The organism is Curtobacterium sp. PhB25 (assembly GCF_004365375.1).
In the GTDB taxonomy this organism is placed as follows: Bacteria; Actinomycetota; Actinomycetes; order Actinomycetales; family Microbacteriaceae; genus Curtobacterium.
Genome location: NZ_SODR01000002.1, coordinates 345746 through 457932 on the forward strand (window position 1 = coordinate 345746; position 112187 = coordinate 457932).

Consider the following 112187-nt stretch of genomic DNA (forward strand, 5'->3'; position numbering starts at 1 on the left):
CGACCGAGTCAGTGACGCTCGACGTCGAGGGCGAGCGGCTCGTCGTGACGCCGCAGCTCGTGGCCGACGCGATGAAGCGCGCCCAGGACCGCGGCAAGCCCCACAACGCCGCGCGCGTGACGTTCAACAAGCTGGCGCTCGACGCGATGACCCGGCTGCTCGCCGAACAGCTGCGCGAGCGTGGGACGACGGTCGACGAGGCCGACGAGAAGGTCCTGCGCGAGGACATCCGGAGCTCCTACGACGCCCGGGTGCTGCTCAACACCGCGTGGCTGCCGCTGCCGCCGGAGAAGTTCCTCGAGGACCTGTACGCCCGTCCGAACTGGCTCGCCTCGCTGACCCCGGACTGGACCCCGGAACGCCGTGCCCTGCTGCAGCGCGCACGCGGTGCTGCTTGGACGGTCGAGGACGTCCCCCTGCTCGACGAGGCCGCCGAACTGCTCGGCCCGTTCGACCCGACCGGCGGCGCCGCCAAGCGCGCGGCGAAGGCCAGCCGGAACCGAGACATCGAGAACGCGCGGCAGGCGATCGAGAACATGGGCGTCGAGGGCATCGTCACCGCCGAACAGGTCGCCGGCTCGTTCGCCGAGGGCGGCGACCCCCGCTCGACCGCGGAGCGCGCCGCCGACGACCGCGAGTGGACCTACGGGCACATCGTGGTCGACGAGGCGCAGGAGCTCTCGCCGATGCAGTGGCGCGTGCTCGCCCGCCGCAACCCGCTGCGCTCCTTCACGATCGTCGGCGACATGGCGCAGGGCTCCTCGCCCGGGGCCGCGCGCACCTGGGACGACGTGCTCGGCGCGCTCGCCCGCCGACGCCGTGGGCGGGCACCGCTCGTGCCGCTCGACCACCGCATCGAGCAGCTCACCGTGAACTACCGCACCCCGCGGTCGATCGTCGAGGCCGCCGGCGTCTTCGCCGACGGTGCCGGCCTGACCGTCACCCGCAACGAGGCCGTGCGCGACGGCGACCCCGTCGAGCGCGTCCGCGTCGCCCGTGCCGACCTGCTCGACACGGTCGTGTCGGTCGCCGACGCCGAACGGTCGCGGATCGGTGCCGGCACCATCGGCGTGATCGTCCCGGAGTCCGAGGTCGACGCCGTCCGCCAGCGGCTCACGCGCACCGAGGCCGACGTGCGCGGGCTCGCCTCGCCGCACGCCGGGTCGCTCACGGTGTTGACCGGGGCGGACGCCAAGGGCCTCGAGTTCGACGGCGTGCTGCTCGTCGACCCCGACCGTGTCGGTGGCGACGCTGCGCGCCCGGCGGCCGCGGTCTACGTCGCGATGACGCGTCCGACGCGGCGCCTGACGGTCATCGACGTCGTCTGAGGGGTCGCGTTCGCGCATCGCGCGCGGCCACTTCGTGAGCAGAAATGGTCGAGTTCGCCGCGCGGAGGCGACCATTCCTGCTCACGATCCGCGGCGGTCCGGCCGGCGCGGGGCGGACGGGAGGCCCGTGGCGGCTCCGGCACGGGCCTGCCGTCTCAGGACGGGTCGCCTGCAGAGCGGACGCGCGCGACGAGGTCGGCCCACGCGCCGTCGAGACGGCGGCCCGGGATCGTCACGGTCGTGCGCTCGACGGTGATCGTCCACGTGAAGTCGTCGGGGACCGGCGGCCCGGCCGTCGCCGTCGCGGGGGTCCGGGGGAGCGCGTCGACGACCTCGGACCACGCCGCGGGGTCGGCGAACGTGTCGGTGTCGACCCGCCAGTGCCGCGTGGTACCGGCGAAGCCCCCGGAACGACGGACCTCGATGCGCATGCTCCCGACCGTACGCCGGTGCGTGGCGCTCGATCGTCTCAGTCGAGGACGCCGACCGTCCGCCAGGCATCCTGCACCGCGGTGTGCTCCGCGGAACCGGCGCCGAACCGGGACCCAGCGGCGTCGATCGTCACGGCGGCGAACCCGGCGAAGTCGATCGAGGCGGTGACGGCGTCCGAGGTCAGGGCGTCCCACCACACGGCACCGGCGCCCTGCCAGGCGTACCCGCCGATCGCGGTCGCCGCCAGGAAGAACGCGTGGTTCGGGATGCCGGAGTTCGTGTGCACCCCACCGGCGTCGTCGGTCGTCACGACGAAGTCGGCCATCGTCGCGGGCTGCGGGTCCTTGCCGAGCACCGGGTCGTCGTAGGCGGTACCCGGGGCCCGCATCGAGCGCAGGGCGTCGCCGTGCACGGCATCGGTGAAGAGTCCCTCGCCGATGAGCCAGCTCGCCTGCTCGGCGGTCTGCCCGGCCGCGTACTGGGCGACGAGGGAGCCGAACACGTCGCTGATCGACTCGTTGAGCGCCCCGGACTGCCCCTGGTAGGTCAGGTCGGCGGTGTACTGCGTGACGCCGTGCGCCAGTTCGTGCCCGATGACGTCGAGCGCGATGGTGAAGCGCCGGAAGACCTCGTCGTCGCCGTCGCCGAACACCATCCGGCTGCCGTCCCAGTAGGCGTTGTCGTAGTCCTGCCCGAAGTGGACCGTGGCGTCGAGGGAGAGTCCCGCACCGTCGATCGACACCCGGCCGAAGACGTCGAGCCAGAAGGCGTGGGTCGCGCCGAGGCCCGCGTACGCCTCGTCGACGGCCGCGTCACCGGTGTCGGGATCGCCTTCGCTCCGGACTACCGTGCCGGGCAGGGTCGTCGTGCCGCGGGCGTCGGCGATCGTGCGCTGGGGCGACCGGTCGACGGTGCCGCTGCCGCTGACACCGCGCGGGGCGACCAGGTGCTGGTGCTTCGGGCTCTGCACGAGCTCGAGCGACGCCAGTGCGGTGCGGGCCGCCGAGGCCGCCCGGGGGAACTCGGCCGCCTGGGCCACGGCGTGGAGCAGGTAGGGCGGGACGACGGAGCGCCGGCTGTCGGTCGGGGTCATGCGCTCATGCAACCACCGGGCACCGACACCCCGGCCGCGGGTCAGTCCCGCTTGCGGTTCTCGACGAGGCCGAGCGCGTAGGACTCCCACCACTGCCCGGCGGCCGGTCCACCGTTGCACGTGCCGTCGCTGAGCCCCGGCGTCTTGACCCAGAGCAGGGCGTCGAGCCGGCTCGATCCGCCGGTGACGTGCGGCGCCTGGCCGAGACCCGCGCCCTCGGGGTTGCACCACGTCCCCCGCCAGCCCTGACCGTTCCGGGAGACGTCGATGACGAAGTGCGGATCACCACCGATCGCGTCGGCGAGTTCGTCGGCGTAGGCGCGTTCCTGGTCGACGCGGTAGAAGTTCGACACGTTCGTGAAGAAGCCCTGCACCTCGTCGACACCCGCCTGACGCAGCCAGTCGGCCATCGTCGCGGTCGGGACACGGTTCTCGTTGCCGCCGTCGAGGTACACCGTCAGTCCGTGCCCGGTCAGCGCGTCCACGGCCTTGCGGAGCAGCGGGAGCCTGGAGTCGCGGAGGCGCTCGCAGTTCTGGATCTGTGCGATCGCGTCCGGTTCGACGAGCACGACGGCCTTCGAGCCGGCCATCGCGCGGACGGCGGACCGGACCCACGGCAGGTACGCATCGTCGGTGGTGCCGCCCTTCGAGTAGCTGCCACAGTCGCGGTCCGGCACGGTGTACAGCACGAACACCGGAGTGGCCCGCTGCTGCTCGGCGTTCCGGACGACCGCGCGGATGGTCGCGCGCGTCTCGGACCGCGAGGTGTTCGTGAGCCAGGTCGCGATCGGCTGGTCGGCGATGCGGGCGATCTGCGCCGCGGTGTCGTCGTGTCCGGCGGCTCGTGCCTGGCGCTCGCGGATGCCCGGCTGGTTCACCGCCGACGGCTGGTGCGCGAGGCCGCCGGGGAACGCCTGCTCCACGGTCTTCCGCGTCACGACGTCACGTCCGCCCGCCGTCGGGTCGGCGTCCGGCCCGCTGCCGTGCGGCACGACCACGACGAGCGTCGTGACCACCGCGGCGACGGCGACGACCGCGGCCGCGATCCACAGCCACTGCCGGCGCGCCGACCTGCGCATCCCCTGGTCCTCCGGCATCCGGCGGTCCTCCCTGTTCGCTCTCCATGCTGACAGGTGCGGGGGAGTCCTGACCAGGCCACCGGGGTGTTCGTTCAGGTCGGCCGACGGCTTCTGCCAGGAGCGCTCCAGCGACCGCGCAGGACGGTGTTGCACAATACCGGGATGTTCCGTCGACTCCTCCTCCTCGCCGTGACCGCGGCGTACGCCTGGGTGATCTGGCGGATGACGCTGACCCCGCAGGTCTTCACCTCGGCACAGAACTCGTTCGTGCTGCACGCGATCGCCTGGGTGCAGCAGCTGCCGCACGGTGCCTGGTTCACGTACGAGCGCACCGAGTTCCTGGCCAACATCGCGATGTTCGTACCGGTCGGCATGCTCGCCGCACTCTGGCTGCCGCGGCGCTGGTGGATCCTCGGAGCCCTGGTCGCGGTCGCCCTGTCGACCGGCATCGAGTTCGCGCAGGCCACCTACCTGCCCTACCGCGTCGCCGACCCCCGCGACGTGCTGTCGAACGGCCTCGGTGGACTGCTCGGCGCGACGCTCGTCGGACTCGTCCGCAGTCTGCTGCCGGCGCCCCGTCGTCGCCGCCTGCGCGCCAGGACCGCCTAGGACTCTGGTAGTCTTGCGCGGTTGCCGTCGAACGGCCGCGGACAAAGAGCGCTCGTGCATCAGGCACGGGCACCGCGCAACGGACTGAAAGGGGATCTACGCATGGCACTTGACGCGAAGGTCAAGCAGGAGATCATCGAAGAGTACGCGACCCACACGGGCGACACCGGTTCCCCCGAGGTCCAGGTCGCCGTTCTGACGCGTCGTATCAACGACCTGAACGAGCACCTCAAGGAGCACAAGCACGACCACCACTCGCGTCGTGGTCTGCTGCTCATGGTCGGTCAGCGTCGCCGTCTCCTCGGTTACCTCTCCGACGTCGACATCGCCCGCTACCGTGCGCTCATCGAGCGCCTCGGCCTGCGCCGCTAGTCGACGCCTCACGGCTTGACTGAACGCCCCGGTCCTCCTCGCGAGGACCGGGGCGTTCTCCGTTCCCGGGAATGGTTGCGCGCGGCGCACGGTTCGGTACGATGTTCATGCAAACGCATCGAAAGTCGGGAACCACCATGACCACCATCGCCGTCGTCTCCGCCGGACTCTCCGAGCCCAGTTCCACCCGCCTGCTCGCCGACCGCCTGGGCGAAGCCGCCGTCGCCGCACTCGTCGCCGAGGGCACGCACGCGCACGTCCTGCACGTCGAGCTCCGGCCGCTCGCGCACGAGATCACCGACGCGATGCTCACCGGCTTCGCGGCGCCCGCGCTGTCCGCCGCCACGGCCGCAGTGGTCGAGGCCGACGCCGTCGTCTTCGTCACGCCGATCTTCACGGCCGGCGTGAGCGGTCTCGCGAAGTCGTTCCTCGACGTCCTCGACAAGGACGCGCTCGCCGACCTGCCCGTCCTGCTCGGCGCCACGGGCGGGACCTCGCGGCACTCGCTCGCCATCGACCACGCCCTGCGTCCGGTCTTCGCGTACCTCCGTGCAGCGGTGGTGCCGACCGGCGTGTTCGCCGCGACCGACGACTGGGGGAGCGACGGCGACGCCGCGGCCCTGGACGGACGCATCCGCCGGGCCGGAGCGGACCTGGCCTGGGCGATCCGGGCCTCCCGGCGGGCCCCGCAGGAAGCCGACGCGCTCCCCACGTCCGTTGATTTCGCGAGCCTGCTCGGTGGCCTCGGTCACTGACCCGGACCGCTGACCCCGTGGCGCGCTCTTAGGCGGACCACAGGGTTCGTGGGGTCGGAGTGCGGCCGGCTGGCGGCTCGCTCATCGGTGGGCTCGGGAACCTCGTCATGACGACGAGGAGGACCGATGGACACCAGAGGCAACGGCAAGCGATCCGCGCGGGTCACGAGTGCGCTCGTGAGCCTGGGCGGACTCGCGGTCGCGACGGTCACGGGTGCCGGGCTGTGGTTCGGGCACGAGCAGGCCAGCACGACGACGACCGACACGTCCACGAGCACGAGCACCACGACGGACTCCGGTTCGGGTACCGGGACGTCGAGCGACGCCACCACCGACTCCGGGTCCTCGTCCTCGTCGTCGTCGAACGACACGTCGACCGACTCGTCGAACGACACGTCGACCGACAGCGGCACGAGCAGCAGCGACGCCGGCGTCTCGCAGGGCACCACCGGTGGGTCGTCCGACACGACGACGACGGGATCATGACCGTGCGCGCCGCCGCCGAGTGGGACCTCTGGACCACCACCGCCCGGGTCGTCCTCGACCACCGCGACCGCCGCCACCTCGCCGCCGCCGAGTCCTGCGTCCGCGAGGTCACGGCCGCCGTGGACGCCGCGTGCAGCCGGTTCCGCGACGACTCCGAGCTCCTGTCCCGCGCCGACGACCTGGTGCGCGGCACCGAGGTCTCGCCGTTGCTGGCGACGCTCGTGCACCAGGCCGTCGACGCCGCACGGCTGTCCGACGGGGACGTCGACCCGACGCTCGGCCGACGGATGGTGTCCCTCGGGTACGACGCCGCGTTCGCCGACGCGCCTCCGGTCCCGTCACCCGACGCCGTGGCCCGATCGCTCGACGACCGCCCGGCGTGGCAGCGGATCCTGCTGTCCGGCACGTTCCTGCGGGTCCCCGAGGGCGTCACGCTCGACCTCGGTGCCACGGCGAAGGCCGCCGCCGCGGACATGGCGGCCGCGAGCATCACCGCGCGGCTCGGCATCGGCGCCCTCGTCTCGCTCGGCGGGGACGTCGCCACGGCCGGCCCGGACCCCTCCGGCGGCTGGCAGGTGCGCGTGCAGGACCTGGCGGACGACCCCGTCGACCACGTCCGCATCGCCTCCGGGTGGTCCGTCGCGACCTCGAGCACGCAGAAGCGCCGCTGGGAGCAGGACGGGACCGCGCGGCACCACATCCTCGATCCGCGGTGGGGTCTGCCCGCCGACCCGGTGTGGCGGTCGGTGACGGTCGTCGCCCCCTCGTGCACCACCGCCAACACGATGACCACCGCCGCCGTCGTCCGGGGGCACGGCGCCGTGGACTGGCTCCGACAGAGCGGCCGTGCGGCCCGGCTCGTCGCGGCCGACGGCTCCGTGCTGCGGATCGGCGGCTGGCCGGAGGACCAGGCTGCCGACGGTGCCGTCACCGTCGACGGGGCGGACGCCGCCTGATGGACACCGCGCTCTGGGTGGTCGGCCGCGGCACGGGCGTCGCCGCCGTCGTGCTCCTGACCCTGACGGTCCTGCTCGGCATCGTGACCCGCGGCGGACGACCGCTCCCCGGCCTGCCGCGGTTCGGCGTGCAGCTCGTGCACCGGGACGTCGCCCTGGCGTCCACCGTGTTCGTGGCCGTGCACGTGGTGACGCTGCTGCTCGACACCGAGGCCGAACTGCGCCTGCTGGACGCCGTCGTGCCGTTCGTCGGCGCGTACCGCTGGTTCTGGCTCGGGCTCGGCACCCTGGCCGTGGACCTGCTCGTGGTGCTCGTCGTCACGGGGATGCTCCGCCGGGTGATCGGTCCGCGGGTGTTCCGCGCCGTGCATTGGACCGCCTACGCCATGTGGCCGATCGCGATGGCGCACGCGATCGGCACCGGGACCGACGGCACGTCCGCCTGGTTCCTGGTGGTCGCCGGGAGCTGCGCCGCCGCCGTCCTCGGCGCCGTGGCCTGGCGCTGCACGGCCGGCGTCACCGCGTTCCGTCCGACCCCGAAGGAGGCCCTCCGATGACGCTGACCCACCCGCTCACCGTGCCACCACCGACCGGCACGCAGCGACTCCTCGCCGCCCCCGGCCCTGGACTCGACGCCCACCACCGCACGCACGGGTCGCTGCCGCACGTGGGACCCGGGATCATCGACGAGATCGGTCTCGCCGGGGTCGACGGCCGCGGCGGAGCCGGGTTCCCGCTCGCCCGCAAGCTCGACGCCGTGGCGGGCCGGACCCGGCGCGGGAGCCGCGGTGCCCCGATCGTCATCGCCAACGGTGCCGAGGGGGAACCCGCCAGTCGCAAGGACGCCGTCCTGCTCGAACGCGCACCGCACCTGGTGCTCGACGGCATCGTCGTCGCGGCGCTCGCGATCGGTGCGACCGAGGCCGTGGTCGCCACGAGCGCGCGGCTCGCCGACCGGGTCCGGCAGGCACTCGCCGAACGCACCGACGGCCGGCGCGGCACCGGCACCGACCCGGTCGCCATCGAGGTCCGGGCACTGCTCCACACCACCTTCGTCGCCGGGCAGGCCACGGCACTCGCCTCGGCCGTCGCCGGAGGACGAGGACTGCCGGAGGACCGCGTCGTGCGGCTCGCCGACCGTGGCCCGAGCGGTCGCGCGACCCTCGTGTCGAACGTCGAGACCCTGGCCCAGGCGGCACTCGTCGCACGGTACGGGGCGGCGTGGGCGCGGAGCGTCGGCAGCGCGAGCGCTCCCGGCACCCGTCTCGTGACGGTCAGCGACGTGACCGACCCTGGCGGGGCCGTGGTGCTGGAGACTGCCGGGGGTGTGCCGCTCGGACAGCTGCTGGGGGCCTCCCGGCTATCGGCGGCCGACCCGCGACGGACGCGAGCCGTCCTGGTCGGCGGGTGGGGCGGCACCTGGCTGCCGGCCGCAGCGCTCGACGCGCGCCTCGACGTCGACGGACTCGCACCGTGGGGTGCGGCGCCCGGGGCGGGTGTGCTGGCCGTGCTCGACGACCGGACCTGCCCGGTCGGGGTCACCGCAGGCCTCGCCGCGGCGCTCGCCGGGGCGTCCGCCGGCCGCTGCGGGCCGTGCGTGAACGGGTTGCCGCGGATCGCCGACGTGGTCGCCGACCTGGCCTCCGGGCGTCGGGCGGGCGACCTGGCCGGCGAGGTCCGGCGGGTCGCTGCCCTGGTCGACGGGCGCGGGGCCTGCCACCACCCGGACGGCGTCGCGCGGATGGTGCGGAGCGCCCTCGACGTGTTCCACGACGACGTCCAGGCGCACCTGCGGGGCGCGTGCCTGGTCGGGGGACGACGGTGAGCGGCGCACCGGGCGGTGCAACCGCAGCCGGTCCCGTCGTGCTGCACGTCGACTGGACCCGCTGCCGGGGACGCGGCCTGTGCACCGAACTGTTCGCCGAGCGGCTGGCGCGCGACGAGTGGGGCTACCCGATCGAACGGGACGGCGGCGGCACCCGCGACGTGCCGGTGCGGCCGGACGAACGCGCCGCCGCTGCGGACGCGGTGGCGATGTGCCCGCTGCAGGCGTTGCGGCTGGTGGGGGAGTGAGCAGGGACGCGGCGAGCAGTGGTGCTCAGTACCAGTGCGGGTTGACGCTCATCTCGTGGCCCCACGCACCGCACGGCGACCCGTAGGCGCTCTTGATGTAGGCGAGTCCCCAGTTGACCTGCGTGTTCGCGTTCGTCCGCCAGTCCGCCCCGGCCGCCGACATCTTGTCAGCGGGCAGGGACTGCGGGATGCCGTAGGCGCCGCTCGAGGCGTTCAGCGCGTTCGCCCGCCAGCCGGACTCCTGCGTCCACAGCGACACCAGGCAGGAGAACTGGTCGTCGCCCCATCCGTACGAGCTCAGGGCGCTCCGCGCGTACGCCTGTGCGGCCGCGGGGTCCACCACGACACCGCCGGTGCTCGGGTAGCTCGTGCCCCCGCCGCCACCGGCGCTGGTGCTCCCGCCGCTACCGGTGTCGGCGCTCGCCGAGGCTGCTGCCGCCGCCTGTGCCGCGGCGGCCGCCGCACGCTTGCGCTGCTGTTCGGCCTTCTGCGCCGCGACCTTCTGCCCGAGCTCGTACCCGGCGGCCTGCTTCGCGGTGGTGTCCCGGAGCGACGCGAGCTGCGCGTACAGCTCGTCGCTGTGCTGCTCGGTCGACTCGACCGCGGCGTTCGCCACGGCCTCGGCGGACTTCGCCGCCGCGGACCGTTCCTCTGCGGCCTGCGCACGCGTCGCGCGTTCGGTCTCGGCGCGTTCGGCCTGTTCGTGCAGTGACGATGCCGTGCCGGCCGCGACGGACGCCTCGTCCATCACGCCGGACCACGTGGACGACAGCTGGTCGAGCGCGCCCAGCTGGTAGAGCAGCTGGTCGGGGTTCCCCGCGGTCGCGATCCGGGTGGTCATCTGGTTCGTGCTGCCGTCGCGGTACAGGTTCGCCGCCAGCTGGCCGGCGCGTGTCTGCGCGCGCTCGGCCGTCTCGGACGCGCGGTGCGCCTGGGCCTGGAGGCTCGTGGCGGCCTGGGTGGCCTCCGCCAGCTCCGCCTCGGCCGCGTCCGCCTTCGACGAGGCCGTCAGCGCGGCCTGCGACTTCACTGCCGCCTCGTCCTGCGCCGACTGCAGCGCGGCCTGCACCGTGGTGACCTCGGCGCGCTTGGCGGTCTCGTTCCCCTTGGCCTGCTGCACGTCCTGCCAGGTCGGGTACTCCGTCGCGGACGCCGGGACAGCGGTGAGGACCGGGGCGACGAGCGCGCCGACGACCACGGCGGCCGCGACGAGCACGCCCCGCGAGGGGGTGAGACGCATGGCAGCAGGTTACCGAGGCTCGCCCGGCCGTCAGCGAGCCGCGCCGCCGATTCCCTGTGGACTGGTAAAGTCCATCGTGTCCGAGGACCGTTTCCCCGGATGTTCGACACAACACTGCGCAGGCCGGGCACGGAGCTGGTCATCGGTGGTGGCTCGCGGGCCGGAACGGTTTCCCGAGTGCTTCTACTGCTGGCCAGACATGCGTCCGGAACGATCGGCGCGCACGCACCATCGAGTGCCGTCGCCACGGCCTGCCGAACACACATCAAGGAGGCACCCTTTTGGAGGGTCCCGAGATCAAGTTCGCCGAAGCCGTCATCGACAACGGCAAGTACGGCAAGCGCACCGTCCGGTTCGAGACCGGTCGGCTCGCACAGCAGGCGCAGGGCGCGGTCGCCGCGTACCTCGACGAGGAAACGATGCTCCTCTCGGCCACCAGCGCCGGCAAGCACCCGCGTGAAGGATTCGACTTCTTCCCGCTGACCGTCGACGTCGAGGAGCGCTCCTACGCCGCCGGCAAGATCCCCGGTTCGTTCTTCCGCCGCGAAGGCCGCCCGTCGACCGAGGCCATCCTGGTCTGCCGACTCATCGACCGGCCGCTGCGCCCGTCGTTCGTCGACGGCCTGCGCAACGAGGTCCAGATCGTCATCACCGTCCTGAGCATCGCTCCGGACGAGTTCTACGACGCGCTGGCCATCAACGCCGCGTCCGCGTCGACGCAGATCTCCGGTCTGCCGTTCTCCGGCCCGATCGCCGGTGTGCGCCTCGCGCTGATCGGCGAACAGTGGGTCGCGTTCCCGAAGGCATCGCAGCTCGCCGACGCCGTCTTCGACCTCACGGTCGCCGGCCGTGTCGTCACCGACGAGGCGGGCAACGAGGACGTCGCCATCATGATGGTCGAGGCCGAGGCCACCGAGCACAGCTGGGAGCTCATCCAGGGCGGCGCCACCAAGCCCGACGAGGCCGTCGTCGCGCAGGGTCTCGAGGCGGCCAAGCCGTTCCTCAAGTCCCTCGTCGACGCCCAGGCGAAGCTCGCCGCGCAGTCCGCCAAGGAGATCCAGGACTACCCGGTCTTCCCGCCGTACGCGCCCGAGGTCTACTCGGCCGTCGAGGCCATCGCGCTCTCCGAGCTCGGTGACGTCTACAAGATCGCCGCCAAGACCGAGCGCCAGGACGCCGACGACGCACTCAAGTCGCGCGTCAAGGAGGCCATCGCGTCGAAGGTGTCGGCGGGCGAACTTCCCGACGTCGCCAACTCGCAGGTCAGCGCCGCGTACAAGTCGGTCACGAAGAAGGTCGTGCGCGGCCGCATCCTGACCGAGCAGGTCCGCATGGACGGCCGAGGCCTCGCCGACATCCGTCCGCTCGACGCCGAGGTCGCCGTGATCCCGCGCGTCCACGGCTCGGCGATCTTCCAGCGCGGCGAGACGCAGATCCTCGGCGTCACCACGCTGAACATGCTCAAGATGGAGCAGCAGATCGACTCGCTGTCGCCCGTCACGAAGAAGCGCTACCTGCACCACTACAACTTCCCGCCCTACTCGACCGGTGAGACCGGCCGTGTGGGTTCGCCGAAGCGTCGCGAGATCGGGCACGGCTTCCTCGCCGAGCGCGCCCTCGTGCCGGTGCTGCCGACGCGTGAAGAGTTCCCGTACGCCATCCGTCAGGTCTCCGAGGCGCTCAGCTCCAACGGCTCGACCTCGATGGGTTCCGTCTGCGCCTCGACCCTCTCGCTGCTCAACGCCGGTGTGCCCCTCAAGGCCCCGGTCGCCGGCATCGCGATGGGTCTGGTGTCCGACACCGTCGACGGTCAGACCCGCTACGCGGCGCTGACCGACATCCTCGGTGCCGAGGACGCCCTCGGCGACATGGACTTCAAGGTCGCCGGTACCTCGGAGTTCGTCACCGCGATCCAGCTCGACACCAAGCTCGACGGCATCCCGTCGACGGTGCTCGACGCGGCGCTGAAGCAGGCCAAGGAGGCCCGCTCGGCCATCCTCGGTGTGCTGAACGAGGCGATCGACGCCCCCGACGAGATGGCGGACACCGCTCCTCGCGTCATCTCGGTGCAGATCCCCGTCGACAAGATCGGCGAGCTGATCGGCCCGAAGGGCAAGACGATCAACGGCATCCAGGACGAGACCGGTGCCGACATCTCGATCGAGGACAACGGCACCGTCTACATCGGTGCCGTCGACGGACCGTCGGCCGAGGCCGCTCGTGCGTCGGTCAACGCGATCGCGAACCCGACCAACCCGGAGATCGGGGACCAGTTCCTCGGCACCGTCGTGAAGATCGCCACGTTCGGCGCCTTCGTGTCGCTGCTCCCGGGCCGTGACGGTCTGCTCCACGTCTCCGAGGTGCGCAAGCTCGCCGGTGGCAAGCGTGTGGAGAACGTCGAGGACGTCCTGGGCGTCGGCCAGAAGGTCCTGGTCGAGGTCACCAAGGTGGACGACCGCGGCAAGCTGTCGCTCGCGCCGGTCGTCGCCGAGGAGTCGGACACCGACTCCAGCGGTGCCCGCGAGGAGTCGACGGACGCCACCGTCTGATCCACCCCTGGCACACGAACGGCCGTCGTCCCTTCCGGGGCGGCGGCCGTTCGTCGTTGCGGGGTCGTCCTACGCGGCGGGGGTCTCCTGCGTGCCGACGAGCTGCGCGCGACCGAGCAGGTGCTCGCGCAGCACGAACCCGACGACCGCGGGGGTGGCGTCGGCCGGCGCCTCGAGCAGCGGCACGTCGAGGGCGCTCAGCGTGAAGAAGTAGCGGTGCACGCCGTGGCCCGCGGGCGGAGCGGCGCCGAGGAACGTGTCGGTGCCGAACTCGTTGCGACGGCGCAGGGCCTCGGCCGGCAGCAGGGCGTCGTCGGTGCCGGCGCCGGCGGGCAGCGAGGTCGCCGAGCCCGGGATGTCCGTCAGGCTCCAGTGCCAGAAGCCCGAACCGGTCGGGGCGTCGGGGTCGTACACGGTGAGCGCGAAGCTCTTCGTGCCCTCGGGAGCGCCGGACCACTCGAGTGCGGGGGAGCGGTCCTCGCCACCCGCGTCGGTGCCGCGCGCCGAAGTCGGCAGGGCGCCGCCGTCGGTGAAGTCGGGGCTGGTCAGGGTGAACGAGGGGACCTCGGGGAGGTTCCAGTTGGGGTCGTTGGCCATGCGCCCAGCCAACACCCACAGCCTCGGCGGCCGCCCGACGCGGCCGCCCGACGCGGCCGCCCGGTGCGGTGACCCTGTCCGAACTCCGCCGAATGACCGGGAACGCTGGAAGCGCCCCCTGTTCGGGGGTATCTTCGCCGCACGATCGACCATCCCGCCGATCGCGGCTCGACCGACCCGTTTCCCTGCAGCGTCGGTGGGGTCCCGTGCTGCCAGCACGACATGAGGACAACGATGTTCGACAAGCGTTTCATCCACCACGCCATCGATCGCAGCGCCGAGAACGCGCTCGACCGACGACGGTTCTTCGCAGCCGCCGGCGTCGCCGGCGCCTCAGCCGGCATCGCCGCGCTCGGCTCGTCGGTGCTCACCACCGACCGCGCCGCCGCCACCCCGGAAGAGGACGGTGCCGTCTCCGACGCCGCCATCCTCAACTTCGCCCTGAACCTCGAGTACCTCGAGGCCGAGTTCTACCTGCGTGCTGTGTTCGGCGCGGGCCTCGCCGACAGCATGATCACCGGCATCGACCCGCAGGGGCCGGTGATCGGTGGCAAGAAGGTGCCGTTCAAGACCGCGGCCATCCGCGGCATCGCCACCGAGATCGCGAACGACGAGCGCGCGCACGTTGCGTTCCTCCGATCCGCCCTCGGCGGTGCGAAGGTCTCACGTCCGAAGATCGACCTCGTGTCGAGCTTCACCGCGGCGGCGCGCGCTGCGGGTGTGGTCGGCCCGACCGGCACCTTCGACCCGTTCGCCAGCGAGGAGAACTTCCTGCTCGGGGCGTACATCTTCGAGGACGTCGGGGTGACCGCCTACAAGGGAGCCGCGCCGCTCATCACCAGCAAGACGTACCTCAGTGCCGCGGCGGGCATCCTCGCCGTCGAGGCCTACCACGCCGGGATCATCCGGTCGAAGCTCTCGGACAAGGGGCTGCAGGTGCCGGCGAACAAGATCTCCGACGCCCGTGACTCGCTCGACGGTCCGACCGACGACGACCAGGGGGTGACGACCCGGTCGGGAGCGGTGAACCTCGTGCCGACGGACTCGAACTCGCTCGCCTACGGCCGCACCGCGGAGCGTGTCCTGAACGTGGTGTTCCTGAACCCGAACCAGATCGACAAGGGCGGGTTCTTCCCGGACGGCGTCAACGGCTCCATCGTCTCGAGCGGCAACCCCGGGAGCGCCACCGGACCGGCCTGATCCGCGCGACGCGACCGGTCGCGGTGAGCGCGACCACAGTGCGGACGGGAGGCACGGTGCCAGCTGGCACCGTGCCTCCCGTCCGCTCGTGGTCGCGAAAGCGACGGATGTCCGTCACGTCGGCGGATCCGTGCCGCGAGGGCGACAGTGTGCCGCGAACAGTTCGCGGCAGACTGTCGCTTTCGCGGCAGGCGGGCGGCAGATGGGCCGCAGCCGAGCGGGGCCCCGACGGCAGCCGGGCGTCAGGCGGCGAGGACGCGGTCGACGACGCGACCGAGCGCTGCCGTCGCCGCGATGGCGTCACCGGAGTAGGCGCCGGCCATCGCACCGTCGCGCGCGAGCATGAGCTCGTCGGCGCCGTCGCCCGGCAGCTGGTGGCCGGACTCCTGCAGCAGGGTGGCGAGTCGGTCGGTGTACCAGTCGCGGTGCGTGGCGACCACCTCGCGTACGGGGTCGCGGGGGTCGTGGTACTCGGCAGCGGCGTTGAGGAACGCGCACCCGCGGAAGTCGGGGTCGTTGACCTCGTCCGCCAGGGCGGCGACCCACGCGCGGACCGCTGCGGCGGAGGAGCCGGCGTCGGTGACGAGCTGTTCCAGACGTTCCTGCACCCGCTCGTGCTGCGTGCGGATGTAGGCGAGGATCAGGTTGTCCTTCGACCCGTAGTGCTTGTAGAACGTCGCCTTCGTGACGCTCGCCTCGGAGATGAGGCGGTCGACGCCGACGCTGTGGATGCCCTCTTCGTAGAAGAGTCGCGTGGCCGTCTCGAGGATGCGGACCTTCGCGCCGCCGGAGCGGGGAGTCGGGGGGACGCTCGACCCGTCCGGCGACGCGAGGTTCGTGCTCGGACCAGGGAGACGCTGGACGGCCGGTTGGGGGGAATCGACCGTCACAGCGTGGCTCCTTGGTTCATCGGCTCCGCGGACGAGTGGGGGGACTCGTGGCCGCGAGGACTGATGTCCCGAGCCGCCGGATCGGAACTTAGGGGGGCTTTCGATCCGGCGTGAACGACTGTACCACAAGGAGGACAGACAGACGAGTCGGTCTGTCCGCAATTTATGTACCCCTCTTCGAGTGACAGTCCGCGGGCCTGTGGAAACTGGGCGGTGGACTCCGGAGCATCAGTAGGCTCGTCTGCGATGAACCAGCCAGTGCCACTGCCGCTCGGGGCCCCGGACACGTCCTTCCTGACGTCCGGAGGGGCCTTCGTCCGACGCACCGTGCTGCCGTCGGGTGTCCGCGTGCTGACCGAAGCCGTGCCCGGTGCCGCTTCGACGAGCATCGGGTTCTGGGTCGGCGTCGGTTCGCGCGACGAACGTGACGGCCAGTTCGGATCGACCCACTTCCTCGAGCACCTGCTGTTCAAGGGCACCGAGACCCGGTCGGCGCTCGACATCGCGATCGCGTTCGACTCGGTCGGCGGCGAGCACAACGCCGCGACCGCCAAGGAGTACACCTGCTACTACGCACGGGTGCGGGACGCCGACGTCCCGATGGCCGTGCAGGTCATCGGTGACATGGTGACCGGCTCGGTGCTCGACCCCGAGGCGTTCGCCGTCGAGCGCGGCGTCATCCTCGAAGAACTCGCGATGGCCGCCGACGACCCGGCCGACGTCGCGGGTGAAGCGTTCTTCGCCGCGGCCTTCGGCGGACACGCACTCGGCCGCCCGATCGGCGGGACCCCGGACAGCATCCGCGCGGTCCAGCGGGACGAGGTCCTGGCCCACTACCGCGAGCACTACGCACCGAACGGCATCGTCGTGACCGCCGCCGGTGCCGTCGACCACGACCGGTTCTGCGACGCGGTCGCCGCCGTGTTCCACGACGCCCCGCACGCCGAGCCGCTTGCGCGCCGGACGCCACAGACCGTCGCCGACCCCATCGAGCCCAAGCTGTCGGTGGTCCACCGTCCGACGGAGCAGGTCAGCATGCTGCGCGGCTCGCAGGGACTCGACCTCCGCGACGACCGCCGGCCGTCCCTCAGCGTCCTGAACGCCGTGCTCGGCGGGGGCATGAGCTCCCGGCTCTTCCAAGAGGTCCGCGAGCGACGCGGCCTCGCCTACGCGGTGTCGTCCTTCGCGCCCGCCTACCTCGACAACGGCGCCTTCGGCGTCTACGCGGGCTGTGCTCCCGACAACGTCCCCGGGGTCATCGAGATCATCGACGCCGAGTTCCGCCGCATGGTGGACGACGGCATCACCGACGACGAGCTCCGCCGTGCCAAGGGCCAGATCGAGGGCGCCCTGACGCTCTCGCTCGAGGACTCCGACGCCCGGATGACCCGCCTCGGCCGGTCCGAGCTCGGCACCGGGGAGTACACCGACCTGTCGACCGCACTGGAGCGTGTCGACCGGGTCACCACCGACGGCGTGCTCGAACTCGCCCGCGACCTCCTGACCCGCCCGACGATCACGTCGGTGGTCGGGGCGGTGCAGCAGGACGAGCTCGCCGCAGCGATCGGGATGGGCAGCTGAGCACGGACATGTCGCACTACCTGTACCTCGTCCGGCACGGCGAACACCAGGACGCCGAGCACGGCCTCCGCGACGGCAAGCTGTCGGAACGCGGCAAGCGCCAGGCCATGCTCGTCGCCGACCGCCTCGGCGGGCTGCCGTTCGACGGCGTGTACCACTCCCCGTTGGAGGCCCCCAGCGAGACCGCCGCGTTCCTGGCGCAGCGACTGCCGTCGATCCAGCCCGAACCGTCGACGCTGCTCTTCGACTGCGTCCCCTCCGGCCCGACCCCGGACATGCCGCACGCCTACCAGGGCTGGTACGGCGGCGTCACGGAAGAGGAGATCATCGCCGGCCAGGCGCAGATGGGCGACGCCGTCTCCGAGTGGTTCACCCCGGCGCGCGAGGACCGGCACGACCTGCTCATCACCCACAACGCCGTGATCGGCTGGTTCGTGCGCGAGGCGTTCCAGGCGCCCGAGTGGCGCTGGATGGGCACGAACGTCGCGCACACCGCGCTCACGATCATCCGGATCCGTTCCGCGAAGCCGGCCGAGGTGGTGGCCCTGAACGACCTGGCCCACCTGCCGGTGGAGCTCCGCACCGGGCTGCCGGTCGACCAGCCCGTCTAGCGGGAGACCGGCTTGCGGTACCAGGCGGTCGCGTTCGGGTTGTCGTTGAACGGCGCGACTCGCTCGTAGCCCCGGCTGCGGTACATCGCGCCCGCGGCGACGAGCGAGTCGTTCGTGTCCAGCACGATGCTCGTCGCCCCCAGCGCGGCGCCTTCCCGTTCGAGTGCGTCCATCAGCGCCGTGGCCACGCCCTTGCCCCGTCCCGCCGGGCTGACGAAGACGTGCTTGACCTCGAACCGGACGTCCGTGGTGGTCGCGTCGGGGTCGTCCGCGATCCGCCGCAGGCCGCCGCAGCCGACCGCGACCCCGCCGTCGTACGCCACCGCGAAGACCCCGTTCGGCGGCGTGAACTCCGCCGCCGGGGTGCGCTTCCGCGAGTACGCGCCCTGCGCACTGGGGAACGTCGCCTCGCGCTCGTCGAGGTACGCGTCGAGCAGGACGTCGACCTCGGGCAGATCGGCCGGCACGGTCCTGACCTCGACTGACATGCGTCGATCCTAGGATGGACCGCATGGTCACTCCCGTCGCCGTCGTCGGCGCCACCGGTCGTCTCGGGGGCCTCGTGGCCTCCGTCGTCGAGGAACTCCCGGAGTTCGAGCTCGTCGCCCGCCTGTCGTCGAAGGACGGTGCCCACGAAGCACCGCCGTCGGTGTTCGGCGGTGCCGCGCTCGTCGTGGACGTGACGGTGCCGGCGCTCAGCCCCGCGATCGTCGAGAACGCGCTGTCGAGCGGGGCGAACGTCCTCGTCGGCACGTCCGGGTGGTCCGCCGACCGTCTCGCGAAGCTCCGCACCGCCCTGCAGGAGCGTCCCGACCAGGGCGTCCTCGTGGTGCCGAACTTCTCGATCGGGTCGGTGCTCGGCACTCACCTGGCCACCATCGCGGCGCCGTGGTTCCCCTCCGTCGAGATCGTCGAGACGCACCACGCCGGCAAGATCGACTCGCCGTCCGGCACCGCGGTGCGCACCGCCGAGCTCATCGCCGAGGCCCGTCGCGACGTCGGCCCGGTCGAGGCTCCGCACGTCGACCAGCGCGCCCGCGGCCAGCAGGTGGCGAGCGTGCCGATCCACTCGCTCCGGCTGCCCGGGGTGAAGGCCGTGCAGGACGTCCTGCTCAGCGGTCCCGGCGAGACCCTGACGATCCGGCACGACACCAACGACGACGTCGCCTACGTCGCCGGGATCCGGGCGGCGTTGTCCGCCCTCGGATCCGCCCGCGGGCTCACCGTGGGCCTCGGCAGCGTCCTCGGCATCGGCTGACCCGGTGGGACGTGCAGCGCGTGCCGGTAGCGCGATCCGGTCGCCGTTCTGGGGAGCAGCGCTGATGACCCTGCTGTTGGCGCTCTACATCGTGCTCGTCGGGCAACGGGCCGTGGCGTTCATCGCCACCGGCATCCCGATCGGGATCGGCATCGGCGTCGCCCTGTTCGTCGTCGCCGCGATCGGGGCGCTGTTGCTCGTGCTCGAGTTCCGCTTCGGCATCCGGATCACCCGGCTCGGCTCCCGGCTCGAGGCCGAGGGCGGTGCACCGGAGGACGTCGTGCCCGTGCGTCCGTCCGGGCGTCCGACGCGCGAGGCCGCTGACGAGCTCTTCCCGCAGTACAAGGCCGCCGTCGAGCAGGACCCGGCGGACTGGCGCGCCTGGTACCGGCTCGGGGTGGTCTACGACGCCGCGGGGGACCGCAAGCGCGCTCGAGCCGCGATGCGCACGGCCCTGTCGCGATCGAGCGCCTGAGACCTGGTCAGAGGACCGCGTCGACGGCGTCCACGGCACGCGTGTACCGGAACGTGTAGCCGGACTCGAGCAGCTTCGTCGGCACCATCCGCTGACTCGACAGCAGCATCTCGTCGGCGGCGTCCTGCAGCGCCAGGCGCAGCGCGAACTCCGGGATCCGGAACAGGTACGGCCGGTGCAGGTCCTCGGCGACGCGCTTCGTGATGCGGTCGGCGACGACGGCTTCCGGCCCGGCGAGGTTGACCGGTCCGCTGACACCGGACGCCGACGGGCTCGTCGCCAGGTGCACGATCGCCCCGACCTCGTCCTCGAGCGCGATCCACGGCCAGTGCTGCCCGCCGGTGCCGAGGCGACCGCCGAGCCCTGCCCGGGTGAGCGGGATGAGGGGTGCGAGCGCGCCGCCGCCCTCGCCGATCACGATGCCCGTGCGCAGGGTCACCACGCGGACGCCGTCCGGGGCAGCGTTCGCCGCGGATTCCCACGCGGTGCAGACCTCGGCGAGGAACCCGGTGCCGGGGGCCGCGTCGTCCTGCAGGACGTCCGCCGGGCGGTCGCCGTACACGCCGGACGCCGATCCGGACAGGAACAGCGCCGGGGGAGTGCTGGCGTGCCGCATGGCCTCGACCAGGGTGTCGGTCGCGTCGACGCGGGAGCGCCGGATCTCCTCGCGGTACTTCGCGGTCCAGGGCAGCTTGCCGATGTTCGCCCCCGCCAGGTTGATCACCACGTCGGCACCGTCGACGATGGCCGGGTCGAGCGGCCGGCGACCCGGAGCCCAGCGGAACTCGGTGGCCGTGTGCGGCTCGCGCCGGACGAGCGTGGTCACGTGGTGGCCCGCCTCGCGCAGCGCGCGGACGAGCGGGGTGCCGATGAAACCGGACGCGCCGGCGATCAGGATCGAGAGGGGCTCTGCCGCCGTGTCTGCCATGCCGGCAACGCTACTCACGCCGACGTAGGCTTCTGTGTGTGAGCGACAGCGAGACCGTGCAGCCCGACCCCACCGTGCCGACCCCGTACGAGGACCTGCTCCGCCGGGTCCTGACCGAGGGCACGCCGAAGGGTGACCGCACCGGCACCGGGACCCGCAGCCTGTTCGGCGCGCAGCTCCGTTACGACCTGTCGAAGGGCTTCCCGCTCGTGTCCACGAAGCGCGTGCACTTCAAGTCGATCGCGTACGAGCTGCTCTGGTTCCTGCGCGGCGACGGCAACGCCACCTGGCTGCAGGAGCACGGTGTCCGGATCTGGAACGAGTGGGCGGACGAGGACGGCGACCTCGGCCCCGTCTACGGCGTGCAGTGGCGCTCGTGGCCGACCCCGTCCGGCGAGCACGTCGACCAGATCGCCCAGGTCATCGACCAGATCCGCACGAACCCGGACAGCCGCCGGCTCATCGTCTCGGCGTGGAACGTCGCCGAGATCCCGGACATGGCGCTCGCCCCGTGCCACGCGTTCTTCCAGTTCTACGTCAACGACGGCAAGCTCTCGTGCCAGCTCTACCAGCGCAGCGCCGACATGTTCCTCGGCGTCCCGTTCAACATCGCGTCCTACGCACTGCTCACCCACATGATCGCCGCGCAGACCGGGCTCGAGGTCGGCGACTTCGTCTGGACCGGCGGCGACTGCCACGTCTACGACAACCACGTCGAGCAGGTCGAGGAGCAGCTGTCCCGCACGGCGTACGCCCTGCCGACGCTCGAGCTCGCGCCGCGCGACTCGATCGACGACTACGAGTACGAGGACTTCACCGTCGTCGGCTACCACCACCACCCGGCGATCAAGGGCGCGGTCGCCGTCTGATGATCGGCATGGTTTGGGCCCGGTCGACCGACGGGGTCATCGGGGCCGACGGCGGCATGCCCTGGCACGTGCCCGAGGACCTCGCGCACTTCAAGCAGGTCACCGGCGACGCCACGGTGCTCATGGGCCGGCGCACCTGGGAGTCCCTGCCGGAACGCTTCCGTCCGCTGCCCGGTCGCCGGAACGTGGTGCTCACCCGCGACGCGTCCTGGACCGCCGACGGCGCCGAGGCCGTGCACGACCTCCGCGCCGCGCTCGACGGTGCCGAGGGCCCCGTCTGGGTCATCGGCGGCGGCCAGGTCTACGCCGCGGCGCTGGACCGTGCCGACCGGGTGTCCGAGACCGTCATCGACGTCGACGTACCCGGCGACACCGTCGCACCGACGCTCGGCGAGTCGGCCGGCTGGACGCTCACCGACGAGGGCCCGTGGCAGGTGTCCCGCACCGGGACCCGTTACCGCTTCCTCGAGTGGCGCCGCAGCGCGTCCTGAGCGTGCGGGCGCCGCGTCGGTGTGCGCCGCGCGCCCCCGTGCGGGCGCCGCGCCCCGAAGAGTCGGGGCGCGAAGACCGCAGCGGGGCGCAGCTGGCGCGGAACCAGGTTCCGGACACCGCCGGGCGCGCGCGACACCGGGCGTGAGCGGCAGGACGGACGTGATCCGGGCCTCCCGTCCGCGCCGCAGGCAGGCGACCGTCCACCCGGACGGCGGCCATCGCGCCCATCCCCGGTACGCTGGTGCCCGTGTCCCCGCGTGAGAATCCCTTCGGTCAGGTCCTCGTCGCCCTCGTGACCCCGTTCACGGCCGACGGTGAGGTCGACTGGCCCGGCGTCGAGCAGCACATCGACGACTGCATCACCGCCGGCGCCGACGGCATCGTCGTCACCGGCACGACCGGCGAGACCAGCACCCTGACCGACCCCGAGAAGCTCCGTCTGGTCGAGGTCGGCAAGTCCGTCGCCGCCGGCCGCGCGAAGATCATCACGGGTGGCGGGTCGAACGAGACCGCGCACGCGATCCACCTGTACAAGCAGAGCGAGAAGGCCGGCGCGGACGGTGTGATGATCGTCACGCCGTACTACAACAAGCCGACCCAGTCGGGTGTGCTCACCCACTTCCGGATGATCGCCGACGCCACCGACCTGCCGGTGATCCTGTACGACATCCCGGGGCGCACCGGCATCCCGATCACGTACGAGACGATCGTGCGGGCGTCGCACCACCCGAACATCCTCGCCGTGAAGGACGCCAAGGGCGACTTCGCCGAGGTGTCCCGCGTGCTCAACAACACCGACCTCATGTACTTCTCCGGCGACGACACCAACGTGCTCCCGCACCTGTCGATCGGCGCGACGGGCCTGATCGGCGTCACCGCGAACATCACGAGCACGCCGTACCGCACCATCATCGACGCCGTGAACCGCGGCGACCTGGCGACCGCCACCGCCGAGCACAAGCGCGTCGAGCCCCTCGTCCGCGCCGTGATGACCCACGTGCCCGGCACCGTCGCGGCGAAGTACATCCTGCACGGGCTCGGCCGCATCGGCAGCCCGCGCGTCCGTCTGCCGCTCGTCGGCCCCGAGGACTCCGAGGCGTACGCCATCGAGACCTCGCTCGAAGCCGTGCGCGACGTGCCCGGCGCCGACTTCTCGAACTTCCGCCCCGACCGCAACGCTGCGGCCGGCGGCGCACTGCCAAAGGTGCCAGGCACCACCCGCTAGCGAACACCGCGGCGCGCTCCTCGCGCGTCGCCTGAATCCGTAGGACCGAATGCCCACACAAGTCTCCACACCACAGCCGCTCGAACCCGGCACCCTCCGCGTCATCCCCATCGGGGGACTCGGCGAGATCGGTCGCAACATGACCGTCTACGAGTACGAGGGCAAGCTGCTCATCGTCGACGCCGGCGTGCTCTTCCCCGAGGAGCACCAGCCCGGGGTCGACCTGATCCTGCCGGACTTCGCGCCGATCCGTGACCGTCTCGACGACGTCCTCGGTGTCGTGCTCACGCACGGCCACGAGGACCACATCGGCGCCGTGCCGTACCTGCTGAAGCTCCGCGACGACATCCCGCTGATCGGCTCCACGCTGACCCTCGCGCTCGTCGAGGCGAAGCTCAAGGAACACCGGATCAAGCCGTACACGCTCGTCGTGGCCGAGGACCAGACCGAGCAGCTCGGCCCGTTCCACCTCGAGTTCGTGGCCGTGAACCACTCCATCCCGGACGCCCTCGCCGTGGCGATCACGACCCCCGCCGGTCGTGTCCTGCACACGGGTGACTTCAAGATGGACCAGCTCCCGCTGGACGACCGCATCACCGACCTCCGTGCGTTCGCCCGTCTGGGCGAGGCCGGCGTCGACCTGTTCCTGCCGGACTCGACCAACGCCGACGTTCCGGGCTTCACCGCGCCCGAGCGCGACATCGGCCCGGTGCTCGAGAACATCATCACGCGCGCCCGCAAGAAGGTCGTCGTGGCGAGCTTCTCGTCGCACGTGCACCGTGTGCAGCAGGTCCTCGACGCAGCCGCGGCCGCGAACCGCAAGGTCGCGTTCATGGGGCGCTCGATGATCCGCAACATGACCATCGCCGCCGACCTCGGCTACCTCCGCGTGCCCGAGAACGTCCTCATCGACACGAAGAAGGCGAAGAACGTCCCCGACGACCAGATCGTCTACATGTCGACTGGGTCGCAGGGCGAGCCGATGGCCGTGCTCGCGCGCATGGCGAACCTCGAGCACCAGATCGAGATCGGCGAGGGCGACACCGTCATCCTCGCCTCGTCGCTGATCCCGGGCAACGAGAACGCCGTGTACCGCGTCATCGACGGGCTGACGAAGCTCGGCGCGAAGGTCGTGCACAAGGGCAACGCCAAGGTGCACGTCTCCGGACACGCCTCGGCCGGCGAACTGCTCTACTGCTACAACATCCTGCGTCCGCGCAACGTCCTGCCCGTGCACGGCGAACACCGCCACCTGTACGCGAACGCCGACCTGGCGATCCAGACGGGTGTGCCGCCGCGCAACGTGATCCTCGGGCAGGACGGCATCGTCGTCGACCTGAAGGACGGCGTCGCGACGGTCGCCGGGCAGCTCGACATCGGCTACGTGTACGTCGACGGCTCGACCGTGGGCGAGATCACCGACGCCGACCTCAAGGACCGCCGCGTGCTGTCCGAAGAGGGCTTCATCTCGGTCTTCGCCGCGGTGGACTTCACCACCGGCCAGTGCGTCATCGGCCCGGAGATCCAGTCGCGCGGCTTCGCCGAGGACGACTCCGTGTTCGACGACGTCCGTCCGCAGATCGCCAAGGCGATCGCCGAGGCGGCCGCCAACGGCACGCGCGACTCGCACGCGTTCGCGCAGGTCGTCCGCCGCACGGTCGGCCGCTGGGTCAACACCAAGCACCGCCGTCGTCCGATGATCGTCCCGGTGGTCATCGAGGCGTAGCGCGTCAGTCGCGTTCGCCGCGTTCATCGCGGTCGACCGGGAGGCCCGTCCAGCGTCCGTCACGGATGCTGCGGCGGGCCTCCCTTGGTTTGTCCTGAGTGGGGATTAGGGTTCTGCCCATGGCCGGAGGCACCAAGTCGACCACGCGCTCGCGCGCGTCCACGTCGTCCCGTGGGAACGGGACGCGCGGTTCGTCGCGCACCCAGGCCACGACGAAGAAGCTGCCGCAGGCGGCACCGACACCGGTGTTCCGCGAGCAGAACCCGCTCGTGACGTTCTGGCTCGCGATGGCGCACGGCGTCGGCGCGATGTTCCGACTGCTCGGCAAGGAGTCCCTCGAGAAGGACCAGCGGCGTGACGGGTTCCCGTTCCTGCTGTTCGTACTGGCCATCGCCGGTGCGGTCGTCGAGTGGCTCAACCCGACGAACGGCGTGTCGGTCGCACTCGACGCGTACACGTTCGGCGGGCTGTTCGGCCGGTTGGCATTCGCCCTGCCGGTGATCATGATCGTCTTCGCCGGATGGCTGTTCCGGCACCCGGCCTCGGTGCACGACAACACCCGGATCGGCATCGGCCTCGGGATCCTGCTCGTCGCGATCGCCTCGCTCTGCCACGTCTTCGGCGGGCGGCCGAGCGCAGCGGACGGCATGCCCGCCCTGGCTGCGGCCGGCGGTGTGCTCGGCTGGGTCGTGATCGGCTGGCTCGTCACGATCGCGACCGCCTGGGTCGCGGTCCCGGTGGCGATCGTGCTGCTCGTGCTCTCCCTCTTCATCATCACCAAGACGCCGCCGAACAAGGTCGGGCGTCGGCTGCACGAGCTGTACGCGTACCTGTTCGGAGCGCCGGCCCCGGCCGCCGAGCCCGAGGTCGAAGCGGCACCCGCCACCCGCACCAAGACGACCAAGCGCGGCAAGAAGGGCGACACCGACTTCCAGCTGTTCGACGACCTCGGCTTCGGCGAGGAGCAGGCCGCTGCCGACGGTGACGCCGGCGGCGACAGCGTGCCGTGGTGGCGGCGGAACAAGTCCGGGCGCGAAGAGGACCCGGCGTACGACAGCCCCGTGCTGCCCCCGGCCTCCGGTGTCGCCCCGACGGCCCCGCCCGCCGCGGCGGCTGCACCCGCTGCCCCGGTGGTCAACCCGAACTCGGGCGCTGCGGCCGGTCTCGTGGACCTGACGCCGGCCGAACCCGCGTCGGTCAACCTCAACGACTCCGTCGAACAGGACCTGCAGGTCGCCGAGCAGGCCCTGCGGGACTTCGGCACCGACGTCCCCGCGCGTCCGGAGCCGACCGCGGCGATCCGCCCCGCGGTGCCCGACGTGGTCGCGGCACCCCTCGTCGAGGACCTCGTCGTCGACGAGCCCGAGGAACTCTCCGCGGCGGCGACCGACGACGACCCGTCGAAGCCGTACCGCCTGCCGGCCGCCACCACCCTGAGCTCCGGCACCCCCTCGGTCGCTCGCAGCCAGGCGAACGACGACATCGTCGCCGCCATCACCGGCGTGCTGACGGAGTTCAAGGTCGACGCGAAGGTCACCGGGTTCTCCCGCGGTCCGACGGTCACCCGCTACGAGATCGAGCTCGGACCGGGCGTCAAGGTCGAGCGCGTCACGGCGCTGTCGAAGAACCTGTCGTACGCGGTGGCCTCCAACGAGGTCCGGATCCTCTCGCCGATCCCGGGCAAGAGCGCCATCGGAGTCGAGATCCCGAACTCCGACCGCGAGATCGTGTCCCTCGGCGACGTGCTGCGCTCGAACGCGGCGCGGAAGTCGAAGCACCCGATGACGATCGGCGTCGGCAAGGACGTCGAGGGCGGCTTCGTCGTCGCGAACCTGGCGAAGATGCCGCACCTGCTCGTCGCCGGTTCGACCGGTTCCGGCAAGTCGGTCTTCATCAACTCGATGATCACGTCGCTGCTCATGCGGGCGAAGCCGTCCGAGGTCCGCATGGTCCTGGTCGACCCGAAGCGCGTCGAGCTCTCGATCTACGCGGGTGTCCCGCACCTCATCACGCCCATCATCACGAACCCGAAGAAGGCGGCCGAAGCGCTGCAGTGGGTCGTGAAGGAGATGGACATGCGCTACGACGACCTGGCGTCGTTCGGGTTCCGCCACGTCGACGACTTCAACAAGGCGATCGAGAACAACGAGATCGTCCTGCCCGCGGGCAGCGAGCGGAAGCTCAAGCCGTACCCGTACCTGCTCGTCGTCGTCGACGAGCTCGCGGACCTCATGCTCGTCGCCCCGCGCGACGTCGAGGAGTCGATCGTCCGCATCACCCAGCTCGCCCGTGCCGCCGGCATCCACCTGGTGCTCGCGACGCAGCGCCCGTCGGTGGACGTCATCACCGGCCTGATCAAGGCGAACGTGCCGTCCCGCATCGCCTTCGCGGTGACGAGCGTCACGGACTCCCGTGTCATCCTCGACCAGCCCGGCGCGGACAAGCTCATCGGCCAGGGCGACGCGCTCTTCCTGCCGATGGGCTCGTCGAAGTCCCTGCGCGTGCAGGGCGCGTGGGTGCAGGAGGGCGAGGTCGCCGAGGTCGTCCAGCACGTCACCCGCCAGGCCCAGCCCGAGTACCGCCAGGACGTCCAGGCCGTGGTCGAGCGCAAGGAGATCGACGCCGACATCGGCGACGACCTCGAACTGCTGCTCGCGGCGGTCGAACAGGTCGTCTCGACGCAGTTCGGCTCGACCTCGATGTTGCAGCGCAAGCTCCGGGTCGGCTTCGCGAAGGCCGGTCGCCTGATGGACCTGATGGAGTCCCGCGACATCGTCGGGCCGTCCGAGGGGTCGAAGGCCCGCGACGTGCTCGTCACCACCGACCAGCTGCCCGCGGTGCTCGCGAAGCTCCGCGGCGAGGAGCCGCCGGCTGCTCCGGCGCCCGTGGCCCCCGTGCCCGGCCCCAGTGACGACGGCGACCGCTACGGCGCCGACCCCGTGGGCGACATGACCCGCGGGTACGATGAAGTGCACGACGAGCCCGATGAGGACGCGTGGGGACTGACGGGCAGGGAGTGAAGGCGATGACCGCCTCGGACAGCACGGACACGACACACGGCGCGAAGTTCCCCTGGCGCGGGCGACTGCTCCGCAAGGGTCCCGGCCCCGCATCGACGGCGAACGTCGCGAACATCATCACCGTGGTGCGCATCCTGATGGCGCCGCTGTTCTTCGTGCTGCTCCTCGCCGATGCCGGTAACGACGGCCCGCTGCGCATCTGGGCGGCGATCGTCTTCGTCGTCGCGATCGTGACCGACAGCGCCGACGGCATCATCGCCCGACGGCAGAACCTGGTCACCGACTTCGGCAAGCTCGTCGACCCGATCGCCGACAAGGTCCTGATCGGCGGCGCGCTCGTCGCCCTGTCGATCCTGGCCGAACTGCCCTGGTACGTGACGGTGCTCATCATGGTGCGCGAGATCGGCATCACGGTGTTCCGCTTCGCGGTGCTGTCGGACCGGGTGATCCCGGCCAGTCGCGGCGGCAAGATCAAGACCGTGCTGCAGGCCGTCGCCCTGACGTCGGCACTCTTCCCGTGGTGGGAGCTCGTCGGGGACTGGGCGCACTGGGTGAACGTGGTGCTGATGAGCGCCGCCTTCCTGGCGACCGTGCTCAGTGGCATCGACTACCTGTACCAGGCGTGGAAGCACAACCGGACCACCGCGTGACGCAGGCCGACGACGCGACCGGCGCCGTGCCTCCCGGCCCTGCCGACACGGTCGACGCGATCGCGCAGCACCTGGTCGCCGACCTGACGCGTCGCGGTGAGACCGTCGCCGTGGCGGAGTCGCTCACCGGCGGGTTGGTGGTGTCGACGCTCGTCGGTGTTCCGGGGGCGAGCGCCGTGGTGCGCGGGGGAGTCGTGGCCTACGCGACGCCCGTCAAGCACACCGTGCTCGGGGTGTCGTCGGCGTTGCTGGCGGCCAACGGGGCCGTCGATCCCGAGGTCGCGCGGCAGATGGCGGCCGGTGTCCGCATCGCGCTGTCCGTCGACGGTGAGCCGGCGACGTGGGGGATCAGCACGACCGGTGTCGCCGGGCCGGACCCGCAGGACGGCAAGCCGGTCGGCACCGTCTACGTCGGCATCGCGTCGGCGGACGGCGCCACTGCCTGGAAACTCCACCTCGACGGGGACCGCGGTGCAATCCGCACGGCGTCCGTCTCCGAACTCCTGACACGGATGTCGTCCGTGGTCCGAGGCCGGGAATAGGTCCCGTTTCCACTGGGTTACATCTCACGCAATCTCCAGCAGGACGGCAGCCAGCCTGGTTAGCATGCTTCAACCGGCAACGCTAAAGTTGCTGAACCCGAACTCGATCCTCCGGATCGGGCGGGCGCGGAGACGACAGAGAGGAGGAGTTCTCATGGTTCTCGTTCGTCAGGAAATCGGCGATGTGCTTCGGGACTTCCGCTTGCAGAAGGGCCGGACCCTCCGTCAGGTCGCGTCCAAGGCCAGTGTGGCTCTCGGGTACCTCAGTGAGGTCGAGCGTGGTCAGAAAGAGGCCAGCTCGGAGATCCTCGCGTCCGTCGCGGACGCGCTGGACACCCCCATCTCCACGATCATGCGCGAGGTGGGCGACCGCCTCGCGATCGTCGAGGGACTCACTCCCGTCCCCGACACGCTCCCGGACGACCTCGTCGCCGAGTTCGACAACGACCTCGCGGTGCGCTGAGCGCCTCGCACTGAACGCCCCCGCCGGAACCTCCCGGCGGGGGCGTTCTGCGTTCGGGGCGCTGTGTGTTCGGGGACGCTTTAGGCTTGTCGGATGCGGGTGAGTGAGTTCTGGCGTGCCGTCGACCAGGTGTTCGGCGAGGCCTACGGGTCCGTGGTCAGCCGTGACGTCGTGCTCGAGGACCTCGGTGGCCGCTCGGCCGTGGACGCCCTCGCCGCCGGCATCGACGCCCGTCGGGTGTGGGATGCCCTCTGTGACTCGCAGGACGTCCCGCTCGACCGGCGGCACGGCAAGGGGTTGGCCGAGCCGCAGAACTGAGGCGTCCGCGCTCCGTCGCGCCGCCGTCATCGCCCGAAACTGTGTTCGGCGTGTTGCTCGAACGGGTGTTCGATCGGTGGTACGTTCCTCCACAGCGGCGTCGCCCGGGTGTTCCATCCACAGATCGCGTGACTGTCGGCAGTGATGTCGGTGGCCAGCCATAGGTTGATGGACATCGGGAACAGCCCGAAGCCTTGTCGCAGAACCATCGGCCTTGCACCACCGGCCGGCGTGGACGCGACAGCCTACAGGCGGCCGAACACGAGCACGAAGGAGCACCCCATGCCATCACCGGCAGACCGCGAAAAGGCCCTCGAGACCGCACTCGCACAGATCGACAGGCAGTTCGGCAAGGGTGCGATCATGCGCCTCGGTTCGGACGAACGCGCACCCGTCAACGTCATCCAGACCGGGTCGGTGGCGCTGGACGTCGCGCTCGGCATCGGGGGACTGCCCCGCGGCCGCATCGTCGAGATCTACGGCCCGGAGTCCTCGGGTAAGACGACCCTCACCATCCACGCCATCGCCAACGCCCAGCGCGCCGGTGGCATCGCGGCCTTCATCGACGCCGAGCACGCGCTCGACCCGGAGTACGCCAAGAAGCTCGGTGTCGACATCGACGCCCTGCTCGTGTCGCAGCCGGACACCGCCGAGCAGGCGCTCGAGATCGCGGACATGCTCGTCCGCTCCGGCTCGATCGACCTCATCGTGATCGACTCGGTCGCAGCACTGGTGCCGCGCGCCGAGATCGAGGGCGAGATGGGTGACTCCCACGTCGGTCTGCAGGCCCGCCTCATGTCCCAGGCGCTGCGCAAGCTCGCCGGTGGGCTGAACCAGACGCAGACCACGATGATCTTCATCAACCAGCTGCGCGAGAAGATCGGTGTGTTCTTCGGTTCCCCGGAGACCACCTCGGGCGGTAAGGCACTGAAGTTCTACGCGTCCGTCCGCCTCGACATCCGTCGCATCGAGACGCTCAAGAGCGGCACCGACGCGGTGGGCAACCGCACGCGTGTCAAGGTCGTCAAGAACAAGATGGCGCCGCCCTTCAAGCAGGCCGAGTTCGACATCCTGTACGGCGTCGGCATCTCGCGCGAAGGCTCGCTGCTCGACTTCGGTGTCGACCACGGCATCGTCAAGAAGTCGGGTGCCTGGTACACCTACGACGGCGACCAGCTCGGGCAGGGCAAGGAGAACTCGCGTTCCTTCCTGATCCAGAACCCCGACACCGCGGCTGAGATCGAGGGCAAGATCCTCGCCAAGCTCGGCGTCGGTGGCGCCAAGGCGGAAGAGGCTCCGGTCGAGTCGATCGCGCCGAAGCTCGCGGAGCGCAAGGGCGCGTGAGCACCGACCACGACGACGACGGCCTCGCACCGGTCACCGACCTGTTCGGTGCGAGGTCCCGTCGCCGGGCCCCGGCAGCTGCGGAGCCCGCCCCCGAACCCGAGCAGACGGTGCCCAGCATTCCGGAGCCCGCGCTCGAAGACGATGCGGACACCCCCGTCCCGTTGCCCATCCGCGGGCCGCGTGCACAGGCCGACTGGGTCTCGCCGGTCATCGGCGACGGTTCCGGCCGGACCGCGCGGGCCGAGCAGGACGGCTACGACGACGAAGGGGCGGACGCCACGACGGCGTCGGTCTTCTCGATCGCCGGTGGCGAAGAACTCGACCCTGCGGATGCTCCGCGTCCCCTCGACGAGCAACGCGCCGACGCCGAGCGGCTCAGCATGCGGGCGCTCGGCCGCAAGGGCGTGAGCGAGTCCGAGATGCGGACACTGCTCACCCAGCAGGACCTCGACCCCGACGTGGTCGAGCACGAGATCGAACGCCTGACCCGCGTCGGGCTGCTCGACGACGTCGCCCTCGCCACCGATCTGGTGGACCGCTTGCACGCCCGCAAGGGTCTGGGGCGGCAGGGCGTGGTCACCGAGCTGCGTCGTCGTGGCATCGACCAGATCGCGATCGACACCGCGCTCGACGAAGCTGCGGACGACGAAGACGACGAGTTCATCCGCGCCCAGGAGCTCGCCGACAAGCGTGCGCCGCAGATGCGTGGGCTCGACCGTGCGACCGCCGAGCGTCGGTTGTCGGGGTTCCTGATGCGCAAGGGCTACGGCTCGGGCGTGGTGCGGATCGCCGTCCAGCGGGCCCTCGACGGCGGCGGACGCCGGCCTCCGACGGGCCGCGGGACCGTGCGCTTCGAGTAGTCGCCCCGACCTACACTGGGACGACCATGGCCACCGTCGCAGCGCGCCAGCGCACCTACGAAGTCCGCACCTACGGGTGCCAGATGAACGTGCACGACTCCGAGCGGCTGAGCGGGTCGCTGCAGGCGGCGGGCTACACGGCGGCGGACGGCGAGCAGGCCGACGTCGTCGTGATCAACACCTGTGCGGTGCGCGAGAACGCGGACAACCGTCTGTACGGCAACCTCGGACAGCTCGCCGGCATCAAGCGCGACCACCCCGGCATGCAGATCGCCGTCGGTGGGTGCCTGGCCCAGAAGGACAAGAACGTCATCCTCGAGAAGGCGCCGTGGGTGGACGTGGTCTTCGGCACGCACAACATGGGCTCGTTGCCGACGCTGCTCGAACGTGCGCGGCACAACGACGAGGCGCAGATCGAGATCCTCGAAGCGCTCGACGTGTTCCCGTCGACGCTGCCGACCAAGCGTGACTCGACCCACAGCGGGTGGGTGTCGATCTCGGTCGGGTGCAACAACACGTGCACGTTCTGCATCGTCCCGTCGCTCCGCGGCAAGGAGAAGGACCGCCGCCCGGGTGACGTCCTGGCCGAGATCCAGGCGCTCGTCGACGACGGTGCGATCGAGGTCACGCTGCTCGGGCAGAACGTGAACTCGTACGGGGTCGAGTTCGGCGACCGGCAGGCGTTCGGCAAGCTGCTGCGTGCGGCCGGCACCATCGACGGCCTCGAGCGCATCCGCTTCACGAGCCCGCACCCGGCAGCCTTCACCGACGACGTCATCGACGCCATGGCCGAGACCCCGAACGTCATGCCGCAGCTGCACATGCCGTTGCAGTCCGGGTCCGACCGGGTCCTCAAGGCCATGCGGCGGAGCTACCGGAGCGAGCGGTTCCTCGGCATCCTCGACCGGGTGCGCGCCAAGATCCCGAACGCGGCGATCTCGACCGACATCATCGTCGGGTTCCCCGGCGAGACGGAAGAGGACTTCGCGGACACCTTGCGTGTCGTCGAGCAGGCACGGTTCGCCAGCGCCTTCACGTTCCAGTACTCGATCCGCCCCGGCACCCCGGCGGCGACGATGGACGACCAGCTGCCGAAGCACGTCGTGCAGGAGCGGTACGAGCGGCTCGTCGCGCTGCAGGAACGCATCACCGCGGAAGAGAACGCCGCGCAGGTCGGCCGGAGCGTCGAGGTCCTCGTCGCGACGGGCGAGGGGCGGAAGGACGACGCCACCCGCCGGTTGTCCGGACGCGCGGAAGACTCGCGGCTCGTGCACTTCGCCGTGCCGGAGGGCTCCGCGGTCCCGCGACCCGGCGACGTCGTCACGGTCGAGATCACCCGAGCGGCCCCGCACTTCCTGATCGCCGACGACGACGCTCCACTGCGCATCCGACGCACCCGGGCGGGCGACGCCTGGGACCGTGCCGAGGCCGAGAGCTGCGGCGTGCCGACCCCGGCGGCGCCCGGCGACGGTCCGCGCCCGGTGTCGCTCGGACTGCCCACGCTCCGTGTCGGGCGCTGACGCCCCCGTCGGGGACGGCCCCGAGCGCGACCCGGCCCAGCACCGCGGGCTCGATACCTCCGACGCTGATCTGATCGCCGTCGTCGGGGCGACCGGGACGGGCAAGTCCGACCTCGGGATCGCGATCGCCGAACGCCTCCGCGCCGCCGGCCGGAACGCCGAGATCGTCAACGCCGACGCCATGCAGCTGTACCGGGGCATGGACATCGGCACCGCCAAGCTGTCGTTCGACGAACGGCACGGCATCCCGCACCACCAACTCGACGTGCTCGACGTCACCGACGAGGCGAGCGTCGCCGCGTACCAGGTGGCTGCCCGAGCCGACGTGGACCGGATCCAGGCGGACGGCGGCGTCGCCGTGCTCGTCGGGGGCAGCGGGCTCTACGTGTCCTCCGTCCTGTTCGACCTGGCGTTCCCCGGCACCGACCCGGAACTCCGCGCGCAGCTCGAGCGCGAGCACGACGAGCTCGGTCCGGGCATCCTGCTCGAGCGGCTCCGCGGCCTGGACCCGGCGGCCGCAGCGACGATCGATGCACGCAACCCACGGCGGTTGATCCGGGCACTCGAGATCGCGAGCCGGTCCGAGGTCGTGACCCCGAGCCTCCCGTCCGCGCCCCGCGCCTGGCGACCGTCCCGCATCCTGCACCTGCGACGGGATCGTGAGCAGCTGGTCGCGGCGCTGCACGCGCGTGCGGCGGGGATGTTCGCCGCCGGACTCGTCGACGAGGTCGCGGCTCTGCGCGAGCAGGGCATCGAGCAAGGGAAGACCGCGCGGGCCGCGATCGGGTACTCGCAGGCGCTCGACGTGCTGCGGGGGACCTCCACGATCGAGGCCGCGGTCGAGGCGACCGGCATCGCGACGCGCAAGTACGCCCGACGGCAGGTGTCCTGGTTCCGCCGCTACGCCGACGCCGACACCCTCGACGTCACCGGAGCCGACCGCGGGGACCTGTCGGAACTGGCCCGTAGGATCGTCCCGTGACCGAGCTGCACTTCACCAAGGGCCAGGGGACCGGCAACGACTTCGTCCTGTTCGCCGACCCCGACGCCACCGTCGACCTGACCCCCGAGCGGATCCGCGCGATCGCGGACCGACGCTTCGGCGTGGGCGGCGACGGCGTGATCCGTGCGGTGCGGTCGGAAGCGATCCCCGAAGGACGCGCCCTGGTGGCCGTCGAACCGGCGGCGACGTGGTTCATGGACTACCACAACGCCGACGGCACGGTCGCCGAGATGTGCGGCAACGGGATCCGGGTGTTCGCGCGGTACCTGACCGAGTCCGGCCTGGTCGAGCTCGCACCCGGCGAGACCCTGACGGTCGGTAGCCGCAAGGGCCTGGTCGACATCCAGCGGACCACGAACGGCTTCGCTGCCGACCTCGGCCGGTGGGGGCTGGGCATCGAGGACGGCGGCTCGGACGACGTCATGGTGCGCGCCAAGAACCTCGACGGCGCCCGGCCCGGCATCGGCATCGACGTCGGCAACCCGCACGTGGTCGTCGCCGTCGCGACCGAGGACGAACTCGCCGACCTCGACCTGACCTTCCTGCCCGTGCTCGACCCGGCGCCCGAGCACGGCGCCAACGTCGAGTTCGTGCTGCCCGGCGACCCACTCATCAACGACGGCGTCGGCGAGATCACGATGCGGGTGCACGAGCGGGGCAGCGGCGAGACGCTGTCGTGCGGCACCGGTGCGGTGGCAGCGGCCCTGGCGACGCGGTACTGGGTGGGTTCCGGCGCGCCGGACACCTGGCGCGTACGGGTGCCGGGCGGGGTCGTGACGGTCCGGATGTTCGCGGCGGAGGACGGCGAGCACGTCTCGCTGTCCGGTCCCGCCGAGCTGGTGTTCTCCGGCGACCTGACGGTCTGACGCAGGGCGCGCGGGGGCCGCGGGGCGGGGGCCGCGCGGCGGGCTTCGCTTCGTGAGCAGAAATGGTCGGGTGCGCTGCGGCGACTCGACCATTTCTGCTCACGAAGTGGCGCGGGCGCGCAGCGCGCGCCCGGCGCCGCCCGGCGCCGCGCGGCGGCGCGCAGCGGCGCGCGGCGCGCCGCGCGCCCGCCTACGCCGTCCGGCGCACCCGGATGACGCGGAACCCCTTGTCGGTGGACGCCCGCGCGACGTGGAACCCGGCCCCGAGCGCACCGACGAGCCACTTCTGCAACGAGTCGCCCCCGAGGTCCTTCGACACCACGAGCCAGGCGTCTCCCTCGACCTCGAGCCGGGGCAGCCACGTCAGCAGGATCTCGTGGAGTTCGTCCTTGCCGACGCGGATCGGCGGGTTCGACCAGATCGTCCGGAACCGCAGGTCGTCCGGGACGTCGTCGGGCAGGGCGATGGTGACGTTCGACGCACCCGCGGCCTCGGCGTTGGCCCGCGCCAACCCGAGCACCCGTTCGTTGACGTCGACGCCCCACACCGCCGCGTCGGGGGAGTGCAGCGCCATCGTGATCGCGATCGGGCCCCAGCCGCAGCCGACGTCGAGCAGCGCGCCGTCGTGCGCGGGCGGCGGGACGGAACCGAGCAGCACACGGGTGCCGCGGTCGAGGCCGTCCGGGCTGAAGACCCCTGCTGCCGTGGTCAGCGTGAGCGACCGGCCGGCGAGGGTGACGTCGATCTGGCGTTCGCGGGTGTCCGATGACGGGTTCGCGGAGAAGTAGTGGTCGTTCGCCATGGATGAACCGTAGCGGGAACCCGGTGTGTCCGAGGCCCGCCGGAGGTACCCTGTGGACAGGATGACGGATACCCATCAGCAGAACGACCAGACCAACGACGACAGCGCAGACGGTGTCGTCGAACGGGTGTTGCGCAACGCCGACCGCCGCGCAGCATCGTCCATCTTCGCCCCCGCCCAGGCGATCCAGACCCGCTCGGTCGACGAGCACGGGTGGGACGGCGACGGCGACCAGTACGACCGTGAGGACCGGGCGGCCCTGCGCCGCGTCGCCGGCCTCTCCACCGAGCTCGAGGACGTCACCGAGGTCGAGTACCGCCAGCTGCGGCTCGAGCAGGTCGTCCTGATCGGCGTGTACCCGCACGGTGACGCCCAGGACGCCGAGAACTCCCTGCGGGAGCTGTCCGCCCTGGCCGAGACGGCCGGCGCGGTGGTCCTCGACGGGCTCCTCCAGCGTCGACCGAACCCCGACCCGGCGACCTACCTCGGCAAGGGCAAGGCGGAAGAGCTCGCGATGGTCGTCAAGGCCACCGGCGCCGACACGGTGATCGCGGACACCGAGCTCGCCCCGTCGCAGCGCCGCGCGCTCGAGGACGTCGTGAAGGTCAAGGTCATCGACCGCACGGCCGTGATCCTCGACATCTTCAGCCAGCACGCGAAGACCCGAGAGGGCAAGGCCCAGGTCGAGCTCGCGCAGCTCCAGTACCTGCTGCCACGACTGCGCGGCTGGGGTGACTCGATGTCCCGGCAGGCCGGTGGTCAGGTCTCCGGCGGTGCGGGCATGGGTTCGCGTGGTCCCGGTGAGACGAAGATCGAGCTCGACCGACGTCGCATCCACACCCGCATGTCGAAGCTCCGCCGCCAGATCGCCGGGTTCCGTCCTGCGCGCGAGGCGAAGCGTGCCGACCGTCACCGCAACGAGGTGCCGAGCGTCGCGATCGCCGGCTACACGAACGCGGGCAAGTCCTCGCTCCTGAACCGTCTGACGAGCGCCGGCGTGCTGGTGCAGAACCAGCTGTTCGCGACGCTGGACGCCACGGTCCGCCGGACCGAGAGCACCAAGGGCCGCGAGTTCACCTTCGTGGACACGGTCGGCTTCGTCCGGAACCTGCCGCACCAGCTGGTCGAGGCGTTCCGCTCCACCCTCGAGGAGGTCGGCGAGGCCGACGTCATCGTGCACGTGGTCGACGGCTCGCACCCCGACCCCGGGGCCCAGCTCGCGACGGTGCGCGAGGTCATCGGCGACGTCGGCGCGCACGACATCCCCGAGATCGTCGTGTTCAACAAGGCCGACCTGATCGACGACGCACAGCGCCTCGTCCTGATCGGGCTCGCGTCGGACGCCGTCTTCGTGTCGGCCCGGACCGGCGAGGGCATCCCGGAGCTGCTCCGCACCATCGAGGAGCGCCTGCCGGAGCCCGACGTCGAGCTCACGGTGGTCGTGCCCTACGACCGCGGTGACCTCGTCTCCACGCTGCACGACGCCGGCGCGGTCGACTCCGTCGACTACGTCGAGGACGGCACCCGCCTGCGCGTGCGCGTCTTCCAGCGCCAGGTCGCGGAACTCGATCCGTACGTGGTCGCCCCCGTCACGTCCTGACACCCGGTACCGGCTGACGGCCGGGAGGCCCGCCCCACGTCCGTCGTGCGGGTGCGCTCCGGCCGCGGTTCCGTTCAGCGCCGCACAACCCAAATCGGCTCGAACCACGAGATCTCGTGGTTCGAGCCGATTGCGGTTGTGCTCCGGTCAGTGCCCGGCGTGCTTCAGAGGGAGCGGAGGACCGCGACGACCTTGCCCAGCACCGAGGCCGCGTCGCCGAGGATCGGCTCGAACGCGGTGTTGCGCGGGAGCAGCCACGTGTGGCCGTCGCGCTGGCGGAAGACCTTGACGGTCGCCTCTTCGTCGAGCATCGCGGCGACGATGTCACCGTTCTCGGCGGTCTGCTGCGCACGGACGACCACCCAGTCGCCGTCGCAGATCGCGGCGTCGATCATCGACTCGCCGACGACCTTGAGCATGAAGAGGTCGCCCGAGCCGACGAGCTGCCGGGGGAGCGGGACGATCTCGTCGACGTGCTGCTCCGCCGTGATCGGGACACCGGCGGCGATCCGGCCGACCAGCGGCACGAGCGTGGTGGCGTCGACATCGGGTCCGGTGACGTCCGGCGTGGGCTCGTCGACCAGGACCTCGAGGGCACGGGGACGGTTCGGGTCGCGGCGGATCCAGCCGCCGAGCTCGAGCTGGCCGAGCTGGTGGGACACGCTCGACAGCGAGGAGAGCCCGGCTGCGTCGCCGATCTCGCGCATGCTCGGCGGGTAGCCCCGCGAGGCGATGGACGCGCGGATGGCGTCGAGGATCGTCTGCTGCTTCGCGGTCAGCGGCTTCTGGCCCCGCAGTTCGTCCACCACGTCGTCTCGCTTTCGTCGGTGCTGAGCGGCCGTGGCGGGAATGTCGGTGGTCCCCGTTTGACTTGTCCCAGTCGATCGAAACAGTATCCGACCGGTCAACCCCGGACAAACACCTGTTCGAGCGTGTCGCAAGAAAACCCCGCAGAAATCCTCTCCCAGGACTTGTGCGTCGTCAGATTCGAAACTATGTTCGGTACACGACTTCGGTTCACCCGAACGGGAAGGCAAGAACGACATGAGCACCATCGCCATCGCTGACATCCAGCGCACCGCGGCCCCCGCCGTGCGCGTCCGCCTGCGCCTGACGCGCCGCGGCCGCATCGTCTTCACGACGCTCGCCGCGCTCCCCCTCCTCATCGTCGTCGCCTTCTTCGTCCTGAACGGCGGCCAGGCGTCCGCCGGTGATGCCGCGGCTGGTGGCGCCCGGACGCAGTTCGACACCGTCACGATCCAGCCGGGCGAGACGCTCTGGCAGCTGGCCGAGGACACCGCGCCGAACGCCGACCCGCGCGACTTCGTGCAGGACGTCATCAGCCTCAACGCCCTCGACGGCTCCGGGCTGCAGGCCGGCGAGCAGATCGCCATCCCGACGAAGTACACCTCCGGCCAGTAGTCGCCAGACGTGGTCGTGGGCAGTCCCGTCCGGACGGCTGGTCGTCCGGTGGCCACAGCGGCCTACGATGGATCGGTGGCATTCACGCTCGAAGACCTCCCGATCCGAGACGACCTCCGCGGTCAGAGCCCCTACGGCGCTCCGCAGAAGCACGTCCGCGTCCAGCTGAACGTCAACGAGAACACGCATCCCGTGCCGGACGACGTGGCTGACGACATCGTCGCCTCGATCCGTCAGGCGCTCGCGACGGTGAACCGCTACCCGGACCGCGAGTTCACGGAGCTCCGCGAGTCGCTGGCCGGGTACCTCGGGCACGGCCTCACGGCAGAACAGCTGTGGGCGGCGAACGGCTCGAACGAGGTCCTCCAGCAGCTGTTGCAGGCCTTCGGCGGCCCGGGGCGTTCCGTCCTCGGGTTCCCGCCCACCTACTCGATGCACTCGATCCTGGCGTCCGGAACCGGCACGACCTGGATCCCGGCGGAGCGCGACGACGAGTTCCGCATCTCACCCGAGACCGTCGTGGCGGCGATCGAGCAGCACCGGCCGGACATCGTGTTCCTGTGCGGGCCGAACAACCCCACGGGCACACCGCTGACGATCGAAACGATCGAGGCCGCGTACGCCGCGACCGACGGCATCGTGATGGTGGACGAGGCCTACGCCGAGTTCATGCCGGCCGACGTGCCGAGCGCCCTGACGCTGCTGCCCGGGCGGGAGCGGCTCGTGGTCTCCCGGACCATGAGCAAGGCGTTCGCGTTCGCCGGCGCACGGGTCGGCTACATGGCGGCACATCCCGCCGTGATCGACGCCGTCCGCCTCGTCCGGCTGCCGTACCACCTGTCCGTCCTGACGCAGGCGGCCGCCGTCGCCGCACTGCGCCACGCGCCCGAGATGCTCGCGATGGTCGACGACATCAAGCAGCAGCGCGACCGGATGGTGGCCGAGCTGCAGGCCATGGGCTACCGCACGTACGAGACCTGGTCGAACTTCGTCCTGTTCGGTGGGGTCGCCGACCCGCACGCTGCGTTCGAGTCGCTGCTCGAGCGGGACGTCATCTTGCGCGACCTCGGCATCCCGAACCACCTGCGGGTGAGTGCCGGCACGGAAGAGGAGACCACCGCGTTCCTCGACGCCATGCGGCAGGTCGCCGCCGAGCAGCCGCCGGTTAGGGTTGGGGCATGACCGCGCGCACCGCCTCGATCAGCCGCAGCACGAGCGAATCGAGCGTCGAACTCGAGCTCGACCTCGACGGCACCGGCTCGTCCGACATCTCGACGAGCGTGCCGTTCTTCGACCACATGCTGACCGCGTTCAGCAAGCACTCGCTCATCGACCTGCGCGTGCGGTCGACCGGTGACACCGACATCGACGTGCACCACACGGTCGAGGACACCGGCATCGTGCTCGGGCAGGCCCTCAAGCAGGCCCTCGGCGACCGGTCCGGCATCGGTCGGTACGGCGACGCCCTCGTGCCCCTCGACGAAGCGCTGGCCCAGGCGGTCGTCGACGTCTCCGGGCGTCCGTTCCTCGTGCACTCGGGTGAGCCCGAGGGGTTCGAGTTCCACCGCATCGGCGGTCACTTCACCGGGTCGATGATCCGCCACGTGTTCGAGGCGATCACGTTCAACGCGGGCATCACCGTGCACGTCCGTGTGCTCGGTGGCCGCGACCCGCACCACATCGCGGAAGCCGAGTTCAAGGCGTTCGCGCGTGCGATGCGCAAGGCGGTCGAGCTCGACCCGCGCGTCGACGGCATCCCCTCCACCAAGGGCGCACTGTGACCGTGAAGCCGAACGTCGTCGTCCTCGACTACGGGTCGGGCAACGTCCACTCCGCGGCCAAGGCACTCGAGCGGGCCGGAGCCGAGGTCACGCTGACCGCCGACAAGCAGGCGGCGCTCCGTGCGGACGGCCTGCTCGTACCCGGGGTCGGGGCGTTCGCCGCGGTCATCGACCAGCTCGAGGGCGTCCAGGGCGGCGAGATCGTCGACCACCGTCTGGCCGGCGGCCGTCCGGTGCTCGGCATCTGCGTCGGCATGCAGGTGCTGTTCTCCCGCGGCATCGAACGCGGAGCCGACGTCGAGGGGCTCGGGCAGTGGCCCGGCACCGTCGAGCAGCTCCAGGCCGAGGTCCTGCCGCACATGGGCTGGAACACCGTCCAGGCACCAGAGGACTCCGTGCTGTTCGACGGGCTGCACGACGAGCGGTTCTACTTCGTGCACTCGTACGGCGTGACCGACTTCCCCCTCGACGCCTACGGCCCGTTCCGTGCTCCCGGCCTGACGTGGGCCGAACACGGGCAGCGGTTCATCGCCGCGGTCGAGAACGGGCCGCTCACCGCGACCCAGTTCCACCCCGAGAAGTCCGGCGAGCCGGGCATCCGCCTGCTGACCAACTGGGTGCGCTCGCTCTGAACCCGGCCCGCAACGGGCGCGACGGCGCCGCCGGACGCGCCACGGGCCTCCAGGCCGAACCCCACACCTTCACCACCGCACCTTCACCACCGTGACGAAACCGACAGGACCATGACCGACCTCACCGACACCTCGCCCCTCGTCCTGCTGCCTGCCGTCGACGTCGTCGACGGCCAGGCCGTCCGGCTGACACAGGGCGAGGCGGGGAGCGAGACCGGCTACGGCGACCCCGTCGCCGCCGCGCGCACCTGGCGGGACCAGGGCGCGGAGTGGATCCACCTGGTGGACCTCGACGCAGCGTTCGGTCGGGGCGACAACCGCAAGGTCATCGCGCACGCGATCCGCGAGGTCGACGGCGTCTCGGTCGAGCTGTCGGGCGGCATCCGCGACGACGCCTCGCTCGAAGCCGCGCTGGCCACCGGCGCTGCCCGGGTCAACCTCGGCACGGCGGCGCTCGAGAACCCGGACTGGGCCGCTCGGGTGATCGGCGAGTACGGCGAGCAGATCGCCGTCGGGCTCGACGTTCGTGGCACGACCCTCGCCAGCCGTGGCTGGACCGAGGACGCCGGCGACCTGTGGGAGGTCCTCGACCGGCTCGAGGCCGCGGGGTGCGCCCGGTATGTCGTCACCGACGTCACGAAGGACGGCACGCTGCAGGGCCCGAACGTCGAGCTGCTGCGCCAGGTGTGCGACCGGACCGACCAGCCCGTCGTGGCCTCTGGCGGGATCTCGACGCTCGACGACCTGCGGGCACTGCGCGAGCTCGTGCCGTTCGGGCTCGAGGGCGCGATCATCGGCAAGGCGCTGTACTCCGGGGCGTTCACGCTGCCGGCCGCACTCGACATCGCCTCGGAGTAGCGGCGTGGCGGGGATCTCGAACGGGCGCGGAACCGGTCCGGACGCGGCAACCGGTCCCGACGACGCACACACCCCGGGTGGCGCGGCGGACTCGGCCGGCTTCACGTGGGAAGGCCGCACGTTCGACCACCACGACACCGCGTTCGCCGACGACGACGGGCTGGCCGACCCGGCGCTGACCGCGGCGATCGCGGGCGTGGCCGCCGGTGCATCGCAGGCGGCGGTCGTCCATGCACTGCGCACCGCCCGTCTGCTCATCCCGCTCATCGCCGAGGCCGGCGACCTCGGCGAGACCGACGCCGGCAAGCTCGTGGACAAGACCCAGGAGCTCTCGATCGTGACGGTCGCCGGCCCGGACGGGCGGAGCGTGATGCCAGCGTTCACCTCGGTCGACGCGATGCACGCCTGGGACGCCGATGCCCGGCCCGTGCCCGTGGAGTCACGCCGGGTGGCGATGGCCGCGGCGAGCGAGGAGACGCAGCTCGTCGTGCTCGACCCGAAGTCGGCGACCGAGTTCGTGCTGCGCCGTCCCGCGGTGTGGGCGCTCGGTCAGGACCTGCCGTGGACCCCGTGCTTCGAGGACCCCGAGGTCGCCCAGGCGTTCGCCGACTCGGTCGTGGGGGAGCGCAGCGTCGCCCGTGTCGAACTGACCCCCGGGGACCCGGTCGGACGCTTCGCCGGCCCGGAGCTGACCGTCGGACTGGCGTTGCACCCCGGGCTCGACCGCGAGCAGGTCGGCGAGCTCGTCGGTCGGCTGCAGCAGCGGTGGTCGACGGACGCCGTCATCGCCGAACGCGTCGACAGCATGCGCGTGGCCCTGCGGGCAGCCTGAGCGGCGACCGCGTCGGCCAAGCACCCGGCCACGAGCAACGCCGACCCGGCCACGAGCAACGCAGACCCGGCCGCGCGCGGCGGTGCGGCCCCGGGCCGGCCGACGTCGCCGGTACGATGGCCGGGTGAGCACGAACCCGACGACCAACCCCACCGGCGCGACCTCCATCGGTCCGACGGGTCGTCCTGTCCGGGAGTTCCCCGTGCCCGAGGAACTCGACAGCACCGGCCCTGCGCGCATCATCGCCCTCTGCAACCAGAAGGGCGGCGTCGGCAAGACCACCACGGCGATCAACCTCGGTGCAGCCCTGGCGGAGTACGGCCGCAAGGTCCTGGCCGTCGACTTCGACCCGCAGGGTGCGCTCTCCGCGGGCCTCGGTGTCCGCACGCACGACATCCACACCGTCTACGACCTGCTGATGGGCGCCGTGAAGGACCCGATCCAGGTCATCCAGCCGACGAACACCCCGGGGCTCGACGTGATCCCGGCGAACATCGACCTGTCCGCGGCCGAGGTGCACCTGGTCAACGAGGTCGCCCGCGAGCAGATCCTGGCGAGCGTGCTGCGCAAGGTCGCGAACGACTACGACGTGATCCTGGTCGACTGCCAGCCGTCGCTCGGCCTGCTCACCGTCAACGCCCTGACCGCGGCGCACGGCGTGCTGATCCCGCTCGAGTGCGAGTTCTTCGCCCTGCGCGGTGTCGCCCTGCTCATCGAGACGATCGACAAGGTGCGCGACCGCCTCAACCCGGCGCTGACGCTCGACGGCATCCTGCCCACCATGTACGACTCGCGCACCCTGCACTCGCGCGAGGTCATGGAGCGTGTCGTCGACACCTTCGACGACCGGGTCCTCGACACCGTCATCGGGCGCACCGTGAAGTTCCCGGACGCCACGGTCTCCGCGCGGCCGATCACCCAGACGGCGCCGGACCACGCCGCCGCCCACGCCTACCGGCAGCTCGCACGAGAGCTCGTCCAGCGTGGCGCCGTCGCCTGAGTCGGGGTTCCGGGTCCGACTCACCAACTTCGACGGCCCGTTCGACCTCCTGCTGTCGCTCATCACGAAGCACGAGCTCGACATCACCGAGGTCTCGCTCGGCGCGGTCACGGGGGAGTTCATCCAGTACGTGCGTCAGGCCGAGTCGGCGGACGAACTCGACGAGGCGAGCGAGTTCCTCGTCGTCGCCGCCACCCTGCTCGACCTGAAGATCGTCGGGCTGCTGCCGCAGGGTGAGCTCGTCGACGCCGAGGACGTCGCCCTGCTCGAGGCCCGCGACCTGCTGTTCGCACGGCTGCTGCAGTACCGGGCGTTCAAGCAGGCCGCCGACTGGTTCGGCGAACGCTGGGGTGTGGAGTCGCGTCGGCACGTCCGGAGCGTCCGGCTCGAGGAACGGTTCCGCGCCCGCACGCCCGAGCTCGTGTGGACGCTCTCGGTGCAGGACTTCGCCGCACTGGCCGCGCTGGCGTTCGCCCCGCGGGAGATCCCGACGGTCGGACTCGACCACCTGCACGCGCCGCTCATCAGCATCCGCGAACAGGCCGCGATCGTCGTCTCGATCCTGCGGACACGCGACGGCGAGGGGGTCTCGTTCCGCGAACTGGTCGCGGGCGTCGACCAGACGGGTATCGTGGTGGCTCGCTTCCTCGCGATCCTGGAGCTGTACCGGAACGCATCGATCTCGTTCGAACAACTCGAGCCGCTCGGGGAACTCACGCTCCGATGGACCGCCGAGGACTGGTCCGACGAGAGCCTCGCCAACCTGGGAGCCGACTATGACGGATGACGTGCACGACACGTCCAGCGCCGAACCTGGCGGCGCCGACGAGATGGCCGACGCCCGCGCGATCGAGCACGAGATGCACGCGCGCGCCGAGCACGACCGCGCCCCGCAGGCGCACCCGGTGATCCCGATCGACCGCCAGCTCGAGGCGATCCTGATGATCGCGGACGAGCCCCAGTCGCTCGTCGCGCTCGGCGCCGCCGTGAACGCCCCCGTCCCCGCCGTCCGCCAGGCCGTCGAACGCCTCGTCGCGGACTTCGACGGCGTCGACGGCACCACCCGCCGCGGGTTCGAACTCCGCGAGGTCGGCGGCGGCTGGCGCTTCTACGTCCGCCAGGACCTGGACGCCGTCGTCGAGCAGTTCGTCGAGGCCGAGCGGCCCTCGCGCCTGTCGCAGGCCGCGCTCGAGACCCTCGCGGTCGTCGCCTACAAGCAACCGATCACGCGATCCCAGATCGCGTCGATCCGCGCCGTCAACGTCGACGGCGTCGTCCGAACGCTGGTCGCGCGCGGTCTCATCGAGGAGTCGTTCACCGACTCCGAGACCGGCGCCATCAACTACGTCACGTCCGATCTGCTCCTGCAGCAGCTCGGCATCAACTCGCTCGACGAGCTGCCGCTCATCTCGCCCCTCCTGGACGACGGTGCGGACGGCTTCGGGCAGAACGAAGGGATCCCCGATGGCCGGGTTTGACGACCGGGGGCGCGGCGCGCCCCGAGACCGAGACGACCGCAACGGACGCTCAGGAGGCCCGGATCGCCCCGGGCGTTCGGCTCCCGGCCGCGGCGGGGCCGGCTCCAGTGCCGGTGGCCGCTCCGGCGGGTACGGTCGCGACGACCGCGGGGGCGCACGTCCGCCGCGTGACGACGACCGTCGTGGCGGCTACCAGTCGCGCGACGACCGCGGTGGCGACCGTGGTGGGTACCGGGGTCGTGACGACCGTAGTTCCGCGCCGCGTGATGACCGTGGTGGCTACCGGGGTCGTGACGACCGCAGCTCGGCTCCGCGTGACGACCGTGGCGGGTACCGGGGCAACTCGGCTCCGCGTGATGACCGTGGTGGGTACCGCGGCCGTGACGACCGTGCCGGCGGCGGCGACCGTGGCGGGTACCGCGGGAACTCCGCGCCGCGCGATGACCGTGGTGGGTACCGGGGTCGCGATGACCGCAGTTCGGCTCCGCGCGATGACCGTGGTGGCTACCGCGGGAACTCCGCGCCGCGTGACGATCGCGGTGGGTACCGGGGTCGCGACGACCGCAGCTCGGCCCCGCGTGACGACCGTGGTGGCTACCGAGGCAACTCGGCTCCGCGCGACGACCGTGGCGGCTACCGGGGTCGCGATGACCGCAGTTCGGCTCCGCGCGATGACCGTGGTGGCTACCGGGGTCGCGACGACCGCAGCTCCGCGCCGCGCGATGACCGTGGTGGCTACCGCGGGAACTCGGCTCCGCGTGACGACCGTGGCGGCTACCGGGGTCGCGATGACCGCAGCGCAGCTCCCCGCGACAACCGTGATGACCGTGGTGGGTACCGCGGCCGCGACGACCGCACCTCGGCACCCCGCGACAACCGTGACGACCGTGGTGGCTACCGTGGCCGCGACGACCGCAGCGCCGCGCCGCGTGACGACCGTGGTGGGTACCGCGGCCGTGACGACCGCAGCTCGGCACCTCGCGACAACCGCGACAGCCGCGAGGACCGCCGCGGCCCCGACGGCCAGCAGAGCCGCGTCTGGCACAACGGCCGCCGGTACGTCGGCGGCACCACGAGCGTCCGCAACAGCGACCGCCCCGGCAAGAGCAGCAACACCGCCAACGGCCGCACCACGCCGAAGCCGAGCGGTGAGCGCGACAGCCACGGCGCCCCGGTGGAGGGCACGCCCGAACGCCCGATCATCGAGGACTGGGACGCGGCGGACGGGACGACGTCTGCCGGGGCCGAGCCGGGCCTCCAGGCAGAGGGGGAGCGCCTGCAGAAGGTGATCGCCGCTGCGGGCGTGGCATCTCGCCGCGTCGCGGAGAACCTGATCGTCGAGGGTCGCGTGACGGTCAACGGGCAGGTGGTGGACGCCCTCGGGCGTCGTGTCGACCCCGCGACGGACGCGATCTCGGTCGACGGCGTGCCGGTGCAGATCGACTCCTCGCGGCGGTACATCGTGCTGAACAAGCCGACCGGTGTCGTCTCGAGCCTGCAGGACGAGCGCGGTCGCCGCGACCTGACCGAGTTCGTGGACCGCTACGAAGAGCGCCTGTTCAACGTCGGCCGCCTGGACACCGAGACCTCCGGGCTGCTCGTCCTGACGAACGACGGCGACCTGGCACACGTGCTCGCGCACCCGTCGTTCGGCGTGCAGAAGACCTACATCGCGAAGGTGCACGGCAACGTGAACCCGGCCGTGGTGCAGCGTCTGACCGAGGGCGTCGAGCTCGAGGACGGTCCGATCAAGGCTGACAAGGTGCGGTTGCTCGAGTCCTCGCGGGGTGAGTCGCTCGTCGAGATCACGCTGCACTCCGGCCGCAACCGGATCGTCCGTCGCATGCTCGAGGCCGTCGACCACCCGGTCCTCGAACTCGTCCGCCGCTCGTTCGGGCCGCTGCACCTCGGCAGCCTGCCGCCGGGCAAGATGCGCGAGCTGGGCACGGTCGAGGTCGGCAAGCTGCTCGGCACCGTCCGCGACGCGAAGCCCTCCGCTCGTGACGACCGCGACGTCGCCCTCGACCAGGGCGACGACGACGAGTGGGACGACGAGACCGCGGACTGACCGCGACCGGCCCCTCGGGCCGTGACCGCCACCCGGGCGTCGACCGACGCCCGGGCGTCGGTCGGTAGGCTTGCCCGGTGACCGACCTGACCCCACCCGACATCGACCGCCGCGTGCGCGGCCCGGTGCGGGTCGTCGGCACCGGGCTCCTCGGCACCTCGATCGGTCTGGCGCTGCGCGAGAAGGGGGTCGACGTCGTCCTCGACGACGTCTCACCCGGCGCGTTGGCGCTCGCCGTCGACTACGGGGCCGGCCGCCGGCCCGAACCCGGTGACCGGCCGGAGCTCGTGGTGGTCGCGGTCCCGCCCGACGTCGTGGCGACCGTCGTCGCCCGCGAACTGTCGGCGTACCCGGACGCCATCGTGACCGACGTCGCGAGCGTCAAGGCCGGACCGTTGACCGAGCTCGTGGCAGCCGGCGCCGATGTCACCCGCTACATCGGGTCGCACCCGATGGCCGGACGTGAACGCAGCGGACCGAGCGCCGCCCGCGCCGACCTGTTCGTCGGCAGCCCCTGGGTGATCGCCGGACACGACGCCATCAGCTACCAGCGCGCCGCCGTGGTCGAGGACCTGGCGCTCGACGTCGGCGCGACCGTCGTGCCGATGGACCCGGCGTCGCACGACCTGGCCGTGGCCTACGTCTCGCACGTGCCGCAGCTCGTGTCGACGTTGATGGCCTCGCGGCTGCGTGACGCCCCGGACGGGTCCCTCGGTCTCGCCGGAGGTGGCGTCCGCGACGTCACCCGCGTCGCCGCGAGCGACCCCGGCCTGTGGGTGCAGATCATCGGCGCGAACGCGGCCAACGTCCGGCGGGTCCTGGCCGACCTGCGCGACGAGCTGAGCGGCGTGATCGGGGCGCTCGACGACCCCGCCGCCGCCGGGGCGCCGCGGACCCTGGCCGAGACGATCGCCGCCGGCAACCGTGGGGTCGAACGGCTGCCCGGCAAGCACGGCACCACCAAGCGCTTCGCCCAGGTGGTCGTCCTCGTCGACGACACCCCCGGGCAGATCGCCGCGCTCCTGACGTTCATCGGGGAGATCGGCATCAATCTCGAGGACATGCGCCTCGAGCACTCACCGGGCGCGCAGATCGGCATCGTCGAGGTGTCGGTCCTGCCCGAGCAGGAACAGCGACTCGTCGAGGAACTCGAGGGTCGCGGATGGAGGATCGCAGCAGCATGGGCCTGAACGACACGAACGCAGCGACGAACGACTCCGGCGTGACCGCCGACTCCGGCGTGGCCGGCGGGCCGGACGGTCCGGACTCCGGTCTGCCGACCCCGGGCCAGGGCGGTGCCGGCGGCCCGCTCAGCGGCAGCGGCGACGGCGGCGCACTCGGCGGACCGGCCGGCGGCCTCGGCGAGCCCGGCGGCGAGCCCGGTTCGACGAGCGCCCCGGTACCCGCCGGCCTCACCGATGGCGCCTACGTCGCGAAGATCGTCATCGCCGTCGACGGCCCCGCGGGCAGCGGCAAGTCGAGCGTCTCCCGCGCGGCCGCCCGTGCCCTCGGCTACGGCTACCAGGACACCGGCGCCGCCTACCGCGCCCTCGCCTGGCACGCCCTGCAGCAGCGGGTCGACCTCGACGACGCGGCGGCGATCCTGGCGAGCTGGGACACGTTCGACTACACCATCGGCACCGACCCCGACGACTACTACGTGCGCGTGGGGGAGACCGACGTCACCGACGCGATCCGCACCCCGGACGTGACGGGCGCGGTGGCGCACATCGCGAAGCTCCCCGACGTCCGACACCGCCTCGTGCAGCTGTTCCGGAACGTCATGCGGAAGACCGACGCACCGGGCATCATCACCGAGGGTCGGGACATCACCACGGTGGTCGCACCCGACGCCGAGGTCCGGATCCTGCTGACGGCCGACGAGTCCGTTAGAATGGCCCGGCGCTCGGCGGAGGTCACGACCCAGTCGGCCGCAGAGACCTCCGCCGCACTCGCTCGTCGAGACGCGGCGGACGCGAAGGTCGTCGACTTCATGAACGCCGCAGACGGCGTCACGACGCTCGACTCCACCGACCTCGACTTCGACCAGACCGTGCAGGCGGTCGTCGACCTGGCCCGCGCGGCCACGCACTGACGCACGACCGGACGGCCTCGGCCGCCTGGTCACACCACGGCCGGATCTCCGGCCCGGCCGGGAACGGCCACCGACACCGCGGCTCCGGCCGCTCGCGAGGAACCCACCATGGCTCAGTTGGACAACCCGGACAACGACGACTTCCCCCAGTACGACGACGCCCTCGGCGAGCGGCTCGCCGGACTCGACGAGGCCGAGGCCGAGCAGCGCGCGACCGCGCTCCGCGCCGGACTCGAGGAGTACGACCTCGAGGACGACGACCTCGCCCTGCTCGAGGCCGGTCAGGTCGGCGAGGACGGTGTCCACTACCTGCCCGCCTACCCGGTGCTCGCGATCGTCGGTCGCCCGAACGTCGGCAAGTCCGCGCTCGTCAACCGCATCCTCGGTCGTCGCGAGGCCGTCGTGCAGGACGTCCCCGGCGTCACGCGTGACCGCGTCAGCTACAAGGCCGACTGGAACGACAAGCGCTTCACGCTCGTCGACACCGGCGGCTGGGAGCCCGGCGCCGAGGGCATCAACGCCTCGGTCGCCGCGCAGGCCGAGGTCGCGATCGACCTCGCTGACGCCGTGCTGTTCGTCGTCGACGTCACGGTCGGCATCACCGCCACCGACGAGCACGTCGTCAAGATGCTCCGCGGCACCGACCGGCCCGTCATCGTCGTCGCGAACAAGGCCGACGACGAGCGCCGCGAACTCGACGCCTACGAGCTCTGGAACCTGGGGCTCGGCGAGCCGCACCCGGTGTCGGCCCTGCACGGCCGTGGCGTCGCGGACCTGCTCGACCTGATCATCAAGACGCTGCCCGACACCTCGGCCGTCGCCAAGCAGGAGGTCGGCGGCCCCCGCCGCGTGGCCATCCTCGGCCGCCCGAACGTCGGCAAGAGCTCGCTGCTCAACAAGGCCGCCGGTGAAGAGCGCGTCGTCGTGAACGACATCGCCGGCACCACCCGGGACCCGGTGGACGAGCAGATCGAGCTCGGCGGCAAGGTGTGGCGCTTCGTCGACACCGCCGGCATCCGGAAGCGCGTCCACATGCAGCAGGGCGCCGACTTCTACGCCTCGCTCCGCACCACCGCCGCGCTCGAGAAGGCCGAGGTCGCCGTCGTCGTCCTCGACGTCACCGAGCCCGTCTCCGTGCAGGACCTGCGCATCATCGACCTGGTGCTCGAGTCGGGCCGTGCGCTCGTCCTGGCCTACAACAAGTGGGACCTGCTCGACGACGAACGCCGCCGCTACCTCGAGCGCGAGATCGAGCAAGACCTGGCGCACGTCGCCTGGGCTCCGCGCGTGAACATCTCCGCCCGCACCGGCCGCCACCTCGAGAAGCTCGTGCCGGCGCTCGAGACCGCCCTCGCATCGTGGGACACCCGCATCCCGACGGGCAAGGTCAACGCCTTCATCGCCGAGCTCGTCCAGGAGCACCCCCACCCCGTGCGCGGCGGCAAGCAGCCCCGCATCCTGTTCGGGACCCAGGCGTCGAGCCAGCCGCCGACGTTCGTGCTCTTCACGTCGGCGTTCCTCGACCCGCAGTACCGACGGTTCATCACCCGTCGACTCCGCGAGGTCTGGGGCTTCTCCGGCACCCCGATCAACGTCAACATGCGCGTGCGCGAGCGCCGGAAGCGCTGAGTCGCAGCTCCGTCACACACAACGCGTCCCGTCTGCACGGGGCGCGTTGTGCGTTCGCGTTCGCGTTCGGCCGGGAGGCCCGGATCGCGTCCGCAGCGTCGGTGCGGCACCATGGGAGCGTGCGCATCGGGCGGTGGGGAACGGATCGACGTCGGCTCGCCCTGGTGGGAGTCCTCGTCGCCGTGGTCGTCGTCGGCTCGGTGTCGCTCTGGACGGTCTCGCACGCCCCAGCCGAGGACGACCTCGTCACCCGCTCCGATCGAGCCGTCCCCGAACCCGCGCGGTCCCCCTCGGAAGGGCTGCGGCCGTCGAACGGCCTGGGCGAACCCCTGCTCGAGGAGTCCCCGGCCGTGCAACCGGTCGACTCGTCGCCGATCGAACCGTGGTGGCGCCGGGTTCCGCCGGTCTCCGGGGACATCGTCGGCATCGACGGCGCTGCTGCCTCGGGCCACGTCCACATCGCCGGGAACACGGGCGACGACACGCTGGCGGTCGAGATCGCGGACCTGGAGACGGGGACGACGGGGCCGGTCGACATCGTGTTGTCCGGTGGGACGGTCACCGGAGGCAAGGACCCGGAGTGGACCCCGGCGGGGGAGTCCTTCGACGTCTTCCAGGCCGCCGGCGTCGAGCAAGGGCTGACCGTCGTGCTGAGCGACCCGTGGACCCTGCCCGACGAGGTCCGCTCCCTCGTCCTGCTCGACGCCGCGACCGGCACCGTGCTCGGTGGCGCGGCGCTCGTGCCGAGCGACTGAGCCGGCCGGGGAGCCCTGCGCTGACCCGGAACGACATCGTCGACGTCGTGCGACCTCGATGACGTCGTTCGGGGTCGGCGTCGATGTCGGGGTTGGGGTCGGCGACAGCGCGGTACGCCGGTGGTCGCTCGATGCGGCACGATGTACTGGTGACGCAGCGCAACGACGGACTCGGTGGCCTCGCCGACCGTCTGTGGTGCCGGCTGCGGCTCGACCGGCTGGCCGGAGGTCGCCAGGGCGGGTACGTCATCCGCCAGGACATGCTCGAGCACCCCGACACCGTGCGCTCGTTCCGGTGGATCCGGTGGCTGCTCGTCGCGGAGACGATCGTCGGACTCGCTGCCATCGTCGTGGCCGTGCTGCTGACGCGCGCGGGGGAGACCGTGCCGTGGGCGGTGTGGTTCCGGGCGACGGTCGTGCTGCTCATCACCCTGACGCTCTACGTGTTCGCGTGGCGGGCACAGCTCGGGTACTACTGGGCGTACCAGCGGGTGCGGTTGTTCAGCCGGATCTTCCCGATCGTGACGCTCATCGTGGCGGCGATCCCCGGGCTGTACCCGTTCTGGATGGTGATCGAGCAGATCGTGTTCTCACTGCTCATGATCGGCATCGGCGACGTGCTCACCACCGACCACATGCGCGCCACGTTCCCCAAGCCCGCCCGCCGGTAGCGCCCGCGGCGGCTACGCGACCGTGGCCAGCGCGAAGGGCAGCACGGCGGCGGCCCCGGCACGCCGGAGCTCGCGGCCCGCGACGGTCACCGTCCACCGGCTGTCGACCAGGTCGTCGACGAGCAGCACCGGGCCCTCGTGGGACTGCAGGGCAGCGGCGAGCGACGAATCCACCACGAAGGTGTCCCACACGCCGGACAACCGGTACGCGCTGTTCGTTGCACCGTCGCCGCGGGGCGTGCCGCCGTTCCGGTCGAGCGTGCCGAGGAACTGCAGCCGTCCGATCGTCGACAGCGCCTGGGCGAGCGACCCCACGAGCTGCGGCCGCGACCGCGAGGACATCGCCACGACCCCGGTCGGCCGGGTCTCCCACGGCCAGTCCTTGAGTGCCCGGACACAGCCGTCGACGAGCTCGCGGGAGATCGGAGCGTCGGGCGTCGACGGCGAGAACAGCGCACGGAGCGGTCCACCCCAGCCGAGGTCGGTCAGACGAGCCACTGCACGACCGGGCTGGACGAGCTCGTCGGCGCCGAGCTTGCCCCGCACCGAGACGCCGAGCGACGACATGCCCGACGGCCACTGGGCACGCGGCGCGATCTCGACACCGACCTTGTCGAGCGCGGCAGCCGCACCGGACGAGTCCGTGTCGGAGACCGCGGTCGGGAACCACGCCCCGGCGCAGTTGTCGCACCGACCGCAGGGCTCCGCCGACGGGTCGTCGAGGTCCTGCTGCAACAGCTGCATGCGGCACGCCGAGGTCGACTCGTAGTCGAGCATCGAGGCGGCCTCGGCGGAACGCGCCGCCGCGACCCGCTCGTACCGCGGGGCGTCGTACTGCCACGGCTGCCCGGTGGAGACCCAGCCGCCGGTGACGCGTCGGACCGCCCCGTCGACGTCGAGCACCTTGAGCAGGAGTTCGAGGGTGGAGCGCTTGATGTCGACCAGACCCTCGAGCGCGACCGTCGACATCGCGGTGTCGGTGGACAGGGCGCCGAGCACGGCGGAGGCCCGGGCCTCGGTCGGCATCGACGCGCTCGCGAAGTACTGCCAGATCTCACGGTCCTCACGACCGGGCAGCAGCAGCACGTCGGCGTTGTCGGTCGCACGACCCGCACGACCGATCTGCTGGTAGTAGGCGACGGGGGACGACGGAGCGCCCACGTGCACGACGAACCCGAGGTCCGGCTTGTCGAACCCCATGCCGAGCGCACTCGTGGCGACCAGGGCCTTCAGCTCGTTGCCCTTGAGCTGCTGCTCGAGCTGCTCCCGCTCGTCGGTGTCGGTGCGCCCCGTGTAGGCCCGGACGGCGTACCCGTTGTCGCGGAGCAGGCGGGCGATGTCCTCGGCAGCCGAGACCGTGAGCGTGTAGATGATGCCGCTGCCGGGCAGGTCGCCGAGGTGCGCGAGCAGCCAGCCGAGCCGCTGCCGGGCGTCGGGCAGCGTGAGCACGCCCAAGCGCAGCGATGCCCGGGCGAGCGACCCGCGGATCGTGAACACCGGGTCGGCCGGGCCGGCGGTGAGCTGCTCGGCGACGTCCTCGACCACGCGCTCGTTCGCCGTCGCGGTCGTGGCCAGGACCGGGACGCCGTGGGGGAGCGAGCGGATGAGCTCGGCCAAGCGGCGGTAGTCCGGCCGGAAGTCGTGGCCCCAGTCCGAGATGCAGTGCGCTTCGTCGACCACGAGCATGCCCATCCGGGCGATGAGGGTCGGCATCTGCTCGTCGCGGAACTTCGGGTTGTTCAGGCGCTCGGGGGAGACGAGGAGCACGTCGACCTCGTCACGGGCCAGCGCCGCCTGGGTCTCGCCCCACTCGTGCGCGTTCGCCGAGTTGATCGACACCGCACGGACCCCGGCCCGGGCAGCCGCTGCCACCTGGTCGCGCATCAGTGCGAGCAGCGGCGACACCAGGACGGTCGGGCCACCACCACGGCGCCGGAGCAGCAGGGTCGCGAGGAAGTACACCGCTGATTTGCCCCACCCGGTGCGCTGCACGACGAGGGCTCGCTGCCGGTGCTCGACCAGGGCGGAGATCGCCTCGAGCTGGCCGGGGTGGAATACTGCGTCGGGGCGCCCCGTGAGCGCGGCGAGCGCCTGCTGTGCCTCGGCAGCGATGTCTGCAGAAGGCGAGACGACAGGCGGAGCGGCGGTGGGGGTGTCCATACCCCCATGCTGTCAGCACCGACCGACGAAACGCGGGTCGCGCCTCCAGACTGTGGAGAACCGCCCTACTGGTACGTGACCAGTGACGGCGTCGGCTGCACGTCCTGCATCGTCTGCGACGGCGTCAGCATGGGCGTGTCCTCGTCGGTGAAGTTCTTCCAGCCCCAGTGCAGGCCCTCGGGAGCACCCTCGTGCAGCGCCTTCCACGTCGCCTGCTTGTCCGGCTGCGACCCCTGCCCGTCGACGTGCACGAGCATGTCGAGCTCCGGATGGGTCTTCAGCGCCGACCGGTCCTGGATCATCGAGAGCCGGAACTGGTGCAGCACGAGCGCCTTCGGCGGCAGCCCCTCCTTCTTGACGAGCGATGCGAGCCACGAGGACACCTCGTTCACCTCGGCCGCCGACACGCTGCCGATCTGCTCGAGCGGCACCTGGTCCTTCGTCAGCCGCCACTCCGGGTCGAGGGCGAGCCACACCCCGGGCTTCTTCAGGAGCGACTCGTACTTCTTCGCCTGCGACAGGAAGTCCGAGCGGCCCGGCTGCAGGTCGATGATCACGGGCATGTCGGCGTCGTGCGCGGCGTCGATGTAGGGCTCGAGCGTCGACACCGGCAGCTCGGTCGAGTAGTCGCCGTCCGCCCCCGCGTCACCCGCGGCGACGGTCGCGATGACCTCCAGCGCCGGCGTCACCAGCTCGTCGGACTCGGCCCGGTACGGCTTCGCGACCTGCTCAGCACGCTGGACGGTGGCCTCCGGCCCCTGCTCACCGAGCACGCCCAGCGCTGGCGCCCCCGGAGCGCCGTACAGCGCCACGTAGCGGTGCCCGTCGAACGGCCGCTGGCCGCCGTTCCGCAGCTGGAAGCCGCCCTCGGCCGCCCGCACCGTCCACTCCGGGTCCTGCAGCGCGTCGAACGCCGCACCGACCAGGACCGTCTGGTGCTGCTTCCGCTCGTGCAGCGCCGTCACCACGTCGGGCGCGGCAGCAGGGTCGGTCACGCCCTTCGGCATGGTCACCACCTTCGCGCCGGCGGCCTTGGCGGTCGCCACGGCCGCAGCGTCCGCGCTCGCGTCCGCCACCACCACGGTGGCCTGCCGGGAGGCCCGGGTCGACTCCGGCGCGTCGCCACCCTCGGGCGCCTTCCGCTGTTCGACGTCCGTGTCGAGCGCCACGTCGCCCTCGGCCTGGTACCAGTCGGCCCCGAGCCGGTCGAGCTCGTCGGCGACGGCCGCGCTGCCCTTGGCGCCCTTCGCGGTCAACAGCACCGGGACGTGGGCGCTCGCCGCGGCCTTCGCTGCATCGGAGATCGCGTCGGCATCACCGGCCGTCGCCACGATCGCGCCGGGAGCACTCGCGAACAGGGACGTGCTCACCCGCACTGACCGAGCCGCAGCGTCGGAGGCGTCGGCGACCGTGACCGTCTCCGCCGTGGCCTTCGCGAGGGTCGGGCGGCTCGTGTCCGGCCCGCTCGACGTGCACCCGGCGGCTCCGAGCAGCAGTCCGGAGACGGCGATCGCGACGAGGACACGAGGGGTGGAACGAGAACGCATCGGGCCACCCTACGAGCCACGCGGAGAGGTCCCTGGGAATCCGACGGGTGTCGTCTCGTAGAAGGGAGGCATGCCCCACCACCCCGACGACCACCCGCTCATCGGAGCCGTCCGGTCGCCCGAGGTCCACTGCATGACCCTCAACGTGCGGCGCCGCGTGCCGCGACCGTCCGCACACCCGGACGCTTGGGAGCGTCGCCGTGATGCCATCACCGCGCTCGTCACGTCCGAAGCGCCCACCGTCCTCGCCGTCCAGGAGGCCCTCCCCACGCAGGCAGCGGACCTCACGGCCGCTCTTGGGTCGATTTGGGAGCCCGTCCTGGTCGGGCGCGGCGCGCGCGGCGGTGGGGAGCAGGTCGGGCTCTTCCTGGACCGCTCCCGCCTCGACGTCGTCGAGCAGCGCACCTGGGCGCTGTCCCGCACGCCCCACCGCCCCGGGTCCCGCTCGTGGGTCACGTCCTTCCCCCGGCACGCCGTCGGGGCCGTCGTCGACGACCGCGCGACCGGCGCCCGGTTCCTGGCCATCGCGACGCACCTCGACGTCGCATCGCCGTGGGCCCGACTGCGGTCCGCCGAACTCCTCGGCCGGATCGTCCGGCAGCGCGGCCTGCCCGCTGTCGTGATGGCCGACTGGAACAGTCCGGCAGGGTCCGCACCCTGGCGAGCACTGGCGGACGCTGGTGTCGTCGACAGCTGGGGACGGGCCTCCAGGCAGGTGGGCGAGCCGTACGGGACGTACCCGCACTACGGGAGTCCGCGTGTCGGTGGCCGGCGGATCGACGGCGTGCTGGTGACGCCGGACGCGACCGTCGAGCGGGTGGCCGTGTCGAACCGGCGACCGGGCGGCGTGTGGCCCTCCGACCACGCGGCCGTGCACGCGGTCGTGCGGTGGGCGTCGTGATCCGTGCGCTCGGGCCGACGTTCCTGCGGCCGAGGTTCCTGGTGGCCGACGTCGTGCGTGCCCTCACGCTCGTGAGCCTGGTCGTCGCGAGCATCGGGTGGGGCGGGACCGCGCTGCCGGTGATGGCACTGTCGCTGCTCGGGGTCGTGGTGCCGCGGATGCTCGGACTGCGGCCCGCGTTCGACCTGGCGGTGTGCGTGCTCGTGCTCCTCGCCGGGTGGTCGAGTGTGCTCGAGTGGTACACGACGGTCTTCCTGTGGGACAAGTTCATGCACGTCGTGCTCACCGGGCTGCTCGCGGCGGTGCTGTACGTCATCGGTGCCGACCTGCGCGCGGTGCCGGCGCCGGACGGGGAGCGCCGGGTGGTCGTCGCGGTCCTCGGGCTGTGTGCGGGGCTCGCGATCGGGGCGGCGTGGGAGATGGGGGAGTGGCTCGGGCACAACTTCGTCGACTCAGCGATCTACGTCGGGTACGACGACACGATCGGGGACCTGGCGGCGGACGGGGCCGGCGGGTTGCTCGTCGGGCTCGGGTTGCCGTGGTTGGCGGCGCGGCGCGAGGTGGTGCGGCCGGGGTGACGGTCTCGCCCGGGGTGATCGTGTCGTTTGTGTTGTTCGGCGGCTCTGGTTGCTTGCTCGGTCCGACTCGCCGTGGCGCGGAGGGGGTCTGGCGTCCGCTATGCTGGACCGGTCGCTCGCGCTCCGGTCGGACGTGGGCGAGGGTCCTCCGGGATCCTGAGTTCTCCGGAACTCGCGGGCTGTGGCGCAGCTTGGTAGCGCACTTGACTGGGGGTCAAGGGGTCGCAGGTTCAAATCCTGTCAGCCCGACCGAAAAGCCCCGATAGAACGCGAGTTCTGTCGGGGCTTTCTTTGCGGGGCGCTTGTGAACCCCTCCGGAACCCCTCGGTTCTCGGTCGGAAGTGCTGACGCCTCAATCGCATCAAGGGGGATCTTTGTCGAGGTACACACGCGCGACGCGTATCGACGGCGGCGGCCAGGGTGAGGTTTGGCTCGGGCGCGACGAAGTTGGTAACCCAGTAGCCATCAAGTACCTGAACCTGGTCGGCAACGACTCCCAGCAGGCCGAAGAGCGTCGCCGCTTCCAGCGAGAAGTTACGTGTCAGGCGTCGCTGGATCACCCCCAGGTGCTCCCGATCCTGGGGTCCGAACTCGGAGGTGCGCAGCCCCACTTCGCGATGCCGCTTGCGGAGGGGTCGCTGCGAGGACGACTCGCGCCGGGAGCAGGCATCGGGATCCCGGAACCTGAGGCGTTGAGGATGTTCCAGCTGATTCTGGAGGGCGTCGAGCACGCCCACTTGGCGGGCGTCATCCACCGTGACTTGAAGCCCGAAAACATCTTGATCCTCGAGGGGCGGCCGGTCCTCTCGGACTTCGGGCTCGGCCGCCGCCTCTACTCCGACAGCACCACGCTCACGATGACCAATGTCGGCATGGGCACCTTCGCCTACTCGGCGCCGGAGCAGTTCAACAATGCGAAGGAAGCTGATCAGCGGTCTGACGTCTTCGCGCTCGGACGGATCTTCTACGAGATGCTGTCCGGGCAGATGTCGATAACGGGTCAAGACCTGGAGAGAGTACCCGGGCAGTACCGATTCATCATCAACAAAGCGACTCAGATTGATCCCGAACGACGCTTCGCGACGGTGGGAGAGATGCTGAGAGAGGTGGCACTCCTTGGCCGCGAGCCAGGCTCCCTGTTGTCCCCCGCGGAGCAGGCGATCTCGTTGGTCGAAGCAATCGCATCCGGCGACATTGAGTTGGTGGATGAGTTCGCGCGGCTCGTCTTGGAGAAGAGCGACGACCTCCAGCTATTCATTCAGGTAGTTCCGAAGGTCCCGGAGTCTGTGCTCGCTCAGCTCGCTACTCGTGACGCTGAGCTGTTCCACCAGGTGATGCTCGCGTTCGATGGCTTCGCAGATGGCAGCTTCGGATTCGACTTCACGGACAACATCGCCGTCTTCTTGCTGGCGGCTTACCGCGCGTCGGCGGACATGCGTGTCCACGGTCTTGTCATCAACCGACTCCTGGTGCTCGGGGCCAGCCACAATCGTTGGTTTGTCCGTGATCGCTTCATCGACGCTGTTCGCTTGGCCCTGCGCGACGCAGCCCACGCACCCGTGGTTGCTGCTGTACTGCGCGACAATGCCTGGGCTCTTGACTTCGTACGGGAGCCTCTACGTCAGCTCTCGCTTCCTCGAGTTGTGGAAGAGGTTCTCGCTGCCTAGGCGAGAACAGCTCCCCTTCCGCACGCATCGACCGGGCTTGGGCATCGATGATGCCGCCGTGTGTGTCGGTTCTGCTCGCTAGATTTTGACCATGATGGATGAGTGGCTGCCGTTGGGAACGCGACAATTGGATGTAGCGGACTTGCACGAGGGCGTACCGGCGTGGATGGCGACCCGCTTCTGGACCTGGCTCGACCGCTCGTTCGACTCTCTGTCCCGTGAAAAGGGGCACAAGGTAGTCATGGCCGAGTACGACGAGCGACGGCGAATGCGGGAGCCGCTAGCTCCAGAGTGCGGCGCCTACCACTTGAGTAACGTCCTACAACGGCGTGGGGATGACAACCTGACCTGGAGCGTGACTGACTTCGTCGTCGCTCGAGCGGGCGAGCTGGGCTATTCGCACTGGCTCGATGACCTCGAGGGTATCCTGGAACAGTCCGGGTCAGCTTGGCGGATTGGGACCAGAAGCGGCGCGGCCGGTGTGGAGCGGCGAGTGGCGTCTGGTGTCGGCGAAGCTGCAAACGTGGTGATGGGGAGGACCGGCTCGGCGGGCGAGCTGCTGTCGGCAGCCTGGCAGGCCACATTCGGTATCCATCCGGACCCGGAGAAGGCCTACTCCAAGGCGATCAAGGCTGTCGAGGAGGCTGCGAAGCCCCGCGTCTCGCCCAAGGACTCAGTCGCAACGCTCGGCAAGATGGTGTCGGCGATGCGGGACCAGAAAGACTGGGCGCTTCCACTGCAAGACGACGAGACAAATCCCTCCAGCGACACCGTCGTGAAGATGATGCGTTCCTTGCACTCGGGCCAGCAGCAGCGGCACGGCGGAAACGGTGATCGGGCCGCGACGCAAGAAGAAGCCGAAGCGGCACTGTTCCTTGCAGTGCCGCTAGTCCAGTTCTTCCACGGCGGACTGGTCGCTCGGCGAAGCTGACTGGGCGGGAGACAACGGACCATCTTCACCGTCAATCTGCCCGGTCATCACGCCGGTGAGCCGCTCCGTGTAGCGCTGGTGAGCGAGGTCTACTTCGTCGCGCTGGCCAACGGTTGGCCCTCCCTGAGGTCGGCGGGCGGTGTGCTGGCCCCGTGACGAACGCCGAGAACCGAGCCCGCTGCGTGGCATAGTCCTTCTTCCGCAGGTGAGCGTAGACCTTGTCGGTGATGGCGACGGACGCGTGGCCCATCAGCCGCGACAGCTCAAACATGTCGAATGCGCCGGAGGGACTGCTGCTGGTTCGGTTGACTCGTTGGTTTAGGCCGCGAGTGCTGCCTGTGGGTTGATGATTGCTTCGTACTCGATGGGCGTCAACTTCCCGAGACCGCGCTGTCGGCGTTTTCGGTGGTAGATGCCCTCGCTCCAGTGCACGATCGCGAGCCGCAGTTGCTCACGAGAAGTCCGTCGGTGCCGGTTGAGGACGTTCTTCTGCAGCAGCGCGAAGAACGACTCCATTGCCGCGTCGTCCGCGCGCTCCCCGACCTGCCCATCGACCCCAGCAGCCCGGCATCCCACAGCGCTCGAACGAACTTCTTGGACCGGAACTGGCCGTATTCAACCGGTCGTCGCAACACCTGATACCGGAGGTGTTCGATGCGGGTTGAATACGGCCTGGCTGCCGCGATCCGAATGAACCACGGTGTGGAGCGGGCCGCGGCGAGAGATTGCCATCTGCAGTGCCGCGACGGCGAGCGAGGATCGCATCCGAGAGCCGATGGAGTAGCCGACGATCGGGCGGGAGCACGCGTCCTTCACGGCGCAGAGGTAGAGCTTGCCCTCGCCCGTGTTGTGCTCGGTGATGTCGGTCAACCACAGCTTGTCCAGGTCCGGAGCGGTGAACGCCCTCCGCACCCGATCGTCATGCACTGGTGGTCCGGCCTTCCGGGTCAGGCCCCGTTTCTTCGCGTGCAGTGACCAGAGCCGCTGCTGCGAGCACAGTCGCCAGACGCGCCGTTCCGAGACGAGCAGGCCGGCGCGGAGGTCGTCGGTGATGAACCGGTACCCGAATGTCGGGTCGTCGCGGTGCGCATCGACGGCGGCATTGGTCAGGTGCGCGTTCTCCCAATCGCGGCGGCTCACCGGGTTCCTCCGCCATGCATAGAACGCCTGCTTCGTGAAGCCCAACACCCGGCAGGTCACCGCGACCGGGATCCGGTCGGCGGCGAGTCTCAATGTTGGTCATCGTTCCTTCTCCTCGTCGATTCGCGGACGCCCGGCCGGAGCGGTGGGGTGCAGCGCTTCCGCTACTTCCGGGAAGAGGACTCCTGCGTGCGTCAGCAGGTAGGAGATCGCGACACGCACGAGGTGCGCTCTCGAAATTCCTCCGACGGGCACGAGAACTTCGAGCGCCTCTTTGACCTCCCGCGGCACGCTGGTGCGTAGCTCTTCGGCGTAGTCGAGGGGCTCTTGGCCACGTTTTCCCATAATCGCCTCCGGTTTATTTCGGACGCCTATTACTTTACGCCCAAAGTTGCTTACGCCGCTGCTGACAGAACTCGGGATACGTTTGTGGGGACTGCATGAAGGCGGTGCGCTCGGGAGCGTGGAGTTTAATATCATGAGTGAAGACATGAGTGAAGACATGAGTGAAGACATGAGTGAAGACATGAGTGAAGACATGAGTGAAGACATGAGTGAAGACATGAGTGAAGACACCGGATCTGACGAGGAGCGCGATCGGCGCCCGGTCAGAAGACAAGAGCGCGCGCGTCAGCTGCGTAAGCTAGGGATCCGCAACCAGGTCGGCGACCCGCCTCGGGCGATTGGTCGCCAGCGGCTCCGGTAGCGCCGACCCGCCTTCGCGGGGTAGCCCGCAGCCGTGAGTGAGAGATACTCTCCTACGGTGTGTAAGACTCTCATTCTCACCGTGACCGTCGGCCTCGCCGCGGCTGTGCTGACCGGCTGTTCGTCGTCTTCAGTAACACCCGAAGTCACGCTTTCGCCTTCGGTAAAGCAGTCAGCCAAGAGCGCGATGAGCGAAGGGGAACGCACCGCGAAAGCGGAGAAGCTCGTGCTCGCGGAGCTCCCGGATGTTCCAGCCTGGGACGGGGTTACTACAAAGGGGAGCGCCGTCGGTGCATCTGAGGTCTGCGTAGACCGAACGTACGGGCCAACGGGAGGCCTGAACGGAACGGGCGGCAACGCTGGGTACGTCGTGGTTACCTTCCCGTCGTTGGACCTTGGTGAGCCTCAGAGTGGCTCATGCGCCGACTACGCGCCAGCCAGTGACCCGACTCCGAGTGCGGTCGATGTGCCCGCGTCGGTGGCGGACGACCCGGGTTTGCTCGTGAGCACCGACTTCGGCGACGAGTGGCCCCTGACTGTGCCGTACGTGGTGGCTCACTGCGACAACATCGTTGCGGGCGGTCGTGCGCTGGAAGTACTGACTGTTGACGCACCCGATGGCGCCACGTACGCGGCGAACGGGACAGCGAAGGACCACACGACTGCCCCGGCTATCGACCCGATTTGGGCAGCTGACCCTGATGTCAGTGGACTGAAGATTGACATCTCGCCTGTTATCGATGCAGGGCTGGAGCTGTGCGGTTGATGATTAAGCAGGCCGTCGCCGGACCCTTCGGCGTGGCCATATGACGGACGATCGGAATCGACTGACACCCGCCGAGCTTGGCGACGGTCTGCCTTCGGCCGCATCGCTTGACGTCTCGTTCGCTAACCTTAATGACGCCGAATTTGAGGAGTTTGTCTACGACCTGTTGGTCACGTTGGGTTTCGTGAATGTGGATTGGCGAAAAGGTACTCCGAAGAACGCTAGCCCGTCCGACCGTGGCAGGGACATCGTCGCGCAATGGGTTGTGAAGGACGTCGACGGTCATACTCGATTCGAGACGTGGTTCGTGGACGCCAAGCACTACGCCAGGGGTGTTCCGCCTGAGGCACTGCAGGGGTTGATGACTTGGTCGGAGGTTGAGCGCCCCGATGTAGCGCTTGTGGCCGCTTCTGGTTTCTTGTCTAACCCCGCGAAGGACTGGGTTTCGGCCTACGTCAGCAATCGTTCTCCAGGGTTTCGGATCCGGTACTGGGAGAAGCCGGATCTAAGCCGCATGCTTTCCCGCTTTCCGGACCTGATGCATCGCCACGGGATCATCGAAGCGGAGTCGATGCGTACGGTTGCAGACATCCGTGCCGCCGAGCACGAGTTCTTCGACAAGGTCTGGTACGTGCGGAGCCTCATCCACGACGAGAACATCGCAGCGGGTGAGAGCGATGATCTTTCCGCCGACTTGCGTGAGCGAGTGCTCGCTGCGCGTACGGCGGTCGTCGAGCGTTACGGCGCGAGCGACGTGGGTCCCTGGGACGACTGGACGTGGGGCTTTGTGAACGGGAAGCTCTCCGCGCTGCGGTGGGTCCTCGGGGACGAGTGGGACTTTCTTGACACGTGACGAGTGTCATCGCGGCAGACTGCCCCCTCCGAGACCCCTCCAACCGCGCTCCGCTGCCGCAGCCCGATGCGGACCGAGTTGCGACGAGCGCCCTGGTCGGCTCCCGTGAGCTGGTCCTCTTGCGCACGCTCGGTTCGCAGCGAGAATGAGTTCGTGCAGATCGAAGAAGTGGACGAGCGGCTCTACGGCGCCGAAGGCGAGCGCGACACGTTCGTCGTGCACTTCTTCCATGCACCCAGCGGCGAGATGGTCGCGCCCGACTGGGACGCCACGAGTTGCTCGGTCAGTGTGATCCGCGTCACCGACGCGACGTACCGCGCGGCGTTCGCAGAAGCTCGGCGGATTGCTGCTGGCGAGACGTCGCCGACGCTGTTCTCGGTGTCCCTCGAGACCGTGGATCCGAATGGCTCGGGAATCCTGCGACTGTTCGGGACCGACCTCAACATGGAAGGACTGGAGCTCGACCTCGATTCGCACGCGGCGAAACGGGAGATGTTCGCTGAGCTCTTCAGTCGCGACCGCAATGCGCACGCGTGATCTGGGATCTAGAGCGCAACCGCTGGCGGGCTGGGAGCCCGGTGCCAGCTGGCTCCGTCCCTCCAGGCTCGGCCGTCACCCCGCTGGCACGGTGCGCCGGTACCGGCTAGTGGGGCCCACCTCCAGTCCCGTTCGGTACTGGGTCCGTCAACGACTCCACTCGATGAGCTGTTCGTGGTGCAGGTGGAGTCGCCGTCCACATCGCTGTGCAACGCGCTCACTGTGGGTGACGATCACGAACGTGGTCCCAGCCCGTTGCAGCTGATCGAAGAGGGCGAGCACGTCGTCTTCGGTCGTCTCGTCGAGTGCCCCGGTGGGCTCATCGGCGAGGACGACGGCGGGGCGCTTCGCGATGGCCCGAGCGATCGCGACGCGCTGCGCTTCTCCTCCCGACAGTCGTCGTGGGCGCTTGCCGGCAAGGTGACTGATCCCGACCGCCTCGAGGGCGTCGTGTGCTCGGTCGGCCGAGCCGTCACGAGCAGGAACTCCGAGCCGGACGTTGTCGAGCACGCTGCGGTCCCCGAGCAGGCTGTGGTCCTGGGTGACGATGCCGATGTGTCGGAGCCGGTGGGCCGCCATCCTGGACGCGGTGCGCTCGAGCACGTGCCCATCGTGCTCGTAGGTCCCGCCGAAGTCGGTGTCCAGGCCGGCGAGGATCCGGAGCAGCGTGCTCTTGCCGGATCCGCTCCGACCGGTGATGGCTACTGACCGATCGTCGTCGCGAAGGTCGAAGTGCAGTCGGTCGAACAGTGCTCGGGTCGATCCGTCGGGCTCGGTGATGGTCTTCGAGACGTCGCGCAGCACGATCATCGTGGGGTACCTCTTCGGCGTTGGGTGGTCAGTTCGATGCGGACGGCTCGTCGACTGAGTGCGCCGTCCGCCACGCACCAGAGCAGGACGGCGGCACCCGCGCCGAGTCGAGCCAGCGCACTGTCGTTGGGGAGCACCGCGCTCGTCGCGAGGAACAGCCCGAACGCGGCGGCGTACTCGGTGAGGCGGCTTGCGCGGAACAGCCGGTTCGTGCGGTTCGGGCTCTTCCCGAGAAGATGGTGCCCCCGCGCGACTGGCGCTCGACGGTGATTGAGAAGTCGGTCGAGGAACGCCGTGATGATGCCCACGCCCGCGGTGAGGACGACGAGCAGCGCGGTGACGAGCACCATGTTGTCCTGGATGAGCTGGCGGACGAGGGAGAGCTGCACGAGGTAGGTCGGCACTCCGAGCAACGTGTACGACCCGAAGCCGGTGTCGTCTCCGATCTCGTCGAGTCGCGCGACGACGCCACCGAAATCGAGGCCGCGATCGACGGCGAGGTCGGCGTTCAGTACCTGGAACACCAGGCGTCCGAACAGCTCGGGATCCAACCGGTCGAGTGATGCTCGGTCGAGTCCGGCGAGTGTCGGCGGGTAGGGCACGATCACGGTGTCATCGAGGTAGTGGTTGGCCTCACCGCGGAAGTACATGGCGCTGTCCGGTTCGAGGAAACCGACGACTTCGAGTTCCTGCTCCTGCAGGATGACCGCTCCGGTGAGGTGTTGTCCGAGTTCGTACACGCCGCGGTACTCGTTGCCGAGCAGTACCGGGATCCGGCCGGAACCCCAATCGACGGTGTCCCACTCGATCGGCTTGCCGTCCTGCACGGAGAGTCCTGCGAACTCGTACGCGGTTTCGTTGAGCTGGATGGACTTGATGTCCTGCACGCTCCGTCCGGACTCGTCCTGGTACTTCCCGTTGAGCGTGTACTCCGTGCCGTAGCCGACGTCGAAACGATCGTTGCCGCGGAAGTCCTGGACGGTGACGGGTTGGTCGTACGAGGAGATGAGCTTGAATCCGGGCTCGTCGTCGATGCGATCGACGAACGAGGCGACTCCATCGAGCGCGTGCTGGTCTCGTCGGATCGCTTCGAACGCGTCCGGGTCGAGATCGTCGATCACCGTGTAGAGGTCGACGTCGGCATCAGCGGACAAGCCCTGGGCCACGGCCTGCGACGTGGACTGGGTGAACGACGCCACGTTGTACCAGCAGAGTGCGAGCAGCACGAGCAGGACGATCTTGGCGATGAGGATCGTCCAGTTGGACCGGAGGTCGTTCACCAGTTCCATCGTCGGCTTCCGTGCCAGAAGGAAGTGGCGGAGACGGCAAGCGCGACCGTCCCGACCGCCGCGACTGCGGCGGTGACGTCGAGGTCGAGGTTGGTGGCGTGCCGTGCAGCTGCCGCGCCCACGAGTGCGGTTGCACAGGCGGCGGTACTGATCACACCGACTCTGATGGCAGCGCTGCGAAGGGTGGTCAGTGGTCGAACCCCCGTCATGAAGCGGACTGCGGCAGCGCGGAGTTCCCATCGTCCGGCTTGCAGACCACCGATCAGGGCGATGAGCGCGACGACGAGCGCGCCGAGCGTGACCAGAACCGGCGACACAGCGTCGACGTTCGTCCTGCGGTTGGTGCCGTCGTCGATGATCTCGACGCTCCGGCCGGGGAACTGTGCGTTGTAGTGGCGGACACTGCTCGGGCCGTCCAGGAGCAGCCGCTGTGGTGACGCCGAGAACTGCGACGGATCGGCGAGGACCACGTCATCGGACAGCAGACTGTCCGTCCTGACGCCGAGACGACCCACCACGGTGTACGTCGTGCCGTCGATGACGAGGTCGTCGCCGCGGACGGCGACGTCAGCGCCGACGAGAGCCTCGCCGGGACGCCCGGTCAGCGCGTGCCCGTCGTGCAGTGGAACGTCTGTCCACCGTCCCGACAGGATCGCAACGGCGCGGACCCGATCCTCGAGGCCCACGAACACCTTCGTTCCCGGTTCGAACGCGCCCCGGGCGCGCCTGAGTTCGTCGAGTGTCGCGGTCACCCAGGCGCTCTGGCCGGTGCGGAGATCGTTGCCCTCCGCGGCGATGACACGTCGACGAGCGTCGAACACTCCGATCAGCACGGTCAGGAGCATGGCCAGCAGGAGCAGGCCGGCTGTCGCCGTGAGCTGTCGCTTCGTCACGTCTTCTCCTCACGCCGCAGCGGGCGCGAGCTACTGGCTCGCACCCGCTGCGATGTGTCACTTGCCGTAGTAGGTCTTCGCGGAGCCGACACCGCTGCCGGGCTGGTTCGGCCGGTACGGCTTCCACGCGGTCACTGCTTCAGTGCCGGACTTGCCCCACTTCCGGCCAGAGTCAGCGATGATGCTGCTGCCGTGCTCGAGCCGCGCTCGCGTGTAGTGCTGCACGCCTGCCCAGGTCGTCCAACCGTGCGAGCGCTTGTGTGTCGTCCCGCTGATCGTCTTCTTCTCGGCTGCACCACGGTGGTTCACCGCGAACACCGACATCCCGGTCCCTGCGCCATTGATGGTCCCGGCGCCCTCCGACCATCCGCCGACGACCCCCTGCTCCTCGGCATCGCCCTGCGCATGTGCAGGGACTGCGCCGAGGAACACCGTCCCGCCGACGGCTACTGCGGCGAAGCCGGCAGCAATCCGCCGAGCCTGCTGACCGATTCTGTTCATCACATGCTCCTCTCCTGAACGCTGAAATCCAGACGTTCAGTGGTTAACATGCCAGAAGCAGAACGTTTTGTCCACGGGTGCCGCCTCGGTCGAGGGGGTATCCCTCCGTGCCTAGCCCGCGCCGAGCAGCCATCCGTTGTCCGCCGCGATCCGCAGCGCCTCGGTCGCGTTGCGCGCCGCGGTCTTCCCGATCGCGGACGACAGGTGGTTCCGCACGGTGCCCTCGGACAGGTGCAGTGTGCCGGCGACCCCGGCCACGGTCGGCGACGTCCGGAAGGCGATGAGCACGTCGGTCTCCCGCGGGCTGAGCGGGGACGGCCCCGCGGCGAGGGACTCGGCGGCGAGCACGGGGTCGACGACGCGGAAGCCCCCGGCCACCCGGCGGACGGCGTCGGCGAGCTGTTCAGCCGGGGTGTCCTTCACCACGAACCCGACGGCCCCGGCCTCGAGTGCTCGCCGGAGGTAGCCGGGGCGCCCGAACGTCGTGACGATGAGGGATCGGCACGCCGGCAGCTCGCGGGCCAGCGTCGCCGCCGCCGTCAGGCCGTCCGCGCCCGGCATCTCGACGTCGAGCAGGGCCACGGTGGCGCCTGACGTTCGCGCGGCGTCGAGCACCTCGTCGCCGCGGGCGACCTGGGCGACGACCTCGATGTCCCGTTCGAGCGAGAGCAGCGAGGCGAGTGCGCCACGGACGAGCGCCTGGTCGTCGGCGACGAGCACCCGGATCGGATCGGTCATCGTGGACTCCTCTCGACTCGGAGCAGGAACCCACCGAGGTCGCTCGTGCCGGTGGTGAGGGCCGCCCCGACGGCGTCCGCGCGCTCCCGGAGTCCGCGGAGGCCGTTCCCACCGAGCCCGGGCGCGGTCGACGGTGGAGCGAGCACCCCGGTGCCGTCGTCCTCGACGGTCAGCGCCGTCCGGGTCAGCGTCACCCGGACCCGACTCGCGGCAGCGTGCCGGAGGACGTTCGTGATGCCCTCGCGGAGCACCCAGGCGAACAGGCTGCGAACGTCGTCCCCGGCGGCGTCACCGTCCTCGGGGAGCGCCGCCGTGATCGAGGCAGCGGCCAGCGCGGCGCGGGCGGAGACCAGTTCGGCGTCGAGGTCGGCCTCGCGGTAGCCGCTGACCGCTCGCCGGAGCTCGTGCAGCGCCTCGCGCGAGAGCCGTTCGACGTCCTGCATCTCGGTCTTCGCGCGTGCCGGGTCGACGTCCACCAGCCGGACGGCGAGCTCGGACTTCATCGCGACGACGGTCAGGGAGTGGCCGAGCACGTCGTGCAGGTCGCGGGAGAACCGCGCGCGTTCCTCGACGACCGCGAGGCGGGTGATCTCGTCCTGCGCGGCCCCGAGCCGTTGCTCCGCCTCGCGTTGCCGGCCGAAGAACAGCATCGACGCCCCGACGGACACGGTGATGACCGGTGCGAACAGGATGCCGCTGTTCACCGCGGTGTCCCACCCCGTGCTCGCCGCGACGAGGAACTGTGCGCCGACGATGCCGAGCACCACCACCGCGGCCACCCAGAACCGCTCGGCGACGAATCCGGAGAGCGCAGCGACGAGCAGCCAGGTCCAGACCGCGAGGGGTCCGACCACGAAGAGCAGGAGCCCGGCGAGCAGTGCGACTCCTGCGAGCACGAGCACCCGGCCGCGCAGGCTCCGCCGCCACATCAGCTCCGGCGCGAACAGGTACGCCGCGTAGACGACGGCGAGGGCGATGGAGGAGACGACGTGTGCGCGCAGGCTCCGGCCGTCGGTCCACACGGCGATGATCTCGAGCACCTGCCAGAGGAGCGCGAAGACCGCGCCGGCGTACCAGCGGCGGCGTCCGACGCGGATGTCGTCGTCGCTCGCGCCCGGTGGGACGGCCCACGGGAACGAACGGGGTGACGGCCTGGAGGCGTGTGGTGCGTTCTCCGCGCCACGCGCCTCGGCCGTTCTGGTCGCCTCGGACATCGGTGCCAGCGTAGGTCCGTCGGTCACTGTCGTGCGGCGTCGCGTCGGTACCGCCACACGATCACTGCGGCCAGGACGATCGTCCAGCCCGCCAGGACGATGGCCGGCTCGGTCATGCCCGCGGACCCGGTCGCGCCGGCACCCATCTGTCCGATCCGGTTGAGCCAGTAGGAGGGCAGCAGATGTGCGACGGTGCCCATCCAGTCGGGCATCACGCTCAGCGGGACCCACAGCCCGCCGAGGATCGCCAGGCCCATGAACACCACCATGAAGAGCGGCTGCGCGAAGGACGGCTTCGCGAACTGCCCGATCAGGATCGCGATGAGCGCGAACGGGATCACTCCGCACCAGATGCCGAACCCGGCGGCGAACCAGTGCAGCGGGTCGAGCGAGGCGTGCAGGCCGACGGTCGCGACGAGCACCGTGATGACGATGGACACCGCGGCGAAGGCCATCGCGGCGATCGCCTTCGACACCATGAACCCCCACCCGGACAACGGCGTCACGCGGAGCTGCCGGTTCCAGCCGATCGACCGCTCGTTGACGATGGCGAACGCCTGGCTGAGCGCGGCCGTCATCGCGCCGTACGAGGCCATCTGCAGCGTCGTGACGACGAGGTACGGCAGACGCGTCGTCGGGTCGGTCTGGGATCCGAAGGCCGAACCGAACACGAGCAGCATGATCACCGGGACGGCGAAGGTGAACACCATCGCGCGGACGTTGCGGAGCTGCCGCTTCGTCTCGACGTACAGGTAGCGGATCGGCAGCCGGCCGGACGCGGTCACGGTGGTCATGTGAGGACTCCTTCGGGAGCGGTGTCGGTGGGGGCGGAGGCGGGGTCGGCGGTGAGCGCGAGGAAGGCGTCGTCCATGGTCGAGGCGACCACCTGGATGTCGTGCGCCTGCGGGAACGCGGTGAGGAGTGCCCTGAGGGTGTCGTCGCTGCGGTCGGAACGGAGCGTGACGGAGTCGCGCCGAGCCTCCAGGGAGACCACTCCCGGCAGACCGCGCAGCGCGACGTGCGCGTCGGCACCCAACCCGGAGAACCGGACCGCACGCGTGGCCGTGATCGCCTTGATCTCGGCAGGTGTGCCGTCGGCCACGACCCGGCCGGCGCGCATGATGACGATGCGGTCGGCGAAGGCGTCGGCCTCGTCGAGGTAGTGGGTCGCGAAGACGACCGTGCGCCCCGCGTCGGTGAACTCGCGCATCGACGACCAGAACGTGTGCCGGGCCTCGACGTCCATCGCCGCGGTCGGTTCGTCGAGGACCAGCAGGTCCGGGTCCGAGACCACGGCGACCGCGAACCGGGCCCGCTGCAGCTGCCCGCCGGACAGCTTGTTCACCCGGCGTCCGGCGATCTCGGTGCAGCGCGCACGGCGGAGGGCCTCGTCGACCGGCATCGGCCGGCGGTGCGCGGCGGCGACGAGGGCGACCGCCTCCCGGACCGTCATGTCCGGCAGGAGTGCGCCGCCCTGCAGCATCGCGCCGACACGGCCGGCGACCACCGCGGCGCGGGGCTCCTCGCCGAAGAGCAGGGCCTCGCCGGTCGTCGGCGTGGACAGCCCGAGCGCGAGGTCGACCGTCGTGGTCTTGCCCGCGCCGTTCGGGCCGAGGAGGGCGACGACCTCGCCCGGACGGATCGTCAGGTCGACGCCGTCGACCGCGGCCACGGCGCCGAAGCGCTTGCGGAGGTCGCGGAGCTGGATGACCGGTGTGTCGTTCATACAGCCCACCCTCGTGCACCTCGGCGTGGCACGCCTCGGCCGGACGTCACGATCCCGGCATGACATCTGTCACCCCGCGCACCGCGCACCGCGCTCACACGGCGCGGAGTGCCCGCACGGTCGACTCGAGGTGGCGCCGGCGACCTTCGGGAGCGCGCTCGTCCAGCCGCTCGGCCAGGCGGAGTGCGGCGGAGACCACGATCGGCTGGTCGGCACCGTACGTCCTGACGCCGTCGAACACCGAGTCGACGAGTGTCTCCGCGGTGGGCCAGTGCGGGATGACCCGGACCCGACCGTCGTCGTCGAGGTACCCGGTGATCGCCGACCGACCGCGCCACACGGGGACGAGTGGCGTCGCGGCGAGGTCGAGTGCGCTGACCGCGGTGTAGGGGTCGTTGGAGCCGCTGGCGAGTCCGCGGACGGCGATCTCGACCAGCTGCTGCAGTGCGAAGCCGACGTCCTGGTACGGGGTCCGTGACGAACCGAGGGTCACGAGCGTCAGGAGTCGGCGCCCAGCGCTGTCGAGATCGATCTCCGCGTCCATCGCGACGCCGACCCGGAGCAGGACGTCGCCCTCGATGACGTGGTCACCCGGCATCGCGACGGCCTCGATCACGCAGTCGTGTCCCGTTGCCCAGCCCACCAGCCGCTCCCACTGCACGGACTGCACGTAGCCGTCACCGGCTGCGGTGACGTCTGCCCAGCGAGCCGCACCCGCGTGCACCGGACCGACGGTGATCCCGTCGCCGTCCCCGTTGCGGAAGACCTGGCCCACCGCTGCGGCGAGGTCGGTCTGCACCTGCTTCTGCAGCGCGGTGATCTGCACGCTCGACGCGATGTGGTGGATGAAGAAGACCAGGACGGCGACGTCGAGGATGCCGAGGAGCACCGCGACGTGGACGGCGATGACCGGCACGAACGCGGTGCCGTCGTCGACGTCTGTGTGCACGGAGCGGAGCACGACGATCGAGTAGAGGAACGTCGACGTGAACGCGGCGAGGACGAACTGGTTGGCGCGGTCCGCCATGAAGTTGCGGACCAGACGGGGGCCGTACGTCGACGAGGTGGTGGCGAGGACGGAGATCGTGATGGAGAACGACGTGCCCGCCACCGTCAACATCGACGTGCCGATCGTGGTCAGGATGGATCGCCCGCCGCTCGCACTGAGGGCGTCGAGGAACCCGATCCGGGTGGCGCTGTGCACCAGGGCGTGGTCCAGCGTGACCAGGAGCTCCGCAACGACCATCGCGGCGATCCCGAGGAGGGCGGGAAGGAACCAGAACGACTCTCGGACACGGAGGGCGAGGGTGTGCATGATCCATCATCTCCCGCACAGAGCGGTGCCGGACGGTGGCTCAGCGGTCCGGTGTCGGGGAGCCGAGTGTGATCCGTCCGGCGGTGACGGCCAGCGCGACTTCGGCGAGGGGGAGGCCGTTGGCCCGTGCGTGGTCCCGGAGCAAGGCGAACGCGGCGTCGGCGTCGACTCGGTTCCGGCTCGCGATCCAGCCCTTGGCCTGCTCGACGGCCACACGGCTGTCGAGTGCGGCCTGGAGCTGCGCCTGCGTGGTGGCGGCATCGTCGAGCGTGCGCTGCCGGGTGATGGTGATCGTCGCGATGTCGGCCAACGCCCGTGCCGCTGCCACGTCGTCGAGGTCGAACGGGCCGGCGGCGCACCGGAACAGGTTGAGGGACCCGATGACGGACCGTTGTACCCGCAGCGGGATCGAGTGGACCGCGGAGTATCCGACGTCCACGGCGGCCCGAGCGAAGTGTGGCCATCTGGCCTCTGACAGCTCGATGTCGGGGACCGAGACGGCCGTGCCCGTGCGTGCTGCTTCGATGCAAGGGCCCTCGCCGGTCTCGAGTTGCAGGAGTTCGAGGAGGCCGCTGTGGTGACCAGCCGAGGCCGCGATCCGCAAGCGCGACGACGGATCGAACACCAACAGTCCGGCCGCATCGGCATCGAACAACGCCACCGACTCGTCAACGAGCACCTGCACGCCGGCCTCGTGATCCGGCGCGGTGGTGACGTTGCCGACGAGCGTGACGATGGCACGCAACAATCGACCTTCACGGTTCACGGCCATGTGGCGCACTCCTGAATCGATGATCCGAAGTGGCCAGTCGTGCCCTGCTCCAGCAGTCGACGACCGCTTGGCCCTCACTGTACGCGCTTGATCCGACCGGGCGTGGAGAGCCTTCCGCTCCGGTGCAGCCGGCGTCGAGAACGCTCCGGTAGCGTGCCACCACATGCACTCCGCGCAAGCCCCACTCCCGCGCCTGATCGTCGCGCTCGTGGCACTGGTCGCACTGTTGTTCGCAGTCGTCGCCGCTGCTGTGATCGCCCTCCAGACCTACGTCGGCCACACCGGACGGCTCGGCGACTGCATGCGCATCGGACTCTGCACGGGGACACCCTTGGCGACCGTCGAGAGCAGGACCGGCGTCACTCTGCCGGAGGGATCGACCCTGATCGAGTCCAAGGCTTCCTGCGACCGCGACTTCATGTCGGCACTGGTGCGCCTTCCCGACGGCACCGAGCCGCCGACCCTTCGGGAGAGCGACCCCGCTGAGCTCACCCAGCGTGCGTCCGCGGCGCTCACGAGCCAGGGGGCCGACACCCCCGGCGGGCAGATCAGCGGCAACGTCGCGCTGTTCACCGGAACCTCGAGCGGTCACACGATCGTCTACCTCAGGTACGACGCGCACGACTGAGCTGCGCCGTGCTCGGATGCACTACTGTCGTCCGCAGAGGGAAAAAATCCCGCGCTGCTCCGGCAGACGGGACCGCACACGCGTCTCACAGGAGTCGTCACTTCTTCATCGAAGGAGTGTGCCCGTGTCCGACACCATCGTCCGCCCGCCGTTCGACCCCGAACTCGCGACCTTTCTGACGGCGCTCGAGGCCCGCGGTCCGTTCACCCTCACCGCGGAGAGGCTGCCCCGTATGCGGCAGCTCGACGTGCCCGAGGACGTCCTCGACGAACGCCTGCGTTCCCGCGGATACCAACGGCGGAACGTCACCGTGCCGGGGCACCTCGGTGACCCCATCGACCTCGCGATCATCGACCGTGTCGAGCGCACCGGTGCGACCGGTGCGACTGCGGCCGTCTACTCGATCCACGGCGGGGGCATGATGTTCGGCCACCACCTCGGGAACCTCGACTCGTTCGACGACTGGCTGCTCGACCACGACGTGGTCCTCGTCAGCGTCGACTACCGCCTCGCACCCGAGTACCCCGATCCGTACCCGGTGGAGGACTGCTACGCCGGTCTCGTCTGGGTGGCGGCGCACGCGGACGAGCTCGGCATCGACCCGGCACGGATCGTCATCGCGGGCCAGAGCGCCGGCGGCGGACTCGCCGTGGGGACAGCCCTGCTCGCCCGTGACCGGCAGGGTCCCGACCTGATGGCAGAGATCCTCGTCTCACCCATGCTCGACGACCGTGACGACACCGTCTCGACCCGGCAGATCGACGGCGTCGGGGTCGCCGACCGCCAGATGAACCGATTCGCGTGGGACGCGTACCTCGGACCGCGCCGTGCCACGGCTGACGTCTCCGAGTACGCCGCTCCGGCTCGTGCTGCAGACCTGTCCGCGCTGCCGAAGACCTACATCGACTGCGGCAGTGCTGAGGTCTTCCGCGACGAGGACGTCGCCTTCGCGAGCCGCCTCTGGGCAGCGGGGGTCGACGCGGAGCTCCACGTCTGGCCCGGTGCCTTCCACGGGTTCACGAGCATGATGCCCGATGCCGCGATCTCGAGGACCGCGACCGCGGCTCTTGCGGACTGGACCCGCCGACTGCTCGGTGATCCTTCGCGGGACGACGGAGGCCGACACCCCCAGATGGGCCTCGATGGAGTCAGCGGCTGACGGTGACGCGTTCGACGGAGGTTCCGCCACCACCGTCGGCCTCGATGGACGCGGCATCGCGGAGCGGGAGGCCGTCGTCGGTGATGATCGTCGACAACTCGTCGAGTCCGAGGACCCGGTACCGGCCGAACGTGCCGTACTTCGAACTCGTCGCGACGAGCACGGTGGAACCGGCTGCGCGCGCCGCCGCCTTCTTCGGCTCGACCTTCGACTCGGACGGGATGGTGATCCCGCGACGGAGGTCCCACGAGCTGGTGCTCAGGAACGCGATGTCGATCGAGAGCTCTGCGAGCACGATCGAGGGGAGCCGTCCGACGGTGGACTGGTTCTGCTTGTCGAGGCGTCCGCCGACGACGATGACCTCGATCGTGGGGTGGTCGAGGTACGACGACGCGATGACGAGGTCGTTCGTCACGACGGTCAGGTCGTGCAGGTGGTCGAGGTAGGGCCGCATCGCCTGGATGGTCGTCCCGGCGTCGAGGTAGACCGTCATGGACTCGTGGACGAGCCGCGCGGCCCTGGCAGCGATCGCGTCCTTCTCGCGGACCTCGGTCGTGGACTTCTCGACCCGTGGCGGCTCGCTCGCGACCCGTGCGACGCTCTTCGCGCCGCCCTGGGTCGCGATGACCCGGCCCTGTTCCTCGAGTTCGGCGATGTCCCGCCGGATGGTCATGTGGCTGACCCCGAGGAGACCGGCGAGCTGGCGGTAGCTCAGGACGGAGTCCTGCCGCAGGTGGCGCACGATCAGGTCGCGCCGCTGCTCGGGGATGAGCGGCGGTTCGGACGTCTGCGGCTCGCTCACACGGTCACTGTAGCGATCGTCGGGTCCACGGCGTGCCGTACCGGTCGGCGAGCTCGATCGCGTCGTCCTCGGACAACAGTCGTCGGTCGTGTCCCGCGGTCAGGACACTGATGCGGCACGCCTCTTCGAGCTCGATGGCGGCTTCGAGGGCGTCGGCCGTGTCCGTCCCGCTGACGACCTGGCCGTGGTTGGCGAGCAGGACGGCCCTGGAGGGTGTCGGCTCGTCGCGGATGAGCGCGCCGATCTCCGGGTGGCCGGGAGCCCGGTAAGGGATGAGTGGCGTCTGCCCCACACGCATGACGAAGTACGGGGTGATCGGTGGGATCGCGCTCGTCGCGGACCACGGCGCGAGGCAGGACGCAGCGACGGAGAACGGCGAGTGCACGTGCACGCATGCGCCGTGCGTCGGGTTCCGGGCGTACATGGCGAGGTGCATGGCGACCTCCTTCGACGGCCGCGGCCCGTGCACGTGGGTGCCGTCGAGGGTGAGCTCGGCGATGCCGTCGGGGCGGAGGTCGCTCAGGTCGGTGCCGGTACCGGTCATCGCGACCCGTCCGTCGCGGAGGACGCTGATGTTGCCGGTGCTGCCGGGGCTCAGGCCGGCCGCCGCGAGGCGCTTGCCGGTGTCGGCCAGGGCAACGGTGACGTCGGCGAGCCAGGGGTCGGTGGTGTTCACGCGAGGGCCTCCCATGCGGTGACGAACATGTCCGGCGACCCGAAGTTCCCGGACTTCAGTGCGATGGCGATGCGGCGTCCCGATGCGGTGACCCCTTCTGCCCAGCACACACCGGGGGCGATCGGTGCACCGATCACGAGCCGCTGGATCCCGAGCCGCGAGACCACCGCGCCGGACGTCTCCCCGCCGGCGACGATGCACTGTGCGAAGCCGTCGGCGATCGCACGGTCGACGATCTGGGAGAGTGCGTGCTCGATCCGGGTCGAGCTGTCGGCGTCCGCGGAGACGTCGGACGGAACGCCGACGCTGTAGACGACGGGTGCGCTGTCCGCGGGTTGCGCTCGGAGCCAGGCCCCGGCCTCCTGGATGACCGCTGGTGCATCGACGGCGAGCCGGGCGACGTCGAGCTGGTGCGTGGGGGAGTCGGCCGCGACGGCGGAAGCAATCTGCTCGCGGGTGCGCGCCGACGCGCTGCCGCAGACGACGAGGCGGCGGCCGACGGGCGCGGTGAAGGCGGCGGTGGCGTCCGCACTGCCCGGTGCGACGCCGAGGGCGAGCCCGGAGCCGCCGGACCGGAGGACGTCTCCCTCGGTGGCCGCGGCGATCGTGACGAGGTCGTCGTCGTCGACCGCGTCGACGACGACGTACGGATCTGCGGACGCGTCGAGTGCTGTCCGGACTGCCTCCGGCCCGGCCTGCACCGTCGTGAGAAGGACCTCGCCGACGGTGTGCCGGGTCTGCGGGCGGAGGATGTCGGCCACGCGTGACTTCGTCATCGGGGTGAGCGGGTGGTGCCGCATCGAGGAGTGCTCGAGCAGGTCGGACCAGACGAAGAGGTGTCCCTGGAAGGTGGTGCGGCCGTTGTCGGGGAACGCGGGGACGACGACGCAGCGTGCAGCACCGGTGCGTTCGACGAGTGCGTCGAGGACCGGTCCGATGTTGCCGCGATCGGTCGAGTCGAACGTGGAGCAGTACTTGAGGAAGAACTTCGTGTGGCCGGCTGCCGCGAGACGGTCGTGCGCGGCGAGCGATTGGGCGACGGCGACGTCGATCGGCGCCGTCCGGGTCTTCAGCGCCACGACGGAGACGTCCGTTCCGGGGTCTGCGCGCGCGTCGGGTGCCGTGAGGACCTCGGTCCGGTAGCCCCGGGCGGCGTACGCGGTCGCGATGTCGGTCGCTCCGGTGAAGTCGTCGGCGATGACGCCCATCGTGGCCATGTCGTTCCCTCCTGACGATGCCCGCCGCTCTCCGGCGCGCGTCCTCCAATGAGAATACACGTGAATCCGTGTGAAAGAAGTTGAACAACTGTGACAAGCGGTGTTACGGTGGCGATCGCCCGGTGGTCACCTGACCCGGTCATCGGGCACCTGATCAACGAGGAGACGAGGAACGATGGCGATCCAGCAGCCCAGTGGCACGCAGATCCGAGTCGCGCTGACCGGCGCGCGCGGGGGCTACGGACGGACCCTCCTGGCGCAGCTGCGGAACGTGGCGGACATGACGCCGACGGTCCTCGTCGACCCGGACGGGGCAGGGGTCGAGTCGATGCTCGCCGACCTCGGCATCAGCGACGCCACCGTCGTGCCGGACCTGGCGGGGATCGACTGGAGCGCGATCGACGTGCTCGTCGAGGCCACCGGCCGTGTCGCAGCCGGCGTCACCTACGCCGAAGCCGCCATCGCGCACGGCGTGCACGTCGTCATGGTGAGCAAGGAAGTCGAGACCGTCGCCGGCGTCACGCTCGCCGCCACGGCCGCCGCGGCCGGCGTCCGCTACCTGCCCGGCGACGGGGACCAGCCGGCCAACCTCATCCGCCTCGTCACCTGGATCGAACGGGTCGGGCTCGACATCGTCGCGCTCGGCAAGTCGGGGGAGTACGACCTCGTGTTCGACCCGGCCGCCGGCACCGTGACCCAGGTCGACGAGACCATCCCCGCGCCGGGCATGGCCGACCTGCTCGCCCTCGGGGACGACCTGCACGCCACACTCGCCGCGCGCGCCGACCTGGTCGCTCCGCTCAAGCGCCGTGCTGCGGCCGACCACTGCGAGATGACGGTCGTCGCTCAGTACACCGGGTACACCGCCGACCGCGAGGACCTGCACTACCCCGTCGTCCGCACCGCCGAGCTCGCCGACGTGTACGCGGCCCGTGCCGACGGCGGGATCATCGACCGTCCGGGCAGCCTCGACGTCTTCTCGATGCTCCGCCTGCCCGACGAGGCGAGCTTCGGCGGAGGTGTCTTCGTCGTCGTCCGCACCGGCGACCCGGAGACCTGGAGCCTGCTCGCCGGCAAGGGGCACGTCGTGAGCCGGGACGGCCGCTACGCCTGCGTGTTCTGGCCGTACCACCTGATGGGCGTCGAGACGCCGCTCACCATCGCAGCCGCAGCCTCGGGCACCGCGACCATCCCGGTGCCGCGCCAGAGTTCCGTGCTGGCCGGGCGGACCGCCGAGCCACTGACGGCCGGCGCGGCCTTCCAGGTGGCTGGGCACCACCACGAGGTCGCGGGCATCGACCCCGTCCTGCTGTCCGATGACGACGCGCCCGCGGGGACCGCGCCGTTCTACCTGCTCGGCGGTGCACGGCTCGTCCGCGACGTGCCCGCCGGTCACCTGCTGACGTTCGACGACCTCACCGGGGTCGACGAGATCGGGCAGCGCATGTTCGAGGAAGCCCGTGCGGCAGGTTCGCGAGCTGCGCTGTGAGCGCACCGGAACTCCACCTCGTCTTCGCCGCCGTCGCGATCGTCCTGCTCGTCATCGGCATCGCGAAGTTCAAGCTCAACCCGTTCCTCGCGCTCCTCATCGGTGCGCTGCTGCTCGGGTTCGCGAGCGGACTCGGCGTCGAGAACACCGTCGGCACGTTCGAGCAGGGATTCGGCGACACGCTCTCCGACACCGCTCCGGTGATCGGACTCGGGTCGCTCCTCGGCGCGATCCTCACCAGCACGGGTGGGGCGAACCGGATCGCGGACGCCTTCATCGGCAACCGCAAGGTCGCGCTCATCCCGATCTCGATCGCCGTCGCTGCGCTCGTCATCGGCCTGCCGAACATCTTCGACGTCAGCTTCGTCATGCTCGTGCCGCTTGCCTACGCCCTCGCACGCCGTTCCGGCACACACCTGTTGTTCGTCGGGATGCCCCTCGCCGCCGGCCTGTACACCGCACACGGCCTGCTCCCACCGCACCCCTCACCCACCGCCGCGGTCGCCGCCTACGACGCGAGCTTCGGACTGACCCTGGCACTCGGCTTGGTCGTCGCGATCCCGACGGTCATCCTCTGCGGGCCAGTGCTCACCCGGGTCGCCTCGCGCTGGTTCGGACCGGCACCCGACCTCGATGCCGGTCCCGCTGCCGGGTCCCGTGAGCTGACGGAACTGCGCCCGCCGCTGTGGCTCGCCCTCGGCGTCGTGCTCCTCCCGCCGCTGCTGCTCGTGATCGGCGCGTTCGGCGTCGACGCCACGGCCGACGGCACCGTCTTGCACACCGTGTTGACGTTCTGCGACGACCCGGTCGTCGCGCTGCTCCTGGCCGTGGTCGTCGCGATGATCGGCCTCGGCCGGACTTCCGGATCGTCGATCGCGACGATGGGGAGCGTCGCCGGTTCGGGACTCAAGACAGTCGGACCGGTGCTGCTCATCATCGGAGCCGGCGGTGGACTCGCAGCGATGCTCGCCGAGACGGGCGTGAGCAAGGTCATCGTCGAGTACGCGCAGGGATGGCACGTGCCGGCACTCATCCTGGCCTGGGTGATCGCTGCCCTGCTGCGCATCGCGCTCGGGTCGGCGACCGTGGCCACCGTGACGGCAGCCGGGATCATCGCTCCGCTCGCTGCGGCCGACCCGTCGATCTCGCCTGAGCTGCTCGTGCTCGCCACGGCGTCGGGCTCGGTGATGCTCTCGCACGTCAACGACTCCGGGTTCTGGCTGTTCAAGGAGTACTTCCAGCTGTCCGTCAAGCAGACGTTCCGCACGTGGACGCTCATGCTCTCCCTCCAGTCGGTGATCGGCCTGGTCGGCGTGCTGCTGCTCTCCCTCGTCGTCTGACCCGACGCAGCCTGCGCTGCACCCGACGCGGCGCTCGCCGCCCCCGACGCGGCGCTCGCCGCACCCGACGCGGCGCTCGCCGCACCCACCCCGTGCAAAGGAGCATCATGACCGCGTCCACCCGCCTCGAGCCGGACAGCGATCCCAGCGTCGCCCGCCCGACCAGGATCCGCTGGGCGATCGTCGTCCTGCTGTTCGTCTTCTACACGATCAACAGCGTCGACCGCAGCGCGCTCAGCGTGGCCCTGCCCTTCATCGGGGACGACTTCCACATCTCCGGCACCGTGCAGGGGATCATCCTCAGCTCGTTCTTCTGGTCGTACTGCCTGCTCCAGATCCCCGGCGGTCTGACGGTCGACAAGTTCGGGCCGCGCACCGTGATCGGCATCGCCTCCGTCATCTGGGGTTCGTTCATGGCCCTCGCCGGGTTCGCCGCGAACGCCGTGATGCTCGTGCTCTTCCGCATCGGCCTCGGCGCGTTCGAGGCGCCGTTCATGCCGGCGGCATCGTCGCTCGTGTCGAAGTGGATGCCGCCGCGCAAGCGAGCAAGCGGCGTCACGTTGATCGATTCCGGTGCTCCGCTCGGCGCCGCGGTCGGCGGGTTGGTCGTGGCATGGCTGATCGGTACGACCGGTTCGTGGCGCGTCTCGTTCGTCATCATCGGCGTGTGCACGGTGCTGTTCGGCATCGGCGCGTGGTTGTACCTGCGGAACCGTCCCTCCGAGCACCGGTCGGTGAACGCCGCCGAGGTCGCCCTCATCGAACAGGCCGAAGACGAGCAGTCCGACCGCCCCGGGGTCAGCCGCGCGAACGTCGTCGCGATGGTGGTCGGACGTCTGGCGTGGGCGATGGTGTTCTGGGGCCTGGTCACGTGGGGGCCGAGCTACCTCTCCGCCGCCCGTGGACTCGACCTCTCCGCGCTCGGGTTCGCGACGTTCCTGATCTTCTCCTGCGGCGCGGTGGGCGAGATCCTGAGCGGCTTCCTCGCTGACCGTCTGCAGCGCCGGTTCCGCCGGAACGTGGCGTTCAAGATGCTGTTCGGCGGCTCGGGCGCACTCAGCCTGGTGGCGCTCGTCGCCCTGCCGTTCGTCACCGACACCGCCGTCGCCGTCGCGTTGCTGTGCATCGGCGTGTTCTTCAACCTGTTCGGCGGGCTCTACTGGACCATCCCGTCGATGCTCGCGAAGCCGAGCAACGTCGGCATCGTCGGCGGCGTGATGAACTTCGCCGGTACCGCCGCCGGCATCATCGTCCCGATCGCGGCCGGGGTGCTCCTCGACCTCACCGGCGGGTACACGGCAGTCCTCGTGTTCCTCGCGATGGCGGCAGCCGTCTACCTGGTCGGTTCGCTCTCGATCAACTTCACCGGCACCACGCGGACGGAGCCCGCTCGTGCCTGAGGCCGGGTACCGCGGCCCGGTCATCGACGCGCACCACCACCTGTGGCAGCTCGCCGACGACCGGTACCCGTGGCTGCGGCCCGGCGTCCTCGTCCCGCACCGCTACGGCGACTACTCGGCGATCAAGCACGACTACACCGCCGCCGACCTGCTCCGCGACACCGCTGGTCAGGGGGTCGTCGCGACCGTCTCGATGGAGGCCGAGTGGGACCCGGCCGACCCCGTCGGCGAGACCCGGTCCCTGGAACGGGTCGCCGCGACCACCGGCGTGCCCGGCGCGATGGCCGCGCAGGCGCGGCTGGACGTCGACGACGTCGCCGAGGTGCTCGCCGCACAGGCGTCGCACCCGTCCGTCCGCAGCATCCGGCACAAGCCAGGAGGCCCGGCTCGGCTCGAGCAGGTCGGGTCCGGTCGGACGCGCATGAGCGACCAGACCTGGCGCGCCGGCTACGCGCTGCTCGCCGACCACGGACTCCACTTCGAACTGCAGACTCCGTGGTGGAACCTCCACGAAGCGGCCGAGCTCGCCGTCGACCACCCCGAGACGCTGATCGTCGTGAACCACGCCGGCGTGCTCCTCGACCACGGCGCACGGACCATGCGTGGGTGGCGTGCAGCGCTCGCCGAGCTCGCGGACCTGCCGAACGTCGTCGTGAAGGCATCCGGACTGTGCACCGAGGCCGACGGCTGGGACCAGTTCGTGAACCGCGAAGTCGTCCTGACACTCGTCGGCCTCTACGGCGCCGAGCGGGTGATGTTCGGCAGCAACTTCCCCGTGGACGGCATGTTCACCACCTACGCGGCGATGCTCGACGGTTTCCGGGACATCCTCGCCGACCTCCCGGCGGCCGGGCAGCGCGCCGTGTTCCACGACACCGCTGCCCGTGTCTACCGACCGACCCGCATCCACCAGCCCGCCAGCGCTTCGTAGGGAGCACCGACCATGACCATCGCCAACGGCCACCGTCCGAGGATCCTCGACGCCCACCACCACTTCTGGGACCTGCAGAGCGAGGGGCACTGGCCCTGGATCCAGACGGATGTCAACGCCGACTTCTTCCTCGGCGACTACGCCGCGATGCGCCACACCTTCATGCCCGATGACTACCTCCGCGCGACCGCGGGATGGGACGTCATCGGCACGGTGCACTGCGAGGCCGAACGCTCCCGCACCGAGCAGGTCGAGGAATCGGCATGGCTCACCGCGCTCCACGAAACGGACCCGCGGTTCCCGATGGCGGCCGTCGGACACGTGTTCTTCACCCAGCCAGACCTCGACGACGTGCTCGCGGGGCACGCGGAACACCCCCTGGTCCGCGGCGTCCGGTCGAAGCCCGTGACCTCCGCGCACCCGGGTTCGACCGTGCGCGGGGTCCCCGGGTCCATGCAGGACCCAGCCTGGATCGCCGGTCTGCACCGACTGGCGGCGTACGACTTCAGCTGGGACCTCCGCGTGCCGTACCACCACCTCGCGGAAGCGGCCGACGTCGTCCAGGACATCCCGGACACCACCGTCGTGATCAACCACTGCGGCCTGCCCCTGGACCGCAGCGACGACGGACTCGCGATCTGGCGCCACGGCATGGAACGACTCGCCGCCCTGCCGAACACGGTCGTCAAGGTCTCCGAGCTCGGCCTGCCCGGGAACCGCTGGGACCGTCCGAGCAACGAAGCGGTGGTCCGCGAGACCCTCGCGGTCTTCGGTCACGACCGGTCGATGTTCGCCTCGAACCTGCCCGTCGCGACGCTCACGGCGCCCGACTTCGACGAGGTGATGGACACGATCCTCACCGGGGCCGCCGGGTCCACCCCGGACCAGCTCGACGCCCTCTTCCACGGCACCGCCGCTCGCGTCTACCGCATCCCGCTCGCCGACACCGTCGGCTGATCCGACACCGAACGAAGGAACCCGATGACCACCGTCAACGACGACGCACTCTTCCGGAAGGTGTCGACCCGCGTGCTCCCGCTCGCGATGATCGGCTTCTTCCTGTCCTACCTCGACCGCGTGAACATCGGATTCGCGCAGGAACAACTGAGCACCGACCTCGGCTTCTCCTACGCCGTCTACGGACTCGGCGCCGGCCTGTTCTTCGTCGGGTACTTCATCTTCGAGATCCCGTCCAACCTGATCCTCGCCAAGGTCGGTGCGCGGAAGTGGATCGCCCGGATCATGATCACGTGGGGCCTCATCTCCGGGTGCATGTTCCTCGTCGACTCCGAGACCACGTTCTACGTGCTGCGGTTCCTGCTCGGTGTCGCCGAGGCCGGCTTCATCCCCGGCGTGCTCTTCTACATGTCCCAGTGGTTCCCCGCCAGCCGTCGCGGCCGAGCATGGGGCATCTTCTACATCGCCCTCGCCGCCTCGGGGGTCGTCGGCGGGCCGGTGTCCGGCTTCATCCTCGACGGCATGCGCGACGTCGTGGGTCTCGACGGATGGCAGTGGCTCTTCATCATCGAGGCGATCCCGACGATCGTGTTGGGCTTCGTCGTCCTCCGGTACCTGCAGGAGGACCACCGCACCGTGCGCTGGTTGACCGAACCCGAACGCAGCCGGCTGGGCGCGCTCCTCGACGCCGAAGCCCCACCCGCCGGACACGCGAAGCTCCGGGAGGTCTTCCGGAGCCCGATGATCTGGATGCTCACCGGCATCTACTTCTCGTACAACTTCGCGCTCTACGGCATCAGCTTCTGGCTGCCGAACCTCATCCGTGACCTCGGGATCGACGGCGACGTCACGGTCGGTCTCGTGTCGGCACTCCCGAGCCTCGCCGCGATCGTGTCCATGGTGATCTTCGGCCGCAGCTCCGACCGACACGGCGAACGGAAGAAGCACATCGCAGCGGCCTTCGCGCTCAGCGCCGTCGGGTTCGTCATCTGCATCCTCGCCGGCGACCAGGCGGTGCTCGGGATCATCGGACTGATGCTCGCCAACGCCGGCGCCCTCTCGATCCCAGCCGTCTTCTGGAGCTTCCAGACGTCGATGCTCAGCGGCACCGCGCTCGCCGGTGGCATCGCGCTCATCAACTCCACGGGGAACCTGGCGGGGTTCGCGGCGCCGTACGCCATCGGCGCGGCGAAGGACGCCACGGACTCGGCGACGATCGCGCTGTGGATCACCGCGGGGTTCATGGTGCTCGGCGGTGTCCTGACGCTGACGGTGCGGACCGCGCGTGCGCATGCCGCAGCGCCTGGCCGGGTCGAGGCCCCCGACCTCGCCTCGTAGCGAGCTGCGTCACGGCGCGAGGAGCCACTGGCTCAGCGGGTGGACGAGGTACCGCAGTGAGGCTGCCTCCCACGCGGCGCCGATCACGAGGAGGGCGAGGGCGGGGACTGCGAGGGTGCCGAGCTGCTGGAGTCCACGTCGGTACCCGTCCCGATGACGCTCCGCCCCGGCAGCCCCGGGGCGGAGCCAGTACTTGCCGAGCAGGAACGAGCCCAGCAGCAGCAGGACGTACGCCTGCAGCTCGATGAGGAGCGTGACGGAGTGCGGGATCAGCGCCACCCAGCCTTCCCCGGTCGACGGCACGAGGGTGATCCCGGTCTGCACCGCCCAAGCGCCGAAGATCGCGAGCCCCGCGAACGGGACGACCAGTGACGGCAGGACGATCGTGAGCAGGCTGAGCCGGAGGACGTTGACGGCGAGGATCGTCAGCGCGAAGAGCGCCGGCGAGCTCACGAGTCGGGTGACGAGTCCGGCGGTGCCGTCGGCTTCCATCCCGGACATCCGGGCGTCGGTGAGTCCGGGGAACACGAGGCCGATCGCGAAGCCGAGCACGACCAGCCCGTACGCCGAGACGTTCAGGACGAGGTACGCGCGGGACTCCCGTCGGATGATCTCGCCCGAGCGTCGCACCGCGCTGCGGCCGACTGGCGGCGTCACGAGGCTGCTCCGCCGTCGAGCAGCCAGTGGTAGCGCAGCCGCGTCGCGCGCTCGACCGCTCCCAGGGCTGCCGCGAAGCCGAGCGCGACGTTGGCCCACGGGGTCAGGTGCACAGGCGACTCGAACGTGCCGACCGTGTCCGCGATCGGCGGGATCTCCGAGATCGGCTCGAGCACCTGCAGGACGTTGAGACCGACACCGACGAGCAGCACGACGACGGACACGGCTCCGATGATCCTGCTCGCCGCAGGGTGGTGCTGCGCGAACCGCAGACGGCGCCCTTCGGCCGAGCGAGGGTCGGGAGCGAGTTGCCGCTGGGTCCCGTCCTCGGCGACGAAGTGGCAGCGGCGCAGCCCCGACTCGCTGACACGGACCTCGATGTGCCCGCCGGCGACCGGGAAATCGTGCAGGGACCCGCGAGACGAGGGTGAGAGCGCCGTCGACGTAGAGGCGAGCACGTACGACACCGTCGGCCGCATCTCCGCCGTGGCGGATGTCGATCGTGTGGTGGGCCGGTACGCCGTTGCGCGTCAGGGTGATCGACATCAGTGACCGCCGTGTCATCTGCCACCAGTGGAAGGGCTTCAGGCTCGTTCCGTCGCCGGGTTTCGCCCGGCTGGTCCACCGTCGCGCTCTCCGGTTCGCATCCATCGACTCGCCCTCTCTAGTACAGTGTGACAACACATCGAGAAGCTAGCACACCGTGCTAGTCCTGTGGAGAGGATGGTGCAGCGTGGTCGACTCAACCGCTCCGGACACCCGGTCGAAGATCCTGATCGCTGCGGCGACGATGATCGGAGAGGACCCGACGGCTCGCCTGAGCGTGCGTGGGGTGGCTGCCCGCGCCGGCGTCAGCACGGGGTCGCTCCGGCACTTCTTCCCGACGCAGCGGGAGCTCATCGACACGGTCGTCGAAGGTCTCCAGACCCTCGACCTCCCGGAAGACCCGATCGCGGACCACTCCAAGGAGCCCGCCGAGCGACTCGAGGGGTGCCTGCACCTGCTCCTCGCGAGCATCGGGAGCGGTGCGTCCGCTCGGCAGAACTGGGCGGCGCTGCACGATGCCTACGTCGCCGTGCCGGTCGCCGGTGATGCCGAGCACACGTTCCTCGCGATGGAACGGCTCGCCGTCGATCGGGTCGAGCGGTGGCTGTCGGTGCTGCGGCAGGAGGGGGTCCTGCAGGACGGCAGTCCCGAGGAACACGCGCGGTTCCTGCTCACGGTCGTGAACGGCCTCGCACTCGAGCGTGCCCTTCCCGGGGCGCCTGCGCGGACCGCCTTCGAGCGGGCATCGCTGCGGTTGGCGGTCGCAGCCGTACTGCGCTGACGGCAAGTCGCCCCTGTTCACCAACCGGACTCCCACGCATGGCAGGGTGGTCCGGGGCACCGTCGCCCGCAGCCCACCAAGCCGCGAGCGGAGCACGATGCCACCACAGGACCTGATGGTCGTCACGGACCTCGACGGGACGTTCCTCGACCACCACGACTACTCGTTCGACGCTGCCCTGCCGACGCTCGAGCAGCTTCGCGCGGACGACGTGCCGGTGGTGTTCTGCAGCAGCAAGACCCGGGCCGAGATCACCGCCCTGCAGCAGCGGACCGGTCTGGACGGGCAGGCGTTCGTCGCGGAGAACGGCGCGATCGTAGTCGGACCCGACGGCAGCGCGATCACCGGCGCTGGCGCCGGCCCCGTGAACGCCGATCTCGACCGTCTCCGCACGGCCCTCGACCGCACCCGAGCGGACCTGGGCCTGCACTTCGCGACCTTCGGCGGCGAGACCGACGAGGTCGTCGCCGCCTGGACCGGCCTCGACCTCGATGCAGCCGGTGATGCCCGGCGGCGCGAAGCCTCCGAGGTCCTGCTCTGGCACGCCGAAGACGACGACCGCGCCGACGCGTTCCGTGAGGCGCTCGCCGCGGCCGGCCTCGACCTCGTGCGCGGCGGCCGCTTCTGGCACGTCCTGCCCGCAGGCCGCGACAAGGGGACCGCGGTCCACTTGCTCGTCGCCGACCACGAACGTCGCACCGGCACCGCTCCGCGCACCATCGGACTCGGCGACGGGCCTAACGACACCGCGCTGCTCGACGCCGTCGACCTGGCGGTCGTCGTCCACGGCCACGGCCCGGCGCCCGGTCCGCTCGCCGACGACCGACCCGAGCGCGTGTACCGCACGACGCACCCCGGCCCGCTCGGATGGAGCGAAGGCCTCGAACACCACCTCGGACACAACCGCGAACAGCACCGCGAACAGCACGTCAGGAGCCACCGATGAGCGACTTCCACCAGAACGGCGTCATCACGACGTTCCACGACCTCGGCCGCCGCAGCACCGCGAGCATCGAGGACGACCTGCGGGGCTTCGCCGAGAAGCGGCCGATGAGCCTGATCCTGCCGGCGCTGTACTCGGAGCTCGAACGCCCGGCGCTCGCACGGATCGTCGACGAGCTCGCCGAGGCCGACTGGCTCAGCGAGATCGTGATCGGGCTGGACCGTGCCGACCGCTCGCAGTTCGAGCACGCGCGGGAGTTCTTCGCGCGGCTGCCGCAGCGGCACCGCATCCTGTGGAACGACGGGCCGCGGCTGCGGGAACTCGACGCCGAGCTGGAGCGAGAGGGCCTGGCGCCGGGCGAGCCGGGCAAGGGCCGGAACGTCTGGTACTGCACGGGCTACGCGCTTGCATCGGAGCGTGCGGAGTGCATCGCCCTGCACGACTGCGACATCACCACGTACGAGCGGGGCATGCTCGCGCGGCTGTTCTACCCGGTCGCGAACCCGGCGTTCGACTACGAGTTCTCGAAGGGCTACTACGCCCGCGTCGCCGACGGCCGGATCAACGGGCGCGTCGGGCGGCTGCTCGTCGGTCCGCTGCTCCGGTCGCTCCGCCAGGTCTACGGCGAGTCCGAGTACCTGGAGTACCTCAGCAGCTTCCGCTACCCGCTGTCCGGCGAGTTCGCGATGCGCGCGCACGTGCTGAACGGGTTGAAGATCCCGGGGGACTGGGGCCTCGAGATCGGCATGCTGTCCGAGGTCTACCGCGACTACGCGACCCGGCAGGTGTGCCAGGTGGAGATCGCCGACGCGTACGACCACAAGCACCAGCCCCTCGCCGAGGCCGACGGCACCGGCGGACTCGCGCGGATGGGGAACGACATCGTGCAGTCGCTGCTCCGGAAGCTCGCGACGATGGGCTTCCCGCTCACCTCGGACTCGTTCCGGGTGCTCAAGGCGACGTACTACCGGAACGCCCTGGACATCGTCGAGGTCTACCGGCACGAAGCCGAGATGAGCGGGCTCGGCTTCGACCAGCACGCCGAAGAAGCGGCCGTGGAGCTCTTCACCAAGGCGATCCTCGACGCCGGCGGCGCCTTCAGCGCACGCCCGGACGACAAGCCGTTCATCCCGAGCTGGAGCCGGGTGCGCTCGGCGGTGCCGGACGTGCTCGAGCGGTTGCAGGATGCGGTGGAGGCGGACCAGCAGGACTGATCACGCGCCCTGGGCGCGACCCCGAGGCGGACGGGAGGCACGGCGAGAGCTGGCACAGTGCCTCCCGTCCGGCGGTCTGGCGCCGTTCTCAGGCCGCGGGTCGCGGCGCCCAGCCGAGTTGCGAACCCAGGTGCTCCGCGATGTCCGTGGTGATCTGCGCGTAGTCGTCCGGCTCGAACGAGAACGGCAGGGCGAAGGCGACCTCGGTGACCGCCTGGTAGCCGGCGTCGGCGCGCAACCGGTCCGCGATCTCAGCCGAGGTCCCCACGAGGTCGGCGGCGAAGAGCATCCCTGCGGGCCCCATCGGCACGCCGACGCGGCCCGAGCGGCTCTCGACGTAGGCGCGGTAGCGGGCCTCCTGCTCGCGGGTCGCCGTGTCGGTCGGGATCACGACCAGGCCCTGCGAGACCCGAGCGGTGCTGGGATCGGGGTGGGAGTCGAGGTAGGCGTCGATCTGCGCGCGCTGGTTGGCGGCGAAGTCCGTGCCGACCTCGCTGCGGGTGACGCTCGACGTGAGCAGGTGGAAACCGTTCTCGCCGGCCCAGACCGCCGACTTCGTGCTGCCGGTGCCGTACCAGATGCGGTCGGCGAGGCCGGTGCTGTGGGGTTGGACGGTGCTCGCGAACTCCTCGATCCCTCGGCGTTCGACGGCGCCGGTGCCGGTTCCGGCCACGGCGTCTCCGCGCACGAGGGCACGGAAGTGCAGGAGTCGGTCGTTGCCGAGGTCCTCGTGCTCGGCGGTGTCGGGGTAGATCGCGTCCTTGTAGAGGTCGAAGTTCATCGGGGTGCCGACCGAGAAGCCGGGGTTCAGCCGTCCGCCCAAGAGCACGTCGACGGTGCCGAGGTCCTCGGCGAGCCGGAAGGGGTTCTCGGCGCCGATCGGCGTGACGGCGGTGCCGAGTTCGATCCGCGAGGTCCGTTGCGACGCGGCGGCCATCACGGCGACGGGGGAGGAGATGCCGTGCTGCAGGTGCCGGTGGCGCAGCCACGCGCTGTCGAAGCCGAGCGCTTCGGCGCGTTCGATGACCCGGAGCGTGTCCTCGTGACCCTCGGACGGTCGGGCGGGGTCGAACGACCCGATCGTCAGGAAGCCGAGCCGTTCCAGGGGAGTTCCGTCGAGGGGCATGCCTCGATCGTGCCAGACCACCGGGTGGCGCGGGGGTCCGGCTGGCAGGGTGGACCGGTGCACATCACTCTGGACTCCGCGACCGACGTCGTCACCGACATCCGCTTCCCCGAGGGCAACCGCTGGCACGACGGGCGGCTCTGGTACTCGGACATGCACACCGGCGAGGTCTTCTCGATGGACCCGACCTCGACCGCGGCTCCGCGTCTCGAGACCACGGTCGAGGGCCAGTCGTCGGGGCTCGGGTGGCTCGCTGACGGGCGACTGATCGTCAGCTCGATGGAGTCCCGCACGGTCGTCGCCGTCGACAATCGTGGCCAGACGTCGGTGTTCGCCGACCTGTCCGGCGAGGAGTCGTCGCTCCTGAACGACCTCGTCGTCGACGAGGCGACCGGCCGGACCTACATCGGGGCCTTCGGCTACGACCTGTACGGCGACGAGGAGCTCCGCCCCGGTCCGCTGTACGTGATCGAGCAGGACGGCTCGTTCCGCCTCGCCGCCGAGGGGCTGGTGTTCCCGAACAGCGCGAACGTCTTGCCCGGCACCCGCACCCTCGTGGTGAGCGAGACGTGGGGCGGCCGGCTCACCGCGTTCGACATCGAGCCCGACGGGTCGCTGACCGGCCGACGCGAGTGGGCAGCGCTTCCCGGTGGCGTCACGCCGGACGGCAGCACGGTCGACCGCGACGGCGCCGTCTGGGTCTGCTCCGTCGACACGGGGGAGTTCCTCCGGGTCCTCGAGGGCGGCGAGGTCACGGACCGGATCGACGCGCCGGGGCTGTGCGCGATCGACTGCGCGCTCGGGGGCGAGGACGGCCGCACGCTGTACCTGGCGACGGCGGACAGCTACGACCCGGCGACGACGGCGCAGACCCGTGCGGGGCGGATCAGCGCGGTGCGCGTGGCCGTGCCGGGTTGGTGACCGGAGGCCTGGCTGCCCGCTGATCGCGGTGGGAGCCCGCTCGGTGCGAGGTTGACCGCATGGTGCGAGGCATCAGGGCCGCACCATGCGTGCAACCTCGCACCAGGCTGTTCGGGCCTCCGAATACGGCAGACTGCACGGACAACCATCCAGGAGTGTTCGTCATGTTCGTTGCCGCCATCGTCTTCCTCGTCATCGCGCTCGTCGCGCTCCCGTTCCGGAAACGGACCTACACCACCGCGGAGCGACCGGCCACCCCCGGTCGCGAGGCCCGGCCAGCCGTTCCCACCCGCCGCCCGAACCGCATCGCCACGTGGACAGCAGCCGGAGCCGGCCTGGTCTTCGTCGGCTTGGCACTCGGGAGCACCCTGTACGCGCAGGACACGGGCGAGTCGAAAGTGCAGGTGGACATCTCCGGCAACATCGTCGGGCAGACCACGGACTCCGGGTTCCACTTCAAAGCGCCGTGGGCCACGCTCCACACGTTCAACATCCGGAACCAGACCGTCACCTACATCAACGCGGTGAACGGCTCCGACTCCGACAACAACGGGAACGTGCGATCCGGCCCCTACGTCACCGTCCAGGACCAGGACGGCGTCTCGTCGAACGTCAGCCTGAACCTGCAGTACAGCATCGACGCCAAGTCGGTCACCGACATCTACCGGTCCTACAAGACCGAGGAGAACTTCAAGACGCAGTTCATCGGCAACTCGGTGCGCAGCGTCGTCCGGCAGGTCCCGAACGACTTCACCACCATCGAGCTGATCACCAAGCGCGGCACGGTGGAGAAGTCGATGATCCAGGCCCTCGAGACCCGGTGGAAGGGGTCCGGCGTGCACGTCGACAACTTCGCACTGCAGGAGATCACCCCGCCGAAGTCCGTCACCGAGGCCTACGCCACGGCCCAGCAGGCACAGATCCAGGTCACGAAGGAGCGCGCGCTGCTCGACGCGAAGAAGGTGCAGGCGCAGCAGCAGGTCGCCGAGGCGCAGGGGCAGGCGGACGCGAACGAGGTCCTCAACGAGCACCCGCTCTCGGCGGCGGCGCTCAAGCAGCGTGAGATCGAGGCCCTCAAGAGCGCCGGCGACAACGGCTCGCTCATCGTCGTGCCGCAGGGCACCGACAACATCCTCAGCCTGCCCGGTACCGGGGCGTCGAAGTGAGCGGACGGCTCACGACCCTCCGTTACCGGACGGGCTGTCGCGAGCGAGCGGCGCGGGTGGTCCGCCACGTCGTCACGAGGGCCGCGACGCCCATCGCGATGCCGACGACGCCGGACCCGAGGCACAGTGGCATCACGAGCCCGAGGCCGATGTTGGCACCCCCACCCTCCGGTCCGTAGTAGACGTCGAACATCAGCGCGCCGACGCCGAGGAACCCGACGGCCAGCAGCAGCGTGCTGATCAGGTGGAACGTGCGCGCGGTGGTCATGATCTGGCCCTTCGTCGAGGTGGTCGACGAATCCTCGCACGACGCCGCATCGACGTATTCCTGTCCCGGCATCTGACGGCGGTAGTGGGCGTGCGTAGAGTGCAATGGTGAGCATCAGACAACTCGACGCCATCGGGTGGGCGCAGCTCCTCGGCACCCCTGCTGTGTTCGTGGGGCTGTGGCTCATGCTGGTCGGCCTCCACTTCCCGGAGATGTCCCAGACGGTCGTCCTCGTCGTCGTGGCCGTCCTCGCCGCAGGTGGCTTCGCGCTCATCCTGGGCAGCTGGTCGCGCTTCGGCGGCTACGGCTCGTACCGAGCGATGAACCGGTGGCTGCGCGGTGGCGCCGACCCGACCGGTGTCCCGGTCGTGATCCGGAGGCGCTTCCTGCGCCGCCAGACGTCGCAGGGCGCGGTCACCGGGTGGGTCTGGATCAGCCTGGGCATCCTGTGGGCCGCGCTCGCCGTGCCGGAGGTCTTGCAGGGAGACCTGGCGGGCATCGGGCGCGGGGTCGTCGCAGCGCTGTGGGCCGTCATCGGCATCGCCCGCGTGGTCTTCATGCGCAAGTGGGGAGCCCGCGTCGACGAGCTGGTGCGCGAGACCGAAGCGCAGATGGCCGATCCCGGCGCGACACCGCACCTCGACCTGTTCCGGTGAGCATGCCCCCCGAGCCCGCACTCGTCCCCGAGCCCGCACTCGTCCCCGAACTCCTCGTCGCCGACCTGGACCGGAGCCTCGCGTTCTGGTGCGACCTGTGCGGCTTCGAGATCCGCTACGCGCGGCCCGAGGAGCGCTTCGCGTACATCGCCCTCGGCACCGCACACCTGATGCTCGAACAGGCCGGCGTCGGTCGGAACTGGATCACCGGCCCGCTCGATCGCCCGCTCGGCCGGGGCGTGAACTTCCAGATCACCGTGCCCGACAGCCGCGCGCTCGCCGCCACCCTACTCCGTGCCGGGACCGAACTCTTCATGCAGCCCGAGACGAAGTGGTACGACGTCGGGAACGAGCAGGCCGGCGTGGACCAGTTCCTCGTGCAGGACCCGGACGGGTACCTGGTGCGCTTCCAATCCTCGGCGGGACGACGCCCAGTCGCCGACTGAGCTCGTACAATCGGCCGTGCCTTCCATCCAGATCGAGAGCCCTCGCAGCGACGACGTCCTCAGCCTGCTCCGCCAGGGGGACGCCTTCGCCCTGGCCCTGTACCCGGCCGAGAACTACTACGGCCTCGACGTCGACGCCCTGGAAGCCGACGCGGTCTCGCTGTTCGTCGCTCGCGAGGGTGGCGTGGCCGTCGGCACCGCGGCACTGGTTGATCGGCGCGACGGAACCGGCGAGGTCAAGCGCATGTTCGTCACCGACGAGGCCCGAGGGCTCGGGGTCGGTCGAGCCCTGCTCCAGGCACTCGAGGCGCACGCGCACGACTTGGGCATCGAGACGCTGCAACTGGAGACGGGCTTGCCACAGGTCGCGGCGATCGCCCTGTACGAGAAGCTCGGGTACCGCCAGGTCCCGCGGTTCCCGCCGTACACCGACGACCCGACGAGCTACTGCATGGAGAAGCACCTCTGAGCCCTTCGTGTCCGGGCGAGCGCGACGCCCTGGTCGCGACCGCTGCCGGACGGGAGGCCCGTGGCGACCCCGCCACGCCTCCCTCGCAAGCTCGGTCGGCGCGGCCCACGTGCCGCTGGCGCGTCACCGCTGAGCGGTCCGCGCCACTCCGTCATCCGTCCGTCGGGCGCGGAGCGCTCTCCGCAGCCGGCCCGTCGTCCAGGCTCGCGTCGACCGCCGGGTCGGGTGACACCGCCTGCGTCCGGATCGGGAAGTCGTCGAGGGCGGTGGCGGTTGGATGCGCCGCTGACCCGCCGCGCACCCGCTTCTTGACGGCTGCCCACGGCCGACCGAACGCCGATCGCGGCGCGCGCTCTGACGGCCCCTCGACCTCGAGCCCGTAGTACGCGCCGACGTGTTCGAGCAGGACCTCGCGTTCGGCCTTGTCGTACGCCCGCCGCTCGCGGGTGAATGCGATGATCGTCGACCAGCAGGTGAGTAGCAGCACGACGCTGAAGGGCAACGCCGTGGTGATCGCCGCCGTCTTGAGAGCGTTCAGCCCGCCGCTCAGCAGCAGGGCAACGGCGAGCAGTGCCGAGACGGTGGCGAAGAAGACGCGGAGCCAGTTCTTCGGCTCGATGTCGCCGCCGGACGCGATCATCGCCATCACGAGCGACCCGGAGTCCGACGAGGTCACGAAGAACACGCCGATGAGCAGGATCGCGCCGAAGGTCAGCACCGCTCCGGCGGGCAGGTCGCCGAGCAGGGCGAAGAGCGAGCCTTCGAGGTCGACCGAGCCGTCCGAGCCGACCAGGCCACCGGAGCCGTCGGTCTCGCGGTGGATGGCGGCGCCGCCGAGCACGGCGAACCAGAGGAACGTGAGCGCGGTCGGGACGAGGAGGACGCCGAACACGAACTGGCGGACCGTTCGGCCCTTCGAGATGCGCGCGATGAAGACGCCGACGAACGGCGCCCACGACATCCACCAGCCCCAGTAGAAGGTGGTCCACGCGCCCTGCCAGGCGACGCCCTCGGCGCCCTGCTGTGCGGTGACGTTGAACGACAGGCCGACGATGTTCTGCAGGTACGCGCCGATGGACTGCACGAAGTCGCGGAGCAGGAACTGGGTCGGCCCGACGATGAGCACGAACAGCAGCAGTGCGGCGGCGAGCAGCAGGTTGAAGTTCGACAGGATCTTCATGCCCTTGGTGACACCGGTCACGAGCGACACGATGGTGACCGCGGTGATCACGGCGATGATGGCGATCTGGCTGACGATGCTGCTGTCGGCGATGCCAGCGCTCTCGAGCCCGGCGCCGATCTGGATGACCCCGAGGCCGAGCGAGGTCGCGACACCGAACAGCGTGCCGACGAGCGCGATCACGTCGATGAGGTTGCCCCACCCGCCGCGCACACGGTTGCCGAGCAGTGGCTCGAGCGCCCACCGGATCGACACCGGACGGCCGCGCCGGTGGATGGCGTAGGCCAGGGCCAGACCGAGCACGACGTAGATCGCCCACGCGTGGAGTCCCCAGTGCAGGAACGTCTGGGTGAGGGCCTGCTGCGCGAGCTCGTTCTCGGAGCCGGTGACGCCGGGGCGCGGTGAGGCGAAGTGGCTGAGCGGTTCCGAGACGCCGTAGAACACGAGGCCGATGCCCATGCCGGCGGCGAAGAGCAGCGCGAACCACGACCCGGTCGAGAACTCGGGCTCGTCCTGGTCCTTGCCGAGCTTGATGTCGCCGAACTTGCTGAAGCCGACGAACAGCGAGAAGCCGACGAAGAACGCGGCGACGAGGACGTAGTACCAGCTGAAGTTCTTGACGATGCCGTCCTGCAGGCCGACGAACATCGCCTCGGCACTCGACGGGGAGATCAGGGTGAACGCCACGAAGCCGAGCACGAGGACGGCGGCGGGCCAGAACACCCACCGCCGCACCTTCGACGTCGTCTCGACGGGGCCGGGCGGGGGAGCGGAGGTGGTGCTTGCCATGCCCTCCATGGTGCCTGCTCGCGTTCCTGTGTGTTCGCCCAGGCGTGTCGTTCGGGTGAGCGGGCAAGGCTGCACCGTGCAGCCTTGGCCGTTCCGTGCCGGGTTGCGTGCTCGGTGCGGCGCCGTAGGCGCGCACGGAGCGACCAACGGCGCACCGGGTGGCGACGTGCGCACGGTGCGCGCAGCGGTCGCGCCGGCGAGTGGCGGACGGGAGGCGCGGGGCGGGAGCGACCCGCGCCTCCCGTCCGCCTGTGGGCGTGCATACCCCGCCACGTGCGATTACAACGTTGACTTCCCGTTTACAGCGCTGTAAACAAGACGTGCGCGACGACGCGCACGAGGGAGTTGCCCGATGGTGGGAAGCAGGACCGGAACGATCAGCGCGGCCGTGAGCCGGCGGGGGTTCCTCGCCGGAGCAGCCGGCGGGATCGCGCTCGGCACGATGGCGCTCGCGGGGTGCGCGGCACCGCGCGCAGCGGCAGGGGGTGCGACCACGCTGCGCTTCTACGAGCAGAAGCAGGAGGTCATCGCCTACTTCGACGCGCTCCTGCGGCGCTTCGAGAAGGGGCGCTCCGGGTTGTCCGTGGTGCACGACAGCACGGCGGCGATCGCGCCGCAGTTCGTCCGCGGTGAGCCGGCCGACGTCGGCTGCTTCAACGACAACCTCGAACTCGCGCGCTACATCTCCCGCGGCGTGCTGAGCGACCTCGGAGACCTGCCGTCAGCGGCACGGGTCCGACCGGACATCGACACCCTGACGAACCAGTACGCCAAGTTCGAGGACCGCACGAGCGTGCTGCCGTACTCGCTCGCCGCCGCCGGGGTCATCTACAACAAGCGGATCTTCGCCGACCACGACCTGCCTGTGCCGACGACGTGGGACGAGTTCGTCGAGGTGTGCCGGACGCTCCAGAAGGCCGACATCACCCCGATCTACGCGACGGACCGCGACACCTGGACGCTGTGGCAGGGGCTGTTCGACTACTCGGTGGGCAGCCTGGTCGACACCGGGTCGTTCTTCACGAAGATGAAGGCACTCGGCACCGACGTCGGCCCGGACTCCGAAGTGTCGTTCGAGAAGGACTTCGCGGTGCCGATGGAGCGTGCGAAGACCATCTCGACGTTCTTCAACCCCGACCACGCGACCCGTGCCTACGCCGACGGAAACCTGGCGTTCGGCAAGGGCGAGGCCGCGATGTACCTGCAGGGGCCGTGGGCGCTCGGACAGATCGCGCTGGTCGACGAGGACCTCGAGGTCGGCACGTTCGCACTGCCGGTCTCGAACGACCCCGGCGACCGACAGGCGCGGGTGAACATCGACCTCGGCCTGTGGATCCCGACCGCGTCGCAGCACCCGGACGAAGCGAAGGAGCTCGTCGAGTTCCTCATGCAGCCCGAGGTCATCGACGCCTACAACCGCGACAACCTGGCCTACTCGCCGACGAAGGACGCGCCGCCGCAGCAGGACGAGCGGCTCGCCGGCCTGCAGCAGTACGTCGACGACGCCGCGTTCTACCAGGGCGCCGGCACCTTCATCCCCACCTCGATCCCGCTCGGCAACTACCTGCAGTCGGCGATCCGGAGCGGGGACTTCACCTCGATGCTGCAGCGGCTCGACTCGGACTGGCGGCGTCTCGCCGGCCGTTCGGCGACGGTCTGAGCCGGACCAGGACTCCAGGAGCCACCATGACCATGCAGACCCCGCTCTCCCGCGACACCGACCCGGCGACGTCCGGGCCGGCCACCGCGGCCGCCCGCACGCACCGCGCCGCCGGTCCGCGTCGCCCGGGCTCCCTCCGCCGGACGGAGGGCATGTACTACCTGTTCCTCGTGCCCGCCCTCATCGCGTTCACGGCCTTCGTCGTCGCACCCGCCTGCGTCGGCATCTTCTACAGCTTCACCGACTACCTCGGTTTCGGGCAGTGGAACTTCCTCGGGCTCGAGAACTACCGGGCGCTCGTGTCCGACCCGGCGATCCTCGCCTCGTACGGCTTCACCCTCGGGTTCGCCGTCGTCACCGTCATCGTCACGCAGGTCATCGCGCTGGCACTGGCGATCGCGCTGGCGAAGAAGATCCGGTTCGCCGCGGGCCTTCGATCGATCTTCGTGATCCCGATGGTGATCTCCGGGATCATCGTCGCCTACGTGTTCAACTTCCTGTTCTCGAACACCGTGCCGGCCCTGGCCACGAGCGTCGGGTTCGGACCCCTGGAGCAGAGCATCCTCGGCGACCCGAACCTGGCCTGGGTCGCGATCGTGATCGTGTCCGCCTGGCAGACCGTGCCCGGCGCCCTCCTCATCTACACCGCCGGGCTGACCTCGATCCCCGAGGAGCTGTACGAAGCGAGCTCGCTCGACGGTGCGACCGGCTGGAAGCAGCTGCGCGCGATCACGCTCCCGCTGCTCGGCGGCTTCATCGTCATCAACACCGTGCTCGGCGTGAAGGGCTACCTCGGCGCCTACGACGTCATCGTCGGCCTGACGAACGGCGGCCCGGGCAGCGCGACGAGCAGCGTCGCGATGACCATCTTCGGCGGCTTCACCGGCGGCGACTACGCCTACCAGATGGCGAACGCGACCGTGTTCTTCATCATCACCGTCCTCATCTCCGTGCTGCAGCTCGCGGCGACCCGCGGAAGGAACCTGCGACTCGCATGACCGCCATCGACACCCGCCCACCCACCGACACCCGCGCGGTGACCACCGGCGACGCGCGACGACCGGGCCGCGGACACCGGCGACGCCTCGGCGGCACGAACTGGACCCTGACCGTCGTGCTCGGACTGGCCGCGCTGACGATCCTCATCCCGCTGTACGTGACCGTCGCGATGGCGTTCAAGACGAGCGAGCAGTCCGTCGACGGCAACGCCCTGTCGCTGCCGTTCCCGTTCAACCCCGGCTCGTTCGCATCGGCCTGGGAGCTCACGCGCTTCCCCGTCTCGTTCTCGGTGTCGCTCGGCGTCGCAGCGCTCACCGTCGTCGCCACGCTGCTGCTCAGCTCGTTCGCCTCGTACGCGATCGTCCGGAACTGGCACAAGCGGTTCTTCCGGTGGTCGTTCGTCTACCTGCTGGCAGCGATGTTCCTGCCGTTCCCGGTCGTCGCACTGCCCCAGATCAAGCTGACCGCCCAGATGGGCCTCGACAACCCGATCGGCGTCGGCATCCTGCACGCCATGTTCCAACTGTCGTTCAGCGTGCTGCTCTACTCGGCGTACCTGCGGTCGATCCCGGTCGAGCTCGAGGAGAGCGCCCGCATCGACGGCGCGAGCACGTGGCAGATCTTCTGGCGGATCATCCTGCCGCTGCTCGGACCGATGAACGCCACCGTCGGGATCTTCGCGTTCCTGGCGTCGTGGAACGACTTCATGATGCCGTCGCTCATCACCGCCGACCCGACCCTGCAGACACTGCCCGTGGTGCAGAACATCTTCCAGAGCCAGTTCGGCACGAACTACAACGTCGCCTTCGCCTCGTACCTGATGGCCATGGCGCCGACGATCATCGTCTACCTGTTCGCGCAGCGCTGGGTCATCAGCGGCGTGACGCAGGGCGCGGTCAAGAGCTGAGGGGTACGACGTGACCATGACCGAGACCGCACTCCCGACCATCCGGCCGTTCCCCGGATCCGACCCGATCGCCGACCCGGCCGCCGTCGTCACCGGCGAGCACTGGCGGATCACCGTGCTGGACGCCGGCACGTTCCGCGTCGAGTGGAGCGACGACGGCGGGTTCGAGGACCGCGCCTCGACGTTCGCGATCCGGCGGCGGTTGTCGGTGCCGGCGTTCACCGTGGAGCGCGTCGGCGAAGGTGGCCTCGTCGTCACGACCGAACGCGCCCGGCTCCGCTACGACGGTCGTCCGTTCAGCCCGAGCGGCCTGGTCGTCGAGACCATCGGCCCGGACGCGAACCGCTGGCGCTGGGGGCAGGAACCCCGCGACCTCGGTGGCACCGGCCGCACCCTCGACGACGTCGACGGTCGGATGCCCCTCGAACCCGGCATCCTGGCCCGCGACGGCATCACCGCGCTGGACGACAGCGAGTCGTTCCTGTTCGAGGACGACGGCTGGATCGGCACGCGAGTGCCCGGTCGCCGCGACGTCACGGTGTTCGCCCACGGCCGCGACTTCGATGGCGCCCTCCGGGCCTTCCACCAGGTGTCCGGCGCCCCCACGCGGCTGCCCCGGTGGGCGCTCGGCAACTGGTGGAGCCGCTACCACCCGTACAGCGACACCTCGTACCTGGAACTCATGGACCGGTTCGCCGAGGAACGCGTGCCGTTCTCGGTCGCGGTCATCGACATGGACTGGCACCGCGTCGACTCCGTACCGCCGCAGTTCGGTGACGGCTGGACCGGCTACTCGTGGGAGCCGTCGCTCTTCCCCGACCCGCAGGCCTTCCTGGCGGAACTGCACCGGCGGGGGATGCGCACGACGCTCAACCTGCACCCCGCCGACGGCGTCCGGGCGTTCGAGGACGCCTACCCCGCGATGGCCGAGGCGATGGGGATCGACCCGGCGACCGAGCAGCCGATCCCGTTCGACCCGACCGACCGGCGGTTCCTGCAGGCGTACTTCGACCAGCTGCACCGACCGCTCGAGGCGCAGGGCGTCGACTTCTGGTGGATCGACTGGCAGCAGGGCAGCGAGAGCGGTCTGCCCGGCGTCGACCCGCTCTGGCTGCTCAACCACTTCCACCTGCTCGACTCGGCACGCTCGGGCGACCAGGGGATGACCTTCTCGCGCTACGCCGGCCCCGGCAGCCAGCGGTACGCCGTCGGGTTCTCCGGCGACGCCGTCGTGTCCTGGGCGTCGCTGGCGTTCCAACCCGAGTTCACCGCCACCGCCGCGAACATCGGCTACCCCTGGTGGAGTCACGACATCGGCGGCCACACCCGCGGGGTCCGCGACGACGAGCTCGCCACGCGCTGGGTGCAGTTCGGGGTGTTCTCGCCGATCATGCGCCTGCACTCCGCCAACAACCCGTTCATCCGCAAGGAACCGTGGGTGTTCCCTGCCGAGCCGCGCACCGCGATGGGGGAGGCCCTGCGCTTCCGTCACCGCCTGGTGCCCTACCTGCACACCATGAACCACCGGACCGCCGAGGGCACCGCGCTCGTCCGCCCGCTGTACCACCTGGAACCACGGCGCGACGAGGCGTACCGGGTTCCGAACACGTACTCCTTCGGGTCAGAACTCCTCGTCGCCCCGATCGTCGAACCGCGCGACCCCGTCACCCTGCACGGGACCGCACGGGCCTGGCTGCCGCCGGGGACCTGGACCGACGTGTTCACCGGCACCGTGTACGCGGGCGACCGGTTCGTCGACCTGCACCGCACCCTCGACACCGTGCCCGTGCTGCTGCGCGAGGGCGGGTTGCTGCCCCTCGCCGCCGAGGACCAACTCGACGCCACTGCGAACCCGACCGCGTTCGAGGTCCTCGTCGCCCCTGGTGCCTCCGGCTCGTTCACCCTGGTCGAGGACCAGGAGGACCCCGCCGGCGACACCGGCCGCAGTGCCGAGACCCGCCTGACGTGGGACGCGGCGCTCGCCGAGTTCCGCGTGCACGCCACCACGGGCGCGGTCGACGTCGTCCCGGCCCGTCGCGACTGGCGGATCACGTTCCTCGGCGTCCCCGCGGACGGGCAGGTCGTGTCCGCCCGTGGCGAGGACCGGTTCTCGGTCGACCTGACCGTGGAGTCGGCCACGGGCGGAGCGGTCACGTTGGCCGGGCCGCCGGTGGTCGGCGTCGACGCCCGTGAGGCCGTCCGGCGCGCCCTCGAACGCGCGCAGGCCGGCAACGCCGAGAAGCTCGCCGCGTGGGAGATCGTGTCCAAGGACCTGCCGCGTGCCGACCGGATCGTCGAGCTCGGGACCGTCGACCTGCCCGAGGCGCTGCGTGCCGTCGTCGTCGAGCTGCTGGGGAGCGTGCACCCGGGCGAGCGCTGATGCTGCGTCGAGACTCGCGCTGGGCGACACTCCTCGGGCGGATCGCCACGAGGAGTGTCGCTCAGGCCGAGACTCGGCCCTGGCCCGGCACCGGCCCGCGGTCGACCGAGCCGTCGGGGAACGGCGCGCTCTCGCCCACCAGCAGCCGGTGCCCGACCGTGACCAGCCTGCCGGGTACTTCAGAGCCGTCCATCCGCTCGAGCAGCAGGTCGAGGGCGGTGTCCGCCAGCGCGACGGTGTCCGGCGCGACCGACGTCAGGCTCGGTACCAGGCTCGACCCGAGTCCCATCGCGTCCCACCCCACGACCGCGATGTCCCGCGGAGCGTCGAGCCCGCGCAACCGCATCGCGCGCAGGACCCCGAGGGCGGCGAGGTCGTCGCGACAGAGCAGTGCGTCGACCCGGAGCCCGGCGTCGAGCGCCCGACCGAACGCGGTCTCGGCACCTGCGGCGTCACCGACCTCGCGGGGGACCAGGAGCGCGTCGTCGACGGGCAGGCCGGCGGCTGCCAGCCCGGCGCGGTAGCCGTGGAGCCGCACGCCGGAGGTGCTGGACTCCGGGCCGGTCTCGTGCCCGAAGAAGCCGATGCGCCGGCGACCGAGCGCTACCAGGTGGGCCACCGCCTGCGCCGCCGCGGCCGCGTTGTCGATGACCACCTGGTCGGAGAACTGGGGGCGGACGTCCTCGCCGAGGAAGACCACGGCGGTGTCCCCGCGGATCCGGTCGATCGCCTCGGGGGTCAGGACCTGGGGGTGGATGACGACGCCGTCGACCACCCCGGCCTCGCGACCGCGGACGGCGGAGCGCTCGCCGTCGGCCTCGCCGAGGGTCTCCTCGAGCAGCAGTTGGTATCCGCGTTGCGCGCAGACGCGGGAGAACACGTGCGCGAGCTCGGCGAAGTACGGCCGCCGGAGGTCGGGGAACGCGAACGCGAGCATGTTCGACCGGCCGGTGGCGAGCGACCGTCCGGAGACGTTCGGGCGGTACCCGAGCTCGTCGATCGCGGCCTGCACCCGGTCGCGCATCGGCGGACTGACGTGCTGGTAGCCACGCACGACGTTGGACACGGTCTTCATCGAGACGCCGGCGTGCACGGCGACGTCCTGCAGCGTGACCTTGCCCATCCGATCACCGTAGTGGGGCAGGCGGATTGTCAGGTGGAATCGCACCTTCAGGCCCTAGGGTCGCACCAAGCGCAATCGCGTGAACTACCACGAACCGGTCGAAGGGCCGGTCCGCACCGGAAGGTCGGTCCACTTGACCACCACTCCGCTCGCTCCGGGCTACACACGCACTCGTCCAGGAACAGGAAGCCCCAAGGGCACCTCGACCTACTCCGCTCTGCTCGCGCAGGTGAAGGAGAACGGACTCCTCCGCCGCCGCACCGGGTTCTACTGGTCGCTGTTCGGCACACTCATCGTCACCTTCGCCCTCGCGTGGGTCGCGTTCGCATTCCTCGGCGACACCTGGTTCCAGCTCATCGTCGCCGGCGCGCTCGGCGTGATCTTCACGCAGTTCGCGTTCCTGTCGCACGAGGCCGCGCACCGCCAGGTCTTCGCCTCGCAGAAGTGGAACGACCACGCCGGCCGCTGGCTCGGCACGTTCCTGGTCGGCCTCAGCTACTCGTGGTGGATGAACAAGCACACCCGCCACCACGGCAACCCGAACACCGTCGGCAAGGACCCCGACATCGCACCCGACGGCATCCGGTTCCTGCCGGAGGACGCCGCGGCGGTCAAGGGTCCGCTCATGACGACGTTCATGCGGTTCCAGGGCTGGCTGTTCTTCCCCCTGCTGACGCTCGAGGGCCTGAACCTGCACCGGTACGCCGTGCAGAGCATCGTCACCGGCAACGGCACCAAGGCCGACGTCAAGCACCGCTGGCTCGAGGCCGCGCTGCTCGTCGCGCGCTTCGGCATCTACCTGACGGTCGTGTTCTGGTTCCTGCCGTTCGGCATGGCCTGCGCGTTCCTCGGTGTGCAGCTCGCCGTGTTCGGCGTGATGATGGGCGCATCGTTCGCCCCGAACCACAAGGGCATGCCGACCATCGCGCACGACGCCAAGGTCGACTTCTTCTCGCGCCAGGTCCGCACGTCGCGCAACATCCGCGGCGGCTGGTGGGTCTCGTTCCTGATGGGCGGCCTGAACTACCAGGTCGAGCACCACCTGTTCCCGTCGATGCCCCGACCGGCGCTGAAGCAGGCCCGACTGCTCGTCCGCGACCACTGCGACACGCTCGAGGTGCCCTACACCGAGACGACCCTGCTGCGCTCCTACGGCATCGTCGTCCGGTACCTGAACCGGGTCGGGCTCGCTGCCCGTGACCCGTTCGCCTGCCCGATGGTCGCGCAACTGCGCATCCACTGACGCCGTGCTGTCGACCATGCCGACCGGCACCGTGAAGTGGTTCGACCACGCCAAGGGGTACGGCTTCATCCACCCCGACGACGGGTCCGAGGACCTGTTCGCCCACTTCTCCAGCATCATCGCGACGACCGGCTACCGGTCGCTCGAGGAGAACGACCACGTGCAGTACGACGTGGGCCCCGGCAAGAAGGGCCCGCAGGCGGACAACATCTCGATCATCCGCTGACGCGGACGACGGACGGGAGGCACGGTGCCAGTTGGCACCGTGCCTCCCGTTGTTTCTTTCCCATGTCCACTGCGCTGGTATGCGGAATCGGGCGTACCTGGTCGAAAGAATCGACCAGGTACGCCCGATTCGGGCAGGTACGCCGCCCGCCGTGCCGGCGCGCGCCCGCCGTGCCGGCGCGCGCCCGCCGGGCTACTTGATGCCGGTCGACGCGATGCCCTGCACGAACTGGCGCTGGAACGCCAGGAACACCACGAGCAGCGGCAGCACGGTCACGGTCGCGATGGCCATCACGGCACCCCACGGCGAACTGAACGCCGGGTTGTTCGTCAGCGTCGACAGGGCCACGGGCACCGTCAGGTTCTCGTTGCCCTGCAGCACGACGAGCGGCCAGAGGAAGTCGTTCCACCGCGTCATGAAGCCGAGGATCACGAGCACCCCGACCAGGGGGCCGCACGAGGGCAGCACTACCCGGAAGAACGTCTGGAACTCGCCGGCGCCGTCGAGTCGAGCGGCCTCCATCAGGGCGTCCGGCACCCCGAGCATGAACTGCCGGGCGATGAAGATCCCGACGACGTCGAACACGGTCGGCAGGATCACCGCCCAGGGGGAGTCGACCAGGCCGATCTTCGCGACGACCAGGAAGCTCGGCACCAGGGTGACCTGGATCGGGATCATGATCGTGACGAGGAACGCCGAGTACAGCAGCCCCCGGCCCATGAACCGGAACTTGGCGAGGGCGTACCCGGCCATCAACGACACGACGACGCTCAACGCGGTGCCGACGCTGGTGATGAGCGCCGAGTTGCCGAGCCACCGCCAGACCGGCTGCGTGCTGAACACCTGCGTGTAGTTCTCGAACGTCGGCCGCGTCGGGAACAGCGAGAACGTGCCGCTCTGCGACTGCCCGCCGGGGGTGAGCGCCGAGACGACCATCCAGTACAGCGGGAACACCATCAGGATGGCCAGGGCGGTGAGCCCGGCGACGAGCACCCAGCGACCAGGCCGGCGCCGGGAGCGGGCTCCAGCCGGACGGCGGCGGGGACCGCGGACATCGAGTACGGCCATCAGAGCATCTCCTCCGCCTTGCGGTTGGCGCGCTGCCGGAGCAGCGTGAACACGAGCAGGATCGCGACGAGCACCAGTCCGAGCGCCGCGGCGTAGCCCATCCGGGCATCGATGAACGCGGACCGGAACACGTACTGGATCAGCACGGTCGTCGAGAAGCCGGGGCCACCGCCGGTCATCACGTAGATGACGTCGAAGGCCTGCAACGAGAACACGACGTTCAGGATGAGCAGGATCGACGTCGTCGGGCGGAGCAGCGGCCAGGTGATGGTCCGGAACCGCACCCAGCGCGACGCGCCGTCGATCGCGGCGGCCTCCTTGAGCTCGGCGGGTACGGACTGCAGCGCGCCGAGGTAGATCACCATGCAGAAGCCGATCCGGGTCCAGACCACGACGACCACCAGGGTCGCCATCGCCCACCCCGGAGCGGTCAGCCAGGGCACGCGCCCCATGCCGAGCGCTTCGAGCAGGTTGTTCACGACGCCGTAGTCGCCGTTGAAGATCCACGACATGATGACGCCCACCACGACGCCGGCCGCGACCATCGGCACGAAGAACAGGGCGCGGAACACCGAGCGCCCGGGCAGCGGCCGGTTCAGGGCGACCGCCAGGGCGAGCCCGATCGCCATCGAGGTGGGCACGGTGCCGAGCGTGAACACGAGCGTGTTCCGCAGCGCCGTGCCGATGAGCGGGTCAGAGCCCATGTCGACGAAGTTCTTCCCGCCGACCCAGGTGCCGTCGCCGAGCGAGGTGCTGGAGTCCTGGAAGCTCAGCGCGATCGCCGTGATGATCGGGATGAGCGAGAAGCCGAGGAACAGCAGCGCCGCGGGGCCGATGAACACGTACGGGACGAAGCGGCCCCGGCTCCGGCGGGCGCCGCCGCCCGCAGAGGGTCCGCCGGTCGGTGGAGCGGTGGACGCCGTCGTGCGGACCGGCGCGGTCTCAGTTCGCAGTGACACTGCGCATCGCCTCCATCATCTGGTTCGAGGCCTCTTTCGGGCTCAGTTGCCCGAGCAGGCAGAGGTCGAGGTAGTCGGCGAACACCGCGTTGAGCGAGCTGAAGTACTCGCCGCTCTCGGCCTTCACCATCGAGAGCGGGATCGTCGTCCCCTGGTCGATGAACCGCTGCATCGTGTCGGTGTTCGCGGCGTACCCGATGTCCTTCGCGTCGAGGGACTTCCGGGCGGGCAGCCAGTTGCCGTCGTGGCAGAACTGCTGCATCTTCGACCGTGACGTGATCATCGCCACGAGCTCGGCCGCGAGCTCCGGGTGCTTGCTCGACTTCGTGACGGCCAGGGCGTTGCCGCCCAGGTCGCTCGCCTCGCCGACGTTCCGGATCATCGGGGCAGTACCCCAGTTGTCCGGCATGTCGGTGTCGAGCTGCGTGATCGACTCCGGGTTGTTGAGCATCATGCCGATCTGCCCGGTCAGGAACAGGTTCCGCGAGACGTCACCACCGCCGCTCTTGCTGAGGTTGCCCGTGGTCGCGAGTCCGTCGGCGTACCACTTCCGGCCGAAGGCCAGGGCGTCGATCGCCTCCGGGGTGTCCATCGACGGGGTGGCACCGTCCTCGCCGAGGAACGCGCCGCCGTTCTGGTGGACCAGCGGCAGCCACCGGTACGCCGTCTCGGGCGACGACCAGCCGTACCCGAACGCGTACTTGCCGGTGACCTGCTTGACCTCCTTCGCGACGTCGAGGAACTCGTCCCACGTCCACGCGTCGGCCAGGGCTTCCGGAGGTGTGACGCCGATCTGCTCCATGACGTCGCGGTTGTAGTAGGTGATGAAGTTGTCGGTGTGCTGGAAGACGCCGTACACGCCGTCGTCCCGCGCGCCGATCGCCCAGAACGGGTCGCTGTAGTCCTGCCGGTAGTCCGCCGGGACGGACCCCGAGATGTCGACCAGGCTGCCGTTCGCGGCGTACCGGCCGATCTGCTGCGGGGTGATCCGGATGACGTCCGGCGCCAGGTCGGCGGCGAGCCGGGTGATGAACCACTGGTGGAACTGCCCGGTGGTCACCTCGACGGCGACGCTCGTACCGGGGTGCGCTGCGACGAACTCGTCGGCGATCGCCTGGTAGCTCGTGATGTCCGTCGGGATGTTCCAGGTGGACAGGCGGATGTGCTTCGTCCCGCCGCGGCCGGTCGTGCCGCCGCCGGCGCACGCTGCCAGCGCGCCGGTCAGCGAGATGCCGGCGAGGGCGAGGAACCCCCGTCTGGCGAGCTGGGGGGATGGTCGGGTCGGCATGGTCCTCTCCTTTGAGGTCGTGGTGCCGTTCAGGTCGGCCGGGAGGCGCGGGGTGCGCACACGGGGCGCCGCGCGTCCGACGTGGGGTCGCGTCCTGGACCCGACCCCACGTCGGGCGCGACGGTTCAGACGAGCGCGGGGCGGGCCTCCCGGTCGGCCACCGGTGCCGCGGTGACCGCGTCCGCCGGACGCAACGACTCGGGGAGCAGCGCCGCGTGGGCGTGCAGGAGCTCGTCGGTCATCTCGGCGATGCGGTCGAGCGTCAGGTGCGCCGCCGTCAGCGGGTCGAGCGCCACCGCGTGGTGGACGTGCTCGACGTTGCCCGTCAGCGCAGCACGCACCGCCAGGGTCTGCACGTTCGTGTTCGTGCGGTTGATCGCCGCGAGCTGCGGCGGGAGCTCACCGAACGACGTCGGCTGCACCCCCTTGCCGTCGACCAGGCACGCGACCTCGACGCAGGCGTCGGACGGCAGGTTCTGGATGACGCCCGTGGCGTTCGGCACGTTGCCGTAGACCACCGCCGGCACACCCGTCACGATCGCGTTCACGATGCTCGCGCCGTACTCGACGCTCGGCGTCAGGTCGGCCTTGAGCTTCTCGAGCTGCGTGTCCACGTCGCCCTGCTCGTCGTGCGCCAGGCAGATCTCGTAGTAGTCCCAGCGCTCCGGGATGTACTCGAGCACCGTCTCCGGGTCCTTGCGGAAGTACGGCACGTACTCGCTGGCGTGGTGGCTCGACTCGGTCTCGAAGTACCCGAACGAGCGCATCAGCTGGGTGCGGACCTGCTCGTTGCCGCCCTCGTAGTTGCTCGCCGCGGCAGCCGCCTCGCTGTGGTCGCCGTCGTCGTCGTGCAGGTCGGACGCCGCGACGCCCCGCTGGTGCTTCGCCGTCATCACCTCGCGCAGACGCGGGTACAGGTCCTCGCCGTTGCGACGCGTGAACTCGAGGATCCACGCCTGGTGGTTGATGCCGGCGCTCACGAACTCGACCTCGTCGTACGGCACGCCGAGCGTGCGGGCCAGCATGCGGGTCGTGCCCTGCACGCTGTGGCAGAGCCCCACCGTCCGGAGCCCCTTCGCGTTGAGGAACGCCGTGGCCATCGCCATCGGGTTCGCGTAGTTGATGAACTGGGCGTCCGGGCAGAGCTCGAGGGCGTCGCGGGCGATGTCCTCGTACGCGCGGACCGACCGCAGGAAGCGGAAGACGCCGCCCGGGCCGACGGTGTCGCCGACCGCCTGGTCGATGCCGTACTTGCGGGGGATCTCGACGTCCCACTTGTACGACTCGACGCCCCCGACCTGGAACGTGATGATGACGACGTCGGCACCCGCCAGGGCCGCACGCCGGTCCGTGGTGTCGAGGACCTCGACGCCGAGGCCGTGGTGGGCGACGAGCTCGCGGGCTGCGGTCGCGGTGCGGGCGACCCGGCCCGCGTCGAGGTCCATGAGGTGCAACGTCGCGTCCTGCAGGGCGGGGAAGGAGACGAGGTCGCCGATGAGGCGGAAGGGGAAGACGAAGCCGCCGGCGCCGATGATGGTGATCTTGGTCATGTGTCGACGGTAGGAAGCGCGGGGGTGTGCGGTCCTCCGGCTTCGGACGGTGGGGTTCCAGGATCCTCGGATCGGTCGTCAGATCACGGCGGACGCCTCCGGAGCGGTCCAGGTCCTGTCGGCGTGCTGGTCGAGCGCTCGGCTGAGCACGTCGCTCTGCTCCGGACCGCCGTGTCCTTCGTCTTCCACGATCGTCAGCGTGCTCTCCGGGAGGCCAGCGTGGAGACGCCAGGCCGTCACGACAGGACCGCTGACGTCGCGCCGTCCGTGCACGAGCGTGGTGGGGATGTGACGGATCCGGTCGAGGCGTGCCAGGACCGCTTGGTCGCCGGGCAGGAAGGCATCGTTGCTCCAGTAGTGCGTCACCAGCCGTGCGAACGACTCGCGTCGCGCCGGCCCGACGTGTCCGTGCCCACGGAGCTCGGGATGGTCGAGCGAGACGTGCACGTTCTCCCAATGATCCCAAGCCGCCGCCGCGGCTTCGCGGACCCGGGCGTCCGGCGACGCGAGTTGCCGGGCGTACGCGTCCACGACGCGCTCGTCGGGGCGCCGGTGGCTCGCACGTTCGAACTCGTCCCACTCCGCGGGGAACAGGCGGCCGATGCCCTCCGTGATCCAGTCGACCTCGCTGCGACTGGTCGTGGTGACGGCCACGAGCGTGAGCGCGCGAACACGTTCGGGGTGCCGTTGCGCGTACGCGAGGGCGAGTGTGGTTCCCCACGAGATGCCCGCGACGACCCAGGTGTCGATGCCGAGCGCGGTGCGGACGGCCTCGATGTCGTCGATGAGCTGCTGCGTGGTCTGCCGAGCCAGCGCTTCGGCGAGGTCGTCTTCCGAGGTGCTGCTCCGCCCGGTTCCGCGCTGATCGATCCCCACCAGCCGGAAGCGTTCGGGGTCGAAGTGCGTGCGGTACCAGCCACTGCCGAGTGACCCTCCGGGCCCGCCGTGGAGCCAGAGCGCGGGAACACCGTCCGCGGTGCCCGATTCCTCGCAGGAGATGGACGCCCCACCGTCCACGGCGATCATGCTCGTCCGGTACGGCTCGTGCGGGGTGTACACCATCCCACCACGCTACCGACGAGTACTTTCGCCTGATGGACTTCTTCGTCGCAGGGAGTTGGCGGAACCGGGACGCGGTCGCCGAGGTCGTGGATGCGCTCGAAGGTGCAGGCGCGCAGTGCTACAGCTTCGTTCGAGCGCAGTACGACGACGAGGCGTTGGCCTTCGCAGTGCCCGGTGGCGCTGACGCAGCACGGCTCGGTGAACCTGGCATCCGGAGTCTCTTCGAACAGGACCTCGCAGCGCTCCGTTCCGCCGACCGGTTCGTGCTCGTCCTCCCTGCCGGAGCAGCGGCGCACATCGAGACCGGGATCGCCTACGGTCTCGACAAGTCCTGCTACGCCGTGGGGCCGGCTGACCGTTCGGAGACGCTCTACCGACTGTTCGAGGCCATGTGCACTGATCCGGCCGACCTGGTCCGTCACCTCGCGGTCGCCGACGCTCGGAGGGTTCGGTGATGCGCTGGCAGCAGTCACTCCTCGAGCGGCTCCGCACGGCACCGGCGGTCGGCGCGGTCCGTCCGTACGGCTCCGTCCTCACGCCCGAC

General features: G+C 70.4%; 116 protein-coding genes and 1 tRNA gene (2 of these 117 running past the window's edge). 79 read left to right on the forward strand and 38 right to left on the reverse strand.

What is annotated here, in order from left to right; genetic code table 11:
• A protein-coding gene (locus tag EDF51_RS06170) for an AAA family ATPase (RefSeq protein ID WP_243837082.1) crosses the window boundary here: on the forward strand, nucleotides 1-1328 show its 3' portion. It extends 916 nt beyond the left edge of the window; 1328 of the gene's 2244 nt are visible here — the last part of the coding sequence; its start codon lies beyond the left edge, outside the window; the stop codon is at nucleotides 1326-1328.
• A gap of 155 nt (nucleotides 1329-1483) precedes the next feature.
• On the opposite strand, the gene EDF51_RS06175 is transcribed toward EDF51_RS06170, so the two are convergent.
• From EDF51_RS06175 to EDF51_RS06185, 3 genes are read right to left on the reverse strand one after another with little or no spacing between them, the layout of a single operon-like run.
• Nucleotides 1484-1759 (reverse strand): protealysin inhibitor emfourin, encoded by a 276-nt coding sequence (locus EDF51_RS06175; protein ID WP_134194186.1) that lies wholly within the window; start codon nucleotides 1757-1759, stop codon nucleotides 1484-1486.
• A gap of 38 nt (nucleotides 1760-1797) precedes the next feature.
• Entirely contained in the window at nucleotides 1798-2853 is a 1056-nt protein-coding gene (locus EDF51_RS06180) for a M4 family metallopeptidase (RefSeq protein WP_134194188.1), read from the reverse strand.
• A gap of 41 nt (nucleotides 2854-2894) precedes the next feature.
• Nucleotides 2895-3932 (reverse strand): glycoside hydrolase family 6 protein, encoded by a 1038-nt coding sequence (locus EDF51_RS06185; RefSeq protein WP_166673499.1) that lies wholly within the window; start codon nucleotides 3930-3932, stop codon nucleotides 2895-2897.
• A 162-nt stretch (nucleotides 3933-4094) separates the two neighbouring features.
• On the opposite strand from EDF51_RS06185, the gene EDF51_RS06190 reads away from it, so the two are divergent.
• The 8 genes from EDF51_RS06190 (at nucleotide 4095) to EDF51_RS06225 (ending at nucleotide 9183) form a co-directional block, all read left to right on the forward strand.
• Nucleotides 4095-4541 (forward strand): VanZ family protein, encoded by a 447-nt coding sequence (locus tag EDF51_RS06190; protein WP_111084575.1) that lies wholly within the window; start codon nucleotides 4095-4097, stop codon nucleotides 4539-4541.
• A 102-nt stretch (nucleotides 4542-4643) separates the two neighbouring features.
• A complete protein-coding gene (rpsO, locus tag EDF51_RS06195; protein WP_134194192.1) occupies nucleotides 4644-4913 on the forward strand; it encodes a 30S ribosomal protein S15 in 270 nt (89 codons plus the stop codon).
• Between the two features lie 137 nt (nucleotides 4914-5050).
• Nucleotides 5051-5668, forward strand: a complete 618-nt coding sequence (locus EDF51_RS06200) for a CE1759 family FMN reductase (RefSeq protein WP_134194194.1) — start codon at nucleotides 5051-5053, stop codon at nucleotides 5666-5668.
• A gap of 126 nt (nucleotides 5669-5794) precedes the next feature.
• Nucleotides 5795-6154 (forward strand): hypothetical protein, encoded by a 360-nt coding sequence (locus EDF51_RS06205; RefSeq protein WP_134194196.1) that lies wholly within the window; start codon nucleotides 5795-5797, stop codon nucleotides 6152-6154.
• Nucleotides 6151-7110 (forward strand): FAD:protein FMN transferase, encoded by a 960-nt coding sequence (locus tag EDF51_RS06210; protein ID WP_132099690.1) that lies wholly within the window; start codon nucleotides 6151-6153, stop codon nucleotides 7108-7110. The genes EDF51_RS06205 and EDF51_RS06210 overlap by 4 nt, the downstream gene beginning before the upstream one ends.
• On the forward strand, nucleotides 7110-7667 hold the full coding sequence (locus EDF51_RS06215) for a ferric reductase-like transmembrane domain-containing protein (RefSeq protein ID WP_131845476.1): 558 nt from the start codon (nucleotides 7110-7112) through the stop codon (nucleotides 7665-7667). Before EDF51_RS06210 ends, EDF51_RS06215 begins: the two co-directional genes overlap by 1 nt.
• Complete coding sequence (locus tag EDF51_RS06220; protein ID WP_134194198.1) at nucleotides 7664-8935, forward strand: NADH-ubiquinone oxidoreductase-F iron-sulfur binding region domain-containing protein; 1272 nt, start codon at nucleotides 7664-7666, stop codon at nucleotides 8933-8935. The genes EDF51_RS06215 and EDF51_RS06220 overlap by 4 nt, the downstream gene beginning before the upstream one ends.
• 38 nt (nucleotides 8936-8973) lie before the next feature.
• Nucleotides 8974-9183: a ferredoxin gene (locus EDF51_RS06225; protein ID WP_133939012.1), complete on the forward strand. Its 210-nt coding sequence runs from the start codon at nucleotides 8974-8976 to the stop codon at nucleotides 9181-9183.
• Between the two features lie 25 nt (nucleotides 9184-9208).
• Here the strand turns inward: EDF51_RS06225 and EDF51_RS06230 are convergent, their stop codons facing one another.
• On the reverse strand, nucleotides 9209-10423 hold the full coding sequence (locus tag EDF51_RS06230) for a lytic transglycosylase domain-containing protein (protein ID WP_133939010.1): 1215 nt from the start codon (nucleotides 10421-10423) through the stop codon (nucleotides 9209-9211).
• Nucleotides 10424-10704: 281 nt separating this feature from the next.
• On the opposite strand from EDF51_RS06230, the gene EDF51_RS06235 reads away from it, so the two are divergent.
• Nucleotides 10705-12972 carry a polyribonucleotide nucleotidyltransferase gene (locus tag EDF51_RS06235; RefSeq protein ID WP_123938813.1) on the forward strand — a complete coding sequence of 756 codons (2268 nt, stop codon included), beginning with the start codon at nucleotides 10705-10707 and terminating at the stop codon, nucleotides 12970-12972.
• Nucleotides 12973-13041: 69 nt separating this feature from the next.
• Here EDF51_RS06235 and EDF51_RS06240 read toward each other — a convergent pair whose 3' ends face one another.
• Nucleotides 13042-13569: a YbhB/YbcL family Raf kinase inhibitor-like protein gene (locus tag EDF51_RS06240; RefSeq protein WP_134194200.1), complete on the reverse strand. Its 528-nt coding sequence runs from the start codon at nucleotides 13567-13569 to the stop codon at nucleotides 13042-13044.
• A 234-nt stretch (nucleotides 13570-13803) separates the two neighbouring features.
• On the opposite strand from EDF51_RS06240, the gene EDF51_RS06245 reads away from it, so the two are divergent.
• Nucleotides 13804-14769, forward strand: a complete 966-nt coding sequence (locus EDF51_RS06245) for a ferritin-like domain-containing protein (protein WP_132099694.1) — start codon at nucleotides 13804-13806, stop codon at nucleotides 14767-14769.
• 242 nt (nucleotides 14770-15011) lie between these two features.
• On the opposite strand, the gene EDF51_RS06250 is transcribed toward EDF51_RS06245, so the two are convergent.
• The gene (locus tag EDF51_RS06250) at nucleotides 15012-15659 is read right to left on the reverse strand and encodes a TetR/AcrR family transcriptional regulator (RefSeq protein ID WP_134194202.1); all 648 of its coding nucleotides are present in this window, start codon (nucleotides 15657-15659) and stop codon (nucleotides 15012-15014) included.
• Between the two features lie 246 nt (nucleotides 15660-15905).
• Between EDF51_RS06250 and EDF51_RS06255 the strand changes: the two genes are divergently transcribed.
• Both EDF51_RS06255 and EDF51_RS06260 read left to right on the forward strand, forming a co-directional pair.
• Entirely contained in the window at nucleotides 15906-17240 is a 1335-nt protein-coding gene (locus tag EDF51_RS06255) for a pitrilysin family protein (RefSeq protein ID WP_123293916.1), read from the forward strand.
• An 8-nt stretch (nucleotides 17241-17248) separates the two neighbouring features.
• Nucleotides 17249-17851 (forward strand): histidine phosphatase family protein, encoded by a 603-nt coding sequence (locus tag EDF51_RS06260; RefSeq protein ID WP_111084585.1) that lies wholly within the window; start codon nucleotides 17249-17251, stop codon nucleotides 17849-17851.
• On the opposite strand, the gene EDF51_RS06265 is transcribed toward EDF51_RS06260, so the two are convergent.
• On the reverse strand, nucleotides 17848-18339 hold the full coding sequence (locus tag EDF51_RS06265) for a GNAT family N-acetyltransferase (protein WP_134194204.1): 492 nt from the start codon (nucleotides 18337-18339) through the stop codon (nucleotides 17848-17850). The genes EDF51_RS06260 and EDF51_RS06265 overlap by 4 nt on opposite strands.
• A gap of 23 nt (nucleotides 18340-18362) precedes the next feature.
• On the opposite strand from EDF51_RS06265, the gene EDF51_RS06270 reads away from it, so the two are divergent.
• The gene (locus EDF51_RS06270; protein WP_228505012.1) at nucleotides 18363-19109 is read left to right on the forward strand and encodes a dihydrodipicolinate reductase C-terminal domain-containing protein; all 747 of its coding nucleotides are present in this window, start codon (nucleotides 18363-18365) and stop codon (nucleotides 19107-19109) included.
• A gap of 64 nt (nucleotides 19110-19173) precedes the next feature.
• Complete coding sequence (locus EDF51_RS06275; protein WP_123938809.1) at nucleotides 19174-19584, forward strand: tetratricopeptide repeat protein; 411 nt, start codon at nucleotides 19174-19176, stop codon at nucleotides 19582-19584.
• A gap of 7 nt (nucleotides 19585-19591) precedes the next feature.
• Here the strand turns inward: EDF51_RS06275 and EDF51_RS06280 are convergent, their stop codons facing one another.
• Nucleotides 19592-20512 carry a TIGR01777 family oxidoreductase gene (locus tag EDF51_RS06280; RefSeq protein ID WP_134194206.1) on the reverse strand — a complete coding sequence of 307 codons (921 nt, stop codon included), beginning with the start codon at nucleotides 20510-20512 and terminating at the stop codon, nucleotides 19592-19594.
• A gap of 38 nt (nucleotides 20513-20550) precedes the next feature.
• Here EDF51_RS06280 and EDF51_RS06285 point away from each other — a divergent pair, with 38 nt between their 5' ends.
• The 14 genes from EDF51_RS06285 (at nucleotide 20551) to dapF (ending at nucleotide 35413) form a co-directional block, all read left to right on the forward strand.
• Nucleotides 20551-21381 carry a thymidylate synthase gene (locus tag EDF51_RS06285; RefSeq protein ID WP_134194208.1) on the forward strand — a complete coding sequence of 277 codons (831 nt, stop codon included), beginning with the start codon at nucleotides 20551-20553 and terminating at the stop codon, nucleotides 21379-21381.
• Entirely contained in the window at nucleotides 21381-21872 is a 492-nt protein-coding gene (locus EDF51_RS06290; protein ID WP_134194210.1) for a dihydrofolate reductase, read from the forward strand. Before EDF51_RS06285 ends, EDF51_RS06290 begins: the two co-directional genes overlap by 1 nt.
• A gap of 248 nt (nucleotides 21873-22120) precedes the next feature.
• The gene (gene dapA, locus EDF51_RS06295; protein ID WP_111084638.1) at nucleotides 22121-23098 is read left to right on the forward strand and encodes a 4-hydroxy-tetrahydrodipicolinate synthase; all 978 of its coding nucleotides are present in this window, start codon (nucleotides 22121-22123) and stop codon (nucleotides 23096-23098) included.
• Nucleotides 23099-23147: 49 nt separating this feature from the next.
• Nucleotides 23148-24824, forward strand: coding sequence for a ribonuclease J (locus EDF51_RS06300; protein ID WP_131878632.1), 1677 nt, complete (start codon nucleotides 23148-23150; stop codon nucleotides 24822-24824).
• Between the two features lie 119 nt (nucleotides 24825-24943).
• Nucleotides 24944-27844 carry a DNA translocase FtsK gene (locus EDF51_RS06305; protein WP_134194212.1) on the forward strand — a complete coding sequence of 967 codons (2901 nt, stop codon included), beginning with the start codon at nucleotides 24944-24946 and terminating at the stop codon, nucleotides 27842-27844.
• Nucleotides 27841-28494 (forward strand): CDP-diacylglycerol--glycerol-3-phosphate 3-phosphatidyltransferase, encoded by a 654-nt coding sequence (pgsA, locus tag EDF51_RS06310; RefSeq protein ID WP_134194302.1) that lies wholly within the window; start codon nucleotides 27841-27843, stop codon nucleotides 28492-28494. The genes EDF51_RS06305 and pgsA overlap by 4 nt, the downstream gene beginning before the upstream one ends.
• Before the next feature lie 59 nt (nucleotides 28495-28553).
• Nucleotides 28554-29036 carry a CinA family protein gene (locus tag EDF51_RS06315; RefSeq protein ID WP_134194304.1) on the forward strand — a complete coding sequence of 161 codons (483 nt, stop codon included), beginning with the start codon at nucleotides 28554-28556 and terminating at the stop codon, nucleotides 29034-29036.
• 154 nt (nucleotides 29037-29190) lie between these two features.
• The gene (locus tag EDF51_RS06320) at nucleotides 29191-29499 is read left to right on the forward strand and encodes a helix-turn-helix transcriptional regulator (RefSeq protein ID WP_027464765.1); all 309 of its coding nucleotides are present in this window, start codon (nucleotides 29191-29193) and stop codon (nucleotides 29497-29499) included.
• A 93-nt stretch (nucleotides 29500-29592) separates the two neighbouring features.
• Nucleotides 29593-29817 (forward strand): DUF3046 domain-containing protein, encoded by a 225-nt coding sequence (locus EDF51_RS06325; RefSeq protein ID WP_111084594.1) that lies wholly within the window; start codon nucleotides 29593-29595, stop codon nucleotides 29815-29817.
• Nucleotides 29818-30099: 282 nt separating this feature from the next.
• Nucleotides 30100-31161 carry a recombinase RecA gene (recA, locus tag EDF51_RS06330; protein WP_111084595.1) on the forward strand — a complete coding sequence of 354 codons (1062 nt, stop codon included), beginning with the start codon at nucleotides 30100-30102 and terminating at the stop codon, nucleotides 31159-31161.
• Complete coding sequence (locus EDF51_RS06335; protein WP_134194214.1) at nucleotides 31158-32024, forward strand: regulatory protein RecX; 867 nt, start codon at nucleotides 31158-31160, stop codon at nucleotides 32022-32024. Before recA ends, EDF51_RS06335 begins: the two co-directional genes overlap by 4 nt.
• Nucleotides 32025-32050: 26 nt before the next feature.
• Nucleotides 32051-33544: a tRNA (N6-isopentenyl adenosine(37)-C2)-methylthiotransferase MiaB gene (gene miaB / locus EDF51_RS06340; RefSeq protein WP_123341028.1), complete on the forward strand. Its 1494-nt coding sequence runs from the start codon at nucleotides 32051-32053 to the stop codon at nucleotides 33542-33544.
• Between the two features lie 70 nt (nucleotides 33545-33614).
• Nucleotides 33615-34526: a tRNA (adenosine(37)-N6)-dimethylallyltransferase MiaA gene (miaA, locus tag EDF51_RS06345; RefSeq protein WP_134194307.1), complete on the forward strand. Its 912-nt coding sequence runs from the start codon at nucleotides 33615-33617 to the stop codon at nucleotides 34524-34526.
• Nucleotides 34523-35413 (forward strand): diaminopimelate epimerase, encoded by an 891-nt coding sequence (dapF, locus tag EDF51_RS06350; protein ID WP_111084599.1) that lies wholly within the window; start codon nucleotides 34523-34525, stop codon nucleotides 35411-35413. Before miaA ends, dapF begins: the two co-directional genes overlap by 4 nt.
• A gap of 190 nt (nucleotides 35414-35603) precedes the next feature.
• Here the strand turns inward: dapF and EDF51_RS06355 are convergent, their stop codons facing one another.
• Nucleotides 35604-36215 carry a methyltransferase gene (locus tag EDF51_RS06355; RefSeq protein WP_123938802.1) on the reverse strand — a complete coding sequence of 204 codons (612 nt, stop codon included), beginning with the start codon at nucleotides 36213-36215 and terminating at the stop codon, nucleotides 35604-35606.
• 61 nt (nucleotides 36216-36276) lie between these two features.
• On the opposite strand from EDF51_RS06355, the gene hflX reads away from it, so the two are divergent.
• Entirely contained in the window at nucleotides 36277-37815 is a 1539-nt protein-coding gene (hflX, locus tag EDF51_RS06360) for a GTPase HflX (protein WP_111084601.1), read from the forward strand.
• A 164-nt stretch (nucleotides 37816-37979) separates the two neighbouring features.
• Here the strand turns inward: hflX and lexA are convergent, their stop codons facing one another.
• Nucleotides 37980-38624: a transcriptional repressor LexA gene (gene lexA, locus EDF51_RS06365; RefSeq protein WP_123293903.1), complete on the reverse strand. Its 645-nt coding sequence runs from the start codon at nucleotides 38622-38624 to the stop codon at nucleotides 37980-37982.
• 235 nt (nucleotides 38625-38859) lie between these two features.
• Between lexA and EDF51_RS06370 the strand changes: the two genes are divergently transcribed.
• The 15 genes from EDF51_RS06370 to EDF51_RS06440 all read left to right on the forward strand — a co-directional run bounded on the left by EDF51_RS06370 (nucleotide 38860) and on the right by EDF51_RS06440 (nucleotide 53036).
• The gene (locus tag EDF51_RS06370) at nucleotides 38860-39237 is read left to right on the forward strand and encodes a LysM peptidoglycan-binding domain-containing protein (protein WP_111084603.1); all 378 of its coding nucleotides are present in this window, start codon (nucleotides 38860-38862) and stop codon (nucleotides 39235-39237) included.
• 75 nt (nucleotides 39238-39312) lie between these two features.
• The gene (locus EDF51_RS06375) at nucleotides 39313-40419 is read left to right on the forward strand and encodes a histidinol-phosphate transaminase (RefSeq protein WP_134194216.1); all 1107 of its coding nucleotides are present in this window, start codon (nucleotides 39313-39315) and stop codon (nucleotides 40417-40419) included.
• Nucleotides 40416-41018, forward strand: coding sequence for an imidazoleglycerol-phosphate dehydratase HisB (gene hisB / locus EDF51_RS06380; RefSeq protein ID WP_111084605.1), 603 nt, complete (start codon nucleotides 40416-40418; stop codon nucleotides 41016-41018). Before EDF51_RS06375 ends, hisB begins: the two co-directional genes overlap by 4 nt.
• A gap of 2 nt (nucleotides 41019-41020) precedes the next feature.
• The gene (gene hisH, locus EDF51_RS06385) at nucleotides 41021-41650 is read left to right on the forward strand and encodes an imidazole glycerol phosphate synthase subunit HisH (RefSeq protein ID WP_134194309.1); all 630 of its coding nucleotides are present in this window, start codon (nucleotides 41021-41023) and stop codon (nucleotides 41648-41650) included.
• Nucleotides 41651-41761: 111 nt separating this feature from the next.
• Nucleotides 41762-42508, forward strand: coding sequence for a bifunctional 1-(5-phosphoribosyl)-5-((5-phosphoribosylamino)methylideneamino)imidazole-4-carboxamide isomerase/phosphoribosylanthranilate isomerase PriA (gene priA / locus EDF51_RS06390; protein ID WP_111084607.1), 747 nt, complete (start codon nucleotides 41762-41764; stop codon nucleotides 42506-42508).
• A 4-nt stretch (nucleotides 42509-42512) separates the two neighbouring features.
• A complete protein-coding gene (locus EDF51_RS06395) occupies nucleotides 42513-43340 on the forward strand; it encodes an SseB family protein (protein ID WP_123293900.1) in 828 nt (275 codons plus the stop codon).
• A 124-nt stretch (nucleotides 43341-43464) separates the two neighbouring features.
• Entirely contained in the window at nucleotides 43465-44340 is an 876-nt protein-coding gene (locus EDF51_RS06400) for a ParA family protein (protein WP_111084609.1), read from the forward strand.
• Complete coding sequence (locus EDF51_RS06405; RefSeq protein ID WP_111084610.1) at nucleotides 44324-45127, forward strand: ScpA family protein; 804 nt, start codon at nucleotides 44324-44326, stop codon at nucleotides 45125-45127. The genes EDF51_RS06400 and EDF51_RS06405 overlap by 17 nt, the downstream gene beginning before the upstream one ends.
• Nucleotides 45128-45200: 73 nt before the next feature.
• A complete protein-coding gene (gene scpB, locus EDF51_RS06410; protein ID WP_134194311.1) occupies nucleotides 45201-45818 on the forward strand; it encodes an SMC-Scp complex subunit ScpB in 618 nt (205 codons plus the stop codon).
• A gap of 1276 nt (nucleotides 45819-47094) precedes the next feature.
• Nucleotides 47095-47886: a pseudouridine synthase gene (locus EDF51_RS20245; protein ID WP_240347709.1), complete on the forward strand. Its 792-nt coding sequence runs from the start codon at nucleotides 47095-47097 to the stop codon at nucleotides 47884-47886.
• Nucleotides 47887-47963: 77 nt separating this feature from the next.
• Nucleotides 47964-49076 (forward strand): prephenate dehydrogenase, encoded by a 1113-nt coding sequence (locus EDF51_RS06420; protein ID WP_134194220.1) that lies wholly within the window; start codon nucleotides 47964-47966, stop codon nucleotides 49074-49076.
• Nucleotides 49077-49324: 248 nt separating this feature from the next.
• Nucleotides 49325-49981, forward strand: a complete 657-nt coding sequence (cmk, locus tag EDF51_RS06425) for a (d)CMP kinase (RefSeq protein ID WP_134194313.1) — start codon at nucleotides 49325-49327, stop codon at nucleotides 49979-49981.
• A gap of 108 nt (nucleotides 49982-50089) precedes the next feature.
• Nucleotides 50090-51610, forward strand: coding sequence for a ribosome biogenesis GTPase Der (gene der / locus EDF51_RS06430; protein ID WP_123293896.1), 1521 nt, complete (start codon nucleotides 50090-50092; stop codon nucleotides 51608-51610).
• A 119-nt stretch (nucleotides 51611-51729) separates the two neighbouring features.
• Complete coding sequence (locus EDF51_RS06435) at nucleotides 51730-52365, forward strand: hypothetical protein (protein WP_134194222.1); 636 nt, start codon at nucleotides 51730-51732, stop codon at nucleotides 52363-52365.
• Nucleotides 52366-52514: 149 nt separating this feature from the next.
• Nucleotides 52515-53036, forward strand: a complete 522-nt coding sequence (locus EDF51_RS06440) for a hypothetical protein (protein WP_123293894.1) — start codon at nucleotides 52515-52517, stop codon at nucleotides 53034-53036.
• Nucleotides 53037-53048: 12 nt separating this feature from the next.
• On the opposite strand, the gene EDF51_RS06445 is transcribed toward EDF51_RS06440, so the two are convergent.
• Together EDF51_RS06445 and EDF51_RS06450 are read right to left on the reverse strand one after the other, a co-directional pair.
• Nucleotides 53049-55196 carry a RecQ family ATP-dependent DNA helicase gene (locus EDF51_RS06445; protein WP_166673500.1) on the reverse strand — a complete coding sequence of 716 codons (2148 nt, stop codon included), beginning with the start codon at nucleotides 55194-55196 and terminating at the stop codon, nucleotides 53049-53051.
• 65 nt (nucleotides 55197-55261) lie between these two features.
• Nucleotides 55262-56743: a hypothetical protein gene (locus tag EDF51_RS06450; protein ID WP_134194224.1), complete on the reverse strand. Its 1482-nt coding sequence runs from the start codon at nucleotides 56741-56743 to the stop codon at nucleotides 55262-55264.
• A 70-nt stretch (nucleotides 56744-56813) separates the two neighbouring features.
• Here EDF51_RS06450 and EDF51_RS06455 point away from each other — a divergent pair, with 70 nt between their 5' ends.
• From EDF51_RS06455 to EDF51_RS06475, 5 genes are all read left to right on the forward strand, one after another.
• On the forward strand, nucleotides 56814-57644 hold the full coding sequence (locus tag EDF51_RS06455) for an endonuclease/exonuclease/phosphatase family protein (RefSeq protein ID WP_134194226.1): 831 nt from the start codon (nucleotides 56814-56816) through the stop codon (nucleotides 57642-57644).
• On the forward strand, nucleotides 57641-58222 hold the full coding sequence (locus tag EDF51_RS06460) for a hypothetical protein (RefSeq protein WP_134194228.1): 582 nt from the start codon (nucleotides 57641-57643) through the stop codon (nucleotides 58220-58222). The genes EDF51_RS06455 and EDF51_RS06460 overlap by 4 nt, the downstream gene beginning before the upstream one ends.
• Before the next feature lie 175 nt (nucleotides 58223-58397).
• A tRNA-Pro gene (locus tag EDF51_RS06465) sits at nucleotides 58398-58471 on the forward strand.
• Nucleotides 58472-58596: 125 nt separating this feature from the next.
• Nucleotides 58597-59889, forward strand: coding sequence for a serine/threonine-protein kinase (locus tag EDF51_RS06470; protein ID WP_165901191.1), 1293 nt, complete (start codon nucleotides 58597-58599; stop codon nucleotides 59887-59889).
• 91 nt (nucleotides 59890-59980) lie between these two features.
• Entirely contained in the window at nucleotides 59981-60820 is an 840-nt protein-coding gene (locus tag EDF51_RS06475) for a hypothetical protein (protein WP_131922640.1), read from the forward strand.
• 318 nt (nucleotides 60821-61138) lie between these two features.
• On the opposite strand, the gene EDF51_RS20405 is transcribed toward EDF51_RS06475, so the two are convergent.
• A complete protein-coding gene (locus EDF51_RS20405; RefSeq protein ID WP_279388216.1) occupies nucleotides 61139-61396 on the reverse strand; it encodes an integrase core domain-containing protein in 258 nt (85 codons plus the stop codon).
• Nucleotides 61397-61435: 39 nt separating this feature from the next.
• Entirely contained in the window at nucleotides 61436-62053 is a 618-nt protein-coding gene (locus EDF51_RS06485) for an IS3 family transposase (protein ID WP_134194230.1), read from the reverse strand.
• Nucleotides 62054-62438: 385 nt separating this feature from the next.
• Between EDF51_RS06485 and EDF51_RS06490 the strand changes: the two genes are divergently transcribed.
• The 4 genes from EDF51_RS06490 to EDF51_RS06505 all read left to right on the forward strand — a co-directional run bounded on the left by EDF51_RS06490 (nucleotide 62439) and on the right by EDF51_RS06505 (nucleotide 64821).
• Complete coding sequence (locus EDF51_RS06490) at nucleotides 62439-62666, forward strand: hypothetical protein (protein ID WP_134194232.1); 228 nt, start codon at nucleotides 62439-62441, stop codon at nucleotides 62664-62666.
• A gap of 33 nt (nucleotides 62667-62699) precedes the next feature.
• On the forward strand, nucleotides 62700-63431 hold the full coding sequence (locus EDF51_RS06495; RefSeq protein WP_243648977.1) for a DUF2511 domain-containing protein: 732 nt from the start codon (nucleotides 62700-62702) through the stop codon (nucleotides 63429-63431).
• Between the two features lie 40 nt (nucleotides 63432-63471).
• Nucleotides 63472-64284: a restriction endonuclease gene (locus EDF51_RS06500; RefSeq protein WP_131922636.1), complete on the forward strand. Its 813-nt coding sequence runs from the start codon at nucleotides 63472-63474 to the stop codon at nucleotides 64282-64284.
• Nucleotides 64285-64437: 153 nt separating this feature from the next.
• Nucleotides 64438-64821: a hypothetical protein gene (locus EDF51_RS06505; protein WP_131922635.1), complete on the forward strand. Its 384-nt coding sequence runs from the start codon at nucleotides 64438-64440 to the stop codon at nucleotides 64819-64821.
• Between the two features lie 147 nt (nucleotides 64822-64968).
• Here the strand turns inward: EDF51_RS06505 and EDF51_RS06510 are convergent, their stop codons facing one another.
• The 10 genes from EDF51_RS06510 to EDF51_RS06555 all read right to left on the reverse strand — a co-directional run bounded on the left by EDF51_RS06510 (nucleotide 64969) and on the right by EDF51_RS06555 (nucleotide 73968).
• Nucleotides 64969-65631 carry an ATP-binding cassette domain-containing protein gene (locus EDF51_RS06510; RefSeq protein WP_131922634.1) on the reverse strand — a complete coding sequence of 221 codons (663 nt, stop codon included), beginning with the start codon at nucleotides 65629-65631 and terminating at the stop codon, nucleotides 64969-64971.
• Nucleotides 65628-66911, reverse strand: coding sequence for a hypothetical protein (locus tag EDF51_RS06515; RefSeq protein WP_134194234.1), 1284 nt, complete (start codon nucleotides 66909-66911; stop codon nucleotides 65628-65630). The genes EDF51_RS06510 and EDF51_RS06515 overlap by 4 nt, the downstream gene beginning before the upstream one ends.
• A complete protein-coding gene (locus tag EDF51_RS06520) occupies nucleotides 66908-67813 on the reverse strand; it encodes a hypothetical protein (protein WP_131922632.1) in 906 nt (301 codons plus the stop codon). Before EDF51_RS06520 ends, EDF51_RS06515 begins: the two co-directional genes overlap by 4 nt.
• A gap of 57 nt (nucleotides 67814-67870) precedes the next feature.
• The gene (locus tag EDF51_RS06525) at nucleotides 67871-68314 is read right to left on the reverse strand and encodes a hypothetical protein (RefSeq protein ID WP_131922631.1); all 444 of its coding nucleotides are present in this window, start codon (nucleotides 68312-68314) and stop codon (nucleotides 67871-67873) included.
• A gap of 111 nt (nucleotides 68315-68425) precedes the next feature.
• Nucleotides 68426-69052 (reverse strand): response regulator transcription factor, encoded by a 627-nt coding sequence (locus EDF51_RS06530; protein ID WP_123338447.1) that lies wholly within the window; start codon nucleotides 69050-69052, stop codon nucleotides 68426-68428.
• Nucleotides 69049-70266: a histidine kinase gene (locus EDF51_RS06535; RefSeq protein WP_123338446.1), complete on the reverse strand. Its 1218-nt coding sequence runs from the start codon at nucleotides 70264-70266 to the stop codon at nucleotides 69049-69051. Before EDF51_RS06535 ends, EDF51_RS06530 begins: the two co-directional genes overlap by 4 nt.
• Nucleotides 70267-70289: 23 nt before the next feature.
• Complete coding sequence (locus tag EDF51_RS06540; RefSeq protein ID WP_208321822.1) at nucleotides 70290-71060, reverse strand: ABC transporter permease; 771 nt, start codon at nucleotides 71058-71060, stop codon at nucleotides 70290-70292.
• A complete protein-coding gene (locus EDF51_RS06545; RefSeq protein WP_131881797.1) occupies nucleotides 71057-71992 on the reverse strand; it encodes an ABC transporter ATP-binding protein in 936 nt (311 codons plus the stop codon). Before EDF51_RS06545 ends, EDF51_RS06540 begins: the two co-directional genes overlap by 4 nt.
• Nucleotides 71993-72086: 94 nt before the next feature.
• Complete coding sequence (locus EDF51_RS06550) at nucleotides 72087-73307, reverse strand: DUF2254 domain-containing protein (RefSeq protein WP_131881795.1); 1221 nt, start codon at nucleotides 73305-73307, stop codon at nucleotides 72087-72089.
• 40 nt (nucleotides 73308-73347) lie between these two features.
• A complete protein-coding gene (locus tag EDF51_RS06555; RefSeq protein ID WP_243837086.1) occupies nucleotides 73348-73968 on the reverse strand; it encodes a GAF and ANTAR domain-containing protein in 621 nt (206 codons plus the stop codon).
• Between EDF51_RS06555 and EDF51_RS20250 the strand changes: the two genes are divergently transcribed.
• The 3 genes from EDF51_RS20250 (at nucleotide 73882) to EDF51_RS06565 (ending at nucleotide 75866) form a co-directional block, all read left to right on the forward strand.
• Nucleotides 73882-74094, forward strand: a complete 213-nt coding sequence (locus tag EDF51_RS20250; protein WP_243837087.1) for a hypothetical protein — start codon at nucleotides 73882-73884, stop codon at nucleotides 74092-74094. The genes EDF51_RS06555 and EDF51_RS20250 overlap by 87 nt on opposite strands.
• Nucleotides 74095-74242: 148 nt before the next feature.
• A complete protein-coding gene (locus tag EDF51_RS06560) occupies nucleotides 74243-74707 on the forward strand; it encodes a hypothetical protein (RefSeq protein WP_131922629.1) in 465 nt (154 codons plus the stop codon).
• Between the two features lie 124 nt (nucleotides 74708-74831).
• On the forward strand, nucleotides 74832-75866 hold the full coding sequence (locus tag EDF51_RS06565; protein ID WP_134194236.1) for an alpha/beta hydrolase: 1035 nt from the start codon (nucleotides 74832-74834) through the stop codon (nucleotides 75864-75866).
• Here EDF51_RS06565 and EDF51_RS06570 read toward each other — a convergent pair.
• Genes EDF51_RS06570 through otnK form a run of 3 tightly spaced genes read right to left on the reverse strand, consistent with a single transcriptional unit; the run spans nucleotide 75856 to nucleotide 78561 of the window.
• A complete protein-coding gene (locus tag EDF51_RS06570) occupies nucleotides 75856-76668 on the reverse strand; it encodes a DeoR/GlpR family DNA-binding transcription regulator (RefSeq protein WP_134194238.1) in 813 nt (270 codons plus the stop codon). The genes EDF51_RS06565 and EDF51_RS06570 overlap by 11 nt on opposite strands.
• 4 nt (nucleotides 76669-76672) lie before the next feature.
• Nucleotides 76673-77344, reverse strand: a complete 672-nt coding sequence (locus tag EDF51_RS06575; RefSeq protein WP_235035866.1) for a class II aldolase/adducin family protein — start codon at nucleotides 77342-77344, stop codon at nucleotides 76673-76675.
• Nucleotides 77341-78561: a 3-oxo-tetronate kinase gene (gene otnK, locus EDF51_RS06580; RefSeq protein WP_134194242.1), complete on the reverse strand. Its 1221-nt coding sequence runs from the start codon at nucleotides 78559-78561 to the stop codon at nucleotides 77341-77343. Before otnK ends, EDF51_RS06575 begins: the two co-directional genes overlap by 4 nt.
• Before the next feature lie 175 nt (nucleotides 78562-78736).
• Between otnK and EDF51_RS06585 the strand changes: the two genes are divergently transcribed.
• The 6 genes from EDF51_RS06585 (at nucleotide 78737) to EDF51_RS06610 (ending at nucleotide 86016) form a co-directional block, all read left to right on the forward strand.
• Nucleotides 78737-80050 (forward strand): homoserine dehydrogenase, encoded by a 1314-nt coding sequence (locus tag EDF51_RS06585; RefSeq protein WP_134194244.1) that lies wholly within the window; start codon nucleotides 78737-78739, stop codon nucleotides 80048-80050.
• Nucleotides 80047-81390, forward strand: coding sequence for a gluconate:H+ symporter (locus tag EDF51_RS06590; RefSeq protein ID WP_132100913.1), 1344 nt, complete (start codon nucleotides 80047-80049; stop codon nucleotides 81388-81390). The genes EDF51_RS06585 and EDF51_RS06590 overlap by 4 nt, the downstream gene beginning before the upstream one ends.
• A gap of 107 nt (nucleotides 81391-81497) precedes the next feature.
• On the forward strand, nucleotides 81498-82790 hold the full coding sequence (locus EDF51_RS06595) for an MFS transporter (protein ID WP_134194246.1): 1293 nt from the start codon (nucleotides 81498-81500) through the stop codon (nucleotides 82788-82790).
• Nucleotides 82783-83721, forward strand: a complete 939-nt coding sequence (locus tag EDF51_RS06600) for an amidohydrolase family protein (RefSeq protein ID WP_134194248.1) — start codon at nucleotides 82783-82785, stop codon at nucleotides 83719-83721. The genes EDF51_RS06595 and EDF51_RS06600 overlap by 8 nt, the downstream gene beginning before the upstream one ends.
• A 12-nt stretch (nucleotides 83722-83733) precedes the next feature.
• On the forward strand, nucleotides 83734-84678 hold the full coding sequence (locus tag EDF51_RS06605) for an amidohydrolase family protein (protein WP_134194250.1): 945 nt from the start codon (nucleotides 83734-83736) through the stop codon (nucleotides 84676-84678).
• Nucleotides 84679-84702: 24 nt separating this feature from the next.
• On the forward strand, nucleotides 84703-86016 hold the full coding sequence (locus EDF51_RS06610; RefSeq protein ID WP_134194252.1) for an MFS transporter: 1314 nt from the start codon (nucleotides 84703-84705) through the stop codon (nucleotides 86014-86016).
• Between the two features lie 9 nt (nucleotides 86017-86025).
• On the opposite strand, the gene EDF51_RS06615 is transcribed toward EDF51_RS06610, so the two are convergent.
• Nucleotides 86026-86673 carry a hypothetical protein gene (locus tag EDF51_RS06615; RefSeq protein ID WP_208321823.1) on the reverse strand — a complete coding sequence of 216 codons (648 nt, stop codon included), beginning with the start codon at nucleotides 86671-86673 and terminating at the stop codon, nucleotides 86026-86028.
• Nucleotides 86670-87131 carry a hypothetical protein gene (locus EDF51_RS06620; protein ID WP_243837083.1) on the reverse strand — a complete coding sequence of 154 codons (462 nt, stop codon included), beginning with the start codon at nucleotides 87129-87131 and terminating at the stop codon, nucleotides 86670-86672. Before EDF51_RS06620 ends, EDF51_RS06615 begins: the two co-directional genes overlap by 4 nt.
• Nucleotides 87132-87406: 275 nt before the next feature.
• Here EDF51_RS06620 and EDF51_RS06625 point away from each other — a divergent pair, with 275 nt between their 5' ends.
• The 3 genes from EDF51_RS06625 (at nucleotide 87407) to EDF51_RS06635 (ending at nucleotide 90157) form a co-directional block, all read left to right on the forward strand.
• The gene (locus tag EDF51_RS06625; protein WP_235035868.1) at nucleotides 87407-88000 is read left to right on the forward strand and encodes a TetR/AcrR family transcriptional regulator; all 594 of its coding nucleotides are present in this window, start codon (nucleotides 87407-87409) and stop codon (nucleotides 87998-88000) included.
• Between the two features lie 97 nt (nucleotides 88001-88097).
• Nucleotides 88098-88946, forward strand: a complete 849-nt coding sequence (locus EDF51_RS06630; protein ID WP_134194254.1) for an HAD-IIB family hydrolase — start codon at nucleotides 88098-88100, stop codon at nucleotides 88944-88946.
• On the forward strand, nucleotides 88943-90157 hold the full coding sequence (locus EDF51_RS06635; protein WP_134194256.1) for a glycosyl transferase: 1215 nt from the start codon (nucleotides 88943-88945) through the stop codon (nucleotides 90155-90157). The genes EDF51_RS06630 and EDF51_RS06635 overlap by 4 nt, the downstream gene beginning before the upstream one ends.
• Nucleotides 90158-90245: 88 nt before the next feature.
• Here the strand turns inward: EDF51_RS06635 and EDF51_RS06640 are convergent, their stop codons facing one another.
• Entirely contained in the window at nucleotides 90246-91283 is a 1038-nt protein-coding gene (locus EDF51_RS06640; RefSeq protein WP_134194258.1) for an LLM class flavin-dependent oxidoreductase, read from the reverse strand.
• Between the two features lie 57 nt (nucleotides 91284-91340).
• On the opposite strand from EDF51_RS06640, the gene EDF51_RS06645 reads away from it, so the two are divergent.
• Both EDF51_RS06645 and EDF51_RS06650 read left to right on the forward strand, forming a co-directional pair.
• Nucleotides 91341-92204 carry an SMP-30/gluconolactonase/LRE family protein gene (locus EDF51_RS06645; protein WP_166673501.1) on the forward strand — a complete coding sequence of 288 codons (864 nt, stop codon included), beginning with the start codon at nucleotides 91341-91343 and terminating at the stop codon, nucleotides 92202-92204.
• Between the two features lie 164 nt (nucleotides 92205-92368).
• Complete coding sequence (locus EDF51_RS06650) at nucleotides 92369-93370, forward strand: SPFH domain-containing protein (protein WP_165901188.1); 1002 nt, start codon at nucleotides 92369-92371, stop codon at nucleotides 93368-93370.
• Between the two features lie 22 nt (nucleotides 93371-93392).
• Here EDF51_RS06650 and EDF51_RS06655 read toward each other — a convergent pair whose 3' ends face one another.
• Complete coding sequence (locus EDF51_RS06655) at nucleotides 93393-93710, reverse strand: hypothetical protein (RefSeq protein WP_134194262.1); 318 nt, start codon at nucleotides 93708-93710, stop codon at nucleotides 93393-93395.
• Nucleotides 93711-93745: 35 nt separating this feature from the next.
• On the opposite strand from EDF51_RS06655, the gene EDF51_RS06660 reads away from it, so the two are divergent.
• Genes EDF51_RS06660 through EDF51_RS06670 form a run of 3 tightly spaced genes read left to right on the forward strand, consistent with a single transcriptional unit; the run spans nucleotide 93746 to nucleotide 95209 of the window.
• Entirely contained in the window at nucleotides 93746-94294 is a 549-nt protein-coding gene (locus tag EDF51_RS06660) for a hypothetical protein (protein WP_134194264.1), read from the forward strand.
• Between the two features lie 2 nt (nucleotides 94295-94296).
• Entirely contained in the window at nucleotides 94297-94740 is a 444-nt protein-coding gene (locus tag EDF51_RS06665) for a VOC family protein (RefSeq protein WP_131847682.1), read from the forward strand.
• A 16-nt stretch (nucleotides 94741-94756) separates the two neighbouring features.
• Nucleotides 94757-95209: a GNAT family N-acetyltransferase gene (locus EDF51_RS06670; RefSeq protein WP_134194266.1), complete on the forward strand. Its 453-nt coding sequence runs from the start codon at nucleotides 94757-94759 to the stop codon at nucleotides 95207-95209.
• A gap of 151 nt (nucleotides 95210-95360) precedes the next feature.
• Here EDF51_RS06670 and EDF51_RS06675 read toward each other — a convergent pair whose 3' ends face one another.
• The gene (locus EDF51_RS06675; RefSeq protein WP_243650173.1) at nucleotides 95361-97178 is read right to left on the reverse strand and encodes a BCCT family transporter; all 1818 of its coding nucleotides are present in this window, start codon (nucleotides 97176-97178) and stop codon (nucleotides 95361-95363) included.
• Nucleotides 97179-97566: 388 nt separating this feature from the next.
• Here EDF51_RS06675 and EDF51_RS06680 point away from each other — a divergent pair, with 388 nt between their 5' ends.
• From EDF51_RS06680 to EDF51_RS06695, 4 genes are read left to right on the forward strand one after another with little or no spacing between them, the layout of a single operon-like run.
• Nucleotides 97567-98838 (forward strand): extracellular solute-binding protein, encoded by a 1272-nt coding sequence (locus tag EDF51_RS06680; protein ID WP_134194323.1) that lies wholly within the window; start codon nucleotides 97567-97569, stop codon nucleotides 98836-98838.
• A gap of 26 nt (nucleotides 98839-98864) precedes the next feature.
• Entirely contained in the window at nucleotides 98865-99836 is a 972-nt protein-coding gene (locus tag EDF51_RS06685; RefSeq protein WP_134194267.1) for a sugar ABC transporter permease, read from the forward strand.
• The gene (locus EDF51_RS06690; protein WP_134194268.1) at nucleotides 99833-100744 is read left to right on the forward strand and encodes a carbohydrate ABC transporter permease; all 912 of its coding nucleotides are present in this window, start codon (nucleotides 99833-99835) and stop codon (nucleotides 100742-100744) included. The genes EDF51_RS06685 and EDF51_RS06690 overlap by 4 nt, the downstream gene beginning before the upstream one ends.
• Before the next feature lie 16 nt (nucleotides 100745-100760).
• Nucleotides 100761-103124 carry a glycoside hydrolase family 31 protein gene (locus EDF51_RS06695; RefSeq protein WP_134194270.1) on the forward strand — a complete coding sequence of 788 codons (2364 nt, stop codon included), beginning with the start codon at nucleotides 100761-100763 and terminating at the stop codon, nucleotides 103122-103124.
• A 61-nt stretch (nucleotides 103125-103185) separates the two neighbouring features.
• Here the strand turns inward: EDF51_RS06695 and EDF51_RS06700 are convergent, their stop codons facing one another.
• Nucleotides 103186-104247 (reverse strand): LacI family DNA-binding transcriptional regulator, encoded by a 1062-nt coding sequence (locus EDF51_RS06700; RefSeq protein ID WP_134194272.1) that lies wholly within the window; start codon nucleotides 104245-104247, stop codon nucleotides 103186-103188.
• 133 nt (nucleotides 104248-104380) lie between these two features.
• On the opposite strand from EDF51_RS06700, the gene EDF51_RS06705 reads away from it, so the two are divergent.
• Together EDF51_RS06705 and EDF51_RS06710 are read left to right on the forward strand one after the other, a co-directional pair.
• Nucleotides 104381-105490, forward strand: a complete 1110-nt coding sequence (locus tag EDF51_RS06705) for an acyl-CoA desaturase (RefSeq protein WP_123293869.1) — start codon at nucleotides 104381-104383, stop codon at nucleotides 105488-105490.
• Between the two features lie 16 nt (nucleotides 105491-105506).
• Nucleotides 105507-105716, forward strand: a complete 210-nt coding sequence (locus tag EDF51_RS06710) for a cold-shock protein (RefSeq protein ID WP_111086735.1) — start codon at nucleotides 105507-105509, stop codon at nucleotides 105714-105716.
• A 192-nt stretch (nucleotides 105717-105908) separates the two neighbouring features.
• On the opposite strand, the gene EDF51_RS06715 is transcribed toward EDF51_RS06710, so the two are convergent.
• The 5 genes from EDF51_RS06715 to EDF51_RS06735 form a co-directional block, all read right to left on the reverse strand.
• On the reverse strand, nucleotides 105909-106784 hold the full coding sequence (locus tag EDF51_RS06715) for a carbohydrate ABC transporter permease (protein WP_071252441.1): 876 nt from the start codon (nucleotides 106782-106784) through the stop codon (nucleotides 105909-105911).
• Nucleotides 106784-107743 carry a sugar ABC transporter permease gene (locus EDF51_RS06720; RefSeq protein ID WP_134194274.1) on the reverse strand — a complete coding sequence of 320 codons (960 nt, stop codon included), beginning with the start codon at nucleotides 107741-107743 and terminating at the stop codon, nucleotides 106784-106786. The genes EDF51_RS06715 and EDF51_RS06720 overlap by 1 nt, the downstream gene beginning before the upstream one ends.
• Nucleotides 107727-109031 carry a sugar ABC transporter substrate-binding protein gene (locus EDF51_RS06725; RefSeq protein ID WP_243837084.1) on the reverse strand — a complete coding sequence of 435 codons (1305 nt, stop codon included), beginning with the start codon at nucleotides 109029-109031 and terminating at the stop codon, nucleotides 107727-107729. The genes EDF51_RS06720 and EDF51_RS06725 overlap by 17 nt, the downstream gene beginning before the upstream one ends.
• Nucleotides 109032-109156: 125 nt before the next feature.
• Nucleotides 109157-110581: an alpha-galactosidase gene (melA, locus tag EDF51_RS06730; protein WP_123673548.1), complete on the reverse strand. Its 1425-nt coding sequence runs from the start codon at nucleotides 110579-110581 to the stop codon at nucleotides 109157-109159.
• Between the two features lie 78 nt (nucleotides 110582-110659).
• Nucleotides 110660-111643 (reverse strand): alpha/beta fold hydrolase, encoded by a 984-nt coding sequence (locus EDF51_RS06735; protein ID WP_134194276.1) that lies wholly within the window; start codon nucleotides 111641-111643, stop codon nucleotides 110660-110662.
• A 32-nt stretch (nucleotides 111644-111675) separates the two neighbouring features.
• Between EDF51_RS06735 and EDF51_RS06740 the strand changes: the two genes are divergently transcribed.
• On the forward strand, nucleotides 111676-112098 hold the full coding sequence (locus EDF51_RS06740; RefSeq protein WP_134194278.1) for a hypothetical protein: 423 nt from the start codon (nucleotides 111676-111678) through the stop codon (nucleotides 112096-112098).
• On the forward strand, nucleotides 112098-112187 hold the start of the coding sequence (locus EDF51_RS06745) for a hypothetical protein (RefSeq protein WP_111086698.1). It continues 537 nt past the right edge of the window; the window shows 90 of its 627 coding nt (coding positions 1-90); its start codon is at nucleotides 112098-112100; its stop codon lies beyond the right edge, outside the window. Before EDF51_RS06740 ends, EDF51_RS06745 begins: the two co-directional genes overlap by 1 nt.

What these genes read in the sequence shown, in the direction of transcription:
- EDF51_RS06175 (WP_134194186.1), bottom strand. Translation starts at nt 1,759, where the DNA reads ATGCGCATCGAGGTCCGTCGTTCCGGGGGCTTCGCCGGTACCACGCGG.
- EDF51_RS06180 (WP_134194188.1), bottom strand. Translation starts at nt 2,853, where the DNA reads ATGACCCCGACCGACAGCCGGCGCTCCGTCGTCCCGCCCTACCTGCTC.
- EDF51_RS06185 (WP_166673499.1), bottom strand. Translation starts at nt 3,932, where the DNA reads ATGCGCAGGTCGGCGCGCCGGCAGTGGCTGTGGATCGCGGCCGCGGTC.
- EDF51_RS06190 (WP_111084575.1), top strand. Translation starts at nt 4,095, where the DNA reads ATGTTCCGTCGACTCCTCCTCCTCGCCGTGACCGCGGCGTACGCCTGG.
- rpsO (WP_134194192.1), top strand. Translation starts at nt 4,644, where the DNA reads ATGGCACTTGACGCGAAGGTCAAGCAGGAGATCATCGAAGAGTACGCG.
- EDF51_RS06200 (WP_134194194.1), top strand. Translation starts at nt 5,051, where the DNA reads ATGACCACCATCGCCGTCGTCTCCGCCGGACTCTCCGAGCCCAGTTCC.
- EDF51_RS06205 (WP_134194196.1), top strand. Translation starts at nt 5,795, where the DNA reads ATGGACACCAGAGGCAACGGCAAGCGATCCGCGCGGGTCACGAGTGCG.
- EDF51_RS06210 (WP_132099690.1), top strand. Translation starts at nt 6,151, where the DNA reads ATGACCGTGCGCGCCGCCGCCGAGTGGGACCTCTGGACCACCACCGCC.
- EDF51_RS06215 (WP_131845476.1), top strand. Translation starts at nt 7,110, where the DNA reads ATGGACACCGCGCTCTGGGTGGTCGGCCGCGGCACGGGCGTCGCCGCC.
- EDF51_RS06220 (WP_134194198.1), top strand. Translation starts at nt 7,664, where the DNA reads ATGACGCTGACCCACCCGCTCACCGTGCCACCACCGACCGGCACGCAG.
- EDF51_RS06230 (WP_133939010.1), bottom strand. Translation starts at nt 10,423, where the DNA reads ATGCGTCTCACCCCCTCGCGGGGCGTGCTCGTCGCGGCCGCCGTGGTC.
- EDF51_RS06240 (WP_134194200.1), bottom strand. Translation starts at nt 13,569, where the DNA reads ATGGCCAACGACCCCAACTGGAACCTCCCCGAGGTCCCCTCGTTCACC.
- EDF51_RS06245 (WP_132099694.1), top strand. Translation starts at nt 13,804, where the DNA reads ATGTTCGACAAGCGTTTCATCCACCACGCCATCGATCGCAGCGCCGAG.
- EDF51_RS06255 (WP_123293916.1), top strand. Translation starts at nt 15,906, where the DNA reads ATGAACCAGCCAGTGCCACTGCCGCTCGGGGCCCCGGACACGTCCTTC.
- EDF51_RS06260 (WP_111084585.1), top strand. Translation starts at nt 17,249, where the DNA reads ATGTCGCACTACCTGTACCTCGTCCGGCACGGCGAACACCAGGACGCC.
- EDF51_RS06265 (WP_134194204.1), bottom strand. Translation starts at nt 18,339, where the DNA reads ATGTCAGTCGAGGTCAGGACCGTGCCGGCCGATCTGCCCGAGGTCGAC.
- EDF51_RS06270 (WP_228505012.1), top strand. Translation starts at nt 18,363, where the DNA reads ATGGTCACTCCCGTCGCCGTCGTCGGCGCCACCGGTCGTCTCGGGGGC.
- EDF51_RS06275 (WP_123938809.1), top strand. Translation starts at nt 19,174, where the DNA reads ATGACCCTGCTGTTGGCGCTCTACATCGTGCTCGTCGGGCAACGGGCC.
- EDF51_RS06280 (WP_134194206.1), bottom strand. Translation starts at nt 20,512, where the DNA reads ATGGCAGACACGGCGGCAGAGCCCCTCTCGATCCTGATCGCCGGCGCG.
- EDF51_RS06290 (WP_134194210.1), top strand. Translation starts at nt 21,381, where the DNA reads ATGATCGGCATGGTTTGGGCCCGGTCGACCGACGGGGTCATCGGGGCC.
- EDF51_RS06300 (WP_131878632.1), top strand. Translation starts at nt 23,148, where the DNA reads ATGCCCACACAAGTCTCCACACCACAGCCGCTCGAACCCGGCACCCTC.
- EDF51_RS06305 (WP_134194212.1), top strand. Translation starts at nt 24,944, where the DNA reads ATGGCCGGAGGCACCAAGTCGACCACGCGCTCGCGCGCGTCCACGTCG.
- EDF51_RS06320 (WP_027464765.1), top strand. Translation starts at nt 29,191, where the DNA reads ATGGTTCTCGTTCGTCAGGAAATCGGCGATGTGCTTCGGGACTTCCGC.
- EDF51_RS06325 (WP_111084594.1), top strand. Translation starts at nt 29,593, where the DNA reads ATGCGGGTGAGTGAGTTCTGGCGTGCCGTCGACCAGGTGTTCGGCGAG.
- recA (WP_111084595.1), top strand. Translation starts at nt 30,100, where the DNA reads ATGCCATCACCGGCAGACCGCGAAAAGGCCCTCGAGACCGCACTCGCA.
- miaB (WP_123341028.1), top strand. Translation starts at nt 32,051, where the DNA reads ATGGCCACCGTCGCAGCGCGCCAGCGCACCTACGAAGTCCGCACCTAC.
- EDF51_RS06355 (WP_123938802.1), bottom strand. Translation starts at nt 36,215, where the DNA reads ATGGCGAACGACCACTACTTCTCCGCGAACCCGTCATCGGACACCCGC.
- hflX (WP_111084601.1), top strand. Translation starts at nt 36,277, where the DNA reads ATGACGGATACCCATCAGCAGAACGACCAGACCAACGACGACAGCGCA.
- EDF51_RS06370 (WP_111084603.1), top strand. Translation starts at nt 38,860, where the DNA reads ATGAGCACCATCGCCATCGCTGACATCCAGCGCACCGCGGCCCCCGCC.
- hisB (WP_111084605.1), top strand. Translation starts at nt 40,416, where the DNA reads ATGACCGCGCGCACCGCCTCGATCAGCCGCAGCACGAGCGAATCGAGC.
- priA (WP_111084607.1), top strand. Translation starts at nt 41,762, where the DNA reads ATGACCGACCTCACCGACACCTCGCCCCTCGTCCTGCTGCCTGCCGTC.
- scpB (WP_134194311.1), top strand. Translation starts at nt 45,201, where the DNA reads ATGCACGCGCGCGCCGAGCACGACCGCGCCCCGCAGGCGCACCCGGTG.
- der (WP_123293896.1), top strand. Translation starts at nt 50,090, where the DNA reads ATGGCTCAGTTGGACAACCCGGACAACGACGACTTCCCCCAGTACGAC.
- EDF51_RS06445 (WP_166673500.1), bottom strand. Translation starts at nt 55,196, where the DNA reads ATGGACACCCCCACCGCCGCTCCGCCTGTCGTCTCGCCTTCTGCAGAC.
- EDF51_RS06450 (WP_134194224.1), bottom strand. Translation starts at nt 56,743, where the DNA reads ATGCGTTCTCGTTCCACCCCTCGTGTCCTCGTCGCGATCGCCGTCTCC.
- EDF51_RS06455 (WP_134194226.1), top strand. Translation starts at nt 56,814, where the DNA reads ATGCCCCACCACCCCGACGACCACCCGCTCATCGGAGCCGTCCGGTCG.
- EDF51_RS06475 (WP_131922640.1), top strand. Translation starts at nt 59,981, where the DNA reads ATGATGGATGAGTGGCTGCCGTTGGGAACGCGACAATTGGATGTAGCG.
- EDF51_RS06490 (WP_134194232.1), top strand. Translation starts at nt 62,439, where the DNA reads ATGAGTGAAGACATGAGTGAAGACATGAGTGAAGACATGAGTGAAGAC.
- EDF51_RS06500 (WP_131922636.1), top strand. Translation starts at nt 63,472, where the DNA reads ATGACGGACGATCGGAATCGACTGACACCCGCCGAGCTTGGCGACGGT.
- EDF51_RS06510 (WP_131922634.1), bottom strand. Translation starts at nt 65,631, where the DNA reads ATGATCGTGCTGCGCGACGTCTCGAAGACCATCACCGAGCCCGACGGA.
- EDF51_RS06525 (WP_131922631.1), bottom strand. Translation starts at nt 68,314, where the DNA reads ATGAACAGAATCGGTCAGCAGGCTCGGCGGATTGCTGCCGGCTTCGCC.
- EDF51_RS06530 (WP_123338447.1), bottom strand. Translation starts at nt 69,052, where the DNA reads ATGACCGATCCGATCCGGGTGCTCGTCGCCGACGACCAGGCGCTCGTC.
- EDF51_RS06535 (WP_123338446.1), bottom strand. Translation starts at nt 70,266, where the DNA reads ATGTCCGAGGCGACCAGAACGGCCGAGGCGCGTGGCGCGGAGAACGCA.
- EDF51_RS06540 (WP_208321822.1), bottom strand. Translation starts at nt 71,060, where the DNA reads ATGACCACCGTGACCGCGTCCGGCCGGCTGCCGATCCGCTACCTGTAC.
- EDF51_RS06545 (WP_131881797.1), bottom strand. Translation starts at nt 71,992, where the DNA reads ATGAACGACACACCGGTCATCCAGCTCCGCGACCTCCGCAAGCGCTTC.
- EDF51_RS06550 (WP_131881795.1), bottom strand. Translation starts at nt 73,307, where the DNA reads ATGCACACCCTCGCCCTCCGTGTCCGAGAGTCGTTCTGGTTCCTTCCC.
- EDF51_RS06560 (WP_131922629.1), top strand. Translation starts at nt 74,243, where the DNA reads ATGCACTCCGCGCAAGCCCCACTCCCGCGCCTGATCGTCGCGCTCGTG.
- otnK (WP_134194242.1), bottom strand. Translation starts at nt 78,561, where the DNA reads ATGGCCACGATGGGCGTCATCGCCGACGACTTCACCGGAGCGACCGAC.
- EDF51_RS06585 (WP_134194244.1), top strand. Translation starts at nt 78,737, where the DNA reads ATGGCGATCCAGCAGCCCAGTGGCACGCAGATCCGAGTCGCGCTGACC.
- EDF51_RS06595 (WP_134194246.1), top strand. Translation starts at nt 81,498, where the DNA reads ATGACCGCGTCCACCCGCCTCGAGCCGGACAGCGATCCCAGCGTCGCC.
- EDF51_RS06605 (WP_134194250.1), top strand. Translation starts at nt 83,734, where the DNA reads ATGACCATCGCCAACGGCCACCGTCCGAGGATCCTCGACGCCCACCAC.
- EDF51_RS06610 (WP_134194252.1), top strand. Translation starts at nt 84,703, where the DNA reads ATGACCACCGTCAACGACGACGCACTCTTCCGGAAGGTGTCGACCCGC.
- EDF51_RS06630 (WP_134194254.1), top strand. Translation starts at nt 88,098, where the DNA reads ATGCCACCACAGGACCTGATGGTCGTCACGGACCTCGACGGGACGTTC.
- EDF51_RS06635 (WP_134194256.1), top strand. Translation starts at nt 88,943, where the DNA reads ATGAGCGACTTCCACCAGAACGGCGTCATCACGACGTTCCACGACCTC.
- EDF51_RS06640 (WP_134194258.1), bottom strand. Translation starts at nt 91,283, where the DNA reads ATGCCCCTCGACGGAACTCCCCTGGAACGGCTCGGCTTCCTGACGATC.
- EDF51_RS06650 (WP_165901188.1), top strand. Translation starts at nt 92,369, where the DNA reads ATGTTCGTTGCCGCCATCGTCTTCCTCGTCATCGCGCTCGTCGCGCTC.
- EDF51_RS06655 (WP_134194262.1), bottom strand. Translation starts at nt 93,710, where the DNA reads ATGCCGGGACAGGAATACGTCGATGCGGCGTCGTGCGAGGATTCGTCG.
- EDF51_RS06665 (WP_131847682.1), top strand. Translation starts at nt 94,297, where the DNA reads ATGCCCCCCGAGCCCGCACTCGTCCCCGAGCCCGCACTCGTCCCCGAA.
- EDF51_RS06675 (WP_243650173.1), bottom strand. Translation starts at nt 97,178, where the DNA reads ATGGCAAGCACCACCTCCGCTCCCCCGCCCGGCCCCGTCGAGACGACG.
- EDF51_RS06685 (WP_134194267.1), top strand. Translation starts at nt 98,865, where the DNA reads ATGACCATGCAGACCCCGCTCTCCCGCGACACCGACCCGGCGACGTCC.
- EDF51_RS06690 (WP_134194268.1), top strand. Translation starts at nt 99,833, where the DNA reads ATGACCGCCATCGACACCCGCCCACCCACCGACACCCGCGCGGTGACC.
- EDF51_RS06695 (WP_134194270.1), top strand. Translation starts at nt 100,761, where the DNA reads ATGACCGAGACCGCACTCCCGACCATCCGGCCGTTCCCCGGATCCGAC.
- EDF51_RS06700 (WP_134194272.1), bottom strand. Translation starts at nt 104,247, where the DNA reads ATGGGCAAGGTCACGCTGCAGGACGTCGCCGTGCACGCCGGCGTCTCG.
- EDF51_RS06710 (WP_111086735.1), top strand. Translation starts at nt 105,507, where the DNA reads ATGCCGACCGGCACCGTGAAGTGGTTCGACCACGCCAAGGGGTACGGC.
- EDF51_RS06715 (WP_071252441.1), bottom strand. Translation starts at nt 106,784, where the DNA reads ATGGCCGTACTCGATGTCCGCGGTCCCCGCCGCCGTCCGGCTGGAGCC.
- EDF51_RS06725 (WP_243837084.1), bottom strand. Translation starts at nt 109,031, where the DNA reads ATGCCGACCCGACCATCCCCCCAGCTCGCCAGACGGGGGTTCCTCGCC.
- melA (WP_123673548.1), bottom strand. Translation starts at nt 110,581, where the DNA reads ATGACCAAGATCACCATCATCGGCGCCGGCGGCTTCGTCTTCCCCTTC.
- EDF51_RS06735 (WP_134194276.1), bottom strand. Translation starts at nt 111,643, where the DNA reads ATGGTGTACACCCCGCACGAGCCGTACCGGACGAGCATGATCGCCGTG.
- EDF51_RS06740 (WP_134194278.1), top strand. Translation starts at nt 111,676, where the DNA reads ATGGACTTCTTCGTCGCAGGGAGTTGGCGGAACCGGGACGCGGTCGCC.